The sequence below is a fragment of the Desulfosarcina widdelii genome (assembly GCF_009688965.1).
Taxonomy (GTDB): Bacteria; Desulfobacterota; Desulfobacteria; order Desulfobacterales; family Desulfosarcinaceae; genus Desulfosarcina; species Desulfosarcina widdelii.
Window position 1 is genome coordinate 3,744,133 of sequence record NZ_AP021875.1, and the last position, 115,343, is coordinate 3,859,475.

The 115,343-nt window shown below is 55.1% G+C and carries 104 protein-coding genes and 4 tRNA genes (2 of these 108 only partly in view); 48 read left to right on the plus strand and 60 right to left on the minus strand.

Annotated features, from left to right (window positions below; genetic code table 11):
* Positions 1-259, minus strand: partial view of an aldehyde ferredoxin oxidoreductase family protein gene (locus GN111_RS17230; protein ID WP_155304933.1) — the beginning only. 1,640 nt of this gene lie to the left of the window's left edge; the window shows 259 of its 1,899 coding nt (coding positions 1-259); the start codon lies at positions 257-259; its stop codon lies beyond the left edge, outside the window.
* A 139-nt stretch (positions 260-398) separates the two neighbouring features.
* On the opposite strand from GN111_RS17230, the gene GN111_RS17235 reads away from it, so the two are divergent.
* A complete protein-coding gene (locus tag GN111_RS17235) occupies positions 399-1,136 on the plus strand; it encodes a GntR family transcriptional regulator (protein WP_170302347.1) in 738 nt (245 codons plus the stop codon).
* A 174-nt stretch (positions 1,137-1,310) separates the two neighbouring features.
* On the opposite strand, the gene GN111_RS17240 is transcribed toward GN111_RS17235, so the two are convergent.
* The gene (locus GN111_RS17240; RefSeq protein WP_155304935.1) at positions 1,311-2,774 is read right to left on the minus strand and encodes a trimethylamine methyltransferase family protein; all 1,464 of its coding nucleotides are present in this window, start codon (positions 2,772-2,774) and stop codon (positions 1,311-1,313) included.
* Here GN111_RS17240 and GN111_RS17245 point away from each other — a divergent pair.
* The 4 genes from GN111_RS17245 to GN111_RS17260 all read left to right on the plus strand — a co-directional run bounded on the left by GN111_RS17245 (position 2,755) and on the right by GN111_RS17260 (position 7,806).
* On the plus strand, positions 2,755-2,949 hold the full coding sequence (locus GN111_RS17245; RefSeq protein WP_155304936.1) for a hypothetical protein: 195 nt from the start codon (positions 2,755-2,757) through the stop codon (positions 2,947-2,949). The genes GN111_RS17240 and GN111_RS17245 overlap by 20 nt on opposite strands.
* A 187-nt stretch (positions 2,950-3,136) precedes the next feature.
* On the plus strand, positions 3,137-4,438 hold the full coding sequence (locus GN111_RS17250; RefSeq protein ID WP_155304937.1) for an ABC transporter permease: 1,302 nt from the start codon (positions 3,137-3,139) through the stop codon (positions 4,436-4,438).
* 57 nt (positions 4,439-4,495) lie between these two features.
* Positions 4,496-5,452 carry an ABC transporter permease gene (locus GN111_RS17255; protein WP_155304938.1) on the plus strand — a complete coding sequence of 319 codons (957 nt, stop codon included), beginning with the start codon at positions 4,496-4,498 and terminating at the stop codon, positions 5,450-5,452.
* A 203-nt stretch (positions 5,453-5,655) separates the two neighbouring features.
* Positions 5,656-7,806 carry a dipeptide ABC transporter ATP-binding protein gene (locus tag GN111_RS17260; RefSeq protein WP_155304939.1) on the plus strand — a complete coding sequence of 717 codons (2,151 nt, stop codon included), beginning with the start codon at positions 5,656-5,658 and terminating at the stop codon, positions 7,804-7,806.
* Positions 7,807-7,923: 117 nt separating this feature from the next.
* Here GN111_RS17260 and GN111_RS17265 read toward each other — a convergent pair whose 3' ends face one another.
* From GN111_RS17265 to GN111_RS17280, 4 genes are all read right to left on the minus strand, one after another.
* Positions 7,924-9,576: an ABC transporter substrate-binding protein gene (locus tag GN111_RS17265; RefSeq protein ID WP_155304940.1), complete on the minus strand. Its 1,653-nt coding sequence runs from the start codon at positions 9,574-9,576 to the stop codon at positions 7,924-7,926.
* Positions 9,577-9,871: 295 nt separating this feature from the next.
* Positions 9,872-10,252 carry a response regulator gene (locus GN111_RS17270; protein WP_170302348.1) on the minus strand — a complete coding sequence of 127 codons (381 nt, stop codon included), beginning with the start codon at positions 10,250-10,252 and terminating at the stop codon, positions 9,872-9,874.
* 2 nt (positions 10,253-10,254) lie between these two features.
* The gene (locus GN111_RS17275) at positions 10,255-12,891 is read right to left on the minus strand and encodes a response regulator (protein WP_155304942.1); all 2,637 of its coding nucleotides are present in this window, start codon (positions 12,889-12,891) and stop codon (positions 10,255-10,257) included.
* Between the two features lie 5 nt (positions 12,892-12,896).
* Positions 12,897-14,126 carry an HDOD domain-containing protein gene (locus GN111_RS17280; protein WP_155304943.1) on the minus strand — a complete coding sequence of 410 codons (1,230 nt, stop codon included), beginning with the start codon at positions 14,124-14,126 and terminating at the stop codon, positions 12,897-12,899.
* A 348-nt stretch (positions 14,127-14,474) separates the two neighbouring features.
* Between GN111_RS17280 and GN111_RS17285 the strand changes: the two genes are divergently transcribed.
* The gene (locus GN111_RS17285; protein WP_155304944.1) at positions 14,475-15,374 is read left to right on the plus strand and encodes an ADP-ribosylglycohydrolase family protein; all 900 of its coding nucleotides are present in this window, start codon (positions 14,475-14,477) and stop codon (positions 15,372-15,374) included.
* A 183-nt stretch (positions 15,375-15,557) separates the two neighbouring features.
* On the opposite strand, the gene GN111_RS17290 is transcribed toward GN111_RS17285, so the two are convergent.
* From GN111_RS17290 to GN111_RS17300, 3 genes are read right to left on the minus strand one after another with little or no spacing between them, the layout of a single operon-like run.
* Positions 15,558-16,601: an MlaD family protein gene (locus tag GN111_RS17290; protein ID WP_155304945.1), complete on the minus strand. Its 1,044-nt coding sequence runs from the start codon at positions 16,599-16,601 to the stop codon at positions 15,558-15,560.
* Positions 16,602-16,627: 26 nt separating this feature from the next.
* A complete protein-coding gene (locus tag GN111_RS17295; RefSeq protein WP_155304946.1) occupies positions 16,628-17,311 on the minus strand; it encodes a P-loop NTPase family protein in 684 nt (227 codons plus the stop codon).
* Entirely contained in the window at positions 17,312-18,088 is a 777-nt protein-coding gene (locus GN111_RS17300) for an ABC transporter permease (protein ID WP_155304947.1), read from the minus strand.
* 110 nt (positions 18,089-18,198) lie between these two features.
* Here GN111_RS17300 and GN111_RS17305 point away from each other — a divergent pair, with 110 nt between their 5' ends.
* Together GN111_RS17305 and GN111_RS17310 are read left to right on the plus strand one after the other, a co-directional pair.
* On the plus strand, positions 18,199-19,095 hold the full coding sequence (locus GN111_RS17305) for a TP0624 family protein (protein ID WP_155304948.1): 897 nt from the start codon (positions 18,199-18,201) through the stop codon (positions 19,093-19,095).
* A gap of 27 nt (positions 19,096-19,122) precedes the next feature.
* Positions 19,123-19,479, plus strand: a complete 357-nt coding sequence (locus GN111_RS17310; RefSeq protein ID WP_155304949.1) for a tetratricopeptide repeat protein — start codon at positions 19,123-19,125, stop codon at positions 19,477-19,479.
* An 80-nt stretch (positions 19,480-19,559) separates the two neighbouring features.
* On the opposite strand, the gene ahcY is transcribed toward GN111_RS17310, so the two are convergent.
* From ahcY to GN111_RS17370, 12 genes are all read right to left on the minus strand, one after another.
* On the minus strand, positions 19,560-21,014 hold the full coding sequence (gene ahcY / locus GN111_RS17315) for an adenosylhomocysteinase (RefSeq protein WP_155304950.1): 1,455 nt from the start codon (positions 21,012-21,014) through the stop codon (positions 19,560-19,562).
* Positions 21,015-21,091: 77 nt separating this feature from the next.
* Positions 21,092-22,258 (minus strand): methionine adenosyltransferase, encoded by a 1,167-nt coding sequence (gene metK, locus GN111_RS17320; RefSeq protein WP_155304951.1) that lies wholly within the window; start codon positions 22,256-22,258, stop codon positions 21,092-21,094.
* 38 nt (positions 22,259-22,296) lie between these two features.
* On the minus strand, positions 22,297-23,142 hold the full coding sequence (gene panC, locus GN111_RS17325) for a pantoate--beta-alanine ligase (RefSeq protein ID WP_155304952.1): 846 nt from the start codon (positions 23,140-23,142) through the stop codon (positions 22,297-22,299).
* A gap of 256 nt (positions 23,143-23,398) precedes the next feature.
* Positions 23,399-24,031 (minus strand): cytidylate kinase-like family protein, encoded by a 633-nt coding sequence (locus GN111_RS17330; RefSeq protein ID WP_155304953.1) that lies wholly within the window; start codon positions 24,029-24,031, stop codon positions 23,399-23,401.
* A gap of 59 nt (positions 24,032-24,090) precedes the next feature.
* On the minus strand, positions 24,091-24,969 hold the full coding sequence (locus GN111_RS17335; RefSeq protein ID WP_155304954.1) for a universal stress protein: 879 nt from the start codon (positions 24,967-24,969) through the stop codon (positions 24,091-24,093).
* Between the two features lie 40 nt (positions 24,970-25,009).
* Entirely contained in the window at positions 25,010-25,402 is a 393-nt protein-coding gene (locus tag GN111_RS17340) for a response regulator (protein WP_155304955.1), read from the minus strand.
* 254 nt (positions 25,403-25,656) lie between these two features.
* Positions 25,657-25,959 carry a helix-hairpin-helix domain-containing protein gene (locus GN111_RS17345; protein ID WP_155304956.1) on the minus strand — a complete coding sequence of 101 codons (303 nt, stop codon included), beginning with the start codon at positions 25,957-25,959 and terminating at the stop codon, positions 25,657-25,659.
* Between the two features lie 75 nt (positions 25,960-26,034).
* Positions 26,035-26,520, minus strand: a complete 486-nt coding sequence (locus GN111_RS17350; protein WP_155304957.1) for a GNAT family N-acetyltransferase — start codon at positions 26,518-26,520, stop codon at positions 26,035-26,037.
* Between the two features lie 332 nt (positions 26,521-26,852).
* Positions 26,853-31,625, minus strand: a complete 4,773-nt coding sequence (locus GN111_RS17355) for a PAS domain S-box protein (protein ID WP_170302349.1) — start codon at positions 31,623-31,625, stop codon at positions 26,853-26,855.
* A gap of 163 nt (positions 31,626-31,788) precedes the next feature.
* Positions 31,789-32,676 (minus strand): universal stress protein, encoded by an 888-nt coding sequence (locus tag GN111_RS17360; protein ID WP_155304959.1) that lies wholly within the window; start codon positions 32,674-32,676, stop codon positions 31,789-31,791.
* A 16-nt stretch (positions 32,677-32,692) separates the two neighbouring features.
* Complete coding sequence (locus GN111_RS17365) at positions 32,693-34,243, minus strand: sodium:proton antiporter (protein ID WP_231715479.1); 1,551 nt, start codon at positions 34,241-34,243, stop codon at positions 32,693-32,695.
* A gap of 266 nt (positions 34,244-34,509) precedes the next feature.
* On the minus strand, positions 34,510-35,595 hold the full coding sequence (locus tag GN111_RS17370; RefSeq protein WP_155304960.1) for a S1C family serine protease: 1,086 nt from the start codon (positions 35,593-35,595) through the stop codon (positions 34,510-34,512).
* 150 nt (positions 35,596-35,745) lie between these two features.
* Here GN111_RS17370 and GN111_RS17375 point away from each other — a divergent pair, with 150 nt between their 5' ends.
* Together GN111_RS17375 and GN111_RS17380 are read left to right on the plus strand one after the other, a co-directional pair.
* On the plus strand, positions 35,746-36,606 hold the full coding sequence (locus tag GN111_RS17375; protein ID WP_170302350.1) for a DMT family transporter: 861 nt from the start codon (positions 35,746-35,748) through the stop codon (positions 36,604-36,606).
* Between the two features lie 75 nt (positions 36,607-36,681).
* Positions 36,682-37,224: a type I restriction enzyme HsdR N-terminal domain-containing protein gene (locus tag GN111_RS17380; protein WP_155304962.1), complete on the plus strand. Its 543-nt coding sequence runs from the start codon at positions 36,682-36,684 to the stop codon at positions 37,222-37,224.
* 28 nt (positions 37,225-37,252) lie between these two features.
* Here the strand turns inward: GN111_RS17380 and GN111_RS17385 are convergent, their stop codons facing one another.
* A complete protein-coding gene (locus tag GN111_RS17385) occupies positions 37,253-37,813 on the minus strand; it encodes a nucleotidyltransferase family protein (protein ID WP_155304963.1) in 561 nt (186 codons plus the stop codon).
* Positions 37,814-37,836: 23 nt separating this feature from the next.
* Positions 37,837-38,514 carry a zinc ribbon domain-containing protein gene (locus GN111_RS17390; protein ID WP_155304964.1) on the minus strand — a complete coding sequence of 226 codons (678 nt, stop codon included), beginning with the start codon at positions 38,512-38,514 and terminating at the stop codon, positions 37,837-37,839.
* Positions 38,515-38,884: 370 nt separating this feature from the next.
* Here GN111_RS17390 and GN111_RS17395 point away from each other — a divergent pair, with 370 nt between their 5' ends.
* Together GN111_RS17395 and GN111_RS17400 are read left to right on the plus strand one after the other, a co-directional pair.
* The gene (locus GN111_RS17395) at positions 38,885-39,664 is read left to right on the plus strand and encodes a hypothetical protein (RefSeq protein ID WP_155304965.1); all 780 of its coding nucleotides are present in this window, start codon (positions 38,885-38,887) and stop codon (positions 39,662-39,664) included.
* Between the two features lie 158 nt (positions 39,665-39,822).
* Complete coding sequence (locus tag GN111_RS17400; RefSeq protein ID WP_155304966.1) at positions 39,823-40,161, plus strand: hypothetical protein; 339 nt, start codon at positions 39,823-39,825, stop codon at positions 40,159-40,161.
* Between the two features lie 176 nt (positions 40,162-40,337).
* Here GN111_RS17400 and gltA read toward each other — a convergent pair whose 3' ends face one another.
* Together gltA and GN111_RS17410 are read right to left on the minus strand one after the other, a co-directional pair.
* Positions 40,338-41,750, minus strand: coding sequence for an NADPH-dependent glutamate synthase (gene gltA / locus GN111_RS17405; RefSeq protein WP_155304967.1), 1,413 nt, complete (start codon positions 41,748-41,750; stop codon positions 40,338-40,340).
* 120 nt (positions 41,751-41,870) lie between these two features.
* Complete coding sequence (locus GN111_RS17410; protein ID WP_155304968.1) at positions 41,871-42,707, minus strand: sulfide/dihydroorotate dehydrogenase-like FAD/NAD-binding protein; 837 nt, start codon at positions 42,705-42,707, stop codon at positions 41,871-41,873.
* Positions 42,708-42,903: 196 nt separating this feature from the next.
* Here GN111_RS17410 and GN111_RS17415 point away from each other — a divergent pair, with 196 nt between their 5' ends.
* Positions 42,904-43,695 carry a TatD family hydrolase gene (locus tag GN111_RS17415; protein ID WP_155304969.1) on the plus strand — a complete coding sequence of 264 codons (792 nt, stop codon included), beginning with the start codon at positions 42,904-42,906 and terminating at the stop codon, positions 43,693-43,695.
* 154 nt (positions 43,696-43,849) lie between these two features.
* On the opposite strand, the gene GN111_RS17420 is transcribed toward GN111_RS17415, so the two are convergent.
* The 3 genes from GN111_RS17420 to GN111_RS17430 form a co-directional block, all read right to left on the minus strand.
* Positions 43,850-45,040 carry a vWA domain-containing protein gene (locus tag GN111_RS17420; RefSeq protein ID WP_155304970.1) on the minus strand — a complete coding sequence of 397 codons (1,191 nt, stop codon included), beginning with the start codon at positions 45,038-45,040 and terminating at the stop codon, positions 43,850-43,852.
* A 2-nt stretch (positions 45,041-45,042) separates the two neighbouring features.
* The gene (locus GN111_RS17425) at positions 45,043-45,897 is read right to left on the minus strand and encodes an AAA family ATPase (protein ID WP_155304971.1); all 855 of its coding nucleotides are present in this window, start codon (positions 45,895-45,897) and stop codon (positions 45,043-45,045) included.
* Between the two features lie 71 nt (positions 45,898-45,968).
* A complete protein-coding gene (locus tag GN111_RS17430) occupies positions 45,969-47,039 on the minus strand; it encodes a uroporphyrinogen decarboxylase/cobalamine-independent methonine synthase family protein (protein WP_155304972.1) in 1,071 nt (356 codons plus the stop codon).
* A 270-nt stretch (positions 47,040-47,309) separates the two neighbouring features.
* On the opposite strand from GN111_RS17430, the gene GN111_RS17435 reads away from it, so the two are divergent.
* The 3 genes from GN111_RS17435 (at position 47,310) to GN111_RS17445 (ending at position 48,902) form a co-directional block, all read left to right on the plus strand.
* Entirely contained in the window at positions 47,310-47,723 is a 414-nt protein-coding gene (locus GN111_RS17435; protein WP_155304973.1) for a hypothetical protein, read from the plus strand.
* Positions 47,724-47,811: 88 nt separating this feature from the next.
* Complete coding sequence (tatA, locus tag GN111_RS17440) at positions 47,812-47,994, plus strand: twin-arginine translocase TatA/TatE family subunit (protein ID WP_155304974.1); 183 nt, start codon at positions 47,812-47,814, stop codon at positions 47,992-47,994.
* 122 nt (positions 47,995-48,116) lie between these two features.
* Positions 48,117-48,902 carry a substrate-binding periplasmic protein gene (locus GN111_RS17445; protein WP_155304975.1) on the plus strand — a complete coding sequence of 262 codons (786 nt, stop codon included), beginning with the start codon at positions 48,117-48,119 and terminating at the stop codon, positions 48,900-48,902.
* Between the two features lie 46 nt (positions 48,903-48,948).
* Here the strand turns inward: GN111_RS17445 and GN111_RS17450 are convergent, their stop codons facing one another.
* Positions 48,949-49,833 carry a phospholipase A gene (locus GN111_RS17450; protein ID WP_170302351.1) on the minus strand — a complete coding sequence of 295 codons (885 nt, stop codon included), beginning with the start codon at positions 49,831-49,833 and terminating at the stop codon, positions 48,949-48,951.
* Between the two features lie 263 nt (positions 49,834-50,096).
* On the opposite strand from GN111_RS17450, the gene GN111_RS17455 reads away from it, so the two are divergent.
* The 4 genes from GN111_RS17455 to GN111_RS17470 are packed head-to-tail and all read left to right on the plus strand — an operon-like array spanning position 50,097 to position 55,194.
* Positions 50,097-52,034 carry a DUF294 nucleotidyltransferase-like domain-containing protein gene (locus tag GN111_RS17455; protein ID WP_155304977.1) on the plus strand — a complete coding sequence of 646 codons (1,938 nt, stop codon included), beginning with the start codon at positions 50,097-50,099 and terminating at the stop codon, positions 52,032-52,034.
* Positions 52,035-52,075: 41 nt separating this feature from the next.
* Positions 52,076-54,289, plus strand: coding sequence for a cache domain-containing protein (locus GN111_RS17460; RefSeq protein ID WP_155304978.1), 2,214 nt, complete (start codon positions 52,076-52,078; stop codon positions 54,287-54,289).
* Positions 54,286-54,963, plus strand: coding sequence for a response regulator transcription factor (locus GN111_RS17465; protein ID WP_155304979.1), 678 nt, complete (start codon positions 54,286-54,288; stop codon positions 54,961-54,963). Before GN111_RS17460 ends, GN111_RS17465 begins: the two co-directional genes overlap by 4 nt.
* Positions 54,964-55,008: 45 nt before the next feature.
* Positions 55,009-55,194, plus strand: coding sequence for a DUF2065 domain-containing protein (locus tag GN111_RS17470; protein WP_155304980.1), 186 nt, complete (start codon positions 55,009-55,011; stop codon positions 55,192-55,194).
* Between the two features lie 3 nt (positions 55,195-55,197).
* Here the strand turns inward: GN111_RS17470 and GN111_RS17475 are convergent, their stop codons facing one another.
* On the minus strand, positions 55,198-55,797 hold the full coding sequence (locus tag GN111_RS17475) for a lytic transglycosylase domain-containing protein (RefSeq protein ID WP_155304981.1): 600 nt from the start codon (positions 55,795-55,797) through the stop codon (positions 55,198-55,200).
* A gap of 225 nt (positions 55,798-56,022) precedes the next feature.
* Here GN111_RS17475 and GN111_RS17480 point away from each other — a divergent pair, with 225 nt between their 5' ends.
* The 3 genes from GN111_RS17480 (at position 56,023) to cmoB (ending at position 59,210) form a co-directional block, all read left to right on the plus strand.
* Entirely contained in the window at positions 56,023-57,342 is a 1,320-nt protein-coding gene (locus GN111_RS17480; RefSeq protein WP_155304982.1) for a uracil-xanthine permease family protein, read from the plus strand.
* A 168-nt stretch (positions 57,343-57,510) separates the two neighbouring features.
* On the plus strand, positions 57,511-58,236 hold the full coding sequence (gene cmoA / locus GN111_RS17485) for a carboxy-S-adenosyl-L-methionine synthase CmoA (RefSeq protein WP_155304983.1): 726 nt from the start codon (positions 57,511-57,513) through the stop codon (positions 58,234-58,236).
* On the plus strand, positions 58,167-59,210 hold the full coding sequence (cmoB, locus tag GN111_RS17490) for a tRNA 5-methoxyuridine(34)/uridine 5-oxyacetic acid(34) synthase CmoB (RefSeq protein ID WP_155304984.1): 1,044 nt from the start codon (positions 58,167-58,169) through the stop codon (positions 59,208-59,210). The genes cmoA and cmoB overlap by 70 nt, the downstream gene beginning before the upstream one ends.
* Before the next feature lie 48 nt (positions 59,211-59,258).
* Here cmoB and GN111_RS17495 read toward each other — a convergent pair whose 3' ends face one another.
* Complete coding sequence (locus GN111_RS17495; RefSeq protein WP_155304985.1) at positions 59,259-59,996, minus strand: lysophospholipid acyltransferase family protein; 738 nt, start codon at positions 59,994-59,996, stop codon at positions 59,259-59,261.
* Positions 59,993-60,316, minus strand: a complete 324-nt coding sequence (locus GN111_RS17500) for a hypothetical protein (protein WP_155304986.1) — start codon at positions 60,314-60,316, stop codon at positions 59,993-59,995. The genes GN111_RS17495 and GN111_RS17500 overlap by 4 nt, the downstream gene beginning before the upstream one ends.
* Before the next feature lie 80 nt (positions 60,317-60,396).
* Between GN111_RS17500 and GN111_RS33945 the strand changes: the two genes are divergently transcribed.
* The 3 genes from GN111_RS33945 to GN111_RS17515 are packed head-to-tail and all read left to right on the plus strand — an operon-like array spanning position 60,397 to position 62,467.
* On the plus strand, positions 60,397-61,071 hold the full coding sequence (locus tag GN111_RS33945) for a YbjQ family protein (protein ID WP_231715480.1): 675 nt from the start codon (positions 60,397-60,399) through the stop codon (positions 61,069-61,071).
* 10 nt (positions 61,072-61,081) lie between these two features.
* Positions 61,082-61,531 carry a YbjQ family protein gene (locus GN111_RS17510; protein ID WP_155304987.1) on the plus strand — a complete coding sequence of 150 codons (450 nt, stop codon included), beginning with the start codon at positions 61,082-61,084 and terminating at the stop codon, positions 61,529-61,531.
* Positions 61,532-62,467 carry a M48 family metallopeptidase gene (locus GN111_RS17515; protein ID WP_155304988.1) on the plus strand — a complete coding sequence of 312 codons (936 nt, stop codon included), beginning with the start codon at positions 61,532-61,534 and terminating at the stop codon, positions 62,465-62,467.
* Here GN111_RS17515 and GN111_RS17520 read toward each other — a convergent pair.
* Positions 62,369-63,961 (minus strand): PilT/PilU family type 4a pilus ATPase, encoded by a 1,593-nt coding sequence (locus tag GN111_RS17520; protein WP_170302352.1) that lies wholly within the window; start codon positions 63,959-63,961, stop codon positions 62,369-62,371. The two genes, GN111_RS17515 and GN111_RS17520, sit on opposite strands and share 99 nt — an antisense overlap.
* Before the next feature lie 289 nt (positions 63,962-64,250).
* Here GN111_RS17520 and GN111_RS17525 point away from each other — a divergent pair, with 289 nt between their 5' ends.
* Entirely contained in the window at positions 64,251-65,048 is a 798-nt protein-coding gene (locus GN111_RS17525) for a sulfite exporter TauE/SafE family protein (RefSeq protein ID WP_155304990.1), read from the plus strand.
* Between the two features lie 198 nt (positions 65,049-65,246).
* The gene (gene sat, locus GN111_RS17530; RefSeq protein ID WP_155304991.1) at positions 65,247-66,518 is read left to right on the plus strand and encodes a sulfate adenylyltransferase; all 1,272 of its coding nucleotides are present in this window, start codon (positions 65,247-65,249) and stop codon (positions 66,516-66,518) included.
* A 76-nt stretch (positions 66,519-66,594) separates the two neighbouring features.
* Here the strand turns inward: sat and GN111_RS17535 are convergent, their stop codons facing one another.
* The 5 genes from GN111_RS17535 to GN111_RS17555 form a co-directional block, all read right to left on the minus strand.
* Positions 66,595-67,437, minus strand: coding sequence for a DNA ligase (locus tag GN111_RS17535; RefSeq protein WP_155304992.1), 843 nt, complete (start codon positions 67,435-67,437; stop codon positions 66,595-66,597).
* 157 nt (positions 67,438-67,594) lie between these two features.
* Positions 67,595-67,664, minus strand: a tRNA-OTHER gene (locus GN111_RS17540).
* Positions 67,665-67,825: 161 nt separating this feature from the next.
* Positions 67,826-68,248 carry a hypothetical protein gene (locus tag GN111_RS17545; RefSeq protein ID WP_155304993.1) on the minus strand — a complete coding sequence of 141 codons (423 nt, stop codon included), beginning with the start codon at positions 68,246-68,248 and terminating at the stop codon, positions 67,826-67,828.
* A 33-nt stretch (positions 68,249-68,281) separates the two neighbouring features.
* Positions 68,282-68,725 carry a helix-turn-helix domain-containing protein gene (locus GN111_RS17550; protein WP_155304994.1) on the minus strand — a complete coding sequence of 148 codons (444 nt, stop codon included), beginning with the start codon at positions 68,723-68,725 and terminating at the stop codon, positions 68,282-68,284.
* Between the two features lie 14 nt (positions 68,726-68,739).
* Complete coding sequence (locus tag GN111_RS17555) at positions 68,740-69,120, minus strand: type II toxin-antitoxin system RelE/ParE family toxin (RefSeq protein ID WP_155304995.1); 381 nt, start codon at positions 69,118-69,120, stop codon at positions 68,740-68,742.
* Between the two features lie 431 nt (positions 69,121-69,551).
* Here GN111_RS17555 and GN111_RS17560 point away from each other — a divergent pair, with 431 nt between their 5' ends.
* Positions 69,552-70,013, plus strand: coding sequence for a MerR family transcriptional regulator (locus tag GN111_RS17560; RefSeq protein WP_155304996.1), 462 nt, complete (start codon positions 69,552-69,554; stop codon positions 70,011-70,013).
* 53 nt (positions 70,014-70,066) lie between these two features.
* Here GN111_RS17560 and GN111_RS17565 read toward each other — a convergent pair whose 3' ends face one another.
* A complete protein-coding gene (locus GN111_RS17565) occupies positions 70,067-70,366 on the minus strand; it encodes a hypothetical protein (protein WP_155304997.1) in 300 nt (99 codons plus the stop codon).
* A gap of 127 nt (positions 70,367-70,493) precedes the next feature.
* Here GN111_RS17565 and GN111_RS17570 point away from each other — a divergent pair, with 127 nt between their 5' ends.
* The 6 genes from GN111_RS17570 to GN111_RS17595 all read left to right on the plus strand — a co-directional run bounded on the left by GN111_RS17570 (position 70,494) and on the right by GN111_RS17595 (position 80,771).
* Entirely contained in the window at positions 70,494-71,255 is a 762-nt protein-coding gene (locus tag GN111_RS17570; RefSeq protein ID WP_155304998.1) for a hypothetical protein, read from the plus strand.
* A complete protein-coding gene (locus tag GN111_RS17575) occupies positions 71,248-71,769 on the plus strand; it encodes a hypothetical protein (protein WP_155304999.1) in 522 nt (173 codons plus the stop codon). Before GN111_RS17570 ends, GN111_RS17575 begins: the two co-directional genes overlap by 8 nt.
* 185 nt (positions 71,770-71,954) lie before the next feature.
* Positions 71,955-77,459: a hypothetical protein gene (locus GN111_RS17580; RefSeq protein ID WP_155305000.1), complete on the plus strand. Its 5,505-nt coding sequence runs from the start codon at positions 71,955-71,957 to the stop codon at positions 77,457-77,459.
* Between the two features lie 73 nt (positions 77,460-77,532).
* The gene (locus GN111_RS17585) at positions 77,533-78,462 is read left to right on the plus strand and encodes a hypothetical protein (RefSeq protein WP_155305001.1); all 930 of its coding nucleotides are present in this window, start codon (positions 77,533-77,535) and stop codon (positions 78,460-78,462) included.
* A 36-nt stretch (positions 78,463-78,498) separates the two neighbouring features.
* A complete protein-coding gene (locus tag GN111_RS17590; protein WP_155305002.1) occupies positions 78,499-78,990 on the plus strand; it encodes a hypothetical protein in 492 nt (163 codons plus the stop codon).
* Between the two features lie 53 nt (positions 78,991-79,043).
* On the plus strand, positions 79,044-80,771 hold the full coding sequence (locus tag GN111_RS17595; RefSeq protein ID WP_155305003.1) for a hypothetical protein: 1,728 nt from the start codon (positions 79,044-79,046) through the stop codon (positions 80,769-80,771).
* Between the two features lie 621 nt (positions 80,772-81,392).
* Here GN111_RS17595 and GN111_RS17600 read toward each other — a convergent pair.
* The gene (locus GN111_RS17600) at positions 81,393-81,554 is read right to left on the minus strand and encodes a ribbon-helix-helix domain-containing protein (protein WP_155305004.1); all 162 of its coding nucleotides are present in this window, start codon (positions 81,552-81,554) and stop codon (positions 81,393-81,395) included.
* Between the two features lie 227 nt (positions 81,555-81,781).
* On the opposite strand from GN111_RS17600, the gene GN111_RS17605 reads away from it, so the two are divergent.
* From GN111_RS17605 to GN111_RS17615, 3 genes are all read left to right on the plus strand, one after another.
* A complete protein-coding gene (locus GN111_RS17605) occupies positions 81,782-82,000 on the plus strand; it encodes a hypothetical protein (RefSeq protein ID WP_155305005.1) in 219 nt (72 codons plus the stop codon).
* A gap of 142 nt (positions 82,001-82,142) precedes the next feature.
* Positions 82,143-82,340 carry a hypothetical protein gene (locus GN111_RS17610; RefSeq protein ID WP_155305006.1) on the plus strand — a complete coding sequence of 66 codons (198 nt, stop codon included), beginning with the start codon at positions 82,143-82,145 and terminating at the stop codon, positions 82,338-82,340.
* Between the two features lie 111 nt (positions 82,341-82,451).
* Entirely contained in the window at positions 82,452-83,534 is a 1,083-nt protein-coding gene (locus GN111_RS17615; RefSeq protein ID WP_155305007.1) for a tyrosine-type recombinase/integrase, read from the plus strand.
* Positions 83,535-83,547: 13 nt separating this feature from the next.
* On the opposite strand, the gene GN111_RS17620 is transcribed toward GN111_RS17615, so the two are convergent.
* The 14 genes from GN111_RS17620 to GN111_RS17685 all read right to left on the minus strand — a co-directional run bounded on the left by GN111_RS17620 (position 83,548) and on the right by GN111_RS17685 (position 97,174).
* Positions 83,548-83,622, minus strand: a tRNA-Val gene (locus GN111_RS17620).
* 71 nt (positions 83,623-83,693) lie between these two features.
* The gene (locus GN111_RS17625) at positions 83,694-84,254 is read right to left on the minus strand and encodes a CDP-alcohol phosphatidyltransferase family protein (protein ID WP_155305008.1); all 561 of its coding nucleotides are present in this window, start codon (positions 84,252-84,254) and stop codon (positions 83,694-83,696) included.
* Positions 84,255-84,264: 10 nt separating this feature from the next.
* On the minus strand, positions 84,265-85,455 hold the full coding sequence (locus GN111_RS17630; protein WP_170302353.1) for a DUF2066 domain-containing protein: 1,191 nt from the start codon (positions 85,453-85,455) through the stop codon (positions 84,265-84,267).
* 96 nt (positions 85,456-85,551) lie between these two features.
* Positions 85,552-86,535 carry a polyprenyl synthetase family protein gene (locus GN111_RS17635; protein WP_155305010.1) on the minus strand — a complete coding sequence of 328 codons (984 nt, stop codon included), beginning with the start codon at positions 86,533-86,535 and terminating at the stop codon, positions 85,552-85,554.
* The gene (gene rimO, locus GN111_RS17640) at positions 86,532-87,866 is read right to left on the minus strand and encodes a 30S ribosomal protein S12 methylthiotransferase RimO (protein WP_155305011.1); all 1,335 of its coding nucleotides are present in this window, start codon (positions 87,864-87,866) and stop codon (positions 86,532-86,534) included. Before rimO ends, GN111_RS17635 begins: the two co-directional genes overlap by 4 nt.
* A 223-nt stretch (positions 87,867-88,089) precedes the next feature.
* On the minus strand, positions 88,090-89,055 hold the full coding sequence (locus GN111_RS17645; RefSeq protein WP_155305012.1) for an electron transfer flavoprotein subunit alpha/FixB family protein: 966 nt from the start codon (positions 89,053-89,055) through the stop codon (positions 88,090-88,092).
* Positions 89,056-89,154: 99 nt separating this feature from the next.
* A complete protein-coding gene (locus tag GN111_RS17650; RefSeq protein WP_155305013.1) occupies positions 89,155-89,925 on the minus strand; it encodes an electron transfer flavoprotein subunit beta/FixA family protein in 771 nt (256 codons plus the stop codon).
* Between the two features lie 251 nt (positions 89,926-90,176).
* Entirely contained in the window at positions 90,177-91,184 is a 1,008-nt protein-coding gene (locus GN111_RS17655; RefSeq protein ID WP_155305014.1) for an FAD:protein FMN transferase, read from the minus strand.
* Between the two features lie 57 nt (positions 91,185-91,241).
* On the minus strand, positions 91,242-92,252 hold the full coding sequence (gene hypE / locus GN111_RS17660) for a hydrogenase expression/formation protein HypE (protein ID WP_155305015.1): 1,011 nt from the start codon (positions 92,250-92,252) through the stop codon (positions 91,242-91,244).
* Position 92,253: 1 nt separating this feature from the next.
* The gene (gene hypD / locus GN111_RS17665) at positions 92,254-93,342 is read right to left on the minus strand and encodes a hydrogenase formation protein HypD (protein ID WP_155305016.1); all 1,089 of its coding nucleotides are present in this window, start codon (positions 93,340-93,342) and stop codon (positions 92,254-92,256) included.
* Between the two features lie 54 nt (positions 93,343-93,396).
* A complete protein-coding gene (gene hypF, locus GN111_RS17670) occupies positions 93,397-95,748 on the minus strand; it encodes a carbamoyltransferase HypF (RefSeq protein ID WP_155305017.1) in 2,352 nt (783 codons plus the stop codon).
* Positions 95,749-95,763: 15 nt separating this feature from the next.
* Positions 95,764-96,006, minus strand: coding sequence for a HypC/HybG/HupF family hydrogenase formation chaperone (locus tag GN111_RS17675; RefSeq protein ID WP_155305018.1), 243 nt, complete (start codon positions 96,004-96,006; stop codon positions 95,764-95,766).
* A gap of 5 nt (positions 96,007-96,011) precedes the next feature.
* Positions 96,012-96,506 carry a HyaD/HybD family hydrogenase maturation endopeptidase gene (locus GN111_RS17680; RefSeq protein WP_155305019.1) on the minus strand — a complete coding sequence of 165 codons (495 nt, stop codon included), beginning with the start codon at positions 96,504-96,506 and terminating at the stop codon, positions 96,012-96,014.
* Between the two features lie 119 nt (positions 96,507-96,625).
* A complete protein-coding gene (locus tag GN111_RS17685; RefSeq protein ID WP_155305020.1) occupies positions 96,626-97,174 on the minus strand; it encodes a carboxypeptidase-like regulatory domain-containing protein in 549 nt (182 codons plus the stop codon).
* A 271-nt stretch (positions 97,175-97,445) separates the two neighbouring features.
* On the opposite strand from GN111_RS17685, the gene GN111_RS17690 reads away from it, so the two are divergent.
* On the plus strand, positions 97,446-99,413 hold the full coding sequence (locus tag GN111_RS17690) for an aldehyde ferredoxin oxidoreductase family protein (RefSeq protein ID WP_155305021.1): 1,968 nt from the start codon (positions 97,446-97,448) through the stop codon (positions 99,411-99,413).
* A 2-nt stretch (positions 99,414-99,415) separates the two neighbouring features.
* Positions 99,416-99,841, plus strand: a complete 426-nt coding sequence (locus GN111_RS17695) for a 4Fe-4S binding protein (protein ID WP_155305022.1) — start codon at positions 99,416-99,418, stop codon at positions 99,839-99,841.
* A 168-nt stretch (positions 99,842-100,009) separates the two neighbouring features.
* Here the strand turns inward: GN111_RS17695 and GN111_RS17700 are convergent, their stop codons facing one another.
* The 4 genes from GN111_RS17700 to GN111_RS17715 form a co-directional block, all read right to left on the minus strand.
* Positions 100,010-101,659, minus strand: coding sequence for a nickel-dependent hydrogenase large subunit (locus GN111_RS17700; RefSeq protein ID WP_155305023.1), 1,650 nt, complete (start codon positions 101,657-101,659; stop codon positions 100,010-100,012).
* Positions 101,660-101,705: 46 nt separating this feature from the next.
* The gene (locus GN111_RS17705; RefSeq protein ID WP_155305024.1) at positions 101,706-102,647 is read right to left on the minus strand and encodes a hydrogenase small subunit; all 942 of its coding nucleotides are present in this window, start codon (positions 102,645-102,647) and stop codon (positions 101,706-101,708) included.
* Positions 102,648-102,666: 19 nt separating this feature from the next.
* Positions 102,667-102,855 carry a hypothetical protein gene (locus tag GN111_RS17710; protein ID WP_155305025.1) on the minus strand — a complete coding sequence of 63 codons (189 nt, stop codon included), beginning with the start codon at positions 102,853-102,855 and terminating at the stop codon, positions 102,667-102,669.
* Between the two features lie 287 nt (positions 102,856-103,142).
* Positions 103,143-103,625: a hypothetical protein gene (locus GN111_RS17715; RefSeq protein WP_155305026.1), complete on the minus strand. Its 483-nt coding sequence runs from the start codon at positions 103,623-103,625 to the stop codon at positions 103,143-103,145.
* Between the two features lie 140 nt (positions 103,626-103,765).
* On the opposite strand from GN111_RS17715, the gene GN111_RS17720 reads away from it, so the two are divergent.
* Together GN111_RS17720 and GN111_RS17725 are read left to right on the plus strand one after the other, a co-directional pair.
* Positions 103,766-103,851 (plus strand) — tRNA-Ser (locus tag GN111_RS17720).
* Positions 103,852-103,880: 29 nt separating this feature from the next.
* Positions 103,881-103,973, plus strand: a tRNA-Ser gene (locus GN111_RS17725).
* Between the two features lie 125 nt (positions 103,974-104,098).
* Here the strand turns inward: GN111_RS17725 and GN111_RS17730 are convergent.
* Both GN111_RS17730 and GN111_RS17735 read right to left on the minus strand, forming a co-directional pair.
* Positions 104,099-105,277, minus strand: a complete 1,179-nt coding sequence (locus GN111_RS17730) for a tyrosine-type recombinase/integrase (RefSeq protein WP_155305027.1) — start codon at positions 105,275-105,277, stop codon at positions 104,099-104,101.
* Positions 105,278-105,710: 433 nt separating this feature from the next.
* Positions 105,711-106,343 (minus strand): hypothetical protein, encoded by a 633-nt coding sequence (locus GN111_RS17735; protein WP_155305028.1) that lies wholly within the window; start codon positions 106,341-106,343, stop codon positions 105,711-105,713.
* Between the two features lie 234 nt (positions 106,344-106,577).
* Between GN111_RS17735 and GN111_RS17740 the strand changes: the two genes are divergently transcribed.
* From GN111_RS17740 to GN111_RS17765, 6 genes are all read left to right on the plus strand, one after another.
* Positions 106,578-107,699: a hypothetical protein gene (locus tag GN111_RS17740; RefSeq protein ID WP_155305029.1), complete on the plus strand. Its 1,122-nt coding sequence runs from the start codon at positions 106,578-106,580 to the stop codon at positions 107,697-107,699.
* Positions 107,699-108,883 (plus strand): hypothetical protein, encoded by a 1,185-nt coding sequence (locus tag GN111_RS17745; RefSeq protein WP_155305030.1) that lies wholly within the window; start codon positions 107,699-107,701, stop codon positions 108,881-108,883. The genes GN111_RS17740 and GN111_RS17745 overlap by 1 nt, the downstream gene beginning before the upstream one ends.
* 70 nt (positions 108,884-108,953) lie before the next feature.
* Positions 108,954-109,190 carry a hypothetical protein gene (locus tag GN111_RS17750; RefSeq protein ID WP_155305031.1) on the plus strand — a complete coding sequence of 79 codons (237 nt, stop codon included), beginning with the start codon at positions 108,954-108,956 and terminating at the stop codon, positions 109,188-109,190.
* Positions 109,171-109,731 carry a hypothetical protein gene (locus tag GN111_RS17755; protein ID WP_155305032.1) on the plus strand — a complete coding sequence of 187 codons (561 nt, stop codon included), beginning with the start codon at positions 109,171-109,173 and terminating at the stop codon, positions 109,729-109,731. Before GN111_RS17750 ends, GN111_RS17755 begins: the two co-directional genes overlap by 20 nt.
* Before the next feature lie 93 nt (positions 109,732-109,824).
* A complete protein-coding gene (locus GN111_RS17760; protein ID WP_155305033.1) occupies positions 109,825-114,573 on the plus strand; it encodes a DNA polymerase in 4,749 nt (1,582 codons plus the stop codon).
* Between the two features lie 180 nt (positions 114,574-114,753).
* Positions 114,754-115,343: the start of a radical SAM family protein gene (locus GN111_RS17765; protein ID WP_155305034.1), read on the plus strand. The gene runs 1,012 nt beyond the window's last position; 590 of the gene's 1,602 nt are visible here — the first part of the coding sequence; its start codon is at positions 114,754-114,756; the stop codon falls past the right edge of the window.

The window sequence follows — 115,343 nt, forward strand, 5'->3', positions numbered from 1 at the left end:
GGGCGTTGATGTGCAGCCGCGATGCCGTGGGGGCCCGGGTCCCGGTGAGAAGACCGCAGGAAAAAACAAGCGGGTTTTCCGCGCCCAGCGGATCGACTCCGGCCGGAAGATGCGCATACAGATATCCGACGTTGAATCCACGGCCGCCGAGAAAGCATTTCACGGTTTCCTCGGAAAACGGCGTCCGCGAAGAGCTGCCGTCGCTCAGATCGATGTGTACCCGATCCCCATATGTCGCTGCGGCTCGATGCGCTTTCATGATTCTGACCTGTCTTGCCTGCCGGAACCCGGTTGGGTATTGATACCGGCCAAACTATCCTGTATATACAACCTGTAACCTATTATTTACCCTTATAGCCAAAGTCAAGCCAATTATGGCCGCTTCCGAGCCCAAATATATGTGCATCAAAAAGTGCCTGACCCGCCGGATCGCCGAAGGCACCATCGACCACCAGGTGCCGTCGGAAAATCAATTGGCGCGGCAGTATCGGGTCAGTCGCATGACAGCCCGCAAGGCCCTTGACAAATTGTTGCACGAGGGTCGGGTCGAAAGAATTCCGGGGAAAGGGACCTTCGTAAAAAAACGGCAACTCAACCCGACCTATTTTCACGTGCATGCTTTTTCAGAGCATGCACGGCGCCTGGGTGTACAGACACACTCGCAAGTGATCCGTTCGGGGATCGAGACGCTGCCCGCAGCGCTTGCCGAAAAACTCCCCGGCAGACAAGCGGTCTGCCTTGAACGCGTCCACTGGCTGGACGAGCAACCGGTGTGCTGCGAAATCCGGTATTTACGAGCGGACTGGTGCGCCCCGCTGCTGGACGAAGACCTGGAAAACGAATCCGTTCATCACCTGATTGCCGGGAAACTGAACCTGCCGATTACCCGCGTCTGGCAGCGCCTGGAGGCCGTCGGTTTGCCGGCAGCCGTCGCCGTTCATCTGAACATCGATGCCGGGACGCCGGCGTTTTGCATGAAACAGGTGCTGTACAGCGACGACGAACCCGTCTCCTATGTCGACTATTTTTTGAGAAGCGATGTGTATGCCTTCGAAGACCGTTTCGAACCCGGAAAGCTGTCCACAGCGGGATGGGGCGGCGACGGCAGCCTTTCGCTGGACCGGCCTGACCGGTAAAATTTGTCCTTACTGCTTAATTTTTGACGGTCTCGCAAAAAGTCGGGAATCACAAGTTGGCGTCATTCCGGCGCATTCCGAAATCCATTCATTTCAGTACGTTCTGGATGTCGGATCAAGTCCGGTATGACGAGCCCGGGACTTTTTGCGAAACTCTGAAAATTCATATTCGCGTCATTTTTGCGCAGCGGTCAGTTCGGCTTCCCCCTCAATCTTGATCTTTTCAATGGCCGTGCAAACAGCGTCCGGCAACGGAGGGATGGTGTGGGTGTCCAGGATCTCGATCAGTTTGTCCTGGATGCGCTGCTCCATGTCTTTGGCGCCCGATTGTTCCCAAGCATCATAGGGCTGACGCGTCAGCAATTCCGACCGCCAGAGTTCCGAGCGGAAGTGTTCCAGGGTGTGGCGCTGCTGAAGGAAGTGCCCGCCCGGCCCCACCGTTTCGATGACCTGCCGCGCCAGGGTGTCGGGGGTCACTTCAATGCCCTGGATGAATCGTTTGGTCATGCCGATGGCCTCGTTGCCCAACAGCAGCATCGCCGGCGAACTGACCATGGCCATGTCCAGGTAGCCCACATCGTGAATCAGGTTGATCCCGGCCAATCCCTGGGAAAGGATGGAAAAGCCGCTTTCCAGACCGGCCTGGGCGTCCACGCGTTTGGCATCGGTACAGCCGGCATACCCCCAGGTCGGCAGACCGAAAGACTGGGCCACTTCCGCCTGGGCCGCGATGCCCAGACTCATCTCCGGAAACCCCACACCAAAAAGGCCTGTGCGCATGTCCAGAATCTGGACGTTCCCGCTCAGGCACACCGGGCAACCCGGTTTTCGCAACTGGGCCAATGTCAGGCACATCAGCGATTCGGCCGTGATCTGGGCGACGACCCCGGCCAGGGTGGCCGGGCCTGTGGCACCGAGCTGGACGGCCGGCCCCGGGACCTGGGGCATGAACAGATCGGCCGCCAGAAACAGCCGATCGACAACCTCGTTGGGAAACACCAAAGGCGAGATGGGCTCGGGGTAGAGAATGACAAACGGCTTTTGCCGCAGGTTGTCCATGCCACCAGCCACCTCGGCGGCCATTTCGTAAATCATTTCCGTTCCCCGGGCCGAGTAGCCGATGAAGATGACGGGTTTCGTCGTGTGCTTCACGACAGCTTCGAACTCGTGCAAATCCGCCGCAATGGAAGGGACATCCTGGCAGGACCCCATGGGCATGACCCAATCGATGTTTTCGCAGGCGTCGGCCACCAGCGCGCCGTTGACGATATCGGCCACGGTGGTGGGATGAATCGCGCCGGTGCGGGCATCCTTGGTACTGGGGCTGGCCGGGTTGGTGCCGTAATAGCTCTTGCGGCCTTCCACCTCCATGGCACGCTGTCCCTGACGGTCGTATATGGTGAACCCCTTGGGCGCCTTGTGCAGGCATTCGTTGACGATGAATTCGGGGACCCGGACGATATCGCCCTTTACCACGGCGCCGGCCTTCTTGAGCATCTTTACGGCCCCTTGGTGAAGCACCTTGAAGCCCGCCGTTGCCATGATGTCAAAGGCGGACCTGCGAATTTCGTGGATCTGGTCGTCGGTGAGAATTCTCACATAAGGGGACTGCTTCTGGATGGAAGCGCTGTTGATCATGGCTGACTCCTTCGGTTTGAAGATGCATGAAATCGTGGCGGCCAGCAGGAAGATATCGAAGAATGAGAAAACCGCCTGCCCATGGATGGGAACAGATCCTTGCGCCCAATTTGCCTTTTTACCGGCAACTATGCTATTAAAGGAGAATCAAGTGATATTGAATCGCCCGTATTGAACCATTGGTGCGATTTTTCTCCACGTCCCTATTTTTATACACAGCGACTTTCGGTTTACCGCATCCGCCGTAAGGAAAACAGCGCCATCGGTATCCGTCGGACGGTTTTTATTTCTTCCGCTGTGGTTGTTCGGGCAATGGATTTTGTCTTTATGGATAACTACTACCTACCACATAGGACCGATCTATGGCAAAATTTATCCTCAGGCGTTTTTTTCTGCTGCTGCTGACCATGCTGCTGGTATCGGTAGCTGTATTTCTGATCACCGAGGCGTCTCCCGGCAATGTGGCCAAAAATGTGCTCGGCGCTTTCATCACGCCCGAGCAGGAGGCCTCCTTCCTGGCCCAGATGGGCCTGGATAAGCCGGCGTATGTACGCTACATCCACTGGCTGCTGGGCAGCGACTGGATCGCGGACGGCAAAGTGGAGATGCCGCTGAGGCGGGTCACCAACGAAGACGGATTCGTGGATTGGTGGGCGGTGAAGCCCAACGGGGACCTGGTCCGTTGGAAACTCGAGGGAGAAGATCTGATTGCCATTACCCTGCCCAAGGGAAAAGACGAACCGCTCCGGCAGAAGGATAACGGGCGCTGGCAGGCCGGCAAGGACGGCGGTCAGTATGCCTGGGGCGTCGATACGGCCAATCACGTCGTGCGCTGGGAAAAGGGAACCGATCTGGAGGTCTGGACCTTTGTCATGGGCACCGGCTGGATGAAAACCACAGGCGGCCCGGTGGAGTATATCCCCTTGAAAAAAGGCTTCATCCGCGGCGACCCCGGGGTTTCCCTGCGCACCGGCCGGCCCGTGGCGGATACGATCTTCACCCGGCTGCGAAACTCCGTGGTGCTGGCCGGCATCGCCTTCGCGCTGGTCATGCCTACCGCCCTGTTTCTGGGCATGATTGCCGGGCTCAAAGAGGGGTCTTTGAAGGACCGGGTGCTGTCCATCGGCGGCATGATGTTCTCGGTCATCCCCGAGTTCGCCACCGGTATCTTTCTGATATTGATCATGGCGGTCTGGCTGCAGATCGTTCCCGGGGCCACGGTCTTCGGAGAAAAGGCGCCCTGGGAGCGCCTGGACATGCTGATTCTGCCGGTACTCACCCTGACGCTCGTGGAGTTGGGCTACATCCTGCGCATCACCCGGGCCAGCATGGTGGAGGTGATGAAATCGCCCTACATCCGCACCGCCTATCTCAAGGGCCTGCCCTACTGGCGCATCGTCTTCAAGCATGCCGTGCGCAACGCCCTTATGGCGCCGATCACCGTGATCATGCTGCATGTCAACTGGCTCATGGGCGGCATCGTCATCGTCGAGGTGGTCTTCGGCTACCCCGGCCTGGGCAAGTACCTGCTGGAATCGGCCCTGTTCAAGGACATCAACGGTCTGGAAGCCGGCGCCATGATCCTGGTCCTGCTGGCCGTGGGCACCCAACTGGTGGCGGACATCATTTACACGTTTCTCAATCCACGCATTCGCTATGCGTAGCCATATCGTCTGTTAACGCAGTATTTTCGCAACGGAACCGACAAGCGAGAGGATATCATGCCAGACGGCGAGCAAGCAGTCGCAGGCGACAATTCACTGGACGACATTCCGCCGCTGAAAAGCGAGCGGCCCGGTTTTTTTACCCGCCTGGGCGGAGGCATTAAATTCATCTGGGCGTCCAAAACGGCCACGGTGGGCCTCTTCCTGGTTCTTTTCTGGGTGTTTGTGGCCATTTTTGCACCCCTTTTGACCCCCTACACCCCGCTGGAGCAGGATTGGAAAAATCCCAACATCGGCCCCAGCAAGGAACACATCCTGGGCACCGACGAACTGGGACGCGACCTGTGGTCCCGCCTGATTTACGGCGCCCGCGTCGTGCTGGTCATCATGCCCGTCGGCGACAACTACTGGATACCGGGGGGCACGGCCATCTGGGGTGTGCTGGTGGCCCTGCTGGTGGGCACCGCGCTGGGGTTGATCAGCGGCTATCACGGCGGCTGGGTGGACGAGGTTACCATGCGCCTGCTGGACGCCATGATGGCGGTGCCCATCATCCTGCTCTACATGATCATCATGGCCGCCCTGGGCGCATCGGCCATCAATGTGGTCCTGGCCATGACCATCGTGGGCACGCCGGGAATCGCACGCCTGGTGCGCAGCCTGACGCTGGACATCCGCACCCGCGAATACATCCGCGCGGCCGAAACCCGGGGAGAGAGTTCCTGGTATATCATGTTCGTGGAAATCCTGCCCAACGCCCGCGGCCCGATTATCGTGGACGCCATGCTGCGGGTGGGCTATGCCATTTTCGCCATGGGCACGCTGGGATTTCTCGGACTGGGCATCCCGCCGCCATCGCCGGACTGGGGTTCCATGGTGGCCAAGGGCCGGGAGTTCATTCTGGCCGGCAGCCCCTATGCCGCCCTGTGGCCGTCGCTGGCCATTGCTTCGCTGGTGGTGGGGCTGAATCTGCTGGCTGATGGGATACGGGAAGAATCGATGCGCTACCAATAAGTCGTGCCCATCCAGAAATGGCCAATTTGCCCGATATCCGTGTTGTGCTCAACCTGGTTTTATAAGATCGGGTTGATCCTCGGCATATCAACTATATACACCCCAAGGGCATTTCCTTCGGGCACCTGTGGTAAAATTTCTCGCACGCCTTGATCTCGAACAAATTTTCCGATTTCTGGACGGACACGACATAGAGAGGTCCCATGGACGATATAGATAGCGAAAAATCCGAAGTCGTTCTCGACGTCGAACACTTGAGCATCGCCTACGAAACCCGCAAGGGAGACGTGCAGGCGGTGCGCGACGTCTCCTTTGCGGTGCGCGAGGGGGAAACCGTGGGGCTGGTGGGCGAGTCCGGCTGCGGCAAGAGCACCATTGCCTACGGCATCGTCAACCACCTGGGCCCCAACGGCAAAATCACCGACGGGCACATCCGCTTCCAGGAGACCGAACTGGTCAACCGCAGCCAGTCCGAACTCAACGAGATCCGCGGCAACAACATCGCCATGGTTTTTCAGGATCCCATGCAGGCCCTCAACCCCTCCATGCGGCTGGGCGAACAGCTGGCCGAAGTGCTTACCAGCCATCGCAGCATCTCCGAAAAAGATGCCCGGGATCGCTGCATCCGCATGCTCAAACGGGTCAACATGCCCGACCCCGAAGATGTCATGAACCGCTACACCCACCAGATCTCCGGCGGCCAGCAGCAGCGGGTGGTCATCGCCATGGCCATGCTCAACAACCCGTCCCTGCTGATCATGGACGAACCCACCACGGCCCTGGACGTCACCGTGGAGGCGGCCGTGCTGGACCTGATCGAGGAATTGAAAAACGATTTCCACGCGGCCAATATTTTTATCACCCACAACCTGGGGGTCGTGGCCCGGGTGAGCGATTTTCTGTGCGTCATGTACGCCGGGCAAATGGTGGAAAAAGGCACCGTGGTGGAGATTTTCAAACGCCCCTGCCACCCCTACACCCGGGGACTGATTTCCGCAGTACCCAAGCTTGGAGACAGCAAGCTGGACTCGGTGCTCTACCCCATCCGCGGCCGGGTGCCGGCGCCGGCCAACCGTCCGCAGGACGCCTGCATTTTCGCCCCCCGCTGCGACTACGCCACCGGGGAATGCCTGGAAGCCCGCCCGCCCATGGTGCAGCTCGCTCCGGAACACGCCGCCCGCTGCCTCTACGCCGCGGAAATCGAATCACGGCCCAAAACCACCCGGCGCAAGTCCAAGGTGCATCAAGTCAAGGAAGCCGTGGAGGAAAGTCCTGGCCAGGAGAGCCGGAAAATGGTGCTCGACTCCGAAAATTTGAAAGTCTGGTACCCCACGGCAGCCGACAACGTGGTCAGCCTCTTCGGACTGGGCGAGAAAAAATATGTCAAGGCCGTGGACGACGTCAGCCTGCGCGTGGCCAAAGGCCGCACCCTGGGCCTGGTGGGCGAGTCCGGCTGCGGCAAATCCTCTCTGGTCAAGGGGCTCATCGGTTTGGAGCCGCTCACCGGCGGCCGGATGCAATTTCTGGATATCGAGGTCAGGGAAGAGGTCACCGCCAGGGCCAAGGAGCTGATCAAGGATATGCAGATGGTCTTCCAGAACCCGGATTCGACCCTCAACCCATCCTACACCGTAGGCAAGCAGATCGCCCGCCCCATTCAGCGATTCAAAACCGTGCCGCGCGACCAGGTCAAGGATGAGGTGATCCGCCTGCTCAACGCCGTGCGGCTGTCGGGAACCTACTACGACCGCCTGCCGCGGCAGCTTTCCGGGGGGGAAAAGCAGCGGGTGGGAATTGCCCGCGCACTGGCCAGCCGGCCGGACCTGATCATCTGCGACGAACCGGTTTCCGCCCTGGATGTTTCCGTCCAGGCGGCGGTCATCAACCTGCTGCTGGAAATCCAGCAGACTTTCGGATCGTCGATGATCTTCATCGCCCACGACCTTTCCGTGGTGCGCTACTTTTCCGACGACATCGCCGTGATGTACCTGGGGCGGATCGTCGAAATCGGCCCGGCGGAAAAAATCTACGATCCGCCCTATCATCCATACACCGAAGCGCTGCTGTCGGCTGTTCCCATCGCCGATCCCGAGGCCGAGCAAAAGGAAATCCGCCTTTCCGGCAACGTGCCCAGCGCCCTCAATCCACCGTCCGGCTGCTATTTTCACACCCGCTGCCCGCGCCGGGCCGAGATGCTGCCCGACGGGGGCAAAATCTGCGAGGTCGAAAAGCCGCCCTGGCGGCAGAACAGTTCGGGCCACCGCATCCTGTGCCACATCCCCATCGAAAAATTGATGGAAATCGAACCGGTGGTGCATCACAGGGAAGAGGAGGAAACCGTGCCGGCGGGTTAGCAAGGAAGCTGACAACAGACTGTAAACGGCAAAAAGGGGAGGTGCAGCGGCACCTCCCCTTTTTTAATGGTATCTATTTTCGCGTCCGTTCAAACAACCGCAGCGGAGCGCAACAGACTAAACATCCATCCAGACCTCGTTGAACAGCAGCAGAAGGTTAGGATGGGCGATGACATTTTTCAACTTTTTATTGGGGCACATCCAGGTATTCATCCAGTAAGCGATGCCGATGGAACCGCGATCCATCTGGATCTGCTCCAGTTTGCACATGACTTTTCTGCGCTCGTTCACATCCAGGATGCCGCTGGCCTTGGCCAGCAGTTCGCTGAACTCCTTGTCCACCCATCGGGACTCGTTCCAGGCCGCCGGCTTGCCTTTGTCATCGGCCGTGTAAGCGAGTTTGAGCGCCTGGGTGCCCAGCGGACGGTGGGTCCACGGGGTGACTCCCAGGTCCACCTCGGTCCACTTCTCCCAATACTGGCTGGTGGTCATGGTCTGGATGTTGACCCGGATCCCTGCCGGTGCCGCATCCTGCTTGAGCACCTCGGCATAGCGCACGATGTCGGTCCACTCCGATCCCACGGCGATGTTGACGTCGATGCCGTTGGGATAGCCGGCCTCCTTGAGCAGTTGCTTGGCCTGCATGGGATCGTATTTGGGAATCGGCTTTTCGCAGTATTCGGGATGTTTGGGGCAGACGTGGAAGTCTTGTCCCTGCATGCCTTCGCCCTGATAGGCCAGGGCAAGGATTTTCTCGCGGTGCTGGCAGAGCTTGAGGGCCTTGCGCACCCGGTTGTCCGTCCAGGGTTTGAGATCCACCCGCATGCGCATCACCCGGGTGGTTGCGGTGGTGACGGGGATGACCTGGATGTTGCTGTCTCCCTTGACCGCTTTCATGATGTCCGGGCCGGGGCTGTCCGATGCGTCGATGAGATCGATGTCGCCGGATTTCAAGGCGGCGATCTGGGGCGCCTTTTCTCCGCCCATGTCGATGAAGCGCACCTCGTCCAGATACGGCAGGGGCTTGCCGTCGGCGCCCGTCTGCCAGTAGTCCTTGCGCGCTTTGACGATGCAGATCTCGCCTTCCTTATACGTGTCGAGAACAAACGGTCCGGTGCCATGGGGGGCCTTTTTCATGTCCCCTTCGAAGGTTCGATGGTTCACCACCTGGGCGGTATACTGGTAAAAATCCTCGGGCAGCGAAATTTCAGCCCGTTTTAGATGCAGTTTGAACTGGTAGTCGTTGACTTTTTCGATTCCCGAAGGATCCAGGTAGGCGCCCACGAGTCCCTTCAGCGACGAGCCCACGGCGTCGTCCAGCCACTGCTGAATGGTGAAGATGCAGTCGTCGGCGGTAAACGTGTCGCCGTTGTTGAATTTGACCCCTTTGCGAACATTCCATGTCCAGGTTTTCAGGTCATCGCTGGCGCTCCAGCTTTCGCACAGATAGGGATGGGTGATATTGTTCTCGTCGGTATAGGTCATGTACTCCCAAATCTGGCGTGTGGCGTTGGAAGGCATCAGCCAGGAAAAGCGCGCCGGATGATCGATCTTTTGCACCTGCTGGGCCACCCGCAGAACGCCCCCGCGCTTGATGCCCGCTGCGGCGGCCTTCCTGGGCAAGGCCAGCCCGGCAAGCTGGCCGGCGGCCGTCACGCTAAGACCCAGCAGGGCGCTGTAGCGGATAAACTCGCGCCGGGACAACTGCCCCTTTTGCATCTGGTCTTGCAACTCCGGTATCGCTGGATGAATTGTCTTTTTGCGGCTCATGCTTTCCTCCTCCTTTTTTTTGCTTGGAAACGAGAAACGGTCCAAGTCCCAAACCGGTTGATATGCATTGCAGGCAATTGCGGATTCTTTTGGCCAATGGCGTGCCGGCCCGTATGAGATGAATCGACCCTTTACAATAATGCAGGCCCGACTTCACCGGGGGAATGGCCCACGCTACCGGTTAAATAGCCTTTTCAGGCATTGATGGGATTATGAGAATAAAGGTTATGAATGCCTTGCAATACAGACAGCATAATTCAAGTGAACCGTTTTTGTCAATTCGGCAAGATCGGTTCTAGGCTTGGAAAAGTTCTTGGATTTTCGCCAGCAGGGTGGCTTTGCGCAGCGGTTTGACCACAAATGCGTCGCACTTGTCTTTGGCCTTGACCACGAAATCTACATTGCTGTGGGCCGTAACCATGATTTTTTTGGCCGCGGTAATGCCATTTTTATGTTCCAGTTCGACAAATCGATTCAACAGGTCCAGTCCGGTGATGTCCGGCAGTTCGATATCGATGGTGACCAGATCGTAGGGACGATTGTCGTTGATGGCTTTCACGAAGTACTCGGTGGCCTCGACTCCGCTGCCCGCCGTGTCGCAGGTGCCCGCGTTGGTCAGCATCAACTCCAGTTTCGTCAAGGCGATGGGTTCGTCGTCAATCAGTAAAATACGCATGTTCAGGTTCCTTTCCATTGGGATACAAAATCCCGGAATCGATAAAATTGGCTTTTCAGTTGGTCGAAACCGACCTTGAGTTCTTCCATGGGGCCGTCTGTGCTGAGCTGTTCCAGGCTAAAGGCCGCTTCGGTCAGGGCCGGGGCCTCCATGGTCGCCGCACCGCCTTTGATGGCGTGGGCCTCTTTTCGAATAGCCTCCCGGTCTTCATTTTCAATGGACGCTTGGATACGGTCGAGCTGCCCGTCTGCATTCTCGATCAGTTGACGGGCGATCATTCTTATCGTTTCCGCGTCCTCAAACTCCTCCAAAGCGGTGGCAATGTCCATGATCGTTCCGTCGCCGGTTGATGATTCGGCGATTTTCTCCGGTTCTTGCGGTATGGGTGGTGCTTCGAGACTTTTTTGCAGACCAATCCAGCGGTCCACCGCCTGAATGAGCTGCCTGCGGCGAATGGGTTTGGCCAGGTAGCCGTCCATACCGGCGGCGAGGCATTTTTCCTCATCCCCTTTCAGCGCACTGGCTGTCAGGGCGATAATGGGCGTCCGACTATTGCGGCCCGAAGCGGCCTCGATTTCTCGAATTTTGCTGGTGGCGTCAAAACCGTTCAGCACCGGCATCTGGATGTCCATCAGGACCAGATCGTAAGCTTTCTCGGCGACGGCATCCACGGCCTCCTGTCCGTTGTCCGCCAGATCGACATCAAACCCGGCAGCCGTCAGGTGCATCAGCGCCACCTGTTGATTGGTCGGGTAGTCGTCCGTTACCAGGATGCGTCCACTGCGTTTAGTGGCTGCCGGATCGCCATCTGCCGGCAAATCGGATTTCAAGGGTTCGGCACAGGCACCATGGATCGCTTGGTGAAGGGCCACGTTCAGGTCGCCGATTTTTACCGGTTTGGTGACCACGGCCTGAAAGCCATGGGCCGGTCCGTTGTCATCGGCCACCATTTTTTTGAGGCTCGTGGCCAGGACAACAGGCGTGTTTTCAAACGCGACGGCCTGCCCCTGCAAATTTTCTTTCAAATCCACTGCGTTCATGTCCGATACATGATCGGCGGTGACGATGGCATGGACGGGTTCTTTTACAGGGTCCCGCTCGGTCAGCAGCGTCAGGGCCTCCTCGCCGCTGGAGCTTGTCAGGCAGCGTATGCCCAACCGGTCGAGATGGCCGGCGAGGACTCGGCAGGTGGTTGCACTATCGTCAACCACCAGAACGGTCGTTTCGACTTCCCATTCGGGTTTTTTGGCCGCAATGGACGGCTCTGCCGATGATCGAAGGAATTCGGCCGTGAACCAAAAGGTACTGCCATTTCCGGGTCGACTGTCCACGCCGATTTCTCCTCCCATCAATTCGACGATCTGTTTACTGATGGTGGTCCCCAGGCCGGTCCCTCCGTATTGTCGGGTCGTGGAGCTGTCCGCCTGGGTAAAGCTGGAAAAAACCTGGTCGATCTTTTCCTCCGGAATCCCGATTCCGGTATCCTTTATTGAAAACCGGATCCGGGCGTGCTCGCCGCTGCTGTTTTCCGGCCTGGCCTCAATGAAAATTTCTCCTTCATGGGTGAACTTGACCGCATTTCCAGTTAGATTGAACAGTACCTGACGCAGGCGATGGGGATCGCCTTCAAGGCGGGTCGGCGTATCAGGTGCGATGAAGACATTGAGTTCAACCCCTTTTTCACTGGTCTGAAGTGCGAAGTTCTCTCCGATCTCCTCCATGAGAACATTTAGATCGAATTCGACCTGCTCCAGATCCAGCTTGCCCGACTCGATCTTGGAATAATCCAGCACATCGTTGATTTGTCTGAGAAGAGTGGACGATTCACGGCCGATAATTTCGACGATGCGCCGCTGGCTGGCGTCGAGACCGGTAGACAACGCCACTTCGGTCATGCCGATGATGCCGTTTAGCGGCGTTCGGAGTTCATGGCTCATGTTGGCCAGAAAATCTCCCTTGGCACGGCTGGCCGCATTGGCCGCTTCGGCCATGGCCCGGGTCCGGTCCATGGAAGCCTGCAACTCTTTTTGGGACCGGGTCAGTTCCCGGGTTCGTTCGGCCACCTGAACTTCCAGAATCCGGCTCTGGTTCCTCAACAGATCGGTGTAAGCCATGCTTTCCGACGCATTGGCCACGTGCAGCAGAATAATCGAAAGCAGGGTCATGGCCGTGTCGGGCAGCTTGGTTTGACCGGACGGCAGCAGCCCGCCGAACATGCCTTTGACCTGATTGTGGTTGGCGATCACATGCAGCAGGTATTGGCGGGAGTGATCCCGCGACGAAATTATCACGCCGCGGCGCTCGCGAATGGCCCAGGCAAAGTAGCCTTCCTCAATCATATAACCCACTTCTTGCTGGATCTCCGCAGCCAGGTGATCGGGATAACGATAGGTGGGCTGAAAAGAGAAGTCCTCCTCGTCGACCATGTAAAAGGCCAGTACTTCAAAGGGAATAATGGCGTCGATGCGCCGCTTGGCCTCGGGAAGCAGGGTTTGAAGGCTGTAGTTGCCGCCCCCGATTTCCGTGTAGAAATCCTCCAGCGAAAGGACCATTTCCAGGGCATTCTGGATATATCGTCGGTTTTCCTCCAGATACGCGATACGGTTCTTCAGGTCTGCGGTGGTGTCTTGAGCTGCCATTGGATTTACGACTCGCCCGTGAAGATCGACGTCAGGAAATTCAGGTGGTGAATCGCCTGGGGGATGATCGTGGCAAGGGTCTGGGGAGAAATCCTCAGTTTGTCCCAGGCCGCTGTGTCCAGGGTGGGAATGCACCACTCCCCGCTCTTACCCTCGCCCAGGGCATGGGCAATGATGTCGGCCAGATGAATAACGGCTGCCCGGGCCGGGTCCTGAGCCGATGTCGGTCGATGGTGAAAGACCACATTCTGGCTCAAAGCGACGGGAAATTTCCATTTTTCGAAAAGATCGGCGGCGATGTCCGTGTGCCGAAATCCCATGACCCGTTTCTCCACGTCATAAAGGCAGGTCTCGCCATCGGTGGCAGCGGCCAACATCGTCCCCACCTGCCGGGGAAAATACCGGAACATGACCATCCTGCCGATGTCGTGAAGCAATCCGGAAACGAAAAGCTGTTCGGTATTGCGGATGTTGCCACCGGCCGCCAGAATGCGTGCCAGCACACCACAGGTCAGACTGTGATGGGTGAATGCCTGGGTGTCGAACACGTTTTTAGGAATGTCTTTGAAGATTTCCATGGTGGCGATGCCCGCCGCCAGGGCCGAAATTTCCTTCGAACCGATAACGGTAACGGCACGGCTGATGCTATCAATCCGGGATGGAAAGCCGTAAAAAGCGCTGTTAACGATTCTCAGGAGTTGGGCCGCCAGCCCCGGACTTTTGCTGATGACCTGGGCGATGTCGTCAGAGGATGAAAAAGGGTCGGCAATGGTGTCGTTGAGCTTAAAAATGATGGTCGGAACTTCTGGCAATTTGATGTCCCGGTTGCGGATCTTCTGGCGCATCTCCAGGCTGTTCGAAGAAGGAGTGCTTTCGCTGGCCGCTACAGTCGAACGTTCCACCGTCGGGCTGACGCCGCTTCGACTTCGATGGAAAACGGCCTGGCGAAAAATCTCCGCAACCGCCGGATGGTTGAGGTCGTTTCCGGAAAAGACCGATTTGAGGCTTTCGGCCGTATGCCGCATAACTTCCGGGTCCACCGTCGGCGAATCTTCCGGCCCGTTTTCCTGGTCGTCCTGGACCTGCACCTCCGGAACGCCCCACATCTTAAAAATATTCAGATGCTTGGGATCGATGGCCTGCCCTTTTGACAGCAGCAGCCGGCCGCTCATATCGGTTACATCGGTTGCCAGGACCATCCCCGGTTTGAGTTGGTCGATGGAATAAAAAGGCATCGCTCTGTTTCGCTCCGTGGCTGCAATTCACTTCCGACGGTTTTGTAAAAAGGCCGAGATCTCCCGCTAAACACCACACGGGACAAGAAGGCTTGCGAGTCCCGAGAAAGGAGGCGTACCTGAACGTACTCCGCACTGACGAGGGACGAACGCGGTTCGCCGATATCGGCTTTTTTACGAAGTCGTCACTTCCTTTTCCGGCAACTTTATATATCGCGCAACATCCGCTGAACTTTAGCCGCCTGCCCATCCAGAAATGGCCAAATTTGAAAATCCCGATCCACTGCATTACTGTATGGTTCATCATTTGCGCACGCACACGCGCAGAATTGAAAAAAGGAGAATCCGATGACGACGAAACGACAAGCGGCTGTATTGGGAGCCTTCGTAGCCGACGCCCTGTCCCTTGGCGTCCACTGGGTGTACAACACCGGCGTGATCGACAAAAAATTCGGCAGGGTGGAACGCTATTACGACCCGTTGACTTCCTTCCACAAAGGCAAGAAGGCGGGGGATTTCACCCATTATGGGGACCAGATGGTGGTTCTGCTGGAGACCCTGGATAAAGAAAAAGGCTTCGACGCCACCAGATTTGCCCAATCATGGCGGGATTTTTTTTCGGATTACACGGGTTATTTCGATAAGGCCACGAAAGCCACCCTGGAAAATATGGACAACGGCCGGGATCTGACCCAAAGCGCCTCGGCTTCGGACGACCTTGCCGGGGCCTCTCGCATGGCGCCACTGGTGGGTGTGTATGGCGACAACCTGAACCAGCTCGTCCGGGCTGCACGTTCACAGACAGCCATCACCCACGGAGACGAACGGGTGATCGCGTCCGCCGATTTCTTTGCACGCACGATCTTTGCCATCCTCAACGGCAAGGAACCGGTCCCGGCCATGGAGGCTGCCTTGAACGAACAGTTCGCCGAGAGCGAGATCGCCCCGCTGGTCCGTATGGGGCTGCAAAGCAAAGATCGAGATACCCGCGAAACTATTGCCGAATTCGGCCAGATGTGCAGTGTGGAAGTCGGCCTGCCGGGAGCCGTACACCTTGTTGCCCGTCATAGCGGCGATTTCAAGACCGCCATGGTGGAAAATGTTATGGCCGGCGGCGATTCCTCGGCCCGCGGCATGCTGGCCGGCATGGTGCTGGCCGCCGCCCATGGCATGGACGCCATCCCCGATGAATGGATATCGGGGCTGAATGCCGGGGAACGCATCCGTACGATTTTGGAGCAGTTATAAATAGAATGGCGGTTCAGTGTTCGCCCAGAAATAGGCAAATTTGGTCGAGATCGAGGCGCACGACCAATCTTAGCTCGGGGTTTACCACAGGTATCTAGTTGATATTCCGAGGATAAACTTTTTCGTGTAAGAAAATATCGACCAAGGGTAAGATTGGCTTGGCCATTTCTGGATGGACACTGACTATTTCGGGCGCAGCCCCGCATCCACATCCACAACCCCCGGCTCATCGGGCAGATTGGAACGGATGATGATATTGCGCTGCAGGCTCTTGACCACACGATCAATGTTTCCCACCCCGTCCCGGATTTCGCGGATTCCCTCTCTGGCGGTTGCCGTCACCTGGGGAATGTCCTGGCTGCCTTCCTCCATGTTCTCCAGAATGACCTGGATGGTTTCCATGGACTGACGGGCCTCGTCCAGAATCTCTTTCATGGTCTCGACATTCTCAACAACACCAGCCCCTGCCGTTTGGATCGTCGACAGGTTGCCGCTGACCTGATCGATCAGGCCGGGCCCTTTTGCAGCGGTGGCCTGGATATGGTCCAGCAGGGCATTGGTCCGGTCAAGGTTGGACAGGATCCGGTCCATCAATTCCCGCGAAGCTAACAAAGAACCCAATGTTCCTTGCCCTTGGTCGATTTTCCCGGCAATCCGTTCCAGATGCAACGAAGTCCGTTCGATGTGGTCCAAGGTGGTAAGCAGCGGGCCTTGCGGATCTTTCAGGATGGTGACCAGCTCAGAGACTTCCTGAATCGTCCGGACAGCCAGCAGGGCCGTCTTTTCCACCTCGAATTCTTTTAAGATATCCGTAATGGATTTTTTTTCCTGGGAGGGAATCATGCCGCCCACGGGAATTTTCGGGGAAGTGGAATTGCCGGGAATAATGGAAATGTATTCAGAGCCGATGAGTGTCGGGCTGTCCACCACGGCCACCGAATCCTGGCGGATACGGGAGGCGTATCGGGCCAGGATGGCCAATTCGACGTTCACGTTGTCCTCCCCCAGCGAGATCCGTTCCACTTTGCCGATATCGGCCTTGAACAGCTTTACCGCCGCATTGACCTGCAGGTTGTAGCTCTCCTTGAAACTGGTGTAAAATGTGACCTCCTCGGCAAACCAATCCTTGCCCCTTCCAAGGATGACCAACGTTGTCAGCAGCAGCAGGAATATACCGATAATAAAAACGCCGACGCTTTTCTCCGCTTTTGTGAAGCTTGTTTCCATGGGTCAGAAGACTGCCGTTTAAATGACTACTGGGAATCCATGATCCGGATCGTTCCGTTGTGAAGCGTCAACTGCCGCCGCCCGAGGTCGCTCATTTTTTCGTTGTTGGAGAAAAAGACGACCGCTGTTTTTGACTGTACCATATTTTTCAAATGGTTAAAAATGGCATCGTCCGGTGTGATCTGTATGAAATTCTCCGGCCGGTCGATCAGCATCAGCAGCGGCCGCTTGCCCATCTCACGGATAGCGATGGTTTTCATCAGGACGCTGTCGTTCAGTTCGGAAGGCCGACGGTTCAAATCGTCGGACAGGCCGGCATCTTTACAAAGAAGCGCCATCGTTTCATCCAGGTCAATGGACAGGTCGTTCTCGTGATAAAACCGGGTCAAAAGAAGATTTTCGCGGACCGTTCGGTTGCTGACCATGGCACAATCGGGGGCCACGTAGCCAATCCGGCGTTTGACAGCCAGACATCGTCGATAGTCGTCCAAATCCACGTCAGACCCGTCGAACCGGAATCGGCCCTTTTCCGGACGATCCAAGGTGGCCAGCACGCGCAGCAGTTGCCGGCTGTCCAAAGCTGCGTCGGCTTCGATGGCGATCACATCGCCGCGGGCGATCTTCAGGTGATCTGCGCCGTAGGTCGTCTGTCTGCCGAAGGGGGCGAGCACCAGGTCGGTGATTTCAAGAATCGGTGGAGTCGGCTGCATTTACACGTAAAAAATGAAAGAAATAAAAATATTGATGACCAGGCAATAAAAAAAACAGTCCACGGCGGCTCTGGAAGTCGCTATCGGCACTTGCGTAATCTGGTCCTTTGGCGTCAGCCCGTGATAGAGACAGGTGCCGGTGATGACCACACCGAAAAGGATGCTCTTCAGCAAACCAACGGCAATATCGGCCCCCACGACGCCCTTGGCAATCTGCTGGAAAAAGCCTTCCACCGGCAACGTGGTCAGCCCCTTGACGATGACATAGCCGCCGATAATGGCCATGAGATCGAACACCAGGACCAGACTGACAACGGCCGTGGTAATGCCCAGAAGGCGGGGGAGGCAGAGAGTGTTCAAAGGGTCGATCCCCGCCATTTCCAAGGCTTCGATTTCATTGAGCACATTCATGTAGGACATTTCGATGGTGACCGCGGTAGCGGACCGCAAAATGACGATGATAGCCGTGATCAACGGCCCGATTTCCCGCAATACGAGCAGCACTACGATCTTGCCCAGGTCCACCTGACCGGAGAGCTGGGAAAACTGAACAATCATCATTACGCCGATGATCAAGGCGACGGGAACAATCACCGGCAACGCCTCGACAGCCGTAAAATAGAGCTGTTCCACGATCACCCTTCGGATCAGCATCCGGCCGGTACGGGGAAACGGCACGGCTATGGAGATCAGCCGGCAGGTCAGCGCACACAAATCCGTCAAGCGGTTGATCCTTCGAATCGTCGTTCTGCCAAGCGCACCGACGAATTTTTCCATGGGATCGTTATCCTCTTTGTCCGGATGGGTCGTCCACCTTTGTTGACTTCTCCGAATTTGTACAATATATATTTTGCACCGGTCAACATCATAGGGGTAACTACCAAGAATTGAAAGTAAAATTTATTCTGCGCCCATTCTACCAACTCTTCGTGCTGATTGTTTTCTCCCTGGCTGCATCCGCTATGGCCGATGGTCCTCTGGTTCAACAATCGGGCAGCGGCTGCATTGATTGGAGCGCGGGAACGGTTCGGGCCAAAGGGATCGGCACCCCCGCCCAAATTGGTGACAACGCGTCGCCGACCGCAGCCTCGGCCATTCTGGATAATGCCCTGCAGATGGCCCGGGCAAAATTGCTGGATACGGTAATGACCATACGCATCGATGCCGGCAGCCGCGTAGCGGACCGCGTCCGGGGAAACCCGGACTTTTTGGAAGGGCTGCGCACCCTTGCCGGCAACGCCTCCGTCAACCGGCAGGAGTACCTTTCTGACGGAACACTGGAGATTGAACTGACCATGAACCTGACGGGGGGATTCGGCCAGTTTGTACTGCCGGAGGAAATCCGCCAGGTGGAGCCGGTCACCACGGTGAACGCGGCCCAAAAAGAGACGAAGCCGTCATTCAAAGAAAAGGAAGGCAACGACAGCGCCCCCTATACCGGACTGATCGTCGATGCCGTCGGGATTGGCGCCCTTCCCGCTTTGGTTCCGGTCATCGTCGATGAATCCGGGGAAGTCGTTTTCGGCCCCGCCTTTGTCAGCCGCGAATTTGCCGTATCCAGGGGAATGAGCGGTTTCGCCGCCACCTTGGATGATGCCCGCAAAGATCCACGAGTGGGCGAACGGCCCCTGATTGTCAAGGCTATCCGGACCCGTTCGACGGGAAAAACGGATCTGGTTATTCCAACGACCGACGCCGCCCGCCTGCGCAGTTCGGCCATTCATTTGAATTTCCTGAAAGCCTGCCGGGTGTGCATTGTGCTCGATAAGGTGCAGACACAGTAAAATCGTTCGACGGATAAGGAGAAAATCATGGGTCGTCGCAATTGCTTTCCGCTATTGATGCTGGCGGTGATCATTATCGTGGCTTGCGGGCCGGACACGATTTTTCTGCGGCCGGCACTGGACACCCCCGAGCACCATGTCAAAAATGGACACAGTCTCTTAAGCCGCGGAAAAATCAATGCCGCAAATGCCGAATTCGTGCGCGCAAAAACATTGGATGCCGAATATGCGCCGGCTTATGTGGGCCTTGCCCTGGTTCAGGCCAGACAGGGGGATGTCGAAGGGGGCTTGACCACCCTGGAACGCGCCAAAGAACTGGTGGCCACGCCGGAACAAAAGCAAGAGGTCGAAGACAGCTTGATATTGATCGAAGAGATGCAGTAAACAAAGGCCACTGCAAGCAGCCGAATCGATTCATAAACAAATAAGCGGTCGGGGGCACTCCCCGACCGCTTATTTGTTTATTAATAGCGGTAATGATCCGGCTTGAACGGTCCGTCCACCGGCACGCCCAGGTAGTCGGCCTGGACCTGATTGAGCTTGCTCAGCTTGACGCCCAACCGGGCCAGGTGCAGCCGGGCCACCTCTTCGTCCAATTTTTTCGGGAGGGTGTAAACGTCGGTTTTATAGTCGCCCGTGGCCAGTTCGATCTGCGCCAGGCATTGGTTGGTGAAACTGTTGCTCATCACGAAACTGGGATGGCCGGTGGCGCAGCCCAAGTTGACCAGCCGCCCCTCGGCCAGAACGATGATCGTCCGACCCGATTCCAGCGTCCACATGTCTACCTGGGGTTTGATTGCGGTTTTCTTGCACTTCGGGTTGTTGTCGAGGTAATCCATGGCGATCTCGTTGTCGAAATGGCCGATGTTGCAGACGATGGCCTCGTTTTTCATCTGCTCCATGTGCGCTCCGGTGATCACCTTGTAGCATCCGGTGGCCGTAACGAAAACGTCTCCCACCGAGGCGGCGTCTTCCATGGTGGTCACTTCGAATCCCTCCATGGCTGCCTGCAGCGCACAAATGGGATCGACCTCGGTTACCAGCACACGGGCGCCGTAGCCGCGCATGGAGTGCGCACAACCCTTGCCCACATCACCATAGCCGCATACCACCACGATCTTGCCCGCCATCATGATGTCCGTGGCCCGCTTGATGCCGTCGGCTAGAGATTCCCGGCAGCCATACAGGTTGTCGAACTTGGATTTTGTCACCGAGTCGTTGACGTTGAATGCTGGAAAAAGCAGTTCGCCTTTCTGGGACAGATGGTAGAGACGGTGCACGCCGGTGGTGGTCTCTTCTGAGACACCCTTGACGGATTCGGCAATCCGGGTCCAGCGACCGGAATCATTTTCGAAACTGGATTTCAGGCGGGCCATCAGTAGCTGCTCATCCGCAGAATCGTAGGCTTTTTCCAACAGGGACGGATCTTTTTCCACGGCAACTCCCTGGTGGACGAAAAGGGTGGCGTCGCCGCCGTCATCCACGATCAGGTGCGGGCCGCTGCCATCGGGCCAGACCAGGGCCTGTTCGGTGCACCACCAGTACTCTTCGAGGTTCTCGCCCTTCCAGGCGAAAACGGCCGCCGAGCCTTTGCGGGCGATGGCCGCCGCGGCATGATCCTGGGTGGAAAAGATGTTGCACGAGGCCCAGCGAATGTCCGCCCCAAGAATTTTAAGGGTGTCGATAAGCATGGCCGTCTGGATGGTCATGTGCAGGCTGCCGGTGACCCGCAACCCTTTAAGGGGCTGTTTGGGGCCGTATTTTTCGCGCACGGCCATCAGTCCGGGCATTTCGTTTTCCGCCAGTTGCATCTCCTTGTCGCCGAAGTCGGCCAGTTCGATGTCGGCAACTTTATAAGACAAGGACGCATCGTAGGCCGGCGGGCCGTCGATCGTCACCACTTTTTCGGCAAGGGTCATGATTGTTCCTCCATAACATAGGGGACCCGGACGGTCCCCTGTGATTCTTCAATAAAAAATAATAATCATTATACGAACTACAAGCCCGCCTTCTCTCGGATAATGTCGGCCATATTGGTCTTTTCCCAAGAAAATTCAGGTTCGGTCCTGCCGAAGTGTCCGTAAGCGGCGGTATTTCGGTAAATGGGGCGCAGCAGATCCAGGTACTCGATGATGGCTGCCGGACGCAGGTCGAAGACCTCCTTGACGATCTCCTCCACCCGCTCTTTGGGCACCTTACCGGTATGCATCAAATCGATCATCACCGACACCGGTTCGGCCACGCCGATGGCGTAGGCGACCTGCACCTCGCATTTTTTGGCCAGGCCGGCAGCCACGATGTTCTTGGCCACGTGGCGGCCCATGTATGAGGCGCTGCGGTCCACCTTGGAGGGGTCCTTGCCGGAAAAGCAACCGCCGCCGTGGCTGCCCTGCCCGCCATAGGTGTCCACGATGATCTTGCGCCCGGTAAGCCCGCAGTCGCCCATGGGGCCTCCCACCACGAACCGTCCGGTGGGATTGATGAAATAGCGGGTGTCGCCGTCGATCATCTCCGCGGGAATCACTTTTTTGATGACCTCTTCGATGATGGCCTCGCGCAGGTTTTCGTAGGTAACGTCGGGCTTATGCTGGCTGGAGACTACCACCGTATCCACCCGTTTGGGCTGACCGTCATGGTACTCGATGGTCACCTGGGATTTGCCGTCCGGACGCAGAAAATCCAGGGCGCCGTTCTTGCGCACCTTGGCCAGACGCCGGGTCAGCTTGTGGGCGTACATGATGGGCATGGGCATCAGTTCCGGGGTTTCGTCCGTGGCGAAGCCGAACATCAGCCCCTGGTCGCCGGCGCCCTGGTCCTTGTACAGACCCTGGCCGGTATTTACCCCCTGGGCGATGTCCGGGCTTTGATGGTCGATGCTGGTAATCACGCTGCAGGTGCGCCAGTCGAACCCCATCTGCGAGGAGTGGTAGCCGATGTCCTTAATCGTTTCGCGCACGATCTGGGGCATGTCCACGTAGCATTCAGTGGTGATTTCGCCGGCAATGAAGGCAAGGCCGGTGGTGACCAGGGTTTCGCAGGCGACGCGGCAGCTTTTGTCCTGGGCCATGATGGCATCCAGAACGGCGTCGGAAATGGCATCGGCAACCTTGTCCGGATGGCCTTCGGTAACCGATTCGGAGGTAAACAGAAACTTGTTGGTCATGGAAAACTCCTTTTATGGTAATGAGTGTTCATTCATGTTCAGGGAGTCAGCAACATGTTGTCGATGAGCCGCGCCCGGCCCACCTTCACCGCCAAGGCCATCAATACCGGACCGTCGATAGCGGTTACCGCGTCCAACGTCGACGGATCGCAAACGGCGATGTAATCGATCCGGGTTTCCGGATAGGCCTGGATGAGAGCTTCAGCGGACGCGATGATGGTATCGGCACGGGTTTCCCCTGCCTTTACCCTCTTTTTGGATTCGGTCAGGACCCGATACAGGCTGCAGGCGGCTTTGCGCTGATCATCGGCAAGATACATGTTTCTGGAACTCATGGCAAGGCCGTCGGCCTCCCGAACAATGGGCGCACCGACAATGTCGACATCCAGATCCAGATCCTTGACCATCTGCCGGACAACTAACAGTTGCTGGTAGTCTTTTTCTCCGAATATGGCCATGTTGGGCCAGACGATGCCCAGCAGCTTGGCGACCACCGTGGCCACCCCGTCGAAGTGCCCCGGCCGCGAAAGACCGCAAAGATGACCGGGAAGGGCATTCAGTGCAATCGTCGTCTGGAATCCATCGGGGTACATCTGCGTTGCGTCGGGAATAAAAACCGCGTCAACCCCTGTTTTATCGGCCATTTCCAGATCCCGCGCCTCGTCCCTGGGATAGGCGGCCAGATCCTCGCTGGGGCCGAACTGGATGGGATTGACGAAAATACTCACCACCACACGGTCGGCCAGTTCCCGGCCCTTTTTCATCAGCGAGAGGTGGCCTTTATGAAGGAAACCCATGGTGGGGACAAAAGCGATCGTTTTCCCCGACTGCCGCAACGTGGACGAATAGGAACGCATGGCGTCGATGGTACGTAAAATTTCGATGGCAAGCTCCTTTTTCTATGCTGTATCCGGCTCGATTCCGCAATTGATCAAGCGACCCGGTATCGAGCAAATGACTAAAAAAAACCGCGGGCATGCCAGCAATAATGTACCCGGGTGCCAATGTCAATAAGGATACGCTTGCCTACCAACGGTTTCAGGCAAAACCGATGGTCGGTTTTGCCTGAAGCGGGAGGATATCGTTGTAAGATAGTGACAATCAATTAAACGATGCGGCGGCAGTGCGCTTGCCGCCTGTTTACGCCACCTCCTCTTTAAGTTGGCTGGCCACGAGTTCGCAGACCATATCCCGGGCCGTATCCAGATCCAACCGCCCCATGTTGAGGACCAGGTGGTAGAGCTGCGGATTGTCGTAATCGCTTTTCCCCAGCCGTTTGAACAGGCTCAACCGTCGACGGTCTTCGTTGGCGACCATGCGTTCGGCTTTTTTCTGGGGCATGTCATACTGCTTCATCATGAACTTGACCCGATTTTCAAACTGGTCCACGAGCAGGATGTGAACGGCGTCGGGATGGTCGTTGAGAATATACTGGCTTCCCCGGCCGAGAATGACCACGTCGCCTTCATCGGCAAATTGGGCGACGATCAGAACGAGGTAGTCCAGGTAGATCTGTTCGTCCAGATAGCCTCTTTCGTCGGAAAGTACGCGATCCAGCCAGCGCTTGGATACCATGCTGGAAATGAAACGGGAAAGCTTGCTGCCGGCTTCTTTTTCGAAGGATTCGATCCATTCGGTGGAGACGTTGGCCTCTTTGGCGACACGCTGAATGATGTCACTGTCGGCGAAGGTGTACCCCATCTTTTCGGCAATCATTTTTCCCAGGGTAATGCCGCCTGCGCCAAACTGTCTCGAAATCGTGATGACCGCCATGTCTCCCTCCTCAGTCTCGTTGCAGGTTAGGATCTGTATGCTGTATAAAAAACCAACCGCTACTCCTCTTTGGGCGGAATGAGCAAAATCGGAAAAACGGACCGCTCCGCCAAGGCCTTGCCAATGCTGCTTCCCCAGCGATCCGTCCACAGCGATTTACGCGGCGAACCGGCAAAAATCATTGAGGACTGGCATTCCCGGGCGGCTTTGTCGATTTCTTCTACCGTATCCCCGATGTAAACATGGGGTCGGGCCATAATGCCATTGTCTTCCAGATCGTCACACAGGTCTTCCAGCTTGCTGCGGTTTTCCTTGCGCGTCTTCTGAATGGCCATGGCCGAAGTTCCCTTCAGATCTTTCTCGCTGGCCACGTGCACGACATCCACTTCACGGATCACCGCTTTCAGGGACTTGAGATATTCGATGGCTCGGCGGCTGGCGCTGGACCAGTTGGTGGCCAAAAGGGGCTTTTCAAATGGATTTTCAGCCAGCGGGCCTTTTCGGGTGAGGTACTTGTAAACCAGCACCGGCGTGGCTGAACGATGAACGATTTCGGTGATGTCGGAGCCGGAATAAAGCTGCTCGAAGCGACCTTTTTTATCTGGGCTCAGTACGATGAGATCCACCGACTCTTTTTCAGCCGCCTGAATCACCTGGCTGGCAAAACTGCCCACGACGATATAAACGCCCACTTCCATGCCCTGTTCGAAAAGGGTCTCGGCCCAGTCGATAAACCGGATGTTGGCTTTTTCCCGGAGCCGGATTTCAGCGCTCTTCTCATACCCCTTGCCCCTGCGCATGGCCACCTTGTCACGCTCGATGACGTTTAAAAAAACCACATGGTTCAGGGCCGCTTTTTTCAGGTCCAGCAAAGACTGCAGTGCATCGAACCGAAGCTTGTCGAACCGGGTGACAAACAGCAGTTTTTTTATTTCCATGTTGTCTCATCCTTGCCTGCCGGGCAAACCCGCCGGCGAGCTAGTCCAAAAACTTTCTCAATTCCTGGGCCAGTTCCTCGGGTTCGACAGGCTTTTCCAGATAGCTCTCCGGCTCCGGAACCGGTTGATCGCCAAACTCCGTAAGCGCCTTCTGACTGCGCAGAAAGGTTCGTTTGGCCACACCGGAGAGGATGATGACGGGCGTGCCCTTAAGGGCTTTTTCCGTTTTCAGGATGCGATATAAGCGGATACCGCTCTGTTTGGGCATCAGCACATCCAGGACCACCAGATCCGGAGATTCCTGCTTGAGCATCTTCAGGCCCTCTTCGCCATTGGCCGCTTCTACGGGTGTGTAGCCGCTCTCCTCCACGACGGTTGAGTTGAACAGCCGCACATCCGGATCGTCATCCACGATCAATACTTTTTTGCTCATCTTGCAAGCCTCCTTACATGCGATTGCTACGATGGTTGAGTTCGTAATGCGATTGCGCTCTGCCCGGCAAAGTAATATGACAAGTAATTGAAATGTTTTATCTTATCACGACAATCAAAATTTGCAAGCTTCTATTGCACAAGCATTGCAGGAAGCGGGAAATATGAAGTCCAGCTCTTCTTGTTCACCTTTCAAAAAAAATGCATCCCATTAAAATGTTAATGAATTTGATTATTTTTGCGCTGTTTTGCACGTCACTTTTTTACTGCCATCTTAATTGATCCCATATGCTTTTTTCTTTTGTCGGTAAACGCCCACCAGGGGCGTGGAGCCCCCCCTTCCATAAAATGGACCGCTGACATAAAGACATCGAGCACACAGGGATCATGCCTTTTCCCCGATATCGTGCACAGCTCATCATACAGGGCAAATGGATTTTTGCCGATCAGTTTTTTTGGATGATCGATGCCAATGGACTGGAGATCCTTTGCTATGGCTTTTCCGATGTTTGGAAGATCGATCAACCGGAATACGGTTTTTCTGTTCGGGTTCTTCATGTGCGGCCTAAAATTGCTGATTTCAAATATGGATTTTCTTCCATTCTTTTCCTTATCTTACAATCGATAATTGGGTTACAAAATTAAATCATATCTCATAAACAGCACATCAAACGGCAAATGCGAAAATTTTTTAAGTCCATTTTCCACGAAACCCAGTTTTTTATACCAATTCGTTAAGTCGGTATTTTCTGCGATGATCCCGATGCTGATTTCAGGCACCCCTTTTGATTGCGCATAATGGAAAACATTCCGAACAAGCTCTGCTCCAACACCCCTATTTCGATAAGCAGGCAGTACAGACAACCGGTTGAGATAGCCAACTTCGGGATTGGGCTGCTCGAATGCTACGCAGCCCACATTTACGCCATCTATTTTGTATAAAAAAAACGCCTCACCTCTTTCAAAGTCAGACAAGGCCCACGCCTCATCATAAAAGGAAGGATGTTTGGGATTGTTCTCTTTTGTGATGCCAAACTTAACGGCCACATCTTTATTCGACAGCGATACGATTTCGGCGATTGCTTTCGCATCTTCGGTGCTTGCAGCGAAAATAGTCATTGATTGGTTTGCCTCTTCACAATAAAAAATTGAGAGTACTCCCGCTCTGTTCAAGCAACATGATGGGCTGTCGAATCGTTTTTATGGACTGCTTCAGCGTGTAGTTTTATTCCGAGCACATTTACGCCTTGTTGCCTTCTAAGAATAGAACGCTCCACCGGGTTAAATGGAATATGGTGAGATAAATCAGCCCGGCGGGTTTTCAATTTAAAAACCCGGCAAACCAAAGGAACAAGGTATACCGATCTATCACGGAATCTGCTACGACCGACAGCACTTGATTTGGGGTCGGGCATCCTTCCAGTCACGAAAGCGCCCGATCTTCTAATCGACTAATCCTTCCCGCCGGCATCACCTGGCGTCACTGGAAAGCGCAAAGTAAAGGCAGTACCCTTCCCCTCTTCGGAATTCACCTCGATGGTCCCCTTGTGCTCTTCTACCAGTTTGGCGGTGACCAGCAGGCCGAGTCCGGTTCCCTTGACCCCTTTGGTGCTGAAAAAGGAAGTAAACAACTTGTCTTTGACCTCCTCGGGCATGCCGCAGCCGTTGTCCTTGACATCAAAGCGAATGGTCTGCTCATCTTCCTTTTCGGTTACGACGGTCACCCGATGTTCTTCTTTATCGACGGCTGTGTCGAAGATGCAGGCATCGATGGCATTGGTCACCAGATTCATCAGGCAGCGGTGCAGGGTCCGCGGGTCCATGGTCACCGGTGTAATCCGGTCGGAAAACTGTTTTACCAGCGCCACATCGTTATCCTGGGCCACACCATCCATCAGTTCGCAGACATCCTCGGCAGTGTCGTTGGGATTGAAGGTTTCGTACTCGGGCTCCCGCTCTTTGGAATAGGAGAGCAGGTCCATCACCAGGTCGGAGGTGCGGGTGATGTTGCGCTGGATCATGTCCCAGCCGCTGCGTAATTTATCGTTGTTGTCCCGCGATAATCCAACATCCACCAGATAACTGCCGCCCTTGAATCCATGCAGGATGTTTTTGATGCAGTGAGCCAATCCGGCAACGGTCTGGCCAACGGCGGCCAGTCGCTCACTGTTGACCAGTTCCCTTTCGAGGCGCTTGATCTCGCGCAAATCCTGGAAAAAGGCGACCGTACCCATCATTTTCTGTTTGGCCCGCAGGGTGGTTCCGGCAAAACGCACGGGAATGGCTTCTCCGGTGCTGGCTTTGATGTCGGCTTCTTTCCAGGCCGAGGCTTCGGCGCCATCACCGGGGGCGTGAACGAGCGCATGCTGGACCCATTCGGGAAGCAATTCGCGGGCATCCTTGACCCCCTCCACGTCTTTGGCCGAATAACCGAAAATGCGCTCGGCCGCCGGATTGAAAATCACGGTTTTCCACTGGTCGTCCGTGGCAACGATGCCGTCATTGGCGCTTTTGATCAGCTTGGCCTGGAAATTGGATTTCTGGATAACTTCGTCGTGCAGCAGGGCGTTTTCGATGGTGGCCCCGATGCGGTTGCCGATCAGATCCAGCAGATGCAGCTCTTCGGAAGAAAACCGCTCGGCGGCCTTTTCGATCCGCATGACCCCCAGACTCCTGGTTTCCTTGGCGCTGATGGGAATATAGGCGAACGTGGGGCTGTCCGCTTGCGGTTCGTCGGCATCGTGGTCGCTGTTCTGGTAAATCAAGGGCTTGTCCGTACGGGACACTTTGCGGATCATTTCCGGTTCCGAATCCGGCCCCTGGCTTCCTCGACCGGGCTCCGCGTAGCAGGTATTGAAATACCGCAGGTCGAAGCGGCCGTTGCCCTCATCCATGTACAGACAAACGCTGTCCGCCTGAAAGAAGTCACGAATTTCCATCACGGCGTGGTCGATGCGGGATTGCAGGCTAAGCGGCGAATTGAGGGCTGTGTAAATCGAGCACAGCGTCGTCAGTTCGCGATTGCGGCGGCGCTGCTCTTCTTCCGCATGCTTGGCTTCCGTGGTGTCCAAGAGGGTTTCAATGGCTCCCACCAGGCTGCCGTCAGCGGCTTTGATCGGTGCTGCGGTGAACCAGCACCAGCGCCCGCCTTTGCCCAGGTTGGGGAAAAAGACTTCCGCTTCGTAGGCGCCTTCGATCAGCTCGGATTTTTTCCACTTGCCGCCATACAGATCCCAGATCTCCTGGTCGCCCTTCTGATCGATAATCAGATCGGCCATGGAGGGCCGCTCGCTGTCCCAGAAGGGCGCCCACTGCCGGTCGGTTCCCACCATCTCCGCGGCGCCATGGCCGGTCAACTTTTCCATGGCCTGATTCCAGTGGGTAATCAGATGATCACGGTTCAAAACGAACGTGGGGATGGTGCTGCCCTGGATAATCTGTGACAGGGTACGCTGGTTTTCCTCGAGCTTGCGAGTGTACTGACGGCGGTCGGCTTCGGCCCGTTTCTTGTCCGAATAGTCCCACAAGGTTTCGATGGCGCCCACCACGCTGCCGTCGGCGGCCTTGATCGGTGCCGCTGTGAACCAGCACCAGCGTCCATTGCTTCCCAGTTTCGGGAAAAAAAGCTCCGCTTCGTAGGCGCCTTCGATCAACTCGGATTTTTTCCACTTGCCGCCGTACAGGTCCCAGATCTCCTGTTCACTCTTACGGTCCAGGATCACATCGGCCATGGTGGGCCGCTCGCTGTCATAAAATGGAACCCATTGCCGAGCGCTCCCCACCATTTGGGTTGCCGGATAGCCGGTCAGCAGTTCCACCGCCCGATTCCAGTGGGTGACGACATGCTCCTGGTTGAGTACAAAGGTGGGAATGGTGCTTCCCTGAATGATCTGGGACAACAAACGATGACTCTCTTCGACTTCACGGGTGTACCGGTTGCACTGGGCTTCAGCCTCTTTTTTCTCGGTGATGTCCCAGAAGGTTTCGATGGCGCCGGAAACGCTGCCGTCGGCGGACCGTATGGGGGCTGCGGTAAAAAAGAGCCACTTGCCGCCCGATCCCAGCTTTGAAAAAAAGACCTCCGCTTCGTAGGCACCTTCGATGAGCTTCGACCGCTTCCAGTTGCCGCCGTATAAGTCCCAGATCTCCTGTTCGCTGCAACGGTCCAGAATCAGGTCGGCCATGGTGGGCCGCTCCTTTTCCCAGAAAGGCACCCACTGCCGCCGGGTTCCCACCATGCGGGAGCCCGGATAACCGGTCAGCCGCTCCAGGGCCAGGTTCCAATGGGTGATGACGCGATCCTGGTTGAGTACGAAGGTGGGCACGTTGCTGCCCTGAAGAATCTGAGCCAGACGATTCTCGCTCTCTTCGATGCGAATGAGATCGCGGCGGTGTTCCGCTTCGACCCGCTTGTTTTCCGTGGAGTCCCACAAGGTTTCGATGGCGCCCATCAAGGTGCCGTCCGGGGCCTTGATGGGTGCGGCCGTGAAAATGAGCCAGCGGCCGTTTTCACCCAGATGTTCGAAAAACTCTTCAGCCTCATAGGCGCCTTCCAGCAAAGATGAGGGGCGCCATTTGGCGCCGTAGTATTGGCTGATCTCTCCGGTTTCCAACTGGTCCAATATGACGTCGGCCATCAGGGGACGGGCCTTCTTGCGAAAGGCTTTCCAATGATGATTGGTCCCCACGATCTCCTCCGCCGTATAACCGGTCAGCTTCTCCAGCGCCCGGTTCCAGTGGGTCACCATGTGGTTCCGGTTGATCACGAAGGTCGGCGTCGTGCTTCCCTGAACGATCTGGGAAAGGGCCTGCTCTTTTTCTTCCAGGTCTTTGACGTAGCGGCGGTTTTCCGCTTCGGCGCGTTTTTTGTCCGTTGTGTCCCACAGGGTTTCGATGGCGCCGACAACAGTGCCGTCGGCCGTCTTGATGGGCGCCGCCGTAAACCAGCACCACCGCCCGCCGTTGGACAGTTTGGGGAAGAAGACCTCCGCTTCGTAACCGCCTTCGATCAGCTTGGAGGGCCGCCAGTGATCGCTGTAAAGCTCCCGGATTTCCGCATCGTCAAGCTGCTTCATGATCACATCGGCCATGGAGGGCCGTTCGTTGTTCCAAAACGGCTCCCACTGGCGCCGCGTGCCGATCATCCGGGCGGCCGGGTATCCGGTGAGTTTCTCCAGGGCCTGGTTCCAGTGGGTGATCACATGATCCTGATTGAGAACAAAGGTTGGCACGCCGCTGCCTTGAAGAATCTGGGAAAGGGTGCGCTCGCTGGCCTCGATGCGCCGGGTGTAGGCCCGGCGTTCACTTTCGGCCTGCCGACGTTCAGTGGTGTCCCACAGGGTTTCGATAGCACCGACAAGGGTGCCATCGGAGGCTTTTATGGGTGCGGCGGTAAAAAATACCCAGCTCCCGTTTTCCCCCAGATGCTCGAAAAACTCTTCGGCTTCGAAACCACCTTCGATCAGGGTGGACGGCTGCCAGCGCGATCCGTAATAGTGGTTGATCTCGCCGGTCTCCAACTGGTCCAGGATGACGTCGGCCATGATGGGCCGTTCCTCTTTGCGGAACGGTTTCCAGTGATCGCGGGTGCCCACGATTTGTTCGGCAGTGTACCCGGTCAGCTTTTCCAGGGCATGGTTCCAATGGGTGACCACGTGATCCCGGTTGATCACGAACGTCGGGATAGTGCTTCCTTGAACGATTTGCGACAGGGACTTTTCTTTTTCGTATAGTTCGTTTTCGATCTGCTTGAAACGGCGGTTGCGCTGCATGACGATCTCGGCGGTCTTGCGGAAGCAGCGGTTGATACGCGCCCTGGCATTTTCAGAGGTGAGCTTTTCGGTCTCCAGGGCGGCAAAGGCGTCCTCACGAATGGCTTCCAGTTGGAGCAGGTCCCAGAGGAAGCGCGAATCTTGGTGGTTGATTAGCTCCACCCCTGCCGGTTTGATGCGGGCGATCTCACGGGCCAGTTCCAGATCCCAGGTAACCTCGATGATTGTGTCCAACCCCTCGAGGCGGCATATCTCGCGATAGTCGCTGCAGTTAAAAATATTCAAGGAACGGGCGTAGCTGATACCCGCAGCGTTTTCGTTGATGTCGGCCACGCCCAGGATCGTTGGCTGACGACCCTTGAAATGGTCGCTGAGCACATGCCTGAGCAGTTTTTCGCAAAACCGTCCCCCGCCGACCATGGCGATTTTGGTGTTTTCTAGGTGATGGATCATGGTACCCTTATCCGTGCCCATCCATAAATGGCCAATTTGCCCGATATCTGCGTTATAAGAAAAATTTTATCCTCGAAATATCAACCATATGCCTGCGGTAAAATTTTTCGAAAGCCTTGATCTCGACCAAATTTGCCGATTTATGGACGGACACGATCAAAATTTATGGAACTAAAAGAACCGGCAGTTCGCTCAATTCGGCAATCTGGTGGGAGACGCCCCCCAGCCAGTATTCCTGGAACCAGTCTTTTCCCGTTCTGCCCAGGACGATCATGGTGGCACCGTAGTCCCTGGACAGCTTGATGATTTCTTCTACCGTACGCCCCATCGCCAGATGCGATTCGCTCTGAACGCCGGCCTCGTCGACCCGACGGCAGTAGGCGTCCAGCCGCTTGAGGCTTTCTTCTTCAAGACGTTTGATGGTCGCATCATCCAGGTTTTTTAGCATGCGCGCCCCCATCACGTGGGAAACGATAATTTTTTCAACCAGGCCCTTGAGCCCGATGACCGCATCCAGGGCACGCCGGGAAGGCTCCGACCAGTCCGAGGCCAGCAGCGGACGTTTCCAGATCTCTTCGTTGGTGCGCGTGAGCTGCTCACCCTGCCATTCATACTGGACCATATATTTGCTCATAAGCACCGGAATGCTGCTGCGACGCAGGACATCCAGGACGTGATTGCCCACGTAAACCCTTTCCAGGGCAGTGCGCTTTTTGCGACCCACCGCGATCAAGTCGGCCTTCTCTTCCTCGGCCGCCTTTAAAATCTCGGCATTGATGGCGCCCACTTCTACCCGCTTGCAAAATTCAAGCTGCGGGTCGTCGATGGTTTGAATCCAGTCGTCAAAAGTACGATGTGCGGTTTCGATAAAACGTTTGCGGTCTTTTTTGAGGATGCCGCCGTAAGGCACGAACTCAACATCCTCCCTGGGAATCACATGGACCAGGACTACTTTCTTGAGTCCGGCCGCCTTCAATTCGAGCATGGACTTTAACGAATTGAAGGCCAATTCTCTGAAACGGGTGTGAAAAAGCAGGGTGGTGAATGGCATTGCCGGCCTCCTGTCCCTAAAAAAAGATCACGGTTACAACCACAAATGTCGGAATCAGAAATACAAGCGTGTATTTGAGGATGTAACCGAAAAAACTCGGCATGGTTGTCCCGGCTTCCTCGGCAATGGAGCGCACCATAAAGTTGGGGGCATTGCCGATGTAGCTGCAGGCACCGAAGAAAACGGCTCCGGCAGCGATGGCTTCCAGAAAAAGGGCTTTTTCCGTCATCAACAGGGGAACCGCCTGAGCTTCGGCCATACCCGGAAAGTGGCTTCCCAGGGCGGTGTTGAAGAAGGTCAGGTAGGTTGGCGCATTGTCCAGGAAACCGGAAAGGGCCCCGGTGACCCAGAAGTAATGCAGCGGCTCCTTGACGGCATTGATCAAAAAGGCCAGCTGGCCGCTGGCGCCGGCTTTAAGAATCAGCAGGCAGGGGATCATGGTGATAAAAATGCCCACGAACAGGTAGGCCACCTCAATGATGGGGAACCAGGTAAAGTCATTTTCCTCACGGATCTCCACCCGGGTGGTGGCCATGGATAGCAACCCCATGACGATCAGCAGGCCATCCCTGACCCAGTCCTGGACGCCGCGGTGCACCCCCAGGACGTTCACCTCGCCCCAGTCGACCACGCCGCTCATCAGAACCGCGCCGACGATACCGGCCAGAAAAATGAAGTTGTGAATGCCCACCAGCTTCAGGGGGATCTTTTCGTCCGTATTCGCCAGCTCCCGTTTGGGCTCCTTTCTGTAATGATACAGGTCCAGAAAAAAATAGATCACCAGTAAGATCCCTGTAACAACGAGCATGTGAGGCAGGATTTTCATTGTCCAGAAAAAGGAGACGCCGTGCAGAAAGCCCAGAAACAGGGGCGGGTCTCCCAGGGGAGTCAAAGAGCCGCCCACATTGGCTACCAGGAAGATAAAAAAGACCACCATGAAGGTGCGGTTCTTGCGGTAATCGTTGGCCCGCAGAAAGGGCCGGATCATCAGCATGGCTGCGCCGGTGGTGCCCATCCAGGAGGCCAGCAGGGTACCGATGATCAGCATGACGACATTGACCGCCGGCGTTCCCCGCAAAGAGCCTTTCAGCAAAATGCCGCCGGAAACGGTGTAAAGGGACCACAACAGAATAATGAAGGGAACGTAATCCGCCAAAAGGATATGAAAAATCTCGTACATGGCCGTCGTCTTATAGACGAACAGAAACGGCACGGCCATTGACGCCGCCCAGAAGGCGGACACCTTGCCGAAATGATGGTGCCAGAATTCCGGGGCGACCAGCGGAAACAGGGCGATTGAGAGCAGCATGCAGGCAAATGGGAGGCAGCTCCAAAGCGGCAGCTTGGGTCCCAGGTCTTCATGGCCATGATGGCCGGACGGTCCTGCCTCGACGTGATCGTCATCGCCGTGGTGATCCGGATCGACAGAGCCGTCGCCCTGCGGATGCTGAACAGTGCCATTATGGCTGTCCGAAGCCCACAGCAGGCAGCTTGTTGTGGTCATGGCAAGGCAGAAAACCATACACCAGAAAAAAAGTACGATCAGGCGTCTGGAAAATATGCTCATGGGCTGTACGGCCTCCCCGATGAATGAAGGGGTCGATACAAAGCTGACCCTCGTCGATGATAAAAGGAGATCATTGACTGAACTGTTCAATGGACCCAGGGGCAGTCACGTTCACAGAGCAAGGGCTAACCAACAGATATGAAATGAAATGCATACCTTACATACTACGGTTCTCTTTTTTTTGTCAACCGGTTTGGCAAGCGCCCGCGTGAGAACAGAAAGACGGCAGGCCGGTCGAAGCCCGGTAAAAAGACCGGCAGCACCTTTCAGATACCATCGAATGCTTCCATGGCTACGCTGATGGAAATGGCAAATCCCAGCCCTTCGAACTTATGCGTCAGCTTTTTAAAGGTATTGATGCCGATCACCCGCCCCTGGGCGGTCACCAGAGGACCGCCACTGTTGCCCGGATAGATTTGTGCATTGGTTTTGACAAAAGGTCCTTCAAAGCCGGACACCACGCCGGAGGCGACCGAATTTCTCAGATTCACCGGGTTGCCGATGGCATACACCGGGTCCCCTTGCGCAGATGCAAGCGGCGGGGACGACCGGATAAACGGCGTCGTATACCCGTCCACCTTGAGCAGGGCCAGGTCGTATTGGTCGCTGATCTCGACCACATAGGCATAAAGGGGGGTATTGTCCGCCAGATAGATGGTGAAATTGCGGCTGAGCCCTGCCAGACTGACATCCAGGCGCTGCTGGACAAGCGACGTTTCAAAGCGGGATCGTTCCGAATCGAGTTTTTTCCGTTGTTCATCAACGGATTGCTCCCAACGCCGGAACCGCTGCAGCCCTTCCCGGTATCGCGTTTCATTGAAATCCCTAGTGGACGATTCCGGCTGGCCGTCGATGTATTGGCGAAAGTTTTCGAGATCGCTGCGAGCCTCCTGCAACCGCTGCGACTCACGGTCGAGCTTTGCCTGGTAGCGCTCCAATGTTTTGGCCCGAGACGCCGCCGCCGGATCATCCTCCGTTCCCGTCTTCGGATTCAAACGGATCACATGCTTGTTGGTGAGGATGTAGCCGTCGTCGGTCACGAAAAAACCGGAGCCATATCCGAAACTGGTTTCAACGGCCACGGTAGCCAGGGTGGCCGTCTCGATGTCATTGGCCGGATGCAGCGCGGCGATAAGCTGTTCACGGAGATTTCTTGTCTCGCCATGGACTGGAGGGGAGGTCCCGGACGAGCTGTTCAGTTGCGCGGCGGGGACCTGTGCGGGATCGTCGGTAAAATGCCAGACCCCGTCCTTTTTGTATTTGTATACGGCGGCGGACACCGATGCGGCGGTGACGGCCACGGTAAGAAGTACGAGACAACAGGAAATGATGCATTTAGGGGCGAATGGCATGGGCGCTTCCTATTGAACGACAGGCGAGTTCATAAAAAAGTTAGTATGCCACGGCTCCGGGATCAATTCAAGGCAGCCATTCAAGCATTGATTTGACGCCATGGTTCGGTGTAGATAGTGAGTTTTTAATTCGAATCGAAACCGTTGATCGTGAAACCAGACCGCGCCTCCGGACTCGTCGAAATTCATGTGGCTGTGCTTTTATTCGGCCTCGCCGGCCTGTTCGCTAAGTTTTTAACCCTGCCGGCCTGGTGCATCGTTTTGGGCCGGACCGGCTTTGCCACCATGGCCCTGTCTGCGGTGTTGGTTTTCGGCAAGCGCGGCCGCTACCCGCAAGGCGGGAAAACCATCGCCCTGTTCTGCCTTCTGGGAATTATCCTGGCGATCCACTGGATCACGTTTTTTCATGCCATCCAGATTTCCAGTGTGGCTGTGGGGCTGCTGGCCTTTTCCACCTTCCCGGTGTTTATCACCTGCTTAGAGCCTTTCTGGTTCAACGAAAAACGGCGGGCAATCGATTGGGTGACGGCCCTTTTGGTACTGACGGGGCTGGGGATCATCGTCTATCCTTCAGGCTTCCGCGGGCAGGTTTTTTCCGGCGTTATCTGGGGCACATTGGCCGGATTCACATTCGCCATCCTCTCGTTGCTGAACCGCAAGTGGGTTCGGGATTATCCGCCGGTGGTCATTGCCCTGTACCAGAATGCCGTTGCTACGCTGGTATTGCTGCCCATGCTGGCAATGGTGGATCTGCATGTCGATACCAGGCAGATCGGCCTGCTGGTTTTCCTGGGGGTGATCTGCACGGCACTGTCCCACGCCCTGTTCATTCGGGGGCTGCGCTTTGTGCGTGCGCAGCTGGCCTCGGTGATCGCCTGCCTCGAGCCGGTATACGGGATTGCTTTTGCCTTTTTCCTGTTGCATGAAGTCCCTTCGACATCCACCCTCGCCGGTGGTGCGCTCATCGTTATAACGGCCGTCATGGCCACGCATCGACGCGCGCCGGTTTGACAATCGGTTACAGCTATCGCAAGAGAAAAGGATTGAAACTTCGAAAGATAAAAGCCTTCAGGAGGTCTAATTGTTATGAAACCAGATGAAACCAACCCGGACATCATCGTCGATTTTATTACCGGCGAGTCCGTGCCCCATGTGGGACCCGAGATCAATCGACAGCGAATGGAACGCTACCTGGTTGAAGAGAGGGGCTACCGCCGTGAGGAGATCCTGGTGGACGCCCCCATCGCGATCGATATCGACGGGGAAACCTACCGCTCGACGGTTGATCTGGTGGTGCGGATCGACGAGCGTCCGTTAATCGCCATCAAATGCGCCGCCGGATCTCTGGGCTCCCGAGAGCGTGAGATCGTCAGTGCGGCCCGGCTGCTGGCCGATTCACCGCTGCCTTTAGCGGTTGTTTCCGACGGATCGGACGCTAAGGTTCTGGATGGGGGTTCCGGAAAGAAAAGGGGAAGCGGGATGGCGGCCATCCCTTCCCGGGAAGAAGCCGTCGTTATGGCTCAGGCCGACCCGCTGCCGCCGGTGCCGGCGGATCGTTTGGCCAGGGAAAAGCTGGTGTTTCGGTCTTACGATTCCATGAACGTCAACGTTCGCAGCCGGGAGAAGTAATCAGACTGGGGTGAGCGCCCACCCGATTTCAGGCCTTGAATTCGTAGGCATCAACCATCTTATCGGTGAACCGCATCAAAGGACCGCGGCGCTCCGTCGCATACTGTCGCAGGCGCTCCCACCATTTTTTGCCCATCAGAACCCGATGAACGGAGTAGTCCCTGCGGTCGGTAATGCCGTCGATCTCGATCTGTTCGATGCCGAAGGAACCGTATTCGGTACCCAGCAGCATGGCGGCGGCAATGATGTCGATGGCATGCTCTTTGGCCAGCACACGGCCGTATAGTTTGGGAAGCGCCGAGGCGAGACTGTCATACCGAAGAATTCTGGCAATCCCCGCAATGCGGTCCACCGTGAAGCTGTGCAGCTCCACCTCGCACCCGTAATCCTTTTTCATCACCAGAAAGGGCGTGTTGTTGGTAATGACGAGCAGATCCACATCGTTGGGCGGATGATCCCCCGGGTCCCCGGCCAGGTGTCGGGCCAGCGACCCGAACAACAAAAGGGCCTTGGGGTGATAATCTTGCAAATCCGACCGGATGCGTTCGATGGCCGAAAGCATGGGGGCCAGATGGGGATCGTTTTCCACGACACCTCGCTATCGGGTTGAGATTATTGGCCAGCCACGTCCTTGCCGCAATGCTTGCAAACCTTGGCCCGCTTCTTGATGATTTCCGCGCAAAAGGGGCATTCGCGCGTGAAAAACCGCTCGTGAATTTTGCCCACCGCAGTATCGACCTGTTCCTGAAGCTTTTGATTGCCGAACTTCAGATTGCGAATGGGCTCGATGGCCTCCAGTTCGCCGATGTCGCCGATCATCTCTGCGGCTTTCAACCGGACCCGCACCGGTTCAGCCGAATCCATGAGCAGCCGTAAAATGGTTACGCCGTCCTTATTGACGTAGCAGTCGGCAAGAATAGAAAAGCCTTTTTTAATATTCTGCTTCAAAGCCTCCTGCTCGGCAAGCACCCTGTCGTCGATCACCTGCCCTTTGGCCCCCTGGGGGCTGAATACCGGGATCAATTCAAACTGTGTGGTGCCGGGAAAATTGATGCATCGATAGGAGGCATGATGGGCATAGTTCTCCAGCATGTTGTCCCACCCTTTTGCATACAACGGGCATTCGTCGTTGAAGCACATGAACAGGTACGGAGATCCCCAACCCAGACCGTCGCCGACATTGATGGGCGGCACCTCCCAGATGCTCATCTCCTCACCGCAGTGAGGGCAGGAAGGTTTCTCCATGGTCATGATTTTTTCCAGAACCTGTTCTTTGGTTTCAAAAGCCATTTTTTCGCCTCCATTGGGGTCGGTAACCGATTTGATTCGGGGGTGATGCGTTAGGTCCGTCAATCGAACTTTACGGGTAACAGTAAGGCTTGGGTGGATATTGTCAACTCGAAGCAAAAACCTCCGGTGCCTATTGGTAAAAAGCCATGAACCGCCGCATTGTGTTCATGGTTAAAGGCCTGTCGACGTAAAAAGTCCAACTCTCTATTGAGACTCGTTTTGGCCCCATGCCTGTGTTCCATCTCCTTGGAACTGCAAGCCGGCGGCCTGCTGCTTTTTGAAATTGCAAGTCGTGCCGACTGCAGTTATAAAAGATGAAGACCATGGAAAAAACAGATGGTTGCACGATGACAACGGAAAAGGGGGAAAATTGCCTTACCGGATCGTAGCGCTGATCGCCGCCTTGCTGATGGCATGGGCAGCGGGCTGCACCCACCGCACACCCGATGAACCGGAACGGGAAAAGGCGGCATCCGTAACGACGACGGCGGGACAATCCGGCCTTTCGTCTCCTTCGGTTCCTTCCAAGGGAACCGGGGTCAAAAAAAAGATGCCGGTTAAAGTGAAAACCGGGGACCGGCTGGGATGGGTGGACAACGCCGTGAAAACCTACCCACCGGATCGGTTTCTTACCGGTGTGGGCATCGCACCGGACCGCAAAACGGCAGAACAACGGGCGCTTTCTGAACTGAAAAAACCCTTTGCCAAGGCCATCGCAGGACGCATCACGATGCAGCGCGAAGCCATCGGAAAGCTTTCCCATCCATTGGATCGCGAACTGATCGACCTATCCGCAACCCGCCGCGAAAGCAGTCTAGAAGATGTCCTTGCCTTCGGTCGGGTGGCGGAAATATTCGTCGAAAAAAAACCGCAGACAACCATTTATGCGCTGGCGGTGCTGGATCGGCCCGCGTGCACCCTCCGGGTGGAAAGCCTTGTCCGGCAATTGGATCACCAGCTGAAAAAAATCATCGATCAATCCGAACAGCCGGGGGACCGGATGCAGCCGGGCCAAAAAAAGGAACTGCTGCAAATCTTCGTCCGCAGAGAGGCCCTGGATGCCGCATTGGAACTTACCAACAAAACCGGAAAGGGCGTTCCGATGCCCGTTTCCCAGCAGGCCCTTGCCCGCTTCCTTAAAAAAAAGTGAAAAAAACTAAAGCCGATAACCCTAACAGCCGATAATGAAAACGAGTCTTTTTAAAAATAATCCTTATCGGCCATGCCGGCAAAACCGCGCCGACCCAGAAAAACACCCGAGAAACGGGCAAATATCTATCAACAAAGTCGGGCATAAAGGAGATGCACATGGAAATATCGAACAACAACCCGGTCAGCAACCAGGTTCAGGGGTTGGAAGCCACGACCAAAGCCAGCGAAGTCAAACGGGACGAAGAAGAAGTCAAGGAGCAGGCTGCGCCCCAGACCGAGGAAAACCCGGACTATCGGCTCAGCCTGTCGGAAGAGGCCAAGCAGGCCACTACCGAATTCGCCGCCCCGTCCGTCGACGGGCAGGCTGCGGATGGGGCCAAGCTCTCTGACGAAGAGGCCGTCCAACTGGCCCAACAGGCATCCGCACAGATCGCCCAGACCGACGCCTCCATCTCCAACCAAGCCATCCAGAGAGCGGTCGATCTTTTCACCTAAACAACGGAAATCGATCGGTACTGAATCGAAAAGCCGGACGGGAATCGATTCCCGTCCGGCTTTTTTATCTTCCTTGATTACGTTCAGCGGGCGCCAGTCCGCGAACATTCGATCCGGCGCTCCCTCGCAATCGCCCACTCTGTAGACCTTTTATCGAACGGACAGGGGAGTGGGAACTACCACCCCCAGGTCAAATACTGGTGAATGGAGTCGGCGGCCTTGCGCCCGGCTCCCATGGCCAGAATTACCGTGGCGGCGCCGGTGACGATGTCTCCACCGGCCCAGACACCTTTCTTGGAGGTTTTTCCCGTCTCAGGATCGGCGACGATGTATCCCCATTTATTCAAATCCATGTCCGGGGTGGACTGGGTCAGCAGCGGATTGGCTCCGGAGCCCACGGCCACAATGACCAGGTCCGTGTCCATGTGAAATTCAGAGCCCTCGATGGCGATGGGACGCCGGCGACCGGAATCGTCGGGTTCGCCGAGTTCCATTTTCAGGCACTCCATACCGGTGAGCCGCCCCTTTTCGTCGCCCTCGAATTTGGTGGGATTGGTCAGCAGGAAGAATTCGATCCCTTCCTCCTCGGCATGGTGAATTTCGGCGGCCCTGGCAGGCATCTCGGTCCGGGAACGACGGTAGACGATCTTGACGCTATCGGCGCCTAAACGCATGGCGGTACGGGCGGAATCCATGGCAACGTTGCCGGCGCCCAGCACGACCACATTCTTGCCGATGGGAATCGGGGTGTCTACCTTCGGGAATTGGTAGGCCTTCATGAGGTTGGCCCGGGTCAGGTATTCATTGGCTGACAGGATGCCGATCAGGTTCTCGCCGGGCAGATTCATGAAACGGGGCAGTCCGGCGCCCACACCGAGATAGATGGCTTCGTATCCCTGCTCGAACAATTCGTCCAGGCTGACGGTGCGGCCAACGACGGCATCGACTTCCACCTTGACGCCCAGCCGTTCGAGGAAATTGACCTCCTGGGCCACAATGGCCTTGGGCAGACGGAATTCGGGGATTCCGTAAACCAGGACGCCGCCGGGTTTGTGAAAAGCTTCCAGGACGGTAACGTCGTACCCTTTCTGAATCAGGTCGCCGGCTACGGTGAGTCCGGACGGTCCGGAGCCCACCACCGCGACCTTCTTGCCGGTGGATGCGGCCTTGGGCGGCAGTTCGCCGGTGCCGTTTTCCCGCTCCCAGTCCGCTACAAAACGTTCCAGGTTGCCGATGGCCACCGGTTCTCCCCGTTTGCCCACGATGCATTTGCCTTCGCATTGGATCTCCTGGGGACAAACCCGTCCACATACGGCCGGCAGGGCGTTTTTCTGCCATACGTGCCGAATGGCGCCGGTAAAGTCACCTTCGGCGATCAGGCTGATGAACCCGGGAATGTCAACGCTTACCGGGCAGCCCTCCACGCAGCCGGGCTTTTTGCATTGCATGCATCTGGCAGCCTCTTCCTGGGCCATGGCGACCGTGTAGCCGGTGGGAACTTCCTCGAAATTGCGCCTTCTGACTTCCGGTTTCTGTTCGGGCATTCCCACGCGGGGGGCCTTCCCCTTTTTCTCTTTTTTCTCCGTCATCTCAATCCCTCCATCTCAGCAATCGGCTAACGGTTCCTCCTGTAGCTGATGCCGCGCTTCATGAATCGTATTCAAATGAGCTTTTTCTTCGACCAACCATTCATTTTTCAGATCCAGCCTTTAGCTTGCATCCTGAAGGGTGCAGAAGCCTTCGTAACAGGACTTCTCCTCTTCGCAGTAAGCCTGCAGACGCAGCATCAACTCGTCGAAATTGACCTGATGGCCGTCGAATTCCGGACCGTCTACACAGGCGAACTTGGTTTTGCCGCCCACCGTTACCCGGCACCCCCCACACATACCGGTGCCGTCGATCATGATGGGATTCAGGCTTACCAGGGTCTTGACACCATACGGTTTGGTCAGGTTGGCCAGCGCTTTCATCATGGGAACCGGGCCGATGCCCACCACCAGTTTCACGTCCCCGGCGTCCAACTGTTCCTTGAGAACGTCGGTGACGAACCCATGATGGCCGTAAGAACCGTCATCCGTGCAGACCCGCAGATCATTGGAGGCCGCCTTCATCTGTGATTCGAGAATCAGCAGGTCCTTGGTGCGGGCGCCGATGATGCAGGTCACGTCATTGCCGATCTCTTTCAGGGCCCGGGTAATGGGATGCAGGACAGCGACACCGGTGCCCCCGCCCACGCAGACCACCTTGCCCACTTTCTCCAGGTGGGTGGCTTTGCCCAACGGCCCGATAACGTCCTGAAAACCCTCGCCCACCTTCAGCGTCTTGAAAAGCGCCGTGGATTTGCCCACAACCATGTAAATGATGGTAATGGTCCCCTTGTCCGGATCCGTGTCGGCCATGGTCAATGGAATCCGCTCTCCCTCTTCGTTGGCTTTCAGGATCACGAATTGTCCGGGCTTGGCTTTTTTCGCAATTAGCGGGGCCTCGATTTCATTAAGAATCACGGTCCCTTCGGCCATCTCTTCCCGTTTTACAATCTTGAACATTGCATTCCTCCACGTCTATTGTTTTGTGCGCGGCGACCTCGGCCGCCAAACATTTCCTTTATATATAGCCTGATTCTGGCTAATATACATCGCCGAGTTTTGAAATCAAGCTCAAAACTAGTTTTATGTATTTTTTTCCTATTTTTTATGCAACCATTAACAATAACTTACAATCTCGATGCAATCCAAAGAAAAAATGAAACTGTTTGACAGCCACTGCCATTTGGACGACGCCGTTTTCAAGCCGGACTTCGAAAAAATTTTGCAGCGCGCCGCAAAAGCGGACGTGAAGCGGATGATGATCGCCGGCATCGATGAGCACACTTCCGCCCGCGCGGTGGAACTGGCCGAGTCCTTTCCTGAAGTTTACGCATCGGTGGGGGTTCACCCCCATGATGCCCGCTCGTGCAGCGAAAAAACGCTGAGAGAACTGTCTTCTCTATCCCTTCATCCCAAGGTGATGGCCTGGGGAGAGATCGGCCTGGACTTCAACCGGATGTACTCGCCGCAAAAGGATCAGGAACACTGGTTCGTCCGCCAGTTGGAAATCGCCGACCGATTGGAATTGCCCCTGATTTTCCATGAACGCGATAGTCAGGGCCGCTTTCTTGAAATTCTCGAAGCCACACCCGCCAAAGACCGCCGGGCCGTGGTGCACTGTTTCAGCGGCAGCACGTCGGAGTTGGTCCGGTATCTGGACATGGGATTTTACATCGGCATCACCGGCATCGTCACGATTGCCAAACGCGGCAAAACGTTGCGGGATATGCTGCCCCGCATCCCCAAAAACCGCCTGCTGATCGAAACCGACGCCCCCTACCTGACGCCCACGCCCCAACGCAACAGGCATCGACGCAACGAACCGGCCTTTGTCCGCCAGGTGCTGACGAAAGTGGCCGAGGTTCTTGGCGAGGACCTGCAGTCGCTGGCGCAGCAGGTCTGGACCAACACCTGCACTTTGTTTTGCACCGATCCGTCCACGGATTGAATACGAATCCGTGTCCGTCCAGAAATCGGCAAATTTGGTCGAGATCAAGGCTTTCGAAAAATTTTTCCGCAGTCATATAGTCGATATTTCGAGAAAAAAATTTTTCGTATAACGCAGATATCGGGCAAATTGGCCATTTCTGGATGGGCGCGAACTAAGCGGCCATCAGGTGCTGCACTGCCTTCTCCAACCCGTCGATGGACAGTTCGAACATGGGAAAGATCTGCCGGATCATGATGATGGTGCGGGTGTAGTTCCACATGGATGCCGAAACCGGGTTGAGCCAGACGCTGTGGGGAAAAGTGTGCGCCAGCATGCGCAGGCATTCGATGCTGGGGTTGCCGCTGCGGTCCTGAATGTAAATGGATCCATCCCGCGACATCAGTTCATAGGGGGCCATGCTGGCATCCCCGACCACGATGATCCGGGTCTCGGGGTCCAGCCGCGCCAGTTCAGCCATGCGCATGGGCTTGCGATAGCGGGCCGGATCTTCCCAGATGGTATCATAGATCGTGTTATGAAAAAAGAAGGTCCGCACCTCCTTGAATTGAGCCCGGGCATAGTCGAAAAGGGTCTGGACCACTGATACGTAGGGATCCATGGACCAGCCGCCGTTGTCGATGGCAAGGATCACCTTGAGGCGGTCTTTCATCCGGCGGTCGAAGGCGATTTCGATCTCGCCGCCGTTTTTCATGGTTCGGTAGATGCTCTCGTCCACATTCACCTGATCACGCGGCCCGGCGGGCACCATATTGCGCAGCCGCTTCAAGGCTTCCCCCACCATGGCCTGGGTCAGAGGCCCGGAAAGGGAGTAGTCCTTGTAGCGCCGCTCCATGGCCACCTTGACGGCCGATTTGTTGCGCGAAACGCCGCCCACGCGCATTCCGCCGGGATGAAAGCCCGAGTGCCCCACCGGCGAGGTCCCGCCGGTGCCGATCCATTTGCTGCCGCCGTCGTGGCGCCCGTCCTGATCCTTGAGGCGCTGCTTGAAGTATTCGATCAGTTCCTCGGGCGTCATTTTGGAGAGCTGGCTTTCGTCCATTCCTAAAGCATCGGCCATGGTTTTGGGGTCCGCCAGCCACTGCTCCAGCATGGCACGGGCTATCTCGTCCAGTTCCAGGCCTTCTGCGTCGGGCAGTTCGGCCCCCTGGAAATGATGGGCGAACACCTGGTCGAAAAGATCGAAGTAGCGTTCGCTCTTTACCAGGATGGTCCGCGACGCCGTGTAAAATTCATCCAGCGTGGCGATCAGGCGATTGGCCAGCGCCCGGTGAAGGGTCAAAAAGGCCGTGGGGCTCACCGGCACCCCCACCTCCTTGAGCTTGTAGAAAAAAGCCAGGAACATGATCAGAACACCTTGCGCCGGTTGACAAAGCTATTGGCGCGTTCGTAGTCGCCGCTCTTTTTGAACAAAACGCCCAGAAAGGGAACGTCTCCTTTGGCCAGACGCTTGGGCTTGAAGTCCGGATCGGCCTTCAGGGCCCGGATCCAGTTGATCAGCTCCCGGGTGGCCGGCCTCTTTTCCACGGAATCCAGCTCCCGCATGCGGTAGAAAGCGGCAATTGCATTGTCCATCAGGTCATCTTGAATATCCGGGAAGTGCACAGCAATGATCCGGCGCATCATCTTGGGGTCCGGAAAGGCGATATGGTGAAAGTTGCAGCGGCCCAGGAACGGATCGGAAAGGTCCTTCTTGGCGTTGGAGGTGATGACGATCACCGGCCGGTGACGCGCCGGAACAGTTTTGTCGATTTCGATGATGTCGAACTCCATCTGGTCGAGCACATCCAGCATGTCGTCCTGGAAGTCGGTGTCGGCCTTGTCGATCTCGTCGATGAGCAGCACGGTCCGCTTGTCGGCCGCGAAGGCCTGACCGATCTTTCCCATCTTGATATACTCTTCGATATTGCTCACGTCCCGCCGGCTGTCGCCGAAGCGGCTGTCGTTGAGGCGGGTAAGAGTATCGTACTGGTAAAGTGCCTCCACCAGCTTCATGCTGGATTTCACGTTGAGTACGATCAGCGGCATATTGAGGCTTTCGGCGATGGCGTGGGCCAACATGGTCTTGCCGGTACCCGGCTCGCCCTTGAGCAGCAGGGGCATCTCCAGGGCCATGGAGATATTGACGATCTGGGCCAGTTCTTCATCCAATACGTAGCGGGTGGCGCCAGTAAAGGCGGTTTGTTCAGGTTTCGCGTTCATGAATACCTCTTTCTTCAATTGGCATAACTCAGCACAAGGGATGGGGTGAAATCGCCGCTTCCAGGCGAGCGCTACAATCCTTCACGGATTTTGGACGACAGCTCCTTGGTTAGCGCCAGCACACGCTTGGCCAGACCGAGGCTCAGCGATCCGACGCCGCAACTGGGGGTAATGAAGGACTGGCGCAGGATGTCCCGGCGGTCGATGCCCAGGGCTTCCACCTGTTGCAGGCGCGCCTGCATTCCGGCAAACAGGCTCTCCACCGTCTCGCGCTCGATCTCCTCGGGTTTCAGCGTGGGCACGATGCCCCAGGCGAGAAATCCACCTGCGGATAGAAAATCCCGGATCTGGCTCCCGTAAAGAATGAATCGGTCGAAGTAGGCGTAAGCGTCGAAATTCACGATATCGACGCCGGAGTCCAGCACCAGGGACCAGTCCGTATTGGCGCAGACATGGATGCCGGCCAGGCCGCCGTCGGCGTGGATGGCCTCGGCCACCTCCTTGAGGCAGGCCAGGATCTCCTCTTTGGAGATGCTGATCAGTTCGGACGACCCGAATCCGGCCAGGGCAGGCTCGTCGATGAAGACGATCACCGGGCAGCCCGGCCGCGCCAGGGTCTGAATCTGCCAGCGGGCATTGAGCGCCAGCAGCTTTACGGCTACATCGCGCAGGGTTTCGTTGTAAAAAATGGATCGGCCGTCCTGGTCCTTGACGCCGGTGCCGAACGTGATCGGTCCGGTCACCTGTCCCTTGACGGCCACCGGCGGCGTCTTCAAACCGGCCAGGGTATCCACAAGGGCCGCCACCCCCTTGCCGGTGGCCTCGTTCAGGGCAAACCGGGAGCCGGGCAATCGTTCGGGGGAAGCGACTGCCGCCATGTAGTCCTCGAAAAAGGCGAGCAGGTCGGCATCGAACGTCTCGCAGGCCGTATCGATATAGGTTTTCCCGTTCTTTTCGGCGACTGCCGGCATTCCCGGTAAAAACTGAGGCACCATCCCCTCTTCGGGGAAAACTGGCAATTGTGCCCACACCGGAATGGCCGGGGTGTGCTCCATAATCAGACGGGAGGCGGCGACATGATCGTCCAAGGGCATACTGCCGATGAGCAGGGGCAAACAGTCCGGCTGAATTGGCTGTGGCATGATTAGCTTCCTTTCGAGCTTGTCAAGCAAAGACATAAATCTAAATTTTACCACGGCAGTGGCGGTTTAACAATGGTTCACTTGCGGTTCATTTATTTCAGATCCCACTCGCACCGTGATTGACACACATTATCCACAATGATATTGTCTGTCATCGGTTCTGACCCCTTAGTTGATCCGCCGGATGGTCATCGTTGCTGCTTGATGTTCGTCGAGAAATCGGACAAAAATCGCCATTCGTGGACGAGCGCTGTCCGGAATGGAGCTTCAATGGACGGACAGGCCATGGGAAATATCATCTCCCTCACAGCAAAACGCAAATTCACCCAGGGAAAAAGGGACGCCCTGGAACGAAAACGGAAGCTGCTGGCTGTGAGAAAAATTTTCCGGTGCACGCATTGCTCTTCCAAATGCGAAAAATGCGGCGTTCTGATTACGGCAGAAAACCGGCCGGATTTACCTGCCTACAGAATCCCGTATACATTCTGCGAAAGCTGCGCGGAAGAGTATATGGATTACATAGATGCCCTAAGGGGAAACGGAGATGCTTCCCTGTATTGGCACAACGACGCCTGGATGAAGGTGTGGGGCACTTGGATCGAGCACCAGGGTGCCGTGGACAGTTATTTGAAATCAAAAGAGTTTGAACAGTTGCTGGACGAATTGAAAACCGACCGGACCTGATCGCTATGATTGCCCGGGCATTGCCGGGCCAAACCGGAACGACAGGCAATCCGTTCATATCAATGCGTTGGACCACAGGAGGAGAAATATGTTTGGAATCGGAATGCCGGAATTGATCATTATCCTGGTCATCATTCTTATCATCTTCGGGGTGGGCAAGCTTCCCGAAATCGGTGGGGGCATGGGCAAGGCCATCCGCAACTTCAAGGACGCATCCAATAAGGCCGAGACCGAGACGCCGGATAAACTGGAAGATAAAAAAGAAGCATAATCGCCTTTTCGTCCAAACCTATCGCCTTTTCCAAGCCGGACTGCGCCGAAAGCTCTATTCTTCGCAGGTCCGGCTTTTTAATCCTGCACACAGGTCGGATATTGAAACCGTTCGCGACCATTATGCTCGTAGCAGCTTATATCCTTCTATGCCCCCTGATTCCCTGTACGCAAGCAACGACCCTGCAACTGGCTACGGACGACACGCCGGGCAATCCATGGATCATCGGCGGTGGATTGCAATTTAACGAAACGTTGCCGGGAATCGAAATTGAGTTGTACCGTCTCATGGCCGCCCGGCTGGGGCTGAAACTGGACATGGTCCGACTGCCATGGAAGCGCTGTCTCTTGAATATAGAGCGAGGCCTTGTGGATGGCATTTTCCCTGCCAGTTTCAAGCCGGAACGGTTGGCGGTTGGTGTTTATCCCATGAAAAACGGCCAGATCGATCCGCTCAGAAAAAGCCGTGACAGTGCCTACTATCTCTACACTCAAAAAACCGCGCCGTTGGGTTGGGATGGGAATCGATTCGTCAACCTTCACCTGATGGATCGAAAAACCATAGGCGTACCATTGGGATGGTCCATTGCTTCAGACCTGCGCACCATGGGAATGGACCTCCTGGAAAAACCGATGCCGGAGGATCTGCTGGAAATCTTGAACAGAGGCGGCCTTGCCGGCGTAGTCTGCCTGGATACGGTGATGGACACGTATCTTGTACAGCGGCCGAATCGGTTCAGCGGAATTCGTAAAAACCAGCCGGCGGTAACGGAAAATGCCTACTACCTGATGCTTTCCCACCCTTTTGTTGCCCGGCATCCGGTTCTTTCAGAAAACATCTGGGATACCATTGCGGCAATCAAAAACGAAGGCACTTTCAAGGCGGTCATGGAACGCTACCTGCACTAACCCGCCAGGTTGAACCGGCTACCATTGAGTGATGATGCAAGAGGCCCTATCGCACGATGGAAAAGCCCAGGCGGAAAACGTCCTGGCGTTGGTCGTAATGAAGCAGGGTTTCGGCATAACCGCTGTAGTACTGGGCATGCAGATAAAAATTCAGGCTTTTTCCAAACAGCCGGGTCATTGGGTAAGTCAAATCCAATTGCAGGGAACTTCCCTCGTCCGCCCACCACAGGTGTGACTTCAAGGCCACCCCTTCCGGATCCGCGATGGCCACTTCCAGGTCCACATATCCCCGATAATCTTCCAGATCCTCGTTGGTATCGTCGTCGTTGTTAATGTAAGTAAAAAATTTGGGTGCAATTTTAAGGTGATAATCGCCGGCCAGATGAATCGCCATGACCGGCTTGAGATAAAGATAGTTGGTGCTTCGGGAGTCTTCGCCCCCCTTGCCGTTAGATTCATGCTGAAACCCGCCCTGGATCCCGAAAGCGGAAATGCGCGTGCTTTTCAGCTCGATTTTGGGCAAGAGGTAGAACAGCTCCGGCATGTAGCTGGTGTCGTCAAAGGGTTTGGAATTCGCTTCCAGATCCCAGATGGACCGCTGGGTATACCCGAGATGGAATCCGGACAGCCACGCTGCCTTTGCGGCCATCCATCCCGCTGGGTTAAACAGGCGATATTTGAGACTCAACTGAAATTTGCTTTCCTCTAACCCCGGATCGACCCCAAAAAGAAAATAGATGGGCTCATAGATCGACAGGTCGTCCAGGAAAGATTGGGTCAAAAGGGCTCCTTCATCCAACGGCACCTGTTGCCCTTCCCACCCTTGAGAAGAAGTTTTTTCCGCGGGCGGTGCTTCCTGCTCGTCCGCCTGGGCAACAGCAACGGTCAGCAGGATCAGCAATACGGCTACCCATTGGCATCCCTTGGTCATCTTTGCTCCTTTCTTGCCACTGGTCGGCTTGCCGGTCGACCGGCCATACATCCGGATCCGATACAGCACTGGTTTCAGAAAACGCTTTCAGGAACGGAAACGGGACGATTGTTGTCCTTTCGACACAGACCTCCGCCTTTTTCGTTGGCTTACCGATACCGGCAGTTGATATTTCGCCGGAGGATGTACTATGAACGAATCTCGATGACAATCACAACCTCAAGCGCCATTGCCTTCCCCACCGGTTGGCGAGGACAGATAAAATGGAAACCGATGCGCTGCTGTCCATACTGAAAAGAACCGACCCGTTTGCCCTGCTGAAACCGGAGGCCCTCGCTCCGTTATGCAACAGCCTGACCGTTCGCAACTACGATGCGGGCGCATATATCTTTCGCCAGGGAGAGCCCGGCTGCGATTGTCTTTTCGTCATTGCACAGGGTCTGGTCGAAATTCTCGTCGAAGACGATTGCCGGGTGGAGTCCACCGTCGGTCTGCGGCGGGCTTTTGATTTTTTCGGTGAAACCGTGGTGCTTTCCGGTCAGCGCTATCCGGGATCGGCGCGGGCCAAAGAGGCGCTGACCTGCCTGTGCATCTACCGCAGCGATCTGGAAGCCCTGATTTACAGCCATCCCGAATTTTCCGGATTTTTCAACACCCTCCTGGCAGAGCGCATGCGACTGCTATATGAGCGTAATATCACCGACCGTTCCTGCCTGATTTCTCCGACCGGGACGCCTCGAATGTTTCGGGATCAGGTGAGCCGGGTCATGTCCACCCCTTTGCAAACCTGTCGGGAGGATGCACCCGTGGCCCAGGCGGCGCGCAAGATGATGCAGCGTCAGGTGGGATGTCTGGTGGTGGTCGATGACGTCGGCCGCTTCCGTGGGATTCTCACCGACCGCCATCTGGTAGGCGGATTGGTCGCCGAGCCGGTCTGCGCAATCGACAACTGCACGGTTGGCCGGCTCATGGATCCGCGACTGGTCGCCATTTCGCCGGAAGCTTATCTGGGAGAAGCCCTGGTTGCCATGGTACGCAACCGGACCCGCCAACTGGTGGTCATGGAACGGAACCTGCCCGTGGGTATCGTGGCCTTTTCCGATCTGCTGCGGTCCCAGTCGGCGGACAGCCTGATGCGCATCCACGACATTGCCGAGCAGACGGATATCGAGGGGCTGGCCACCGTAAGTGCCGGCATCGACCGGGTGCTGGATGCCCTGGTGGAAGAACGGGCCGGTGTGCGGGAAACCATGGAAATCATGACCCGGCTCAACGACCGCATTACCCGCAAGGTCATTGAACTCAGCGAGGACCGCATGAAAACCGACGGATGGGGACCGCCGCCGGTGGACTACTGCTGGATCAACATGGGCAGCGCGGCTCGCTACGAACAGACCCTGAGAACCGACCAGGACAACGCCATCATTTTCGCCGATCCCGCACAGGCCGATGCCGATGCGACCGCCCGCTATTTTCGGCACCTGGCCGAACAGGTGGTCGACGGTCTGGCCCGCTGCGGTTTCGAACGTTGCACCGGCGGCGTGATGGCCAGCAATCCCAAATGGTGCCGGTCCATATCCCGATGGCTCGATGGCGCCCGCCAATGGATGACCTCACCGGACCCCGAAGATATCCGGACCCTGACGATTCTACTGGACTTTCGATCCCTGTGGGGCAACACCAGCCTGGCCGACACCCTTTGGGAAGGGGTCAGCAGGGCATTTTCCGACTCCACCAGCGCCGGCCACATGCTCTCCCGCGACGACCAGAAACTGGCCGCCCCCATCGGTTTTCTCGGCAAAATCGTTACCGAGCGCAGCGGCCCCCATAAAGGGCGCCTCAACCTCAAGACGACCGCTTTGGTTCACATGGTCAACGCCGTACGATTGCTGGCCGTCCATCAGGGGATCTCGACGCCGTCCACCCTGGATCGGCTGGACCGGCTGGCCGAAAAGCGGTTTTTGAGCCCGGAGGATGCCGCCTTCTACAAGGCCGGCTTCGAAACACTCATGATGTTCCGGATCCGGGAAAACCTGAAACGGGTGAGGGCCGGCGAATCGCCGGACAACACCCTGGATCCGAAAACGCTGGACAAGAGCGAAACCCTTTTGCTCAAAGACGCCCTTTCCGCCGTCAGTCAGCTTCAAAAACGCATCGGCAAAACATTTCAGGTGCCATGGATGAACTTTTTCGGCCATTAGGCTGCCGCTGTTGGCCGCTTTATTGGTGAAAGGCAGACCGCATGACAACCTTCCGCTTTTTTGAGAACCTCCGCATTCGTCACAAGCTGCTGCTGAGTTACCTGCTCACTTTCTGCATAATCATCGCATTGGGATCGACGGTGATCTATCACATCGTAAGGGATACCATCGAAGCCAACATCGAAAGCGAATTGAAAAATTCCACCGACGCCATGCTGAACATGGTCCGAACGTCGGTTTCGGTTGCCATCAAAAATCACCTGCGAGCCGTGGCCGAGAAAAACCTTGAGATGGTAAACCACCTGTATTCGCTTTACCAGAATCGCGAATTTACCGAAGCCCAGGCCAAGAAACTGGCCGTCTCGATCCTGCTCGCCCAGCGCATCGGTACGACGGGTTACAGCGCCTGTGTTTCCAGCAAGGGCTTCATGCTGGTGCATCCGGAGGCGGAGTGGATCGGCCAGGACATCAACCAGTACGCCTTTGTCCGGCAGATGCGCGAAAAACGCAACGGCTATATCGAATATGACTGGAAAAACCCCGGCGAAAACAATGCGCGCACCAAGGCCATGTATATGGCCTACTTCGAACCGTGGGACTGGATTATTGCGGTCACTTCCTACCGGCGGGAGTTCAGCAGCCTGGTGAACGTCGATGACTTTCGCAACAGCGTGATGTCCCTGAAGTTTAGTCAAAGCGGGTATGCTTTCGTTACCGACAACAAGGGCAACGTGATCATCCATCCCAGCTTGCAGGGCGTCAATGTGTTCTCCAACGCCGAATTTTCAAACTATCCGCTGGAAACCATGCTCAAAGAAAAAAGCGGAACGATCATCTACCCCTGGAAAAACCCGGGCGAGAAGCATTTTCGCAAAAAGCTGGTGCGGTTCACCTACCTGCCCGATTACGAATGGATCGTAGCCTCCTCCAGTTACCTGGACGAATTTTACGAACCGCTGACCAAATTGAGCAATGTGATCATATTTACGGTGCTGGGATGCATTCTTCTGGTCCTGCCCATCACGGCCCTGATCAGTGCCTCCATTACCAATCCGCTGGCCGAACTGGTCAGCCGCCTGGAGCAGGGCACCAAAGGAGACCTATCCGTGAGGCTTGATCGGGACGCCAATGACGAGGTGGGCCGGCTGGCCAGATATTTCAACAGCTTCATGGAACGCCTCGAGGATTACAACCGCAATCTGGAAGCGGAGATCAACGAGCGCAAGGAGGCGGAAGTGGCCCTGCGGTACAGCGAAAACCGATATCGGTCGGTGATCGAAGCCATGCCCGATGCCATGGTGGTCTACGACATGGAAGGCCGGGTGACCTTCCTGAACCCGGCCTTCACGGATGTATTCGGCTGGACCGCCGAAGAGTGCGTGGGCAAAAAACTGGATCATTTCGTTCCCAGGGAAAACTGGGAAGAAACCCTAAAGGGCCTGAAAACCATTACCTCGGGCAAACCCCTGTCCAGCGTAGAGACCCGGCGACTGACCAAAAGCGGTCAAATCATCGATGTAAGCACCCGCGGGGCCGTTTACCGGGACCCGAACGGTCTGCAGGTGGGCAGTGTGATCATTCACCGCGATGTCTCCGAACTCAAACGTCTGGAAAAGCAGGTGATGAATATCGGCGACCGGGAACGTCAGAAGATCGGCCAGGATCTCCATGACGACCTTTGTCCCCACTTGATCGGCGTGGAAGGCCTGGGCAAAGTGCTGGTGAGAAAACTCTCGCCCAAGGCCCCCGAAGAGGCTCATCTGGCGGGAAAAATTACCGGATTGGTGAAAGATGCCATCACAAAAACCCGTCGTCTGGCTCGGGGTCTGTGTCCCGTCTATCTGGTCGATCGCGGTCTGGAGTCTTCCTTGAGGGAACTGGCCACAGGCACCGAATCCGTATTCGGGGTAGCCTGCAGGTTCGTCTGTAGGATGCCGGCACGTATTCAGGACAATCTCGTTGCCACCCATCTGTTTCACATCGTGCAAGAGGCGGTGCACAATGCGGCGCGCCATGGGCAGGCAACGGCGATCACCATCACCATGGACGGCGACAAAGATCGCATGCAGTTGTCCGTCGAAGACAACGGCATCGGCATTCCGGAGGATCTTGAAACCGAAGGCATGGGCTTGCGCATCATGGGGTTTCGTGCCAATATGATCCACGCCGTTTTGGATATCCAATCCCCTGAGCCAGGCGGCACCCTGGTACGCGTTTCCCTTGGCAGAACTTCGGCGACAACCATGGAGCCATGACAGACAAGAAAAAAATACTCATCGTCGAGGACCATCCGATATTCAGGTGGGGCTTGAGCGAATTGATCAATCAGGAGCCCGATATGGTCGTATGCGGGGATGCCACTGATGCTGCCGGCGCCTGGAAAGCCATCGAGCGGCTCAAACCGGACCTGATCATCGCCGACATCACGTTGGAGAACTCCGACGGCATCGACCTGACCAAGGAGGTCAATCGCCGCAACAAAGGCATTCCAGTACTGATTCTTTCCATGCACGATCAGTTTCTCTACGCCGAAAGGGCGCTGCATGCCGGTGCCCGGGGGTATATCATGAAGCAGGAGGCCATGGAAAACGTGGTCACCGCCATTCGCCAGGTACTTGTGGGCAAAATCTATCTCAACGAAAAGGTAAAGGACCAGATTCTTTTCAACCTGGCCGATCGCCCCGCCGGCAACAACCGATCCCCCTTGGATCGCCTTACGGATCGGGAGCTGGAAGTGTTCCGCATGATCGGCAAAGGCTTCTCCACCCGTGAAATTGCCTCCAAACTGCACCTGAGCATCAAAACCATCGGTACCTACCGAGAGCGGATCAAGGAAAAACTCAACCTCAAACATGCCAACGAGCTGGTGCGCCACGCCGTTCACTGGGAAAAAACCGGAGAGGTCCCCGAAGAAGAGCCCCTTCCTTGACCGCAGATTCCGAACTGAAACCGAAAATGGCAATATGGGTATAAAATGGATTACTTTCTCTGCGTTCTCGGTATGGTGATGATCATTGAAGGTGTCCCCTATTTCGCTGCACCGGACCGCATGAAATCGTGGATGGCCATGATTATGGAAATGGCACCGGGGACCCTGCGCCGCTTCGGATTGGTGATGATGGTGGCTGGATTGGCGCTGGTTTACCTGGGGCGACGGTAGATATCATCCCTTCTTGTACAGATAAAAATACTTCATCACCCGCTTCACGTAAGCCTCGGTTTCCGGGATGGGGGGGATGCCCCGATAGAGATCTACCATCCGGGGGCCGGCATTGTAGGCCGCCAGAGCCAAGGGGAGCTGGCCGTCGAATCGCTTGATCAGTGCTTTTAAATAGCGTGCCCCACCCATGATGTTCTGCCAGGGATCGAAGGGGTCGTGGACCTCGAAAGCCTTGAGGTTTTGCGGCATGATCTGCATCAGTCCCAGTGCCCCCTTTTTGGATACGGCCTTGGGGTTGAAGGCCGACTCGGCCCGGATCACCGCTTTGATCAAAGGAAAATCAAGCCCGTGAAGGCCGGCCGCTTCGTCGATATAGCGGTCGAAACGGTTGGCATCCATACCGCCGCCCCGGCGCTTGGGGCGCTCCTTGATGTAAATCCGGTAGTCGCTTGAGGTAGGGGCATTGGTGAAATGCATCACGCCCTGACTGTCGATATACATATAGATATCGGCCAGCGCCGGTGAAGCCAGCAGGACCAGCAGGCAACCGGCGACCCAACCGCCGTGTCGGCGGCGCAGATATGTTCGAATGGCTTCAATCATGGCTTCTCTCGTCAAAGGAAGCAAGGGGTTTGTTTCGCCCGGCTCCCGCTGACGCTTCTATCGGCACAACTTGTGGATTTATAAAGTTTTTTCTTCCTCAAGGCAAGAAAAAAGGTAAAGCACGACGTAGAAACGCCATGCTTGACACGCCCAAGGTTTCCACATATAGAGCGGTTCAACTTTCTCGTCCACCGAAGCAAAATTCCCATTATAAAAGGAGGTGCCATGTCCGTAGAGAACCCCGCTGCCGAGTATTCTTTCCGCCCCAAGGACAGTCTGGTGGGCGCCCAGATGCTGTTTGTCGCCTTCGGCGCCCTGGTCCTGGTTCCCCTGCTCACCGGTCTGAACCCCAATGTCGCCCTGTTCACCGCCGGAGTAGGCACCCTGATCTTCCAGTTCATTACGAAACGCATGGTTCCCATTTTCCTGGCTTCCTCCTTTGCCTTCATTGCGCCGATTATCCACGGGGTCAATACCTGGGGAATTCCCGGCACCATGTGCGGCCTGGTAGCCGCCGGGTTGCTGTATGTGGCCCTGAGCCTCTGTATTAAAATCTTCGGTTCCGGCTTTCTGCACAAACTGCTTCCGCCCGTCGTGGTGGGCCCGGTCATCATGGTCATCGGTCTGGTGCTGGCTCCCGTGGCCGTCAACATGGCCATGGGCCGCACCGGCGACGGCAGCGCCTGGCTGGTCCCCCAGAGCACGGCCATGATCGTGGCCGGCGTGGCCCTGATCGTGACCGTTCTCGCGTCCCTGCTGGGCAAAGGCTGGCTGCGTCTGATCCCCATACTCATCGGCGTCGGCGCCGGCTATGTTGCCGCCCTGATCCTCGATCTCGTCGGCATCTCGGGCACGATCCAATCCGGATTCGATCCGGGGAGCCTGAAGAACTTTACCGGCCCCGCCCTGGTCAGTTTTAAACCGCTGGTGGACGCGCCCTGGTTCGCCGTTCCAGATTTCGTCTTCCCCGAATGGAACCTCCAGGCAATCTTTTTTATCGTTCCGGTAGCCATTGCGCCGGCCATCGAACATTTCGGAGATATCCTGGCCATCGGCAACGTCACCGGCAAAGACTACGTCGAGAATCCGGGAATTCACCGCACCATGATGGGTGACGGTATCGCCACATCCATGGCTTCCTTGCTGGGGGGACCGCCCAACACCACCTACAGTGAGGTAACCGGTGCGGTGACCCTGACCCGTATGTTCAATCCCGGGATTATGACCTGGGCAGCCCTGTTTGCCATTGCCCTGGCCTTTATCGGCAAGATGGGCGCCCTGCTGCAGACCATTCCGGTGCCGGTAATGGGCGGGATCATGCTGCTTTTGTTCGGCGCCATTACGGTGGTGGGCCTCAACACCCTGGTAAAATCCGGGGAAGATCTCACCGAATCCCGCAATCTGACCATTGTCGCCTTGATTTTGGTCTGCGGCATCGGAGGTATGGTGCTCCCCTTCGGGAAATTTACCCTTGGTGGCATCGGCCTTGCCGGTGTGCTGGGGGTTGTTCTCAATCTGATCCTGCCGGCCCAAAATAAGAACTGATCCGACGCTGTCCGTTCATCGTAAAAACGCCCCTCCGGCACCCGTCCGGAAGGGGCGTTTTCATGTTCGGACAGCTAACCGAGCGGCTGTCTTGACACCGCGGCCGGTTTACCCGATGATACGGGAAATGCCTCTATGGACAGATGCCCGGTGCCTTTGGAGTACTTCATGACCAGAGATCTTATCTACCGCAATCGGCAGGATCCGATTGCCCCTTTCGAGTTCAACGCCGCTGTAGCCGATGTCTTCGACGACATGATCCACCGCTCCGTGCCGATGTATGCCGAAATCATCCGCCGGCAGGCCCAAATTATCGAAATCGCTGCTCCCAAAGGAGCGCGAATTTACGATCTGGGATCTTCGACCGGCAATCTGGCACTGGCCCTTTGTGAACGAATGCCTGCCGGCACGTTCGAACTGACGGCCGTTGACACCTCTCAGCCCATGCTCGACATTTCCGCAAAACGCCTGAATGCCATCGACCGGCCGACAGATGTCACCCACGTGAATGCCGACGTTCGCTGCATCGCCATGGAATCGGCCGGTGCCGTGGTGGCCAACTTTACCCTGCAATTCATCCCGCCGGCGGACAGGGATGCGCTTCTGGAAAAAATACACGGGTCATTGGTGCCTGGTGGAATCTTCCTATTTTCGGAAAAAACCATTCACCCGGATCCGGGGTTGGCGGATCTGCAGGTGGATTTTTACTACCGCTTCAAAAAGGAAAACGGATACTCGGAGCTGGAGATCAGCCAGAAGCGCGACGCCCTGGAAAACGTTCTGGTTCCTGAAACCGTTGCTGCCCATCAGGAGCGGTTGCGGCGATGCGGGTTTACCGCTTGCGATCTCTGGCTGAAGTGGTTCAATTTCTGCTCGTGGATCTGCACGCGATGAGCCATCTGGAAGACCTTGGCAACGACCCTGTAATCGGGACTTTCCTGCCGGAGCTGATCCGCCTGGTGGACCGGAAAACGGCAGAGATATCGCAGCAGAACAAAAAGGGCCGGGAACTTGAAGGGGCGCTGGAAGACCTGCCCCGGGCGGAACCGTCTTCCGTAGATGCGAACCGGGATCGGATACGAATCGGCGCTGCCGGCGATCTCGACAAATCCTCTAAAGAAGCCCTTTTCAACGCCCTGTGTCGGCTGAAACCCTGGCGGAAAGGACCCTTTGACGTCTTCGGCGTGGCTCTGGACAGCGAGTGGAACAGCGCCATCAAATGGAACCGGCTGGCCGAACACTTAGGTCCGCAGCGCGGCAAGCGGATCCTGGACATCGGGGCCAGCAATGGCTATTACATGTTCCGCATGGCCGCCCGAAAGCCGGCCCTGATCATTGGGATCGAACCCCATCTCAACTACTACTTCCAGTTCCTGGCCCTGTCTCGCTACCTGACATTTACCAGCCTGTACAACCTGCCCCTGAAACTGGAGGAACTGCCGGCATTGAATGGCTGTTTCGACACGGTGCTTTGCATGGGCATCCTCTATCACCGCCGATCCCCATTGGACACGTTACTGCAAATTCGCGAGCGCATGGTTCCCGGAGGACAGTTAGTGCTGGAAACCCTGGTTCTGGAAGGCGAAAACGAAATGGCCCTGTTTCCCGAAAAGCGCTATGCCAAAATGAAGAATGTCTTCTTCATCCCCACGGTCGCCTGCCTGGGCCACTGGCTGCGGCGAACAGGATTTCAAGATGTGCGCTGCGTGGACATCTCCAAAACCACCATAGAAGAGCAGCGCAAAACAGCATGGATCGACACCCAGAGCCTGGAGGACTTTCTCGATCCCGAAGACCCCGCGAAAACCGTCGAAGGCTACCCTGCGCCGATGCGGGCCATGGTGTTGGCTAACGCCGCAGATTCCTGATGTCGGCCGATTCGCCGCTGGATTGATTTGCCCACGGTCGGCGTTTTTTCAGGCGGTGGGAATTTTTTCAAGGGCCGCTGTAATCGTCCGATGGACCTTGTCCGACAGCGCCTGCACCGACAAATCGGCAAACTGCTCGGGAAAAATGGGGTCCAGCACACGGATGTACATATGCTGCCGGCCGTGAAAATTGAGGCTGTACTTGGGCAGGGCGGCATGGGTGCCGTTGATCGCCACCGGTAGAATCGGCACGCCCATCTTTTTGGCCAGAATGAAGGCCCCCGGTTTAAAGGCTTTGATATCGCCGGTTTTCGAGCGGGTTCCTTCGGGAAACATGAAAATGGAATTGCCCTTGGAAAGGGCCTTCTCGCAATCGGCAAACATCCGGGCGATGCCCGCCTTGTCTCCGCGTTTGAGCTTGATATAGCGGTTCAGCCGCATGTTCCAACCAATGAACGGGAGATTGAACACTTCGGCCTTGGACACCCATTTAAACGGAATGAAAAGGCGGAACGCCACCAGAATGTCCAGTTGGGACTGGTGATTGGAAACGATGACAAAATGACGCTGCCAGGCGGTTTTTCTCCGGCCCTCCACATGAACCGACCAGGCCGGCATGAGCCACAGGTACAAAGAGGCCCAGAAGGAGGAAAACAGGTGCAGCAGCACCAGTCGCCTGTCAAACGCGAAGGTGAGGAGCCATATCAGCAGGGCAACGACAAAAAAGACGGCGGAGGTTAGGCCGATAAAGATCAAAAATAAAATGGAGATCGACCGGTTGATCATAAATGCAGCCTCCAAGAAGGTTTCAGCAGGTTGATAAACGATCCATTTTGAATTTTACGGCCCACCACCCGTTTTTGTCGGACAGGTGAGGCGATAACTGTGCGGCACCGGATTCGGGCACGGGTTGCTTTGCGGTACCCGCACACCCGGTGGCCATGCCGGCAATTCCGAGAAGCAGGAGAAACCATCCAAGCCGGGGCATTGTAATGAATATTTTTGTTCTCATGTTTTTTTCGTTGTTGCCCGATAATCAGAGATGACAGTTGCCCCGGCTGAACTTTGCCGTACGAATCGAGGTCGTTGATATCGTTGGCGATCAAGAATCGAACCGGGTTCGTCCGGAAACCCGGCAAACGGGGTTTGGATGAAAACCGAAAACACGACCAGGAGAATGCCAATTATGAGTGATCGCTACACCGTTATCTTCGACGGCAGAATCATGCCCGGGAAAAATGCGGACATGGTCAAGGAACGCTTGAAATCGGCGTTGAAGACCGATGACCAGGGGCTCGCCAGACTATTCACCGGCGATCCCGTGGCCGTGCGCAAGTCCACGGACAAGGCAACCGCCGAAAAGTACAAAAAGGTGTTCACCGCCGCCGGGGCCTTTTGTGAAATCCGCAAAGACGAGCCACCCGGAACCCCAAGACCAGAAACGCAGGCCAGCGCACCGGCTCCACCGGAGCCGGCCGACCCGCCGCCGGCGCCACCCGCTTCCCAAGTGAAGACGCACTATACCACGACATCGGACGGAGGAAAAATGGTAATCACGAATATCGAGACGGTTCCCGGCAGGACGGTAACGGAACATTTCGGTCTGGTTTCAGGCAGCACCATCCGGGCCAAGCACATCGGCCGCGATTTCATGGCCGGTTTGAAAAACCTGGTGGGCGGCGAACTCAAAGGCTATACCCAACTGCTTCAGGAGTCCCGCCAGCAAGCCATGGACCGTATGGTCGAAGAAGCCCGCCTTATGGGCGCCAATGCCATCGTCAATGTCCGCTTCTCCACCTCTTCCGTGGCCCAGGGGGCGGCCGAGCTTTACGCTTACGGCACCGCGGTCAGGGTGCAATAGGAGAGGGGCCATGATTGACCTGATTATTTTTCTGACACTGCTGGCTTTAGGATACGGTGCCGGCACCTGGGCCGAAAAACGGCACTACCGCTCCATTGCCCAACGCGAAGAAGCCACCATCAACCTGCCCGCCGTCACGTTGAAATCCGTGTCCGTCCCGGAAGACAAGATACGGGCCAGTCAGTTGGTTTACGGCAGCGCGGTAATTTCGGTGGATTACTTCAAACGTATCCTGGCCGGTCTGCGCAATATTTTCGGAGGGAAGGTCAAATCCTACGAGAGCTTGGTGGACCGGGCCCGTCGGGAGGCGCTGCTGCGCATGAAGGAGATGGCCGGGGACGCCACGGTGATCGTCAACGTCCGCATCGAGACGTCCGCCATCGGCAAGCAATCCAGACGCAAGAATATCGGCTGTCTGGAAGCCGTGGCCTACGGAACGGCGCTGACCGTGGAGAAGTAGGTGAAGTTTACCGCCCGGCGCATCCCGACCAACGTCAACGTTTCGGGCACCCATCCGCTCAAGGAGTTTGCCATTCTGGCCGGGGGTCTGCTGGCCATCGCCGTTGGCCTTTATCTGGCTCTGGGCCTGGCCGTGGATCTGATCGTTCCCCGGATCTCCATGAATCTGGAAAAAAAGTTGGCCGGGGCCTTCGTGGGACGGTTGGCGGAATCGGACCAGGCTACAGACGCCACGCGAAGCGTTCAGGCCATAGTGGACAGGCTGCAAGCCCGGTGTGCCCTTTTGCCGTACACCATTACCGTCCACGTCCAGGAGGCCGACGCCGTCAATGCCGCGGCCCTGCCCGGCGGTCACATGCTGGTCTTCACCGGCTTGCTGAAAAAAATGACTTCGGAAAATGAACTGGCGTTTGTTCTGGCCCATGAGTTGGGCCATTTCGCCCATCGAGACCACTTGCGGGGGCTGGGGCGGGCCCTGGTGCTGCTGACCGTCTCCACCGTGCTGCTGGGCGCGGACAACGACATCAACGGCATGATCGGTCAGGGCATGCAGCTCACCGAATTGAATTTTTCGCGAAACCAGGAAACCCGGGCCGACGAATTTGCCCTGGAAACCCTGGCCTGCCATTACGGCCATGTGACAGGCGCCACGGATTTTTTCGCTAAGATTCCCGCCGAAGCAGATCCGGGCCGTTTCGGCCACTATTTCGCCTCTCACCCGGAAAACCGTCGGCGCATCGAGCATCTGAAAACGATGGCCCTTCAACGCGGTTACCCCTCCGGCGAATTACGCCCCCTGCCGGCGGACCTGGAGGAATTAGACACACCCTCCCCGCAGTTAAACGGGGGAATGGGATTGAATCAAACCCCGGTAAAAAACATCGTCTTCGCAGTGAGCCAGTCCGTCCTCTACATGAATCAAACCTTTTCGCGCTAATTTGGCCAGTGATATATCGATGCTCTGAAAGTCATCGCTGCCGGCCTGCATCTGGGATCGGACCTGGTGCGTCTTTGCGTCCCGGACAAATCCTTTCATCCGTTGGCTGTTGACAAAATATTCCAGGGCCAGAATTCGTCCTTTGCCGTCTTTCCGGGGCACCAGACGTTGTGCGAAAGAAACGAGCAGCGACTCGGCCAGCGTGAGACGAATCAGGTTCTGCTCGTAAGGATCGAACATGTTGACGACCCGCTCGACAATCGAGGTGGAGTTGTCCGAGTGGACGGTGGACAGAACCAGATGGCCCGAATTGGCGGCTTGAAGAGCGATGCGGAAGGTTTCCTTGTCCCGCATCTCGCCGACCACGATAACATCCGGTGCCTGCCGCAAAACATGGCGCATGCCCTGGGCAAAAGAGTTCACGTCGCGTCCGATTTCACGCTGGCTGATGTTGCTTTTTTTATGCTTGTGCAGGTACTCCACCGGGTCTTCAAGGGTAATGATGTTGCACCCCCGTTGACTGTTGATGATATCCACCAGGGCCGACAAGGTGGTCGTTTTTCCGTGGCCCGCGGGGCTGGAAACCAAAATCAATCCTTGGGGACGCAAGGCAAAACGAGCGACCCATTCGGGCAGATTCAACCGGTCCAGTGGGGGAATTTCGTCCATGATCCGACGCAGGGCGATCGCCACGGAGTTGCGCTGATGGAACAAAGCGACCCGGAACCTCCCGATACCCGGGTAGGTGGTCGAAAATTCGTAGTCCGTTTTTTCCGAAAAAACGGCCCATTTCTCATCGGAGAGCAACTCCCGGGCATAGCTCATACAATCTTCGGGCGTAAGCGCTGGGATAGCCAACCGTTTCAATGTGTTGGCAACTTTTATGGATGGAGGCGAGCCCGCTGTAAAAATCATATCGTAGGCGTCGGTCTTTTTTAGATAGCGCAACAACGACACGATCTGGGGCGACTTCTCTCCCTTTTCCATCTCCACTAGTTCCGAAAGCGCCTCGCCCTGCAAGCCCGTTCCCGGATTGGTACGAATGCTTCGGATCGCAGTTTCGATCATGAAAGCGGGCATCACTACGGGTTTGATTTTCTTGCCCAGCGAAAACTCCAATTCGCTGATGGTGGCAAAATCCTGTGGATTGATCATACCCAGGACCAGGGTCTGGTTGGTGAGTTCAAGGGGCAGCACCTTCAGGGCGCTTATTTTTTCGAACGGCACCAGTTGAAGCACATCTTCACTGATATTGCGCTCGTACAGGTTGACACCCGGAACGCCAAATTTTCTACTCAGCAGATCCAGCAGGTCTTCCAGGTGGATGAATCCCATTTCGATGAGAATCGATCCCAGTTGCCCGCCAGCCTGGGTCTGCCGCCGAAGTACCTGTTGAAGCTGTTCTGTGTTGATCAATCCATTGCTGATCAACTCTTCGCCGATTCTCCGCTTTTTCGCTTCCTGGGAGTTATTGGGATGTGAATGATCTGCCATAGGTGTGCACTCCTTTTCTTTTTTAAGCGTGAAACAGCAATTCAACCGGCAAGATGGCATGGGCTTTTGTCAACGGCTGTTGATGTAAACCGAATATGCTTTAAAATCAATAACTGAGAATAGAAATGACCGTTTGTATTACGAGTTTTCAGCTTTTCTTGGCGCTTTTTTCGTTGTTGTATGGGTCGTATTGACCATAATCGATTTGCCTTGCTCATGGTCGGTAAAGATGATATTCGGGTCGGCCGGTTTGCCAATCGTTTATCCTCTCCAAAATGGAGGAACCGCAATGACGGCAATTCTTTTAATGTATATTTTCGTCGGGGCCATTGCCGGTGTTCTGGCCGGACTGCTGGGAATCGGCGGCGGCTTGGTCATCGTGCCCATGCTGGTGTTCTGCTTCGTTCGCCAGGGCATCCCCGAGGCCATGATCATGCACCTGGCGTTAGGTACTTCACTGGCCAGCATCATGTTCACCGCCGTGTCCAGCTTTCGCGCCCACCACAAACGCGGGGCGGTGCACTGGGATGTGGTGCGCAAAATCGTTATCGGCATCTTCGCGGGAACCTTTATCGGGAGCTATATCGCCGCCCAGTTGTCCACTCGGTTCCTGAAGGGGTTTTTCGTCGTGTTCCTCTATTACGTGGCCGTTCAGATGCTGACCGGTAAAAAACCCAAGCCGACACGCCAGATTCCCGGACGCACGGCCATGTTCGGTGTGGGCAATATCATCGGCGTGGTGTCAAGCCTGGTGGGAATCGGGGGCGGAACCCTTTCGGTACCGTTCATGATCTGGTGCAACATGCCGGTCCACCACGCCATCGGTACTTCGGCCGCCATCGGATTTCCCATCGCCATCGCCGGCACCATCGGCTACATTGTCAACGGCTGGTCGATCTCGGGGCTCCCCGAGTATTCTTTGGGATACATATACCTGCCGGCACTGGTGGGCATCGTGGTTACCAGCGTGCTGACCGCTCCTTTGGGCGTACGCCTGGCTCATAGTCTGCCAGTGGACCGCCTGAAACGGGTTTTTTCCGTGCTGCTGCTGGTGGTTGGCACCCGCATGCTGATCAGCATCATATAGCCATGTTTCAATCATATGCTCAAATTATTGATTTCAGGCCGGATATCTTTTGCAGCAACGGTGGCCGCAGCCCGAAATATTCTTGACAAAAACACCGTTCCCGCATAGTTACTTCTACTTGGTGTTTCCATCCCTTCCAGGCTATTCATCTGTGTATACAGATTGCGAAAATCACATTATCGAAAGGAGAAAGAACACATGTCCAATCTTATCCCCCCCCATGGCGGCAAGGGCCTCACTGTCTGTCTGCTCGAAGGCGCTGAACTGGAAGCTGAAAAGAAAAAAGCCGAAGGTCTCAAGAAAGTAGAGATCTCCCCGCGCGTCAAGGGTGACCTGATCATGATCGGCATCGGCGGCTTCAGCCCACTGACCGGTTTCATGACCAAAGCCGATTGGAAAGGCGTTTGCGAAAACTTCCTGACCGCCGACGGCACCTTTTGGCCGGTTCCGGTGTGCCTTGATGTCACCAAAGAAGATGCCGACGCCATTGCCGACGGTGACGAAATCGCCCTTTACGATCCCAAAGGCGACGAAATCATGGCCACCATGAAGGTCACCGAAAAATTCGAGTTGACCGATGCCGACAAAAAATGGGAATGCGAGAAGGTCTTCATGGGTGAAGGCACCCCGACGGCCGAGGAGTTCTGGAAGATCGCCGAAGAGGATCACCCCGGCGTCCAGATGGTCATGAATCAGAAACCGGTCAACCTGGCCGGCCCGGTCAAAGTCCTCAGCGAAGGCAACTACCCGACCAAATACGCCGGCGTCTACCATCGTCCGGCCGAATCCCGCAAGCTGTTCGAAGAACGCGGCTGGAGCGAAGTGGCCGCCCTGCAGTTGCGCAACCCCATGCACCGCAGCCATGAATACCTGTGCAAGATCGCCGTGGAAGTTTGCGACGGCGTCTACATCCACAGCCTGGTGGGAAACCTGAAACCGGGCGACATTCCCGCCGAAGTCCGCGTGGAGTGCATTGACGCCCTGGTGAAAAACTACTTCGTCGAGAAGAACGTCATTCAGGGCGGCTACCCGCTGGATATGCGCTACGCAGGTCCTCGTGAAGGCCTTTTGCACGCTGCCTTCCGCCAGAACTACGGCTGCTCCAAGATGATCATCGGTCGCGACCACGCCGGTGTGGGTGACTTCTACGGCATGTTCGAAGCCCAAACCATCTTCGACAAAATCCCGACCCCCGAGGGCGGCAAGGGCCTGCTCTGCCAGCCGTTGAAGATCGACTGGACCTTCTACTGCTATAAGTGCGACGGCATGGCCTCCCTGCGGACCTGCCCGCATGCCAAGGAAGACCGCGTGCTGCTCTCCGGCACCATGCTGCGCAAGATGCTCTCCGAAGGCGGCGAACTGCCCGATCACTTTGGCCGCGATGAAGTTGTTGCCATTCTGCGTAAATACTACGAAGGCCTCACCGAAAAAGTGGAGATCAAGACCCACAAAGCAGCCACCGGCAATTAATCGTCGATATCTGCTTGCTGTACAAACATTAGAAAGCGGGTCGCGCCTTGGGTGCGGCCCGCTTTTTTTTATGGGCTCAATCCCGCCTGACCCGCATAAACGACGCAAATCTCGGCACACCGTTTCGGGTGAAGCCTTGGTATTTAAAGGTAACCGATGCTCCGATGGGCGGTGGGGCCTTGCGCTGGGCCATGGTAAACCCGGTGCCGAGCTTGAATTGGATGCCGTTTTCCAGCCGAAGAGTTAGACTTCCCATGATGCCCTCGAACTTTCCTTTTCCGGGGTTGTGGGCGATCACGGTCCCTTCCATGTCGCTGAAATGCTTTACCTTTAACACATGAGCACTGCGGCCGGCCTCAAAAGCAAGGGTCGGATCTTTAACCACAACACCCTCTCCGCCCATGGATTCGATACTTTCAAGAAAAGCATCCAGGTGATCCGTTCCCTGACACTCAATCTGATTGATGACACGGACATGGGTTGCCGGGTGGGCAAAAAACCATTGGCCGGCTTTGTCCAGGCGGGTCGGAAAATCACCGTCCGCCCCCGGAACTTCGAAGATGTTGTAAGTAATTTCCCGCCAGTTCTTTGAAGGGATCTCATCTAAAACGGTCCGTTGAACAAAAGCAAAATCGTTTCTTTTGCGCCAAAGTTCTCCGTCCAACGCAAAGGCCGGGAAGTTTTCGGTGAACCAAGGAGGTGTGTGAATCACCCGGCCCTGGCGGGTAAGCAGCAGTTTTCCGTTCCAGTAGCCGCGAATACCGTCCAGCTTTTCGCTCATCAGCCAGCCGTAAACATCCTGGCTGCCCTTATAGGTGTTTGCATGCTGCAGCAACGGTGGACCGGCAGATAGTATCGAGGGCAAACAGCCCACCATGGCCAAGGCGGTGATTGCGGCGCGAATGAACGATGCATACATACAATCCCTCCCTTACAATATCATTAAGAGGAAAATATTGTCATGCTTCGTTATCGTATGAAAAGAATGATCTCACGGCAAGTCCAGGAAGTGTCGCCCCTTAAAGAATAAAAAAACTCCGGCTTTCACGAAATAAACGTGAAAGCCGGAGTTTTTCTGGTAGGCGCGATTGGATTTGAACCAACGACCTCTTCCGTGTCAGGGAGGGTGTGTAACGTTACACACCCTCCTAACTTCATTGAATAAAATCAAATTTTAGCTTTAGCTCCATATAAACAATATAATGAAAATCGCCTGAAAAAATCTATTTTTGTCACATTCAGTCACAAAAGAAAGTCATGACGAATAACTATAGACCAAAAGCGGAACCGATGGAGAACAACGATATCTATTTATAACTAAGCTTTCCCTTTTCAAATACATAGTTTCCGTTGCCGGTTGTTGAATAGGATAGAACGACGATCTTCTTCAAAACAGTATCAAAACTTTTTGCTTCGGCAATTTTTTGCCTCAGTTCTTTCGAAAGAGAGAGAAGCGCTTCAAATTGTTCTTCGTATAACCCCACTGTAGAATCAGCTCCTGCGGAAAGGGCCTTGAGGCGGGCATTGAAATTTTCATAGGATGTAACAAGAACGAAATGTGCAAATACAAGGTCCTTATCAAATTCAAAATTAAAAACCCTGTTCACGACAGCATTTAAGGCGCTGTAATAATATAAAAATTTTCTTTTATCTTCAGTGCTCTCCATCTTTGAAATAGCATAATCGAACTCATCTATGATCAACTGCCGAAATTCATCCTTAACACTCATGAAAACCTCCGGTTAGGGCAGAAAAGTCTGATATCAACCTTCTATAAAATCAAATGCCTGGGCGAAACCTGAACTTACTGTCGAATAAGTCCCTTGAAATTCCGTCCCAGGAGTGAGGCCTGTCACGCACACTAGACTATTGTCATCACTCGCTGAAACAACAGTGCCGAAAAAATCGCCAACGACATGTTCAACTTTGATTTGTTTCCTCTCAAGATTTATTTGAACCTCAAGATTCAACGCATCTGCCAAAGACATTAATTTTTTTATGGTAAAATTTGATTCTCCGTTCAAAAGTTTTGTGACAGCAGCTGGTGAAACACCAAGCTTTTTCGCCAGCATTGACCTTGTCATACCCTCATTTTTCAACTGCTCACGGAGGGTCTCAGTTATAGATAGCAACAAAGACTCAATCTTGTAATCAAGGGTCTTTTGGATGGACTTACGTTTAGATTTGAACCAGCTTTCGGTATCCATGCGCTCCCCCAAGTCTATATTTTTATGATTCGCAAATTTTTTGAATCATTTAAAATTTTTAGTGTTTTCTGTTTCTCTCGTCTCAATTGGGTCGGCTTTGGCTTTGGGAACCCGCGTGTTAGGATTAAAGAATTTTTCAGAAAATTAGTTCCAAAAAAACATAGAATACGGCTACCGCCATTTGTTTTTAGCTCATAGACTTTATCGCCAATATGTCGGAACTTTTTAGTATTTTTTGGAGGGCCATATTCAATAATCCTATCAAACAAAGCAAAAAAGTGCGCTTGCTCCTGCTCTTCAATGGAATCTATAAAATCTCGAACCTGGACACTTCCATTTTGAACGACAGCAAAAAGTCTATATTGCCTTCCTGCAAGTAGCCTTACTATATCCATACATTTAACCTATAGGTTAAAATGTCAAGGGATGCAAAGACTCTGATCACACCCCGATGGCTTCCTTATACAATATGTGGTGTATTTCGTGTCACCTGTATTCTAAAGGGTCTCTATTTTTTTTATAGAGAGTCGGAAAAATGACAATATATCGCACCTTCAAGGTGCTTATGGACCGCCACTGGTGGCAATCTGGAAACCTTCTTTAGATGCGATATCTCTTAGCGGAAATCGATCTAAACAGTTGATTTGGAGATTTAAAATAGGCGTGAACGCTGTTTTTGTAGCTTGATAAGCGAACTGTGTCAATGGGCATTGGTCCACAAAAAATTCGAAGAAGTACTTTTTTGTGGTTTTAGCTATTGACGTATGATAAAAATAATATTATACCATGCACCATGATTCATGGTTCGTATTAAAGGGGGGAAATTATGGAAATTAACCACAGGGACGTTTTAAGAATTTACAGGCAATTAAATGGTCGCACGCTGATCAGTTGGATTGAAAAGGGACTGTTTAAACCGCTTTACGAACCCGAAAACAGAGGCGGGAAGCGTTCGTATTCTTATCAAAATCTCGTGGAAATTGGAATCATCAAAGAACTATCTCTTCTGGGGTTCCCAATAAAGCGGATCAAAGTTGTAATGGAACACGATTCAATTCGAAATCGTATTAATTCAGAGGATTACGACTTTTTTTTGTTAATTTCTATTAATAACGTAAACATTCTCAACGCTGAGAGCATGAAAAAAGTTGGCACCACATCTTTCATGCCATTGGTCCAAGACGTTCCTGCAGAAAAAGTCGACTCAGGGGTGGTGCTGAGCGGGCATAGAGGCGTTTGGGTAGATGTTAGATCGATCCGCCAATTAGTTGATGAGGATCTCGGCTAAAAAATTTTAAGCACAACGATGAATCATGATTCATCATACAAGGAGGTACGATGTCACCAAACCTCAAATTGAAAAGTGAAATCCTTTACAGATTTGGCTCCCAGTGCAAATTCGCGAAAGAAGTCGGTGAAAGTGAATTGCTTATCAGCCAGGTCATCCATGGGCGGCGAAAGTTGAAACGTGACCAAGCTGAGGCTTGGGAAAAAGCTCTCGGCTGCGGGATCGACGTTTTCGAACCTGCGATCAAGGAGGCCCCGCAGTGCAGCAACTGCTGACAGCAAAGGACGTGGCCGGTTTGCTCCAGTGCAGTGTGCCTCTGGTCTATAAAATGACCACGGACGGTCGGCTTGCATGCATCCGGATTCCTTGCCCTGGTACTGGCACCTCCAAGCCAAGGTCTCTAAAGCGATTCCGGCCATCTGATGTTCAATCCCTCATCGATGATCATCTCACGATCACTGAACAGGTAAAATAGCATCCATGCTGCCATTCATTCAGATGATGCGATCGGAGGAGACTCGGGAGTTATTGCAGCGGCCCAATGAGTTCATGCTGCTTGCCTTGATTGCATACCGGGCAAAAAGAACGAACGGATTTTCTGCCCACAACCTTGAAATTGGAGAGGCATTAATCGGCGACCACAAATCATGCGGGCTGACAAGGCAGAAATATCGGTCTGCACTGAACAACCTCAGAGCATGGCAGTTTATAACCACCAAGACAACCAACAAAGGAACTATTGCAAAGATAATAAATTCAAACGTTTTTAACGTTAATTGTGAAATCGTCAACCATCAAGACAACCAGAAAATATCCATCGAGCAACCATTAAATAACCATCAAACAACCACTAACAATAATGATAAGAAAGAAAAGAAGGGAAAAAATGAAAGAGATACTCTGTCGAGTATCTCTCGTTGCCCTTATCAAAAGATCACTCAGATTTTTTCTGACCTCCTGCCTGAATTACCAACTCCAAATCTCGACAACAATCTCAAGAAACAAATCCGCTCAAGATGGAAAGAGCATCCCGATCTTGAATGGTGGCGGTGGTATTTTGCCGGCGTTTCTGGATGTGACTTTCTTATGGGCCGCAAAAGCGACTGGCACGCAACCCTTCACTGGCTTACCGGGCCCCAAAACATGAGCAAAGTCCTAAATGGACAATATCTGAATCGGAAACCCATGGACGCAAACCAGGCCGCTGGCCAGGAATTCGTACGCGAGGTGCGAAATGGATAAAACAGACGCCGAACGCTTTCGTAATTTAATGCTGGGTATGGCTGATAATTTTCGAGACTCTCTCAGCAAAGAAGGCATGCGCCTGCGCTTTGAAATGCTACGCCCCTATTCCATCGAACAGGTTGAACGTGCCGGCATAGAAATCATGTGTTCCAGGAAATACAACAAAATGCCTCCTGTAGCAGAATTCATTGAAGCCATTGAGGGGGCAGCTCTTTCCTTGGAAACAAAAGCTAATCATCAATGGAATACCCTCATGGAGCAAGTGAGGTCCGTTGGCTGGTACGGGACGCCATCCATTGAGGATCCGATCACACGAAAATTGATGACTGGCCGCTTTTCGATGGCCAGCCTTTGTGAGGCCACACCGCGGGAACTGAGCTTTTTGCGACGTGACTTTCTGGCCGCCTATTTAGCGGAGGAATCGATGGGTGAAGTAAAATTGATAACCGATGGCACAAACGGCAAAAAAGTCAAAAAGTTAGCTGCCGGAATTTTCAAGAATGTCAGTTAACACTTTCAACGCCGCACATGCTGCGTGCGGTTGGTGCAAAATGATGATTTTGAGCCGGCCAGGTGCCCACAACCGAAACCAATTTGGCCGAGCGACAAATCCAAGAGCAGGGTTCGTTTGGCCGATACCGGGAGCTGCCCGGTGCTCATGCCAACCGGGTTGCTCACAACATCATCGGAGGATAAATGGCCGAATACGACACCTCAAGACTCGGAAGCGACCCTCAAAACGGCGCGCTCTACATTCCGCCCGAAGAACGCAGACCCGATGCCACCGCCGACCGCATCGCCGGCCGGTTTTTCCAGACCGTGAAAAGCGCACCCGCACGAGCTGCCGCAGCGCATCGCAACCGCATCGAGGCCATGGACAGCGGCGACATGGCCAGTCGTGTGCGTACCGTAGGCGACCGCATGACCTGGGCGCAACGCACCCGGGCGGCCATGCACGGCGAAACCGCTCCGGATTTTATCGAAGAGGCCGGGCTCGTCAAGGTGCAGGCCCGCAAAACGGCGCTGATCGATGAGGGCTATCACCCGGACGCGGCCGAGCAGATGGCCATGGTTGAGCACGTCGAGGAGCGCAAGCAGGAGATGGCCGACGACATGCGGGCCGTCGAGCGCGAATTTGCCATGCCGCCGGAATACCGCAAAAGCTCCGGTTTCCTCGAGGACGTGGCCGGCGGGCTGGGTACAAGTCTCGTATCTCTGCCGGCTTATGCAGTTCATCCTCTGGTGGGTGCCGCTGTTACCTTCGATCAGATCGGGGGCGCCAAGGTTCAGGAGCTGGAAAGCCTCGGAATCAATGACCCTGAATCGGTGCTCAAATCCGCCCGTTTATCCGCGGCCGTTCAGACCCCCTTGGAGGCGGTCAGCAACCTCTTTATCATTTCCCGCATCCTGAAGCCGACCAACAAGTGGACATCGGCGCTCGTCGGTGTGGCTCAATCCATGATCGGCGAAGGCGCCACTGAGTTCGTGCAGCAGTACCCGGACGAGTTTGCGACCATGATGGCGCTCAATCCCGATCTTAACAGCCGGGAGCTTTTCAACGAGTTCATGGACCGGATTCCCGAGACCACGGCCTCGGCCGCCTATGCCGGGCTGGTGGGCGCCTTTTCCGGCGGGATCACAACCGGGGCCGGGATCAGCTCCATGACGGTCATCGACCGGCTCACGACGCCACGGCAAAAAACGCTCAATGCCGTGAAATTGGAGCGTTTAACCCGGCTCACGAACAAGGCCGAAACCGGAGAGCTCAACCAGCAGGAATTCAACGAACTGAAAAGCATGATCGGGGCTCGGGGCGTTGATCTATCCGTAGAGGAGGCCATTGCCGACATCCGCCAGCGCGTCGATATCAAGGCGCCCATCCAGTCGGAGAACCGGGACCGGATCGTCGCGTCGTTGGGCAAGGCTTACGATCCACATCAGGCCGAGGCCGTTCAAAACGTTTTCGACGGCACGGCCCGGGCATGGGCTCGACGCAATGACAAAACGCCGGCGCAATTTTATGAGGAGGTGCTCAGCGGCTTCGAGCAGGGGCAGGCCTCCGCGTTTATTCCATCCAAAGCATCGGTTTTTTTCCAGGGCAAGGGACCGCAGACCCTCCGCGGACGGATCAAAAAAGAAGGCGGCATCAATTTTCTGAATTTCAAGGGCGAGCTCAAAGAGCTGCCCGTTGCCGTCAAATTCCTCTCTAAAAAATCAGGCGTGCCCATCGATTTGATCGAACGCACGTTACGCGATGAGGGCTGGCTCGACGAGGGTGAAAATCTGCTCGAGGTCCTGCGCGATCCCGAAAACCTGAAACGCGGTAAGCTGGGTACCGAGGCTCAGACGGAGGCTCAAAAGCAGGCCCAAGAGGCTCAACAGTGGGAATACGACCCGGAGGAACCGCCGCCGGGCGATTTTCAAACGATGAAAGCCCAGGACCTGCCCGAGGGTGAAAAGGTCACCATCATCGACGGCAATGGCCGGGACGGTTGGGACGTTTACGAAGTTGTGGACAAAGACCCGTTTGGCGTTACCCTGCAGGACGGTCGAACTGTCGAACTGTCGCCGCTGGATCAGGTTGACGTTCTTCTTGCCGGCGATATCCCAGTCGGCAATCCGGATCCGAACGCGCCACGGGGAGCCGTTGAGAATCTGCTCGACGCGGCCCCCAATATTATTCACGCATTCGAGGCGGCCGATCCGTCAACGCCTATCCATGAGCTGGGACACGTCATAACTGCGATGCTAGCCAGAGAGCAAGGTGATGACTATTCGATCCTGGCCGAATTTGCCGGTGTTGATGCCGAGCGTGCCGGATCAGGCCTGCAGGCGTGGACGGAGCAAGAGATCGAAAAGACGGCCCGAGCATTCGAGGCCTACGTCATGGAGGGCCGGGCGCCCACGCTCAAGCTGCGTGAGGTGTTTGCCCGTATGAAGGCCTGGCTCATTGACATTTATAAGTCGGTCGTGTCCCTGGACGTTGAGCTCAATGACGAGGTGCGCGAAGTCTTTGACCGGGCCGTTGCCGTCGATTTCGAGCGCCAGGCGGACCCGCTGCTTGACGTCGGCGAATGGCTCAGAGTGGAAAACCTTGACGATGCCGCCGGCTTTGACCTGTCCACGGCCACAATCCAGGACATCGAACATGAGGCGGTGCGCCGGGTGGTGAAAAAGGCCTCGGCACAGCGCAAGCGGGAGGCATCGAGGATTCGCAAAGAGCTCAAACAGGCCGCCGTCGATGATGTCGACGCGTATCATGTCCGCAAAACTATCGATAGCATCCGCGTTGCAAAAGGCTTCGATCACGACATTATGTACAATCTTTTCGACGCCGAAACCGTGGAACAATTCAACCGGCGCCTGCCGGGCATGGTCAACCGCGACGGTGTTGACCCGGTGCTCTTTGCCGCGGCACATGGATACCGCAACCTGGAGACCCTGCTTGACGATGTAATCAACGCACCCAAACGCCAGCGGGCTATCGAAAAGCGGTACCGTGATCTTGTCACCGAGTACGAAAAAGGCACCGAGCGCGATAATTCCGAAATCATGGCCGAGGTCCTGGCCGAGCAGGTGCGCATGCTCAACGATGCCGCCGGCAGAGAGCCGGCCATGGGCACAAAGGCCGTTGTGCGGCAGGCCACCGGGCAAGTCACCGACAAAGAGCTCATTGAGCTGCGCAAACGGTTCAAGCGTGACGAGCAGATCGCCCGGCGGGCTTTTTCCGCCGGAAAAAAGGAGGCGGCCGCCAAGCTCAAAGAGGCTCAAAAGATCAGGATCGAGCGCATCCGGAACGTCCACAGGGCAAAAGAGCTGCGCGAAAAAACGCATCGACGCATCAAACGTTATTGGCGCATGCAGACGATCCCGCTCGAATACCGTGAGCAGATCATCCACTTGAGCGCCGAATACTATACCATCCCGCAGACCCTGCAGGTTTCTCCCGATCGATCCCTGGAAGAATTTCTGCAGCTCAAGTCCGAGTCCGAGCCCTATATGGTGCAGAGCATCATGAGCGCCCACGCCGCCCGACCTGTCCAGCAGCGCAACCCGAAAACCGGCTACCGCATGCCGATGAGCACCGAGGAACTGACCGACATTGCCGACCTGATCGACATGCTGGCGTACATGGGCAAAACCGAGGGCGCCTTGATAGAAGCCGGCAAGAAAATGGATTTCAACGCCGCGGTCTCGGAAATGATCACCGCCGGCTACGAGTCCCACAAGATGGAGCGCCAGGCCCCGGACGGCCCGGTCCGTCGAGACGAAAAGACCCGGCTGGACAAGATCAAGGACATCCCCGCCGGCATCGATGCAGAGTTGAGAAAAATTGAGTTCCTGCTCCAGGAGCTCGACGGCTGGGAGGAAATGGGGCCGAACTGGCGTTACATCTTCCGGGGGATCACCAGGGGGGAGGAAAAGCGCCTGCAGATGTCCGAGATGGTCTCCAAGCGCCTGGCCGAAATCTTCGCCGGCCGTGCCCGCAATTGGGCAAAGAAGCGCTACACCCTGAGTGACGGCCTCCAGGTGACGAAACAAGAGGCGTTTATGATCGCGCTCAACTCTGGCAATGCCGGCAACCTGTCCGCGCTGATTGGAGGCAATGGATATGATAGCGTCCAAATTGATGAATGTATCCACCAGGTGCTCGATCAATCCGAAAGAAAGATGGTCAATGACCTATGGAACCTGGCCGATGAAATGTACCCCCACCTTGCCGAGGTCCACCAGCAACTCACGGGCGCCCGCCTGCCGAAAGTCGAGGGCCGTTATTGGCCTTTGATATTTGATCCGAAATTGAGCGTCAAGGCCGGCATTTTCAAATCCGAGAAAGAGGCCCGGGACCTGTTCACCTCTCCCTACGGAAGCGCCCACGTCGAGGCCGGCCACCGCAAGGCCCGCAAGGGCGGGAAAATGCCGGTCTATCTGGAGATCAACGCCATATCGCATCATTTCTCAAACGTGATCAACGACATCAGTTACCAGGTGCCCATCCGGAACGCGCAGAAAATTTTTATGAGCCCGGCCTATCGCGAAATGGTCAACACGGTGCTGGGTGAACAGTATTTCGGGCAGCTGATCCCATGGCTGCAGTTTGTCGCCCGCCCGGGCATGAATATCCGCTGGAGCCAGATGGAGCGCATGGCCATTTCGCTCAAGCGGAACGCCACCGTTGTCGGTCTCGGCGCCAACCTGGTCACCAGTGCCAAACAATTCATGAGCTACACACAGACCATTGACGAGGTTGGCGAAGCTCAGGCAGCCAGCGCCCTGGCCAAATTCATCAGCAACCCGCGAAAGTGGATCCAGTTTGCCAATCAGCACAGCTCACTCATGAAAAACCGGCGGAAATCCTGGGACCGCGAACTCGCAGACATGGCCCGGCTCTTCGACAAGGATCTACTCGGCCGATCTGAGGGCATTCGGGATGCGCTTTTTTTTACAATCGGCTGTATCGATCAACTGGCCACTTACCCGACCTGGCTGGCCGGATACCGCAAAGCGATCAGAGACGGCCGGGAGCATGCCGAGGCGGTCGAGGTTGCCGACAGGACCGTCCGGCGGACCCAGCCCATGGGCTCGCCCAAGGATCTGGCCAACATTCAAAACGGCACGGTGTTCAAGAAACTGATTACGATGTTCTACACCTTCTTCAGCAGCTTCTACAACCGATTCACCGAAACCCGCCGGAAGCATAAGCTTGGCAAAATCAACGCGATGCAGGCCTTCCGTTCCTATATGTGGATATGGGTAATCCCCTCGGCCGTTCCCGCCATGGTCGGTTCTCTCTTCTGGAAAAAAGAGATTCCCGAGTGGTCTGAATTGGTCAAGGAATCGATTCTCTATTTGGCTGGCGGAATTCCTATTGTGCGCGACCTGGCGGACCCCGTTGTTTCCCGGCTCACAGGCAGCCGATCTTTTGGCTACACGCTCACGCCTGTTGAAGGTGCCGGAACGGCCGTTGCCAACCTGGCTGCCGATGTCGGGCGGATGGTTGACGCAGAGCGAAGGGTGGAGCTGGAGCAACTGCTCAAGCACGGCGTGACGACGGCCGGTTATGTAAGCGGCGTGGTCCCGGCCGTCCAAATCAATAGAGGTTTGGACGGCCTCTTCGACATACTCGAGGGGAAAACCGAAAACCCGGCCCGGCTGATATTCCGGGCCCCTGCGGACGTCAAGAAGGCTCCGCGATTTTAAGAAATGGAGGTGTCATATGTGCGGTGGATCTGGTGGTGGTGATGGCGGCGCGGGCCAAGGTTCTCACGGTGGTATGGCCGGAGAAGCCGACGTTTCCGGACTGGCTGCAGGCGAGGCGGCGGCAGCAAGTGGTTTGGGCCAGGGCGGTTTCGGTGGGCTCGGTATCGGCAACCCGGGTTCATACGGTGGACAGGACACCGTCGGCGCACCCGGGGCAACTGGTGGTGCCGGCACCACGTCTGGTGGAGAGGCTGACGTTGCCGGGTTGGCTGCAGCCGAAGCGGCCAGCAAAGCAGCGGCAAAAGCGGCCGCAGGAGAAGCCCTGACCGACGCAGATATCAGTGCAATGGTTACGGTCACGCAGGACGCCAACCTTGCAAAAAGCCTGACCGCTGAAACGCTGGCGCAAAGCTATATGTCCACGTCCAAAGCCTCGGACGTCGATAAATCCGAACTGGCCGACAACTACCTGGCCGCACTCGTTGCCCGAGGAGATATCAGCGAGTCCGATATCTCATCCAGCGACACCATGGCAAAGATAGTATCGTTTGTTACCGATTTTGCGCTTAGCAAGTCGGTCGTTCCGGTCGCTGGTCAACTGGCCAGCAAGATCGGCTTGTCGCCGATTGTCGGCAACCTCGCCAGCTTGGTCAGCACGGAGAGTTTTGTGGTCAGTGAATCCCGGCAGTCATTTGCGCAGCACCAAGCAGCCAAGGCACTCGGGCTATCCACCGAATCGACCGTTGCGACGCAGGCCGGAGGCAGTTCTGGTGGAGAGCAGCAAACGGCATCCAAGGCCAATGCTGGCCCGGCTACTACGCAACCGGCAACGAGCACGACCATGGCTATCAAGGAAACCGCGGCGGTGAAACCGACGCTTGCCGAGCGTCAGGATCTGGGGCTGATTGGCACCGGCAGGCGTGGGACGATCCTCACGGGACCGGAGGGCCTGTCCGACGAGCATGACCCGAAACTCAAGCGCAACACCCTGCTCGGAGGGTAGTCCGGGCGATCAAAATCAAAATGAAAGGAAAGTACCATGACAACAGACGGAACAAACAATGTCCCCGGAGACGGCAAGAGCGATGATTACGACTTTACTGACTCGAATCCCAAACCTGATGGAGATGGCGTTCTCCGCGGTGAGGACGGCCGGCCATGCTTGAAATTTGATAACGGGCCCCAGGCGGAGCCCGAGGACCCCGTGGGCGAGACCATCGAGCGGTTCGGCGAGAGCGCAATAGATGAAGTGCGGGATTTTATAAAAGAATTTCGAGACGACGAAAACGGCGAATGTGATTTGCGGACCCTCGAAAGGAACAACCTCTATCATCAACCGGAAGTGGTTGCCGGCTTCGTCGAGCGTCTGGACCAATTGAGGGAACTGAAAAAGTATTACGATGCCGAAAGCCCACATACAGCTGGGCGAGAGCGGTTTAAATACAAATCCATGATTAGGGGCATTCTCCTCGCTGCTTTGGAAGACGGAAAGTCTCGTTTCGTAAAGAAGCATGGCCCGTTGAGCATGTAAAAAAACATGCGCCCGGTAGCGGCAATGCGCCGGGCGCCACCAGGAGGTGAAAAATGAAAATCCCGAGATATGAGAGACTGGTCGATGCGCCCAGCAAGACCATGCAGCCGGCCAGCAACGTCCGCATGCCGCTGAACGATCCGGCCAACTCCGGCCTGAAAGAGGCTGCGGCCGTTGCCGGTGGGATCAGCGAGCAGGCGCAGCAGCGGTATGAGCAACGCCAGCACGAGCGCCGGGCCATGGGCGTGGCCGATGCCGTTTCTAAAATCAGGCAGTTCGAAACGGAGTCGATCATCCCGTTGTACTCGCTTAAAGGCAAGGATGCCATTGGTGACATAAATGATCCGGAGAAAACGCCCGGGATTTATCGGCGCGGTAAAAAACTCTATGAGGACGAAATCGAGCGAATCCGCGGAAGTATTTTGGATCCAAAAATTCAAGCGGCTTTCAAGATCAAAGCGTCAACAGTTTTGTCCGACGCCCTGGAAAGCCTGGCACGCCATGAAGCGACCGAACACCAGATCCTAAAACAGAACACCTACGAGACGACGCTTGCCCAGCTGGTTCAAAACGTTTCGATCAATTGGAGCAATGCGGATGTCCTGACCAACTCCATCGAAGAGATCAAGACACTGGCGGATGAAACCTTTCCCGGGCTCGACATGAGCGTTTCAAAGCAGGCAGCAGAGTCAGCTCTCCGGGCAACAGCTATAAAGCGCATGGCTGACGTTTCTCCACAAACCGCTCTCAACCATCTCAAAGCCTGGAAAGATAAGCTGTTGCCCGATACCTATGAGCAGCTCAAGAACCCAATTCTGTCCGAGGCTGTCTTTGATGCCGCAATCGCCACGCACGGCACCGATTATGACGCGATGCTCGATTCGGTTTCGAAATCTTCGCACTCCCAGGACGTCAAAACCACCGTTGCAAGCTGGATACGCTCCAGGCGGGCAGAACATGAGCGCAGGAACACAGAGGCCCTGAAGCAACGCCGGGTGGAGGGCTATAATAAATTTTGGGGGTACATGCGCGAAGGCAAACAACTGCAGGCCATGAAAGTGGCCGGCGGTCTGAACAGCAACGATTTTACTCAGCAGGAAATCAATAACTTGGAACAGTACGCCCGACAGGTGGTCACCCAAAACAACGACCTGCTTGAGAAGGATCTGCACGTTAAAATCCGGACGGGCGCGATCACCGACATGCACCAAATTTATGCCATGCCGGAAATGCAACAGCTTACTGTCGAATCGCTCCGCAGGCTTGAGGGAACCATCCAAGAGGAGGCCAAGCTACCCAGCGGATATAAGGCCGGAATCGATGCTTTAGAGCAACGCTTTGACAGGGTTTTCAAGGATACCGACTATTACAACATGAAACCGCTGTTCCTGAGTGAGTTGCTCACTGACATTGAGCGCGAGGAGGCCAGCCGGAAAAAGAAACTTTCCACTCAGGACATCATCAGCATAGGCAATCAACTGCTGGACCTTCACACAGAATCAATGCCCTGGTATCGCCCGGATAAAAAATATCGGCCGTTCGAAAATATCGCAGATGAGTACGGTAGCAACCAGGCGCAGGATAAAGAAGCGGCTAAGCTCATGACTCAAAAGGTGGATCAAATCGATCCGCATGTACGCGACGGCATCATCCAGACGCTGCAGCTATCCGGCCGGAAACCTTATACAGAGCACATCTGGAACCTGTTTAAGCATGCACATCCAGCCGATGCGCTGAAGATCGAGGAGACGTTTCCTGGCGCCGGAGATACGATACATTGAGGCGATGCTTTGCGTGTTTCTATGAGGCTAAATAGATTGATATATAGGGGGGGTTGATGAGGCCTTTATGCTCAAAATGCGGCTCTAAGCTAACCGGACTCGTTCGTCAGCACCGGCACGATGATCGTCATATCCGCGAAGTCTGGCAGTGCACCGAGTGTTCGCACGATTTCATCAGGATCGAAGAGGGGGCACTACAAGAACCGGCGCGGTTTTGTCCGGATGGCATCGGGGAGCCCGGGCCGTACAATCCGTTGAAGCACTTGCGGCGGGATCGATCGTGAAGAAAGACCAGGGCACCCGCGATCCGTTTTGCGCTCATTACCGAAAATGCCTAAACCGCTGCGCTCGTGACGACACAGCTATGGACTGCGTTGGATGCCCGATGTACGCCCCCGGTCGTATCGAGCTTACCACAGAAGACGTCAGAGCCTGTCTGAAGCTCATATCTACTGTTTTTGGATCCTCGGCTAGCATTGGCATTGATGAAACGGCGAGGCGAGGCGTGTCACCGTTTGCACATGCTGACATCCCGTATGTTGAGGAGGCCTAAAATAGTCGATTATGCCGGATTATGGCCGAATATTTGAGCTCATGAACGCTTAGCTCATGCGAAACGATCTATTCAGGTGGGGTTTTTCCATGCTTGGATAGAATGTCAAAAATGGCCTCTTCGAGCAGATCATTGACACGGCAATCTTTTTCAGCGGCCAGGATCTTTAATTCACGAATCAGGTCAACCCTAATTGTAGTGTTGTAGCCTTTGCGTTTTATCTCGTTCATGGTCACCATGTAGCAAATAAAAAGAAATATAGCAATGTAGTTAAAAAAACCTTGACGCAAGACAGCTATTCAACTACATATCTATATATAAAGTCAATTCATTCCAAAACCGCGACAATGACAATCAGATTTCAAAATAATGCCTGGATGCCCGTATCGGTAACGAGCGGGGCCGTTGTCGCGACGGTGGAAACATCCAGGCGTTTTTTTATGAAAGGAGCGTCACAATGGAAATCAGAAAAAATTTTAAGGACCGGACGGAGTTGATGCTGCAGGAACTGCGTACCATCAAGGCCATGGTCGCAAGCTCACGCGAGACCTTGGATGCTGATGACGGCCAGTCCGTCGATGCAACATGGGGAAGGAACCAGGCCGCCGTTGCAGTGATGGGCGATGTTGAGCACCGAATTGACATGCTCATTGAGGATGAAAAAGACTTTGAATAGTGGCAGAGGGTGGAGAGATTCAGTTCAATGCAGTCATTTCGAGCTCAGCGCAGCGGGGTATCCCTCTGCAAAAAATCAAATCGGCATTTTTGGACAAAACTTAAGCCTGGCCTCTCCGGGGGCCGGGCCAAAGGAGGATCTCATGGGAAACCAAGCCACTTATCAAAAGAGCACAGGGCTCTCCCTGGATGATCTGCAAGAAATGAAACGATTGATCAACAGCGCCGCCGAGATCCTGGAAAATTCGGAGAGCAAAACGCCAACCATGCCCACGGAATCAATTGAGCGCCTCATGAGCACCATGAGGCTCAAGCCGACGCGTCACTGCAGCAAATCATAGCCTCTCGTGGGGAGCAACGGACGGGACACATCCGCGAGCTGCTCCACCACAACTCGATGGTTTGTTTCTATCGGCGCCAAGTTGAGTCTAATGCATTAAAAGGAGGGTGCCATGGCTAAAGTAAGAAAACGCGGAAAGACCTGGCAGATTGACTATTTCGATCCAAATGGCAAACGTGTAAGGAAAGCCTTTAAAAAAAAGAAAGATGCCGAGGCTGAGTTGGCCAAACGGGTGTCATTGATCGCAGAAGGACGATACCTGGATGTCAAACGAGAATGCACTACGGTCTTAAAGGTCCTGCTGGACAAATACGAAGAGAATCATAAGCACCAACCGAGCTACAAAACCTGCAAGCAATATTTTATCGATGACATTCGCTCTCGGTTCGGCGATGACACGCTCATATCAAACATCAGGTATGTGGACCTTGAAACCTACAGAAATCACCTGATGAACACATTAACCAAGCACAAGAAAAAGCGCTCAGTGGCAACGGTCAATAAGGCAATTGGCTGCCTGCGGCATGTATTCACGAAGGCCGTTGAATGGGAGATGGTCGAAAGCAGCCCATTCGATAAAGGTCGGCCGCTTGTCAGGAAAGAAAACAACAAACGCCTGCGGTTTTTGACTGAGGAAGAGATTCCAAAACTGCTGAACGCATGCCCTGTCTATCTTCGGAACATCGTCGAATGCACGCTCAACACAGGAATGCGCCGCGGCGAGGTATTGAGTCTGAAATGGGATCAGGTCCGGAATGGGTTCATCTACCTCACGAAAACCAAAACCAATGAGGCCAGGCAAATCCCCATCAACAAGGACTTGGACAACCTATTCAAGAGGATCAGAAAGAAGGATCACCTTACCACTGAATACGTATTTAATTACCAGGGGACGCCGGTGGCTGACGTCAAAAAGGCATTCGCAACCGCATTGAAAAAGGCCGGCATCGTGGATTTTCGATTCCATGATCTGCGGCATACCTTCGCCAGTCACTTTGCGATGCGGGGTGGGTCACTCAAGGATTTGCAGGAACTGCTTGGCCACCGGACGATGACCATGACGCTACGCTACGCCCATTTGACCCAGGAGCACAAAAAGAAAGCGGTCAACCTGCTCAATGGGTTGACCGCTTCAAAAATCATTTGTCACAAAACTGTCACATCTCAGAATCCCTCCAAATGTTCCAGCCTGTAACTTATTGATTTTGTGGTAGGCGCGATTGGATTTGAACCAACGACCTCTTCCGTGTCAGGGAAGCGCTCTCCCCCTGAGCTACGCGCCTACATGAAGTGACTCTGCTACCATCTGCACGCGGCCCTGTCAAGAAAAATGAGGTGCTGCGGATACCCCCATTTACACCTCCTGCTGAAGAATCTGAATACCGACGTAGACGTAATGAAACCCGGAAACCACAGTCAGGGTTCCGGTCATCCACACCAGTGGAATCTGCAGCGCATGGAAACCGGAAAAAGAAGATGTCAGCAGAGAAACGACCACCACGGCGAACTGGGCAACCGTGGTGCATTTGCTGGCCATGCTGGGTCGAATCCGATACGGTTTCTCGGTGAGAGAAAAAATGGCGATTCCGATGACGATCAGAACGTCCCGGGAAAGCACGATCACCGTCAACCATTCGGGGAGGATTCCCTGGATGGCCAAACATACGAAGGAGGAAACCAGAAGAACTTTGTCCGCCACCGGATCCAAATAAGCACCCACAAGGGTCTTCTGGTTGAACCAGCGGGCGATAAAGCCATCCAGCCCGTCGCTGATGCCTGCCAGGCTGAAGACCACCAAGGCCATGGTCAGGTGCTCCCGCAACAACAGAATGACAAACAGCGGCGTCATCAGCAAACGGGCCAGCGTCAGGGTATTGGGAATGTTGACGACTGTGTTGGACCGTCCGCTGTTCATAGCCGTCGCATTATTGGTGCACCAGCCGAATGCGGACGACTTCGGTGGTTACCTCGTAGATATCGAGACCGAAGCCTTTGAACGTTTTCAGCAGCAGCGCGTCGGCCAGGGATCGTGCCGTCCCCTGATAACTGACGGCCATCACGGCCTTGTCACTGGACATTTCACGCATTTTCAAGTCCTTGACGCCGGACAGGGTGGCAATCGCGGTTCTCAGTCGCACGAAGCTGGCAATATGGCCGCCGGTTCCCTCCACCTCCACCAGGATGGCGGCACTGCGATCCTGTTCCTGCTGCCAGGCCACCATGATCTGACGTGCCAGCGCATCGCCGGCTGCAGCACCAGCCCCGGACAGGGCCTCGCGCCCGCCCGCAAACGCATCCTGGCCGGAAACCACGAATTTCTGACGCGTACGAGCAACCGATTTACCGCTTTGGACGCTGAGGGCCCGCGCTTCGACAACCGCTTCATAGGCAGTAATGGTGCCCCCCAGGGTGTTCGGCGCCGGGGCGGCCGTGCCGCTGCCGGCAACAACGATGTCTGCGCCCAGGCGTTTGCCAAAGGCTATCATCTGCTCATCGGATACCGTCACGGGCAGTCCCGGCGGCGTGCTGATATCGGGTGGATCCATGACGACAAATCCGCTTGTCCGCAAGGCTTCAGCCACCGCCGCTTCGCTGATCGTCCGCTGCTGCAGACGGCGGTCCCCCCACCAGTAGGCAAAATCTTCATCGTTGACGTTTTTTTCGGCCATCATGAATACAATATGCGGATACGCTGCGCCGGACAGGGCCAAGCCCAGCCGGGAAAGATCGCGGCTGACCCGGTCGACGGAAATGTCCACCTGCACCAGCGTCCGGATCGTATTTTTCAATACCGATTCGGTCAGCACCCGGTAATTTTGGATATATTCTTTCGGTCGCTCCAGAAGGTTGTCGTTGATCACCTTGAATCGCCGAACCACGGTTTCACCGGTCAACATTTCCACGACCACCTGGCCCACCGCGGCGACCAGGGCATCGTCAACCGCATTCTGCCGGGCTTCTACCAATTCATTTCCATGAACAACGGCGGTACCCAGCACGTTTACCTGTTTGACCACCGGCCGGGAAGTTCCATGGCCGGCAGCGGGGACGAATGCCATAGCAACCAGCAGGCCGATGGCCCCGATCCATTTTCTCATCGCATTATGTTTGAACATGGGTCTATCTCCGGCCCGCATCTTGGCAAAGCGGGCAAAGTGCCCCGGAACACGTCGGGACGAGGTTCTGAAAACGCCTATTGATATAATTTTCGGTTACGCTTTTCGAACCAGCGCATAATCGGCAATATCCATCAGCAGTTTCCGGGTCGGATGGTTGTCGAACGGTCTCAGGACAGCCTTGGCGGCCTGAATATGAGCCGCCGCCTGCTCCCGGGTATAGGCGATTCCGCCGTACTTTTCCAGGCAATCCACCAACCCTTCGAATTCGTCCGCGCCGAAATCCGGATTCTTCAGGACCGCCAGCATCCGCTCACGATCCGCATCGGATGACCGGGACAGGGCGTGAATCAACGGCAGGGTCAGTTTGCCCTCCCGCAGGTCGGCGCCAGCATGTTTTCCCATCGTCGCCAGGTCCTGGGTGTAGTCCAGCAGGTCATCGGCCATCTGGAAAGCCAGACCCAGGTGATGGCCGTAGTCGTTCAAAGCCGTTACCCGGATAGGTTCCGCACCGGCAACCAGAGCGCCGGTCCTGCAGGCCCCCTGGAACAAAACGGCCGTCTTGCAGCGGATCACCTCCAGATATTCTTCTTCGGTCAGGGTAATGTCGCCTTTCTTCTCCAACTGGCGAATCTCTCCCTGAGACATGTTCTCGGTGATGCCGGCAATGGTTTCAATCACCTCGCACAACCCGGTGTCGGCGGCAATGGAAAGCCCGCGGGCCAGCAGAAAGTCTCCGGTCAGCACCGCCGTGGGGTTGTCCCAGACCTGGTTGGCCACTGTTTTTCCCCGCCGCATTTCGCTGCCGTCCACCAGATCGTCGTGCAGCAAGGTGGCGGCATGCAGGTATTCGAATATGGTGGCAAAGCGGGCGTCCCGATCACCGGAATAGCCGCACAGCCGCGCACACAACACCATCAGCAGTGGCCGGAGGCGCTTTCCCCCGGCAAACAGGATGTGCCCGGCCACCCGGGACACCAGATCGAAATGGGGGTTGAGGTTCCCGGCCAGTTCCCTTTCGATACGCTGCAGGTCGTCTTGAACGGCCGCCAGGATTTTCTGCTTCAGGCCAACGGTCATAGGGCGTCTCCGATAAGATCGTACTCCAGGGCATCCGTTATGCGAACCCGGGTCGGTTGTCCTACCATAACATCAGGGCCGTCCGGACCGATCCGAACGAAGGTCAGGCCGTCCACCTCGGGCGCCTGGCGCATGGAGCGCCCCTCAAAAAGATGGGGTTCGCTCTGATTCTCGACCAGTACCGGCACCGTTCGGCCGACCATGGCGGTCAGGTTGTCGGCCGAAATCTGCATCTGTTTTTCCATCAACGCGTCGTAGCGCATCCGTGCCACTTCCGCAGGAACGTGATCGGGCAGCCGATGGGAGGGCAGATCCTCGGCATCGGAATAGGTGAAAACCCCAAGGTGATCGAAACGAACCTGTTCGATGAAATCCATCAACGTCTGAAAATCGGCCTCGGTTTCTCCGGGAAACCCGACAATCAGGGTGGTCCGGATGGCTGCATCGGGCACCGCGGCCCGAATGCGGCCAAACAGATCCAGCATCTGCCGACGGTCGTAATGGCGGTTCATTTTCCTGAGAACATTGGCGGCCGAATGCTGAACGGGTAGATCGAAGTAGGGGCACAGATTGTCATGGTCGGCAACAGCCTCGATCACACGGTCTGTGATGCTTTCCGGATGGCCGTACAGAAACCGGATCCAGGTCTGGCCAGCCAATTCCGCCAGGCTTTTCAGCAGGGTGTCGAATCCCATCCCTGCATGTAAATCCTGACCGTAGGCAGTGGTGTCCTGGGCCACCAGGTTCAACTCCCGGACCCCATCGGCAATCAGTTCCCGGGCTTCTTCCAGGATTTGTTCAGCGGGCCGGCTCTTCTGGCGGCCCCGCAACTGCGGGATGATGCAGTAGGTACAGCGGCGGCGGCAGCCTTCGGCAATTTTCAGGTAGGCGGTGTGGGCCTGCACACGCTGACGCGCCGTTTTTGGATCCATGGGAATGCTGTCCGGATCCGGCAGCAGGCAGCTACCCCGGGGCATTTTTCCGGCCACCGCATCGGCAATGCGGGTAAAAGCACCCGTGCCGAGGAACTGGTCCACTTCGGGAAGGGCATCGACAATGGCATCGCGAAATCGCTCCGGCAGACACCCGGCCACCACGAGTCGCCGGCAGCGTCCCGTTTTTTTATGTCGGGCCAGTTCGAGAATCGTGTCAATGGATTCATCGATGGCCGACGCCACAAAGCTGCAGGTATTGACAACGATAACATCCGCCCGGGCCGGCTCCTGAACCATGGACCATCCGGCCAGCCGCAGTTGGCCGGCCATGGTTTCACTGTCCACCTGGTTGCGGGCACAGCCCAGACTTTCGATGTAAAGACGCGTCGAATCCAACGGGTTTTCCGATTCTGGCAAAAGACTATAAAACCGCCATGATTCTCAGTTCATAGCAGTGTTTCAGCATCGGAATCATCTACCAGCAACCCTGTTAAAAGTCAAAAGGCCGCCCGAATATTTCGGGCGGCCAATCCCATTTACAGCGGCAGGATACGAGAATAGCGATCAATGCCATGCATTGGGTATACTTGAAAATAGTCCCGGTTTTGCTTCGATGTCTTCAGCCCTTGAGTTTTTCGATCTCCGCCGTGATCGCCGGAACAACCTCGAACAAATCCCCAACGATGCCGTAATCGCATTTGGAAAAAATTGGCGCCTCGGGATCCTTGTTGACGGCCACCACCACCCGGGAGGACGCCATGCCGGCCAGATGCTGAATGGCCCCGGAAACACCGCAGGCCACATACAGGTTGGGCGCCACCACTTTACCGGTCTGGCCCACCTGGTCGGAAACCGGACGCCAGCCTTCGTCCACGGCGCTGCGCGACGCACCCACGGCACCGTCCACGGTTTTGGCCAGGTTCTCGACCACGCAAAAATCCTCGCCTCCCATGCCCCTGCCACCGGTGATCACTACATCGGCCTCGGTCAGATCGATCTTGCCGGATTCCATGTGTTTTTCAACAAGGGTCAAGACGGTGCCTTCCAGGCTGACGGCCACCGTTTCCACCTCGCCGGCCCCCGATGCCGCCACGGCCTCCATGGCCCGTGGACGAATGGCCACAATGGCCGGGCTGCCGGAGAGACTTGCATCGGCCAGCACTTTGCCACCATACATGGGCCGGGTGGCCACAACCTGATCGCCGTCCACGCGCACATCCACGCAATCCATGGCCAGCGGCGCCTGGAGACGGGCGGAAAGACGGGCGGCAATGTCCTTGCCCAGCGAAGTGGCTCCGATCACGATTACGGCCGGATCGCACTGGGCCACGATCTGATCGACGGCCTGGGTGCAGGCGTCGGGCAGGCCGTCATTCAGGCCCGCATCGCTGGCGACCAGGATACGGTCGGCCCCGTATTCGGCCGCCTGACCGGCAATGGCCTCGCCTTCGGCCCCCATGACCAGGGCGGTTAGCGGCCCACCCAATGCGTCTCCGATTTTTTTTCCGGCAGAAATTGCTTCAAACGAAATATTTTTAAATGCACCTTCTACCTGTTCGGTAACAGCCAGAATTCCTGTTGGCATGATTGTTCTCCCTTTATTATGGATGGCCCGGCCGTTGCGGGCATGGTTGGGTTGACGCAAACCTGAATTCGTTCAATTGAACCGTTTTCGAGCTTCTCGTCAAATAACCTTGGCCTCTTCTCTCAAGGCCTTGACCAATGCCGCCGCCTTGTCGGCTGCCGTGTCGCCCTCGATGATCCGTCCGGCCGTCCGCTGGGGAGGCAGGCGCATGGCAATGGTCTTCACCAGAGGATCTCCGGGATCGGTTCCGGTTTCCGAGAGCGGCCGGGTGTCGATGGGTTTTTTCTTGGCTTTCATGATGCCCGGCAGGCTGGCATAGCGCGGTTCGTTGAGTCCGCGCTGGGTGGTGATCAGCGCCGGCAGAGCTGCTTCCAGAACGAGGGTGCCGCCGTCCACGGTACGGGTACAGCGAATCTTGCCGTCTACCACTTCCTGTCTGATCACCATGGAAATGTGAGGAATGTTCATCAACTCGGCAACTGCCGGCCCCACCTGGAAGTTGTCGTCATCCACGGCACGGTGCCCTGCGACAATCAGGTCGAAGGTGCCTTTTTTCAGTTCTCCGGCCAGAACCTTGGCGGTCCCCAGACCATCTAAAAGCCGATCCCCGGGATCGATTCGGACGGCAGTGTCAGCTCCCATGGCCAAGGCGGTGCGCAGGGCCTCTACGGATTTTTCCGGTCCCAGCGTAAAAACGGTAACCGATCCGCCGGCTTCATCTCGAATCTGAAGGGCCTCCTCCACGGCCAGTTCGTCGTAAGGATTCATCACCCAGTTGATCCCTTCGGCCTTGATGGCAATATCGCCGTCGGCGATCTCGATCAGGGACTCGGTGGCCGGAACCTGTTTGAGCAGTACGGCTATTTCCACGTTTCACCTTCCTTTGGGTTTTCGGGTCCGGGGATGACGTATGAGCCTCCCGGCCCTTATTTAAAAGTTTTTATTATTGATACAAGCATTCGAGATTAAAAATTATTTTTACGGAGGGCCTCATTTTACATCAGCGGGGCAGTGCCAAGATTATTGGCTATTATTTAGCTACAATATAACTATTCAGCCCATAAAAATTTGTCAAGCGCTAAAACCGCTCCGCCGCCAACCATTGCGCTTTGTCGATATGCTCATCGGATTACGAAGCCCCGGGAGGGATGATCCACAAAGCGACCATCGGACTGTCGAACGACGATGAGGCATTCCACCCCCTCCAGTCGGTTGACGAGATCGATCCCCTTTTGCGAACCCATCACCATCAGGGCCGTGGCCAGGCCATCGGCCACCGTGCAGTTGGCGGCCACCACCGTGGCGCTCACCACCCCGTTTTCCACCGGCCGGCCAGTGCGCGGATCGAGAATGTGGGAGTATATCCGACCACCCTTGCGAAAAAAAATGCGATAGTCACCGCTGGTGGCCATAGCCCGATCAATCAGGGGAACCGCCTTGTACACGTCGTCCAGGGCCGCCGACCGGTCCGGACGATTGATCCCCACCATCCAGGGGTTGCCATCCCTGCGGCGACCGCGCGCGACGACCTCTCCGCCGATCTCCACCAGATAGTCGTTGAACCCGTTTTTCGCCAAAAGCCGGGCGATGGCGTCAACCCCATACCCCTTGGCAATGGAAGCCAAATCCAGGGTCAAGGCTGCATCTCGCTTGGCGATGGTGCCTGACGCATCCATGCGGATCCGGTCAAAGCCCACATTTGAGAGGGCCGTTTGAATCGCGTCCTCATTCGGAAGAGTGTCAGTCGGTCCCTTGCGGCCGAATCCCCACAGGTTGATCAGCGGGTCCAGGGTCCCGTCCCAGGCGCCTTCGGTCAACCGGTGCAGTTCGGCCGCGACGCGCAACACGGCGGCAAAGTCGTCGGATGGAGTAAAAGGCGTATCCGTTTCATGGATCCGGTTGAACCGGCTGATCTCGCTGTCCGGATCGTAGGTGGACATGCTGCGGTTGATTTCGGCCAGGCGTTGGTCAATGCGCGCCTGGAGATCGGTATCCGAGGTGAACCATCCGGCCACCACCTTGATATGATAGGTGGTGCCCATGGTCGCTCCCCCCAGCCTCATTTCCTTTTGCGGCAGGCAGGCGGTGCAAACCAGGGCCATCATCACCACAAGAGCACGGATAGTCATTCGAATGAAATTGCACTGTGAATAAAACAAAAAAAGGGCCACTTTCTATCAATCCTGTTAACATATGCGCGGCAGTTGCTCGCCAGTCAACATATCAACAATCCGCTCGCCGCCGATACGGGTTTTCATGAAAACACGGCCGGGACGATCTTCCACCGTTTCACCAATGATACGCGCCTCTCTACCGTATGGGGACTTTTTGATCACTGCCAACACCGTTTCGGCCTGGTCCACGGGAACAAAGGCCAGCAGCTTGCCCTCGTTGGCCACGTATAGGGGATCAAATCCCAGGAGGTCGCAGATCCCGGCCACTTCGGGCCGAATCGGCAGCCGGTCCTCGTGAATGCGGATGCCGACTCGGGATGCCAGGGCGATTTCGTTGAGAGTGGTCCCCACCCCGCCACGGGTGGGATCGCGAAGCACATGCACATCGCATCCTGTTTCCAGGATATCGGCCACCATGTGATTCAACGGGGCTGAATCGCTCTGCACACCGGATTCGAAGGCCAGCCCCTCGCGCTGCGTCAGGATCGTCATGCCGTGATCCGCCATTGTGCCGCTGAGAATCACGGCGTCCCCGGGCCTGGCATTGCCGCCGGAAACATGAATACGCTCTGGAATGACACCGATACCGGCCGTGTTGATATAGATCTTGTCCGCGGCGCCTTTGGGCACCACCTTGGTATCGCCGGTGACCACGGTGACGTCGGCCGCTTTTGCGGCTTGCCCCATTTGGCGGATCACCTTTTCCAGGTCCGCCATGGGGAACCCTTCTTCGATAATCATCCCCACGCTCAGGTACAGCGGCCGGGCACCGCACATGGCTACGTCGTTGACCGTGCCGTTGATGGCCAGATCGCCGATACCGCCGCCGGGAAAAAAAATGGGATCGACCACATAGGTGTCCGTGGAAAATGCGATGCGTCCGCCCACTAGATTCAAATCAGCGCCATCGTCCAGCATGGCCAGGGCCGGGTTGTCGAAGGCGGGCAGAAGCAGATCGGCGGTAAGACTGTGGGAAATCTTGCCTCCACTGCCATGGTCCAAAAGGATTTTGTCCGGTTTCATATCACTCCTCTCCATGGTAGCGGTAATAGGCCGCGCAGGTTCCTTCGCTGGAAACCATGCAGGGACCCACCGGAGCCATGGGATTGCAAACCGTTTTGTAAAGCGGGCACTGGGGGGGAATTTTCACGCCGGTCAGGATTTCGCCGCAGGCGCACCCCTTGGGTTCCGGCTTGGCCGCCACACGAATGTCGAACGCCCTGACCGCATCGAAGGCGGCATAGGTTTCGCGGATTTCCAGGCCGCTGGCAGAAATGGTGCCCAATCCCCGCCAATCGGCATCGGCCACCGCAAACACCTCGTTCATGACCGCCACGGCTTTGGGATTGCCCGCATCGGAGACCGCTCTCGGATAGGCGTTTTCCAAGGCCGGACGGCCGGATGCCACCTGGTCCGTCAGCATGGCAATACTCTGGAGCAGGTCGCTGGGCTCGAATCCGGCCACGACGCAGGGCACCCGGTGGGCATCGAAAAACGGCCGGTAGGCCTCGACACCGATGATCACGGAAACATGACCGGGCAGCAAAAATCCGTCGATATTCAGTTCCCCCGCGGCCAGCGCCTCCAGCGCCGGTGGAACGGTTTTGTGGGCCGACATGACGAAAAAGTTGTTCAACCCCTCCTGGTGGGCAGCCAGGATGGCGGCGGCAACGGTCGGGGCCGTCGTTTCGAAACCCACCCCCAGAAAAACGACCCGTTTGTCCGGATTTTGCCGGGCCAGATTGACCGCATCGAAGGTCGAGTAGACGATGCGCACATCGGCCCCTTCGGCCTTCTCCCGCTGCAGGGAGGAGCCGCTGCCCGGCACCCGGATAAGATCGCCGAAAGTGGCCACAATGGTGTCCGGCTGTCTGGCAAGGGCGATGAAGGCGTCGATTTCCCCCTGCGCCGTCACGCAAACCGGGCAACCGGGTCCGGACAACAGGGAAATGGTTTCCGGCAATAGCGAACGAATTCCGCTTCTGAAGATGGACACGGTATGGGTGCCGCAGACCTCCATGAAACGAACCGGTTTCCGGCACGCGCTGCTGATGCGCTGGACCAGATGCCGGGCGATCTTAGGGTCGTGAAAGTCATTGCTGTTTATCCCCATTTGCTCATCTTTCCAATGTTTATTAAAGACCGCGAGAGAGAGGATTTGGCAAGGCTATAGGGAGGAAGCTGTATTCGAAATACCGCGACGACCGATAACGCCGTCCAAATCCTTTCTCTCGCGGCCGTTCATGTTTGCAGCCGCCACCACCGCCTGCCCCAACGAAATCCCCCCGTCATTGGTCGGCACCAGACGGTGGGTGAGCAAATCGAAGCCGCTTTTCTCCAACACGGCGCCCATCCCGGTCAATAGGCGATTGTTTTGAAAAACCCCGCCGCTTAAGGCCACCCGGTCGATGCCCGTAGACGTTCGCAGGTGGCAGCACAGGTCATGGAAAAGCCGGATCAGGGTGTTATGAAAGCGGGCACTGATCGTCGACGGCGCACAGCCACTCTTCAGATCGTCAACAACCCCTTGGATGATCGAAGTAGTATTGATCGGAATAGAACCAATGCCCGTTTCCTTCCAGCTAAAATCGTAGTCGCCCGACACACTGTCGTCAGCGATCATCTCCAGTTCCATGGCCGCCTGTCCTTCAAAGGCCACATTATTGCGCATACCGACCATGGCGGCAATGGCGTCGAAAAGCCGGCCCAAGCTGGAGGTCAGCGGGCTGTTGATGCCCTTGTCCATCATCTGGAAGAGCACTGCAATCTGCTGCTGATCGATCTGTTTCAAAAAAGACAATCCCGAAAGATCGACTGCCGCCACGCCGGCTGCCCGCAGGTAGCCGAGGGCCATACGCCAGGGCTCCCGGATGGCGGCGGTACTACCGGGCATGGGTACGGGAACCAGATGGGCCGCCCGGGTGAACTCGCGACAGTCCGCGACCAGCACTTCGCCCCCCCAGATGGTGTTGTCGGTCCCCAGGCCCGTTCCGTCGAAGGCCAGGCCGATGACTGGCCCATCCACCTGGTTTTCCGCCAGGCAGGCGGCAATGTGGGCGTGGTGATGCTGCACCTCGACGATCGGAATATTCCCCAGTTCCCTGGCATAGCGGGTGCTCATGTAGTCCGGGTGCAGGTCGCAGGCCACCGCTTTCGGTTCGATGTCCAGGATACGTTTGAGATGATTCACCGTCAGCCGGAAAAAATCTTCCGTGGCCTGGTTTTCCAGGTCGCCGATGTGCTGACTGACAAAGGCCTGGCGGCCCCGGGTGAGGCAGACGGTATTTTTCAGCTCGGCCCCGCAGGCCAGAATGGGGGGAAGCTCATCCCTGAGAAAAACCGGTATTGGCACATACCCGCGGGAACGACGGATCGGCCGCATGTGGCCGGCGGCGTGCCGGACAATGGAATCGTCGGAGCGCAGATAGATGTCCCGATCATGGACCAGGTAGTCGTCGGCGATGTCGGCCAGGCGGGCAAGGGCTTCTTCATTATCGATGGCGATGGGCTCTTCGCTCAGGTTGGCGCTGGTCATCACCAGGGCGTCGAAACCGGCATCCAGCAGCAGATAATGCAGGGGCGTGTAAGGCAGCATGATGCCGAAATAGCGGTTGCGGGGAGAGACCGCTTCGGCGATGGGTGTAGCGGCTTTTTTTTCCAGTAGCACGATGGGCCGCTGGATGGAGCAAAGCAGTTCTTCTTCCGCTTCACTCACATGGGCGATGGCCCGTATTTGTCGCATATCGGCGCACATCAGGGCCAGGGGTTTTTCTTCCCGATGCTTGCGCCGACGCAGCCGTTCCACTGCCCGAGCATTGGTGGCGTCCACGGCCAGATGGAAGCCGCCCAGCCCTTTAACGGCCACAATACGACCCGCCTTGATTCGATTGGCCGTTTCCACGATGGGGTCGTCGGTTTTGACCGCCTGCCCCTGGCCGTCGCACAGGGTCACCCGGGGACCGCAAACCGGGCAGGCGTTGGGTTGGGCGTGAAACCGGCGATTTTCGGGATCATCGTACTCGGCCTGGCATCGGGGGCACATGGTGAAGTGGCGCATGCTGGTTTTGGGCCGGTCGTAAGGGATGTCGTCGATGATGGTGTAACGGGGGCCGCAGTTGGTACAGTTGATAAAAGGATAGCCAAACCGACGGTCGTTGGGATCCCGCATCTCGGCCAGGCAGTCATCGCAGACCCGTACATCCGGAGAAATCAGGGTCTGGCGGGTGGCGCTGCCCCGACTCTTGACGATGGAAAAAGCGTCAAACCCCGTAACAGCTTGCGATTCTTCGGTAATTTCGACGATGTGCGCCAATGGCGGCTTGCGGTGGGGGAGATCGTCGGTGAACTGCTGGATGCGGTCGGGTGGGCCTTCCAGGACCAGGGTTACACCCGTGGCGGTGTTGGCCACCTCCCCTTTCAGACCGTATCGGTTGGCCAGTTGATAGATGAAGGGCCGAAAGCCCACGCCTTGAACGATGCCGTTGATTTCCAGGCGTTTTGCCGAGGTTGCCGCCGTCATGACCCGATGGGGTACTCAGCCTTGATCCGGGTCAATATCGTCAACCATCGCCGCGGCCTCCCGCAGTAGCCTGAGAGATTCGGCCGCAGCGGCCGCATCCAGCTTCTGGATGGCGAATCCGGCGTGGACGATCACGAAATCGCCCACGGAAACATCCTCCATCAGCATCAGGCTGGCCGAACGCTGGACACCGTCCACGTCAATGGTGGCCATGCCGTCATTAATTTCGACGATTTTGGATGGAATGGCAAGGCACATGGGTTTCAGGCTCCCTCTTTTTTCGTGTAGACCACTTGCAGCCGGTCCAGTTCGGCCAGCACCATCTGAATCATATCATCGATGCGGTCCGCCGTTGCCGCCGTCAGATCCACGGACAGGGTTTCGATATCCTTAGGCTCAACGCCAACGATAACTGTTTCCGGCACCTTGTCAAGCGCCTGGCAAAGGGTCAGGGATTCGAGAAAGTCGATCTGATGCAGCGAATTTTTTGCCCGGATGCGCTCGGGAATCGCTTCGCCGTCGATGCGGTACAGGTCGCCGGGCTGGCCCCCATTGCGGATGACGTCCACAACGATGAGCTGATCGGCCTCGGATATGATGCCCATCAGGTTGATCCCCAGAACGCCGCCGTCGATCACGGATACATTGTCCGGAAAATCGTAGCGTTCTTCCAGCGCCTCTACCACTCGTACGCCAAACCCCTCATCGCTGAGCAGAATATTGCCGACGCCCAGAATCATGACATGTTCAGTGTTCATACCCTCGGTCTTTTCGCTGCGGTTGTGGGTCCAATTGAACCCGAATAGGTTTCAGGCCGGTACCTGGCTTGAAGCCAAGCTGTATAGGTAGCACCAAATGGAAACGGGTTCAAGGCATCTCAATGGTAAAAATCCCTTCTGTCCGTGGGAATCGCCAGGTTTGCCATGTTCAGTGAAACGTAACCCATTCGGTCGGCGATCACGGAAACCGGCTGCTGCCATGCGACCTTGTAGCCGCCGATCATGGCCGGAAACATCACCACAACATAATAGTTTCCGACAGGCACATCCAGAAAGGCGAAATTTCCGGTATCCGAAGATTCCGCATGGGCGATCAAGTAGCCGGGTTGGCTGCGATGCCGGGCGAACTGCTTGTAAAAATCGAGGTGCATCTGATTGATGCGGTCCAGGCGTCGATGGGTTTCCATGTCTTCCAGACCCGCGGCATGGGGAACCGGTATCTCCCGGCGGGTCAGAAAAACGGAAAGATACTCGCCGTAGATCCGTTGTCCGGCTTCATCGGTGATGCAAAGGCTGCCCAGAAGCCCCTGCATTGCCCCGGCGGGGGGTGCGAACCCTGCGCACAGCATCGCAAGCAGGCCCAAGAGTACCGGCCATCTAATGGTTCTACGGATAGATTGCTGACAACGTGGGGGTTGAACGTCCATGGCCGTCACCTCCTGCAGCTTGGTACACAAACCCAATGCTGATGGACTCAAAAAAGCCGCATTTCCGACGGGCTTCTAAAAAGGCCGAGATCAAGGCTTGCGAATCCTGAGGAATGAGGCGTACTTAAGGTACGCCGCAGTGACGAAGGATACGCGTAACGGCGATATCAGCCTTTTTACGAGTCCGTCGATATTGAAAATACGCTCAAAAGATGGAATAGTAAACTCCAATGTCAAGCATCCGAACCCGCCACCGTCTCAGGAGGCGTCCATGGATCGTTCATATATGGGAAAGGTGCTGTGGGTCAACCTGAGCACCGGCGTTCTTTCCACCGAACGCATCCCCGACCGAATTTACAACCGATTTTTATCCGGCACGGGACTGGCCTCCTGGCTGTTGTACCACCGCATCCCCGGCCGGGCCGATCCCCTGGGCCCGGACAATGTCCTGGGGTTCGTATCCGGGGTTTTGACCGGCAGCGGCTCCCTGTTCACAGGGCGCTGGATGGTGGTGGGCAAAAGCCCTCTCACCGGCACCTGGGGGGATGCCAATTGCGGCGGCAACCTGGCACCCGGCATCAAGGGATGCGGCTTCGATGCCATCTTCTTCACGGGACAAAGTGACCGGCCCGTCTACCTCTATGCCGACACCCGCAGGGCCGAACTGCGCGATGCAAGCCACCTGTGGGGCAAGGATGCCATCGAAACGGAAAAAATCTTGATCGATGACCACGGGAAAAAGCAGCGCGCCCGGGTGGCCTGCATCGGCATGGCCGGGGAGCGGCGATCCCTGATTTCCGGCATCGTGAATCACGGCGGCCGCCTGGCGGCCCGTAGCGGCCTGGGTGCCGTGATGGGGGCCAAACGGCTAAAAGCGGTGGTCCTGTGCGGCGCCCACCGGGTCAAAGTATACGACCGGAGGCAGATGAAAACCCTCAGCCTGAAATGCAACGAACACGTCGCTTTTCAGCCGCCTTTCCTGAACGGCACCATGACCGCTTACCTGGGCACCCTCATGCGGTTGTTGCCCACCCAGATGGAACTGGACGGCATGCTCTACAAGATCATGCTGAAAAAATGGGGCACCGTGAACCAGAACCAGATGGCCATCGAAACGGGCGACGCTCCGGTCAAGAACTGGAAGGGCTCCAACCGGGATTTCGGCCTGGAGCAGTCCAAACTCATCGATCCCGACGAATTCACCAAGCCGGTGGTGGCCAAATATTTCTGCTACTCCTGCCCCTTGGGTTGCGGCGGCATCAACCTTGCGCCCGACGGAAAGACCGAAGTCCACCGGCCCGAATACGAATCTACTATCGCCCTGGGCGGGTTGTGCCTCAACGAGGACGCGGAAAGTATCTACTACCTCAACGAACTGCTTAACCGCGCCGGCATGGATACCATTTCGGTGGGCGGTACGGTGGCCTTTGCCATCGAATGCTATGAAACCGGCCTGCTGACCACCGAGGAGACCGACGGCCTTAAATTGACCTGGGGCAATACCGACGCCATCGTTCAACTGGTGGAAAAAATGGTCAAGCGGGAGGGGATCGGCGATCTTCTCGCGGACGGAGCCAAACGGGCCGCTCGGCAAATCGGCAAAGGGGCCGACAAAATGGCCATTAACGCCGGGGGCCAGGAACTGGCCATGCACGATGGGCGCTACGATCCCGGATTCGCGGTTCACAACGTGGTCGAACCCACACCGGGAAGGCACACCATCGGCTCGTACATGTACTACGAAATGTTCCAGCTTTGGCGGCAAATGCCGGACCTGCCCGATCCCTCCCTGCTCTATTTCAAAGGCAGCAAATATCGGGCAAGCCGCGAGAAAGCCGTCATGGCGGCAGCCTGCAGCCAGTACATGAACGTGATCAACGGGGCCGGATGCTGTCTGTTTGGCGCTCTTTTGGGGGCCCATCGCATACCGGTATTCGAATGGCTCAACGCCGCGGCCGGTTGGGAAGCCACCCCTGAAGCGTACATGATCATCGGCCACCGAATTCAGGCCATCAAGCAGCTATTTAATATCAAGCAGGGCGTCTCGCCGAGAGATATCCGCATCAGCCGGCGGGTGCTGGGCGATCCTCCCCAAAAAGAAGGAGCCAACAAGGGGCGTATGGTTCCCCTGGAAAAGCTGCGACGCTATTATTGGCGGGAAATGGGATACGATATGGAAACCGGTGTTCCCACAGCGGCCTGCCTGGCCCGGTTGGGGCTGGAAGACGAGGCGATGTGACCATGGCCTACGAAATCACCAATCTCTGCGTGGGATGCGGGGTGTGCAAACGCATCTGCCCGGTGGACGCCATAACGGGGAAACGCAAAAAGCTTCATCACATCGACCCTTCCGTCTGCATCGACTGCGGTGCCTGCGGTCGCATCTGCCCCCACGAAAGCGTGAAGGATCCCGATGGAAACGTGTGCGAACGAATCCGCATCCGGTCCCGCTGGCCCAAGCCGGTCTTCAATCCCTCCCTTTGCATGGCCTGTACCATTTGCGTGGAGGCCTGTCCCACCAGTTGCATCGATTTGAAACCGGACCGCGGCTCCCGGGAAACCCTCCGGCGCCCCTATCTGGAAAACGAACGCCACTGCATCGCCTGTGGGTTTTGTTCCGCCGAATGCCCGGTGGATGCCATCGCCATGTCCGACGAAAAAGCCTGAATCCTTCCGCCGGCTGCTGTAGGGGCACGGCGCGCCGTGCCCCTGCTCGATTTCCCCAATAAACCCCACCACCGTAAGCAACGGGGGTATTCGCCCCAGTGCTTTGCAATAAAAAAACCCCCTCCCGAAAAAAATTCCGGGAGGGGGTTTGGCGATCAACGTGGTGCGTTACACCACTTTGAATTTATACACTTCGTTGGAGTCCGGATCGATCACATGCACGGCGCAGGCAATGCAGGGGTCGAAGGAGTGGACGGTCCGCAGCACTTCCAGGGGCTGTTTGGCATCGGCGATGGGCGTGCCGATCAGGGACTCTTCCACCGGCCCCAACTGGCCCTGCTGATCCCGGGGACCGAAGTTCCAGGTGGACGGAACCACATACTGGTAGTTGCCAATCTTGCCGTCCTCGATCTTGATCCAGTGGCCCAAAGCACCCCGGGGCACGTCGTTGAGCCCGACACCCATGGCGCTGTCCGGCATCTCGTAGGGCTCGTAGGTCTGGGTGTCGCCGCCCTTGATGTTTTCCACCAGCTCCATGATCCAGCCCTGCATGGCGTCGCCGATGGCGATGGTTTCCAGCCCTCTGGCAGCGGTTCTTCCCAGCGTGGAGAACAGGGCGCCGGCGGGAATGCCCAGCGTCTGAAGGGTGCTGTCCACCACCGGTTTGATGTCCTTATGGCCCTTGCCGTAGGCAATCAGGACGCGGGCCAGCGGTCCCACTTCGCAGGAGAGGCCGTCGTAGCGCGGCGCCTTGAGCCAGGTGTATTTACCGCCATCGGGACGGTATTTGGGGTCTTCCTGCAGGGGTTTGGTCTCTCCCTTGTACGGATGCAGGGCCGGACCGTCTTCGTACCAGGCACGGGTGACTTCTTCGGTGACCTTATCTTCATAGGCCATGTCGATGTTGGCCAGGTCCCGTTTCTTCACCACCCCTCTGGGCATGTAGAGGCTGTCCGGTTCGACGTCCGTCTGGGGGAAGTCGCCGTAAGCCAGGAAATTGGTGGTGCCGCCGATGGCGCCCCAGTCTTTATAGAAAGAGGCAACCGCCAGCAGATCCGGGATGTAGACATTTTTGACGAAGTCCTGGGTCTCTTTGGTGAGGTAGAGGAACTCGGCAATGCGGTCCGGGGTCATGTCGGCCACGCTGGTGACGCCGCCCACAACCAGGGACTGGGGATGGGGGTTCTTGCCGCCGAAGATGGCGTGCATGCGGGCCGCGCGGGCCTGCAGCCGCAGGGCCTCGATGTAATGCGCACAGGCCATCAGATTGGCCTCCGGCGGCAGCTTGTAGGCCGGATGGCCCCAGTAGGCATTGGCGAAGGGGCCCAGCTGCCCGCTGTCCACGAAGGTCTGAATGCGCTGCTGGACTTGTCTGTAGTACGCGGCGCCGCCCACCTGGGCGTTGCTGACGTTGTCTGCCAGGGCCGCGGTCTTTTTGGGGTCGGCCTTCAGGGCGCTGACAATATCAACCCAGTCCAGGGCGTGCAGATGATAGAAATGGACCAGGTGATCGTGCTGGTACTGGGCGCCGTGGAGCAGGTTGCGGATGAGGCGGGCATTTTTTGGAATCTTGAGACCGATGGCGTTATCCACGGCCCGCACCGATGAAACGGCGTGGACATAGGTACAGACGCCGCAGGAACGCTGCACGAAATGGTGTGCATCCCTCGGATCACGGCCCTGCAGAATCAGTTCGATGCCGCGGAACATCTGGCCCGAACTCCATGCATTGACAACCTTGCCCCCGGCCACTTCCACTTCGATGCGAAGGTGGCCTTCTATTCTGGTAATCGGATCAACAACTACACGTTTACCCATTATATTGTCCTCCCTTATTCGTTAAGGAATTGTTCGGTTATCGGTTTTACATCTCTTCGTAGAACGGGGTCATGGTGTCCCAGAAGTTGGGCTCACTGCAGCCAATGCATGGATGACCCGCCTCCACCGGCCAACTGGTGCCGTCGTTGAATTTGGCGATCGGACAGTTGTTGTAGGTTTCCGGACCACGGCAGCCCACCTTGTACAGGCAGTATCCCATAGCAGCCTCTTCACTGCCGAACTCCTCCACGAACTCTTCGTTTTCGAAATGGGCGCGGCGGGGGCACTGATCGTGAATGGTTTTGCCGTAAGCGAACAGCGGGCGCCCGCTTTCGTCCAGGTCGGGCAGCTTGCCCAAAAGGAGATAGTTGACCACGGTTCCCACCAGGTTGATGGGGTTGGGGGGACAGCCGGGGATGTTTAGGGTCTTGATGCCAATGGCATCGCCGACGCCTTTGTATCCGCCTGGGTTGGGTGCGGCTGCAGGAATGCCGCCATAGGAGGCGCAGGTGCCTATAGCGATCACGGCAGCAGCCTTGGGGCAAACATCCTTGGCAATTTCCAGAAAGGAGCGGCCGGCCACCTTGCCGTATCCGCCGTTGTACTTGGTGGCCACGGACCCTTCAACGACGCAAATGAATTTGCCGTTGTATTTCTCGACGGCGTGCTGCAACTGCTCCTCGGCCTGATGACCGGCGGCAGCCATAATGGTCTCGTGGTACTCGACGGAAAGCACTTCCAGGACCAGTTCGTCGATGTAAGGATACTGGGTGCGAAGCAGCGCTTCCGAACAACCCGTACATTCGCCAAAATGCAGCCAGATTACCGGGGGACGCTGGGCAGGAGCGGCGAAGACCTCGGCCACTTTCGGAACGTAAGCGGCGGACAGCCCCATGGTTGCCGTGAGGGCCGTGCAGTACTTCATGAAATCTCTTCGTGAGACGCCTTTCTCCTTCAGCCTTTCGTAAAATGATCTTTCCTTGTCCATTGGCACCTCCTGATGCTGGTTATGGATGATTATGAAACAAAAAAAGAGAACCGGTCCAGACATCATCCAGCCGATTGGCGTTCGCCACTATCGGCATCGTCGTGGTTGCACCGGTTCTTCCTGTTTTCAAAAGTGTCGGATTGTTTTTTAAGGCAACGTTCACTGCGTTTCGCGATTCGCTCGGTTGTCGGCTCCGGTCAATATCCATCGCTGCCATCCGATTGGCAGCCCGATTTTTCACAGGTATAGCCGCACAGTCATTGACATTCGGTTACGCTGGATTGCTTTCAATTCAATAATAAAGAAAAAAATAAACGGTATTTAGCACTTTTAGTGGAAGCCCCGCACCAAGTCAAGGGCAAAAGGGTTTTTGGCTATTGTTCAGGCAGGTTGGACTTCTAAGGAGAGGGGGCCGGCAACCGCTTTCCGGGATCGCTGGCAAAGCGCCCGAAAGAAGGCGTCGGGCGCATCAGCTTTCTGTTGGGGCGCCGTGGGTCAGGCGTCATCCATGCCGTTATCGTCGTCGGATATATTAATGGATTTTTTCAGGTTTTTGATAAGGCCTTTCTCTTCGAAATCGTCATCGATTTCATCGTCATCGAGCAGGTCATCCACATCCATGTCGTTCTTCTCGTCATCCTCGACCTCGGTCTCTTCCAGCGCCTCTTCTTCTTCGCCGGCATCGAACATTTCCCGTTCCTCAAAGAAAAGCTCGGCCGACGTGTTGGCGCCGGGCTGGAACATCTCGGCTACGGCGTCGGCGATACGCTCGGTATAGATCCCCGGCGGATACATATTGTTGGTACGCAGGGCCTGGATCAATGCACCGCGATTCCTGACCATGGCGGCTTCGATTGCCGCTACATCGTAGGTTTCTTCACAAAGAAGAGAAAGCATTTCCTTGTCCAGTTCGGCGTATTCCTGGATGGAGAGTTTCCCGTTCTCATTGTCCAACAAGACCACGTATTTTTGTTTCATTTGCGTCTTCCTCCAGAGGCGATAATCCGCCACATATTTTTTGTGCACGGAGGAACATCATAAAACATCTTTGATGTCAACCATCATTTAAGGGATTGACGCTGAGGATTCAAAATGATAGTGGGTCGCCTTATCCCAGTGGAGGGATGGCCGAGTGGTTTAAGGCGGCGGTCTTGAAAACCGTTGAGCGAAAGCTCCGTGGGTTCGAATCCTACTCCCTCCGCCATAACGCTAAACAATCATGACTACCTTTCAGGAGAGATGGCCGAGCCGGCTGAAGGCGCTCGCCTGCTAAGCGAGTGTGGGGGGAAACTTCCACCGAGGGTTCGAATCCCTCTCTCTCCGCCACTATCAAGGATTAAGGCCAATCCAGCATAGTTTGGATTGGCCTTTTTCTTTAGTCGTTTTATAAAATCGTTACAATAATCGTTACAATGCGCTCGAAAAAATAGAAGCTACACACAGCCCGCAATTTATGATGATTTAGATTTGGGCGCCGCGACAACTTGTAGATGCGATTTTTTTGGGTTGTCCAAAATATTGGCTACCTGCTTCATGGCAGGAGAAAGACCTTTAAGATAGTTGTCGGTTGTCGTTGGGCGTTTGTGCCGGAGCATTCTTTGAATCTCTCTAAGGGTCGCCTTACCTGAATCCTCCAAAATCATGGCTACATGATGGCGGATTGCCTGAAAGCCAAATTTTTTGACGCCGGCCTTATTGCACAACCGGGCCATCATTTCCCGAATACGCATATTGTCTTTTGTATAGATCGCACCGTCTGGGGTGGTAAAAACATGGGGACTGGATTTATCACGTTCACGCCATCTTTTTGCCAAACACCTATATAAGGTTTCGGACATTGGAATCAGATCGGATTCCATTTGCCCGCCTTTTCGCTTCCGCGTCCGAAGCTTTACCGTTCGTTTCTCAAGATTAACGTCCCTCCATTCCAAACGCAAAATTTCGGATAATCGCCCTAACGTATGATAAAGCGTTTGAATGAAATCAAGCTCCCAATCGGAGGCGACGAGGATAACCCTATCCAAATCTTCAGCCGGCGGCACGTAGCGTGGTGATTCCTCCTCCGGATATGGTTGCAAATTTACAACTGGATTGTGCTGAATAATAGTTTGCCGGTTAGCCCAGGTGAAAAGCGCCTTGAATTCCCTTAAATCCCGGTTGGCCGTTTTGTTCCCGTCCGATCCTTTGCGTCGGATGAGGAAAGGATATTTCTCCAGAAATTCTTGTTGCTCCTTCGTTAGCTCGCTTTCATCCATTCTGGCCAAGTTGTTGGCATCTTTCCGAGCCTTGAGGTATTTAACAAAGTCAGGCGGGCTTAAATCCTCGATCACCGGATCTTGTTGGAGAAATGTGATAAAACTTCGGAAAACGAACGCTTTTTGCCGATAAGTGTTCTTTTGATGGTAATCACTGGAATAGCTGCCCAAATATTTATTTGATACCAGCGCAAAGGTTAAAGGGGTCTCCTCGGGAACCTGTTGTTCCGGGTGTTTGATTCGATACCGTTCGTTTTCTTCCCATTCCGCCGCCGCGGATTTTGTCGGGAAGCCTTCTTTTTTGAATATTTTCCCGTCCAGCATAAACCGGACGAACCAACCCCGCTTCGTGGCCTTGTGTTTGTATTGTGCCATTGTCTTTCTTTGCTCCTGCCTCTTGTTCAAGGAATTCAATGACTTTTGCGACGATAAACCGAGCTGATTTTAAATTGCGCCCTTCACCGACAAAAAAGTGCGGGAGCCGTCGCCATCCTTTTCTTAAAGTGCTTGTACTGGTTAAAAGGGCTTCTGCCAACCCATGTATATTCACTACGTCAATTGGAGAGCCACCGCTAACAACCGATGGTCGTCTCGAATGAGAACTCTGCATGCTGCTCTGCCACCCTCTCCGGGTCCGGCAACATTATCAAGCAAATCGGTCGAATAAGACCTGTAATTATTTCGGAAAGGTGGCAACCCATTTGGATTGCTCGTAATTGTATGGGGTGGCCAGTGCACTTTGGCGGGGGCCGTAACATAATCAGGTTAGACCCTGTTAAAAATTTTTATTACAAAACTCTATCCAATACTAATGATCCTCTGCCCTCCTTTCCTCGCGAAATTTTTCCTGGCGTGCGGCGCCTCCACACCTGGTTGAACAATAGACCCGCTCCTTAGCGGTCGGGCTGTAAAAGAAGCCATCACAACGGGGGCATTGCCCGAAGCGCCGGGGGCTGAAATCCAGATCACGAATGATCTCGATCAGCCACAAATCCATAATTTTTTTCAACGCATTGATTTCATTACCGCGCTTGACCTTGCGCAGCTGAAATCGTTCATGAAATCGATTTTCTATGGGATTCAACCTAAATGATACCGATCCGCTGATCTGCCACATCCGCATCTCCCCCAACATCTGTTTGTTTTCGACGATGCTGGCGATACGGGAGCGAAGGCGCTGCTGTAGCGAACCCAACATGGTTGTCAGCTGGTCATCTAACTTCCAGTCCCGATTATGGGGGTGCAACGCCGGATGCCGATGCAAATGATCAAGAACACGAGTCTGAAGATGCTGGCCAGCGACCGTGGTGATGTCGGCGTTTGCAAAATCAATCAGCAAGTCCAGTTCAACCCGCCTTTCCTCGACCACCGCCTTCGATTTTTTTGATGTCCAGTATCTCACAGAATTTTCACTCATCATATTTATTCTATTGACATTCATAAAATCTCTGCTAATCTAAAGATAACGCAAATTACTATAAATAGCGTTATTTGTAGAGATAGATATAGCGTATGATCCGAGCCTTGTCAAGGACACATTTTCACAAACTACCAAAACAGGAGAGAAAGGTCAGAACCGATACAGTTAAAGCATCAAATATGTTAAACATAAGAATCAATTAAATTAAAAACAGTAAGTTACCTTTGATCCGCCTCTCTCCGCAAGGAGAGACACATGGAAAAAGGTCAAATTCCAAAAAGCAGCACCCAGGTTCAACCCTCCCCGGGAGACTCGAAAGAGCACCTGACCGACAAATACGCGACCTGTCGGGAAGACATCGCTGAAGTGGCCATCGCCGATATTCAGCCCTGCCCCATCATCCCGGATTACAAGACGCCCACCCTTTCCACCCAGCCGATTGTCGTTCGGACGCCGGCCGCGTGCTTTTGTATCGATGGATTAAACATCATTGAGCAGACGAAGGCTGCCGGGCAGTCAAGCATCCGATGCCATATCTACCACATAGCCCAGCACTCCATTATCGAGCTGGCCATCAGGAAAGCAGCCATTCGGGTCATGCCCCAGGGCGGCAAGTGCTCGTATGTCGAATTGGTCCGCAACACACATCGCTTACGTCAGGCCCTTGAAAGCACTTCTGATGACTTGGGGATGTTCACCCATGGCGGTGATCGACGTGGCGTTGGCTTTACCGATTCCAAAGCAAGCAATGTTCGGGTCGTGCTGGGCAGTCGCCTCAGCAAAAAAACCACAACCATCAGCAAGTACCTGCAGCATGGCGACAGTCTTAACGATGCCGTCATGGAAGAGCTGGTCAATTCCGGTACCCCAAAAACATTCTTTGAAGCTGTCCAGACACAGAAAGATATCAGGATAACCGCATTACGCGCCGAAGGAAAAAACGAAACAGCCATTATGGCGGAGATATCCAGTCTGGTGTCTGCCTGGTGGAAAGAATCCCAGCGGCCTACTCAGTCAAAAACTACGCCGCCAGAAAAACCGCAGCCCCCACAACCAACGCGAACCACTGGTCCAACCAGCAGCCTCACTCCAAGGGGTAATCGGGATACCGCACCAACACCAAGAAGCCCTCAAATTGATTCTGGTGGCAACCCAGATCCGCCGGCCAGCGATCCAATACCCACCGATGAAACCGCTCCGAAAGCCGAGCTGAAAAGAATCGGTGAGGCACTTATTGAAATTGCCGATGGTCAGGAAAGCCCCACCCCGCAACAAATCGAACGTATTCGAACGTTAATCGTCGATCTATCGGCGTTGCTTTCGCGTATCGCCGATCCTATCGGTCCTGAAGAGGGGGAAACTGGAGGGGCCGTTTAATGGGGCAACTAATTTATTTCTGTGCCGGGGCAGATGCCATTAACCTGCCGACGTCGCCAATTGATGGATTGTTAATCAACGTTTTAGACCATGGCTCCACTCCCGCAAAGATCAAGGCCGCGAGGAAAATGATTCGGAAAGCTAATTCACGCCATAAGATGGAAGATTCAGGCGGCTACCCACTTTTAAAAGCAGAGGAAAAGGGCAAGGTAATAACCTTCGATCCAAGCCTTCCATTGAAAAACACAGGCAAGGCTTTGAACATATCGCCGCAACAGGTCATGGAAGCGAATGCCATACACCAACCCGATATCGTCATTGGGCTGGATTGGCCAATTCGAAAGCTTGAAACCGACATCCAGAAGCAGTTGGAGTTCTATAAAAAGCTCGAGTTCAACGTGCCATGGGCTTTTGAGTCCTTTGCCTGGAAGAATGCCCTTATACCCAGCGTCCAGTATTTCCAGCCCTTGCAGTGCTACAACCTCGATCATCTCGACATTTACCTTAATAAAATACGGGGAGTACTCTTTGACGGCGTGTCCATGCCGGTTCGTAATATCAAGGCGGCAGAGCTGGCTCTATTTTTGGTTAGCTTCTACCAACGGGGAATAACAAGGGTCCACCTGCTGGGAACGTCCAGCTTTCCGGTCATCGTCATATGCGTCTATGCCGCCTGGAATCTTTTAGATTGGGTGTCACTCGATTCAACGACGTGGCGATATGCAGCCGACAAAGAAAGCTTTATCAGCCCTTTCGATTTATCGAGGACGGACCTGCGCGCTTACGTTCAGGTGCCGGCGACCAAGTTAAATCCTTGCCCATGTCCGTTTTGTCGCGGACGGAGTTTTCAATCCATCCAGGCGATAGCCCCACGGAAAGATAAACTCCAGTTCCTCCGTGAACACAACTGGCTGGCGATAGCTAATTTGGCCAACGAACTGTATGCCAATGGCTACACGATCCCTAATCTTGAAAAAGAGCTGCGTTTCAGATGCCGGAATCAACGTCAGGTCGAGAGCCTCATACAAATACTATCCGTCGTTGATGCCTTAAAGGATAGCGATATTTCCCTGCTACAAACCGTCCTGGCTTCAAACCCATCAGGTCGGCAGCGAACCCGTTTGGCCGGGCGGCAAACCAGCACGAAAAAATGCCCTCGGCAGCCGACCGGGCAAACAACCTAAACTTCTCACCCGGTCGATAGCCAAGTTACCCGGTAACAAAAAGAAAAAGTCTTACAGGAGGTAGTAAATCATGGCAACGGATAAAAAAGTGAGCATCACAATCAGCATTGAAAAAGTTTATAGGGACCAGCTTCGAACCATGGCGGCCAAACGGAATTTACATGACCCCGACCAGCTTACATCCGCTTCGACCATAGCCCGCGAGATCATATGCCAGCATGTTGATGAGCTTGACCGGGTCGAGGCTGGTTTTGTGTCGGACAACACTCTAAGAAGAAGGGAGAAAAATGAAAAAGATGAACTATAACAACAAGTTTATGACAGCTCATGATGAACTGGTCAATTTTTGCAGAAAGTGTGAAAAAGATGGAAAAAAAACGTGCGAGTGGATTGGCGTTGGATGCAAGAAATTTAAAGGGGAGTTGGAACGATTGTATTATGAAAAATTGTATCCTTTCCACCCCTGTACTGAGGAATGTTTACCCCTTCCTGCATGTCAACGCAAAAGACACTGTGATGAATACTGGTTCTTTATTCACTCCAGATGTACTGCTGAAAATGAGTTGAAAGACCTCGTATCTTTTTATGCGAGTGATAAGAGTCCGTTAATAGGTGGTCCTCGGCTTGTGATTACAAAAGAATATATCAACTCCGATCCGCGTTTGAAAAAGGAAGTCGATTTCGATGTTACTGAGAAATACATAACGGAAATGAAAAGTTCCGCTTATTATACCGAGCTGTTAGATACGGTTAGGCAATATCAAGAATACTGCGATCTCGCTGACCAATTCCCGGATGAAAGCTTTTTCAATCACGAGTTTTATACCGGTGAGCCCGCATCGTATTAAAAATCTAAGTTTGACGATCGAACAGGGTAATCTCTATCACGGGTTTGCCCTGTTTGTTTAAGACACATCGAGAAAAAAGGAACGAATAATCTTATGCTGCTCACATTCAAAACAACGCTTGCCAGCCCAAAGCCATATAACTCCATGCTCGGTGAAAAATATCTGGCACTGCTGGAAGCCAATAAAGGCAATATTTATAGTGGATCGTTCGGCGTGTACCTGGCCAGAATGGTGGTGGTCAACAGCCAGGAACTGTATCAGCCACTGATTGACATCGATGGTGCTGATGGACTTGAGGGTCAAGACAGGACCATCAGTGCCATCACCTTCGCACAAGCAACCTTGAAAATGATTAGCGCCCTCGGTGCCACAGACCATTTCAAATTCATTGCAACCGGTGGTACCGGATTTCGAGCCGTATCCAACCTGCTCTTTAATCGCACGGCATATCTGGCGTTCGTGGATTGGATGCGCTTCGAAATGCCACACCTGCACGATCTGAACCCTTCCACACAGATAGATTTTCCTCACCAGATGTTTGCATATAAAGGCGATCCTTTTCAAACCGAGAAAGCGCTTACAGACGGTCACAGCACCATTATTGAGAAGAATTTGCTGGCCCAATCCGCGTTTACGCTTGATGACTATTTACAGATAACCGCTGGCAGACCAGATCCCGATGAAATTATCGCGTGTGTGCAATGGCTGATCGCAGGCCCCGTCATTTCTGATCTGAAGTCGATTGGCCCGTTGGGTGAGCGCATTGAGCAGTACCAACGGATTGCAGCCGACTTCAAAGTTAATCCGTTCAGCTATATCCAGATCAGAAAGGATATGGAGCCGGTTGGATTGACCGCGATGCAGGAAATGATCGGTGAAAAAGGCCTCGTATCGAAGATTGAAAAAAGGGGAGATGCACAGGCAATCTCCTTCCGAGGGCTTCAGTGTCCGGTATGCGGTAAAACAACAGTCAATGCATGGGCATGTCCACCGAATTACCAATTGCGTTGTTTTAACATTCACTGTGACGCTCACAACGGCATGCCATTGCATCGCTGGGCGGGAATCAAAAATCCCGGTGGCTTGTACAGATCATCGAAAAACGGTTTTGATCTTTCCGTTCCCGATCAGCATATCAGCCTCGAAGATGCCAGAGACCTGATCGTTCAGGAATTGAGCACCCGTGATGATGCCCTGATTGTCGTAACACCAGGCGCTGGGAAGACCCATGTGTCGCTGGAGGCAATCTCACAGATTGGCAATGATCATATCGTTATATACGGAGCCTTCAACAGGGATCTGCAAAACGAGGCGTATTCCAAGATCTGCGAACTGGCAGGACATAGCGATGGTTTTTATTTTTTTCAACCTCGTGAACAGACTTGTTTACGCCCCGCTGAATTAAAGAACATCACCGATAGGGGATTCTCCCCATCCGAAATTTTATGTTCCCGATGTGAGTATCGTGACACCGTCTGCGAATATTACAGCCAAAGGCGTGATTTCGGACCTGGCGTTTACTTTGTTACGTTACACATGCTGCAATACCTTCAGGATCGAATTCCCACGCCCGATCTGATCATCCTCGATGAGAATGTCAAAGCCGGGTTGATGCTTGAAGATTCCTGTTCAGAGCTTCAAATGAAGTCCGTATTGATGGTCGTCAATGGCACGGATGCTGTCATAGTCCGGCATCTGCTCAACATCGTCCAGCAGATATCCACGAAGCTGGTCGATACAGGCGGCCATCCGATGATCATCAACGGTCGTAAAATGACTGACGCAAACAATCAGGAAACCACCATCATCGAGCTGCTGGCCAAGCGCATGAACATGACCGATGAAGACATGATTGACAGCCTGAGTTCCCTCTCAAAATCGCTCGATAGCCTGTCCAGGACCAACCTGTTCCGGCAAGAAATCGATCTGAATGCCATTACATGGATTCAGGGTCTGACCTCGCCCAGCACCCTCTCTTTCGTTCATATCGCCAAGAATGGGGATGTGAAATTCAGCATCAAACGAATTACGCGGATCGGACTTCACGACACGCCCATCAAGATCCTCGATGCCACCGGTGATGCTAATGCTTATGGCGCTTTGCTCAACAGGAAGCTGAAAACCGTTCGAGCCGATGTAACCTGGAACAGTAACCGGGTCCATATAAAGATCAACACCAGTCGCAAGACCATGCAGTTTTCCAGAGAACCGAATCTTACAAAATTGCTCATTGAAATGCTCAGCTACACTAAATCCCAACATATCATGGTTGTCACCTATATGAAAAATGAGAAAAACGTTCTGGATATCCTGAGCAGAATCGACCCAACCAGAAAATTCATGGGCTATCATTTCATGGGGCCTCGTGGGATTAACAGCTATCAGGGGTGTGATGCTGTACTGGCAATTGGATTGCCATATCCAAATCTGAACAGTGCCGCCCAAGATGCCTGTATTCTGTTCCCAAGAGCTAAGGATGCTGACAAACGCATGGAATGGACAGAAGCGTGCATGCAATGGGATTTTGTCCAAAGCATTCACAGGATCAGACCTGTTCATAAATCGAGTGTGGACATCATTCTGGCTGCTAACCGATGGCCATCCATGCTCCAAACACCCGACGTTGTAATCGACAGATCTCAAAATGCAAACTGGAAGGAGTTGGCGATACAGCGATTGAAACCGTTTGTCGAGGACTTCGGATTCTTGAATCAAGATATCGGTTTTCTGGCCAACGTATATGTAAAATCAAAAGACACTATTGCCAAGCGATTTCAAGTAAAAATATCAAGATTGATCCATGATGTGAAGGATATAATTCCCGAGCTTAAAGGCAATCATATGACCAGCCAATTGTTTGGTTCGGAAGAGATTAGTAGCAGTGGATATACCTGCTTAAAAGATGACGATGAATTGGCTGAAAATGAGAAGATTAAGTTAATTTTGGCTTTAAAAGAATTATTAAACCAAAATTCACTTGAACATAAAAAATTATATGCTCGGTTAGTTAATCTAATCCAAAAGCAATCAATCGTATGGACCAATGAGGATATAATCCTTTCCAACCCTAATCAATGGTCGGTGCTGTTGAATCACTTCAAAGAGACGAATCCTCACTTTGAGAAATTTGAAATCAAACTTCCACATGCTCGTGGTAATGCTGTTATCGGTGTTGGAAATCCTGATCGGGTCAGGGATTTTTATGGCCATATTGATAAGCTTGGGGTTGTTGGTCGGGTAGATATTGATACGTATCAGCCAGTAGAAGCTTGCATGCAGCCTGTAAATCCGATTCCAGCCGGATTGGTATCCATCTGTATCCCCGAGGATCAGGATACGGCATACGTTGGTGTGGGATCTGAATTTAAGGCGATACCGTTGAATGCCGCACCAGGGGAGCTTCGAGCGTGCTTTGAAGGCATCGTTGCTGGTTCTGACATCACGATCGTTACCAACGACGGCAAGCAAGTGGCCAAGGCTTTTCTTTCTTGTGGATTGCAGAAATGCAAAATTATCGATGTCGTTATTGCGGAAAAGCTCATTGCCAATGGTGAGGTGGAGTATCGGGCCTTGTCGCTTAAAACGGTTTTCAGTCGCTATGAAATGCCGGATGGAATGGAAAAAAGTGGAGTCGTTCATCGTCTGACTGAAATTTGGAGCAAACAAGAGCCGTTGATTCAATCGGCTGGACTGGAAACGGTCTTTGGCATCGAGACGCGGTTGATCTGGGTCACTGCTGGGATTGAAGCCGCCGGCATAGGAATCGATGTGGATACTTTGCTGCAGCTACACGATGACCTCGGCGACAAAATCGATACCCTGGCTGCTGAGTTGGAAAAGTCGATCCCGCCAGATATTCCACTCCATGATCGTGGCAAGATCCAAGAATATCTGAATTCAACCTACGCCCTAAAGCTGGCCAAAATTGATGAAGAATCGATGCAATGGATATCGAACGCAGATGTAAGAAGACTGGTCGGTAGTCTGATTGAGTATTGGAAAGCTGGCCGTGAGCGCCGGAATGTCGAATCGTACATGGCCATGACCGGTGATGATGATCGTGTTCGTGATTCAATCGAGCAGTTGAACACCAAAACCGGACGTTTTTATCGCCATTTGCAGACAGTTCAGAAAAATGGGCCGATGCGGTCGTTGTTCTGTGCCAGGGATGGATACAAATTCGTCGTGGCGGATTATTCCCAACAGGAGGCCAGGATCATTGCCGGGCTTTCGATTGATGCAGCGGCCATCGCTCTATTTGAATCGGGTAAGGACATCTATCTGGAAACGGCCAAGGCGATTGTCGGTGATCGTTTAAAAGCAAGCCGTCTACGGGCATTGGGAAAGGAAATAGTCCTGGGATTAAACAATGGCCGGTCTGCGTATTCGATCTATGACGGGTTGGCCCGTTTGGGGTTTGGGTATGACCTGGACGATGTTCAGGGCATGATCTTGCGATACAACATGGAATTTTCAGGGATGAAGGCATGGCGGGATGGTATTGAATCGTCGGCAGTGAATGACGGCTGCGTTTCGACACCATTAGGAAGGCGACTCAAGGTTAATAAGGATACGAATCCCAATTCATTGATCAACTATCCGGTTCAGGGCACCGCAGCCGATGGGTTCAAGATGGCCCTGATTCGATTGGAAGATGAATTGATCGGGAAGGACGCCCGGATCGTTCATATCTTGCATGATGAGGTGATCGTCGATGCAAGGGAAGATATCGCCGCTACTGTGGCTATGATTATTCAAGACTGCATGGAACAGGCATTCAAGGGCATATTACCGGAAGTGCCAATGGTTGTGGAGCCTGTGGTTCGGGATTCATGGGAATGACTATACCTCGAACACCACACCGACAGCCTATTCCCACTTGAAAGGTAATTCTATAGTATTTCGATAAGTTACCGATACCAATCTATGGATAAATGTCATTCTTAATAAATAGAGCATTACACTGCCAATCATACAATTAATTGGTGGTGCAAAAAATATAGAAACAGGAGGACAGCATAAATGGATGATACTGAATTAAGTGTGAAATCAAGTTCAACTGGTTCCGAGGAAACAGATATAAAGGAAATGCTGGACGGCATTTTAGAGACAAAGCCAGCGCAGCCTTTGCGCCCTGATAAGATTGAGAATCCCGACCCAGCGGAAGAACAAATCGTCAATGAGGCTTACGAGCATTTAAAGGGAATTTTTCTCCGGAATTTTCACAACGCAATGGTCGAAGCGGGAAGGTATATCATCGACAACTTCTATGGAGGGGACTCAAAGGCAGCCTTTGCTAAAAATAAGGGCAAAGACCAGCCGCCGAATCTGAAAGCCCTGATCGATAAGATCAGGCAAGCACCGACAGCAGACGAAAGTGGTGTGCCATCGATTGGTTGGTTTTACAACGCAGTAAATTTGGCAGCCCACGAAGATATTTGTGCGCAGCAGGGATTACAAACGTTTGTAATGCTTGGCCACAGCCATAAACTACAACTGCTCCATATCCCAAAATTGAAGTCATTTCAGTCAGATGAATTCGAAGAAGCCGTTGCGTCCGCATTTGTAGAAAAGGAACGGCTGGCTAAATATGCCTTCGACAATTCTCTATC

Bases quoted from the DNA above. Each gene is read 5' to 3' on its own strand.
- GN111_RS17235 (WP_170302347.1), top strand. From the start codon at position 399: ATGTGCATCAAAAAGTGCCTGACCCGCCGGATCGCCGAAGGCACCATC.
- GN111_RS17245 (WP_155304936.1), top strand. From the start codon at position 2,755: ATGGAAGCGCTGTTGATCATGGCTGACTCCTTCGGTTTGAAGATGCAT.
- GN111_RS17240 (WP_155304935.1), bottom strand. From the start codon at position 2,774: ATGATCAACAGCGCTTCCATCCAGAAGCAGTCCCCTTATGTGAGAATT.
- GN111_RS17250 (WP_155304937.1), top strand. From the start codon at position 3,137: ATGGCAAAATTTATCCTCAGGCGTTTTTTTCTGCTGCTGCTGACCATG.
- GN111_RS17255 (WP_155304938.1), top strand. From the start codon at position 4,496: ATGCCAGACGGCGAGCAAGCAGTCGCAGGCGACAATTCACTGGACGAC.
- GN111_RS17260 (WP_155304939.1), top strand. From the start codon at position 5,656: ATGGACGATATAGATAGCGAAAAATCCGAAGTCGTTCTCGACGTCGAA.
- GN111_RS17265 (WP_155304940.1), bottom strand. From the start codon at position 9,576: ATGAGCCGCAAAAAGACAATTCATCCAGCGATACCGGAGTTGCAAGAC.
- GN111_RS17270 (WP_170302348.1), bottom strand. From the start codon at position 10,252: ATGCGTATTTTACTGATTGACGACGAACCCATCGCCTTGACGAAACTG.
- GN111_RS17275 (WP_155304942.1), bottom strand. From the start codon at position 12,891: ATGGCAGCTCAAGACACCACCGCAGACCTGAAGAACCGTATCGCGTAT.
- GN111_RS17280 (WP_155304943.1), bottom strand. From the start codon at position 14,126: ATGCCTTTTTATTCCATCGACCAACTCAAACCGGGGATGGTCCTGGCA.
- GN111_RS17285 (WP_155304944.1), top strand. From the start codon at position 14,475: ATGACGACGAAACGACAAGCGGCTGTATTGGGAGCCTTCGTAGCCGAC.
- GN111_RS17290 (WP_155304945.1), bottom strand. From the start codon at position 16,601: ATGGAAACAAGCTTCACAAAAGCGGAGAAAAGCGTCGGCGTTTTTATT.
- GN111_RS17295 (WP_155304946.1), bottom strand. From the start codon at position 17,311: ATGCAGCCGACTCCACCGATTCTTGAAATCACCGACCTGGTGCTCGCC.
- GN111_RS17300 (WP_155304947.1), bottom strand. From the start codon at position 18,088: ATGGAAAAATTCGTCGGTGCGCTTGGCAGAACGACGATTCGAAGGATC.
- GN111_RS17310 (WP_155304949.1), top strand. From the start codon at position 19,123: ATGGGTCGTCGCAATTGCTTTCCGCTATTGATGCTGGCGGTGATCATT.
- ahcY (WP_155304950.1), bottom strand. From the start codon at position 21,014: ATGACCCTTGCCGAAAAAGTGGTGACGATCGACGGCCCGCCGGCCTAC.
- metK (WP_155304951.1), bottom strand. From the start codon at position 22,258: ATGACCAACAAGTTTCTGTTTACCTCCGAATCGGTTACCGAAGGCCAT.
- GN111_RS17330 (WP_155304953.1), bottom strand. From the start codon at position 24,031: ATGGCGGTCATCACGATTTCGAGACAGTTTGGCGCAGGCGGCATTACC.
- GN111_RS17335 (WP_155304954.1), bottom strand. From the start codon at position 24,969: ATGGAAATAAAAAAACTGCTGTTTGTCACCCGGTTCGACAAGCTTCGG.
- GN111_RS17340 (WP_155304955.1), bottom strand. From the start codon at position 25,402: ATGAGCAAAAAAGTATTGATCGTGGATGACGATCCGGATGTGCGGCTG.
- GN111_RS17345 (WP_155304956.1), bottom strand. From the start codon at position 25,959: ATGAAGAACCCGAACAGAAAAACCGTATTCCGGTTGATCGATCTTCCA.
- GN111_RS17350 (WP_155304957.1), bottom strand. From the start codon at position 26,520: ATGACTATTTTCGCTGCAAGCACCGAAGATGCGAAAGCAATCGCCGAA.
- GN111_RS17355 (WP_170302349.1), bottom strand. From the start codon at position 31,625: ATGATCCATCACCTAGAAAACACCAAAATCGCCATGGTCGGCGGGGGA.
- GN111_RS17360 (WP_155304959.1), bottom strand. From the start codon at position 32,676: ATGCCATTCACCACCCTGCTTTTTCACACCCGTTTCAGAGAATTGGCC.
- GN111_RS17365 (WP_231715479.1), bottom strand. From the start codon at position 34,243: ATGAGCATATTTTCCAGACGCCTGATCGTACTTTTTTTCTGGTGTATG.
- GN111_RS17370 (WP_155304960.1), bottom strand. From the start codon at position 35,595: ATGCCATTCGCCCCTAAATGCATCATTTCCTGTTGTCTCGTACTTCTT.
- GN111_RS17380 (WP_155304962.1), top strand. From the start codon at position 36,682: ATGAAACCAGATGAAACCAACCCGGACATCATCGTCGATTTTATTACC.
- GN111_RS17390 (WP_155304964.1), bottom strand. From the start codon at position 38,514: ATGGCTTTTGAAACCAAAGAACAGGTTCTGGAAAAAATCATGACCATG.
- GN111_RS17400 (WP_155304966.1), top strand. From the start codon at position 39,823: ATGGAAATATCGAACAACAACCCGGTCAGCAACCAGGTTCAGGGGTTG.
- gltA (WP_155304967.1), bottom strand. From the start codon at position 41,750: ATGACGGAGAAAAAAGAGAAAAAGGGGAAGGCCCCCCGCGTGGGAATG.
- GN111_RS17410 (WP_155304968.1), bottom strand. From the start codon at position 42,707: ATGTTCAAGATTGTAAAACGGGAAGAGATGGCCGAAGGGACCGTGATT.
- GN111_RS17415 (WP_155304969.1), top strand. From the start codon at position 42,904: ATGAAACTGTTTGACAGCCACTGCCATTTGGACGACGCCGTTTTCAAG.
- GN111_RS17420 (WP_155304970.1), bottom strand. From the start codon at position 45,040: ATGTTCCTGGCTTTTTTCTACAAGCTCAAGGAGGTGGGGGTGCCGGTG.
- GN111_RS17425 (WP_155304971.1), bottom strand. From the start codon at position 45,897: ATGAACGCGAAACCTGAACAAACCGCCTTTACTGGCGCCACCCGCTAC.
- GN111_RS17430 (WP_155304972.1), bottom strand. From the start codon at position 47,039: ATGCCACAGCCAATTCAGCCGGACTGTTTGCCCCTGCTCATCGGCAGT.
- GN111_RS17435 (WP_155304973.1), top strand. From the start codon at position 47,310: ATGGACGGACAGGCCATGGGAAATATCATCTCCCTCACAGCAAAACGC.
- tatA (WP_155304974.1), top strand. From the start codon at position 47,812: ATGTTTGGAATCGGAATGCCGGAATTGATCATTATCCTGGTCATCATT.
- GN111_RS17445 (WP_155304975.1), top strand. From the start codon at position 48,117: ATGCTCGTAGCAGCTTATATCCTTCTATGCCCCCTGATTCCCTGTACG.
- GN111_RS17450 (WP_170302351.1), bottom strand. From the start codon at position 49,833: ATGACCAAGGGATGCCAATGGGTAGCCGTATTGCTGATCCTGCTGACC.
- GN111_RS17455 (WP_155304977.1), top strand. From the start codon at position 50,097: ATGGAAACCGATGCGCTGCTGTCCATACTGAAAAGAACCGACCCGTTT.
- GN111_RS17460 (WP_155304978.1), top strand. From the start codon at position 52,076: ATGACAACCTTCCGCTTTTTTGAGAACCTCCGCATTCGTCACAAGCTG.
- GN111_RS17465 (WP_155304979.1), top strand. From the start codon at position 54,286: ATGACAGACAAGAAAAAAATACTCATCGTCGAGGACCATCCGATATTC.
- GN111_RS17470 (WP_155304980.1), top strand. From the start codon at position 55,009: ATGGATTACTTTCTCTGCGTTCTCGGTATGGTGATGATCATTGAAGGT.
- GN111_RS17475 (WP_155304981.1), bottom strand. From the start codon at position 55,797: ATGATTGAAGCCATTCGAACATATCTGCGCCGCCGACACGGCGGTTGG.
- GN111_RS17480 (WP_155304982.1), top strand. From the start codon at position 56,023: ATGTCCGTAGAGAACCCCGCTGCCGAGTATTCTTTCCGCCCCAAGGAC.
- cmoA (WP_155304983.1), top strand. From the start codon at position 57,511: ATGACCAGAGATCTTATCTACCGCAATCGGCAGGATCCGATTGCCCCT.
- cmoB (WP_155304984.1), top strand. From the start codon at position 58,167: ATGCGGGTTTACCGCTTGCGATCTCTGGCTGAAGTGGTTCAATTTCTG.
- GN111_RS17495 (WP_155304985.1), bottom strand. From the start codon at position 59,996: ATGATCAACCGGTCGATCTCCATTTTATTTTTGATCTTTATCGGCCTA.
- GN111_RS33945 (WP_231715480.1), top strand. From the start codon at position 60,397: ATGAGTGATCGCTACACCGTTATCTTCGACGGCAGAATCATGCCCGGG.
- GN111_RS17510 (WP_155304987.1), top strand. From the start codon at position 61,082: ATGATTGACCTGATTATTTTTCTGACACTGCTGGCTTTAGGATACGGT.
- GN111_RS17520 (WP_170302352.1), bottom strand. From the start codon at position 63,961: ATGGCAGATCATTCACATCCCAATAACTCCCAGGAAGCGAAAAAGCGG.
- GN111_RS17525 (WP_155304990.1), top strand. From the start codon at position 64,251: ATGACGGCAATTCTTTTAATGTATATTTTCGTCGGGGCCATTGCCGGT.
- sat (WP_155304991.1), top strand. From the start codon at position 65,247: ATGTCCAATCTTATCCCCCCCCATGGCGGCAAGGGCCTCACTGTCTGT.
- GN111_RS17535 (WP_155304992.1), bottom strand. From the start codon at position 67,437: ATGTATGCATCGTTCATTCGCGCCGCAATCACCGCCTTGGCCATGGTG.
- GN111_RS17545 (WP_155304993.1), bottom strand. From the start codon at position 68,248: ATGAGTGTTAAGGATGAATTTCGGCAGTTGATCATAGATGAGTTCGAT.
- GN111_RS17550 (WP_155304994.1), bottom strand. From the start codon at position 68,725: ATGGATACCGAAAGCTGGTTCAAATCTAAACGTAAGTCCATCCAAAAG.
- GN111_RS17555 (WP_155304995.1), bottom strand. From the start codon at position 69,120: ATGGATATAGTAAGGCTACTTGCAGGAAGGCAATATAGACTTTTTGCT.
- GN111_RS17560 (WP_155304996.1), top strand. From the start codon at position 69,552: ATGGAAATTAACCACAGGGACGTTTTAAGAATTTACAGGCAATTAAAT.
- GN111_RS17565 (WP_155304997.1), bottom strand. From the start codon at position 70,366: ATGCAAGCCGACCGTCCGTGGTCATTTTATAGACCAGAGGCACACTGC.
- GN111_RS17570 (WP_155304998.1), top strand. From the start codon at position 70,494: ATGCTGCCATTCATTCAGATGATGCGATCGGAGGAGACTCGGGAGTTA.
- GN111_RS17575 (WP_155304999.1), top strand. From the start codon at position 71,248: ATGGATAAAACAGACGCCGAACGCTTTCGTAATTTAATGCTGGGTATG.
- GN111_RS17580 (WP_155305000.1), top strand. From the start codon at position 71,955: ATGGCCGAATACGACACCTCAAGACTCGGAAGCGACCCTCAAAACGGC.
- GN111_RS17585 (WP_155305001.1), top strand. From the start codon at position 77,533: ATGGCCGGAGAAGCCGACGTTTCCGGACTGGCTGCAGGCGAGGCGGCG.
- GN111_RS17590 (WP_155305002.1), top strand. From the start codon at position 78,499: ATGACAACAGACGGAACAAACAATGTCCCCGGAGACGGCAAGAGCGAT.
- GN111_RS17595 (WP_155305003.1), top strand. From the start codon at position 79,044: ATGAAAATCCCGAGATATGAGAGACTGGTCGATGCGCCCAGCAAGACC.
- GN111_RS17600 (WP_155305004.1), bottom strand. From the start codon at position 81,554: ATGAACGAGATAAAACGCAAAGGCTACAACACTACAATTAGGGTTGAC.
- GN111_RS17605 (WP_155305005.1), top strand. From the start codon at position 81,782: ATGGAAATCAGAAAAAATTTTAAGGACCGGACGGAGTTGATGCTGCAG.
- GN111_RS17610 (WP_155305006.1), top strand. From the start codon at position 82,143: ATGGGAAACCAAGCCACTTATCAAAAGAGCACAGGGCTCTCCCTGGAT.
- GN111_RS17615 (WP_155305007.1), top strand. From the start codon at position 82,452: ATGGCTAAAGTAAGAAAACGCGGAAAGACCTGGCAGATTGACTATTTC.
- GN111_RS17625 (WP_155305008.1), bottom strand. From the start codon at position 84,254: ATGAACAGCGGACGGTCCAACACAGTCGTCAACATTCCCAATACCCTG.
- GN111_RS17630 (WP_170302353.1), bottom strand. From the start codon at position 85,455: ATGTTCAAACATAATGCGATGAGAAAATGGATCGGGGCCATCGGCCTG.
- GN111_RS17635 (WP_155305010.1), bottom strand. From the start codon at position 86,535: ATGACCGTTGGCCTGAAGCAGAAAATCCTGGCGGCCGTTCAAGACGAC.
- GN111_RS17645 (WP_155305012.1), bottom strand. From the start codon at position 89,055: ATGCCAACAGGAATTCTGGCTGTTACCGAACAGGTAGAAGGTGCATTT.
- GN111_RS17655 (WP_155305014.1), bottom strand. From the start codon at position 91,184: ATGACTATCCGTGCTCTTGTGGTGATGATGGCCCTGGTTTGCACCGCC.
- hypE (WP_155305015.1), bottom strand. From the start codon at position 92,252: ATGAAACCGGACAAAATCCTTTTGGACCATGGCAGTGGAGGCAAGATT.
- hypD (WP_155305016.1), bottom strand. From the start codon at position 93,342: ATGGGGATAAACAGCAATGACTTTCACGACCCTAAGATCGCCCGGCAT.
- hypF (WP_155305017.1), bottom strand. From the start codon at position 95,748: ATGACGGCGGCAACCTCGGCAAAACGCCTGGAAATCAACGGCATCGTT.
- GN111_RS17675 (WP_155305018.1), bottom strand. From the start codon at position 96,006: ATGTGCCTTGCCATTCCATCCAAAATCGTCGAAATTAATGACGGCATG.
- GN111_RS17680 (WP_155305019.1), bottom strand. From the start codon at position 96,506: ATGAACACTGAACATGTCATGATTCTGGGCGTCGGCAATATTCTGCTC.
- GN111_RS17685 (WP_155305020.1), bottom strand. From the start codon at position 97,174: ATGGACGTTCAACCCCCACGTTGTCAGCAATCTATCCGTAGAACCATT.
- GN111_RS17690 (WP_155305021.1), top strand. From the start codon at position 97,446: ATGGATCGTTCATATATGGGAAAGGTGCTGTGGGTCAACCTGAGCACC.
- GN111_RS17695 (WP_155305022.1), top strand. From the start codon at position 99,416: ATGGCCTACGAAATCACCAATCTCTGCGTGGGATGCGGGGTGTGCAAA.
- GN111_RS17700 (WP_155305023.1), bottom strand. From the start codon at position 101,659: ATGGGTAAACGTGTAGTTGTTGATCCGATTACCAGAATAGAAGGCCAC.
- GN111_RS17705 (WP_155305024.1), bottom strand. From the start codon at position 102,647: ATGGACAAGGAAAGATCATTTTACGAAAGGCTGAAGGAGAAAGGCGTC.
- GN111_RS17710 (WP_155305025.1), bottom strand. From the start codon at position 102,855: ATGGATATTGACCGGAGCCGACAACCGAGCGAATCGCGAAACGCAGTG.
- GN111_RS17715 (WP_155305026.1), bottom strand. From the start codon at position 103,625: ATGAAACAAAAATACGTGGTCTTGTTGGACAATGAGAACGGGAAACTC.
- GN111_RS17730 (WP_155305027.1), bottom strand. From the start codon at position 105,277: ATGGCACAATACAAACACAAGGCCACGAAGCGGGGTTGGTTCGTCCGG.
- GN111_RS17735 (WP_155305028.1), bottom strand. From the start codon at position 106,343: ATGAATGTCAATAGAATAAATATGATGAGTGAAAATTCTGTGAGATAC.
- GN111_RS17740 (WP_155305029.1), top strand. From the start codon at position 106,578: ATGGAAAAAGGTCAAATTCCAAAAAGCAGCACCCAGGTTCAACCCTCC.
- GN111_RS17745 (WP_155305030.1), top strand. From the start codon at position 107,699: ATGGGGCAACTAATTTATTTCTGTGCCGGGGCAGATGCCATTAACCTG.
- GN111_RS17750 (WP_155305031.1), top strand. From the start codon at position 108,954: ATGGCAACGGATAAAAAAGTGAGCATCACAATCAGCATTGAAAAAGTT.
- GN111_RS17755 (WP_155305032.1), top strand. From the start codon at position 109,171: ATGAAAAAGATGAACTATAACAACAAGTTTATGACAGCTCATGATGAA.
- GN111_RS17760 (WP_155305033.1), top strand. From the start codon at position 109,825: ATGCTGCTCACATTCAAAACAACGCTTGCCAGCCCAAAGCCATATAAC.